This is a genomic window from Mesorhizobium sp. M0478, assembly GCF_040321305.1.
GTDB lineage: Bacteria > Pseudomonadota > Alphaproteobacteria > Rhizobiales > Rhizobiaceae > Mesorhizobium.
Genome location: NZ_JAMYRH010000008.1, coordinates 57,672 through 166,119, shown reverse-complemented (window position 1 = coordinate 166,119; position 108,448 = coordinate 57,672). Strand labels below are relative to the sequence as shown.

At 63.5% G+C, this 108,448-nt stretch carries 118 protein-coding genes, 1 tRNA gene and 1 pseudogene (2 of these 120 only partly in view); 64 read left to right on the top strand and 56 right to left on the bottom strand.

Features of this window, described 5'->3' with window-relative positions; translation table 11 throughout:
* Positions 1-693, bottom strand: partial view of a helix-turn-helix domain-containing protein gene (locus NKI64_RS20135; RefSeq protein ID WP_352669602.1) — the 5' portion only. 108 nt of this gene lie to the left of the window's left edge; 693 of the gene's 801 nt are visible here — the first part of the coding sequence; it begins with the start codon at positions 691-693; its stop codon lies beyond the left edge, outside the window.
* Between the two features lie 115 nt (positions 694-808).
* Between NKI64_RS20135 and NKI64_RS20130 the strand changes: the two genes are divergently transcribed.
* Positions 809-1,666: an NHL repeat-containing protein gene (locus NKI64_RS20130; RefSeq protein ID WP_023710373.1), complete on the top strand. Its 858-nt coding sequence runs from the start codon at positions 809-811 to the stop codon at positions 1,664-1,666.
* 18 nt (positions 1,667-1,684) lie between these two features.
* On the opposite strand, the gene NKI64_RS20125 is transcribed toward NKI64_RS20130, so the two are convergent.
* From NKI64_RS20125 to NKI64_RS20110, 4 genes are all read right to left on the bottom strand, one after another.
* On the bottom strand, positions 1,685-3,406 hold the full coding sequence (locus tag NKI64_RS20125; protein WP_023710372.1) for a SulP family inorganic anion transporter: 1,722 nt from the start codon (positions 3,404-3,406) through the stop codon (positions 1,685-1,687).
* A 79-nt stretch (positions 3,407-3,485) separates the two neighbouring features.
* Positions 3,486-3,755: a helix-turn-helix domain-containing protein gene (locus NKI64_RS20120; protein WP_023673276.1), complete on the bottom strand. Its 270-nt coding sequence runs from the start codon at positions 3,753-3,755 to the stop codon at positions 3,486-3,488.
* Between the two features lie 288 nt (positions 3,756-4,043).
* The gene (locus tag NKI64_RS20115; RefSeq protein WP_023710371.1) at positions 4,044-4,754 is read right to left on the bottom strand and encodes a phosphatase PAP2 family protein; all 711 of its coding nucleotides are present in this window, start codon (positions 4,752-4,754) and stop codon (positions 4,044-4,046) included.
* A gap of 4 nt (positions 4,755-4,758) precedes the next feature.
* A complete protein-coding gene (locus NKI64_RS20110) occupies positions 4,759-5,100 on the bottom strand; it encodes a hypothetical protein (RefSeq protein ID WP_023681268.1) in 342 nt (113 codons plus the stop codon).
* A 230-nt stretch (positions 5,101-5,330) separates the two neighbouring features.
* Here NKI64_RS20110 and NKI64_RS20105 point away from each other — a divergent pair, with 230 nt between their 5' ends.
* Positions 5,331-5,555 carry a hypothetical protein gene (locus NKI64_RS20105; protein WP_023673272.1) on the top strand — a complete coding sequence of 75 codons (225 nt, stop codon included), beginning with the start codon at positions 5,331-5,333 and terminating at the stop codon, positions 5,553-5,555.
* 118 nt (positions 5,556-5,673) lie between these two features.
* Here NKI64_RS20105 and NKI64_RS20100 read toward each other — a convergent pair whose 3' ends face one another.
* The 3 genes from NKI64_RS20100 to NKI64_RS20090 form a co-directional block, all read right to left on the bottom strand.
* Positions 5,674-6,354 carry a GNAT family N-acetyltransferase gene (locus NKI64_RS20100; protein ID WP_023726768.1) on the bottom strand — a complete coding sequence of 227 codons (681 nt, stop codon included), beginning with the start codon at positions 6,352-6,354 and terminating at the stop codon, positions 5,674-5,676.
* Positions 6,351-6,836: a MarR family winged helix-turn-helix transcriptional regulator gene (locus NKI64_RS20095; RefSeq protein ID WP_023726767.1), complete on the bottom strand. Its 486-nt coding sequence runs from the start codon at positions 6,834-6,836 to the stop codon at positions 6,351-6,353. The genes NKI64_RS20100 and NKI64_RS20095 overlap by 4 nt, the downstream gene beginning before the upstream one ends.
* A 395-nt stretch (positions 6,837-7,231) precedes the next feature.
* On the bottom strand, positions 7,232-8,380 hold the full coding sequence (locus tag NKI64_RS20090; protein WP_156933273.1) for a flavin-containing monooxygenase: 1,149 nt from the start codon (positions 8,378-8,380) through the stop codon (positions 7,232-7,234).
* A 187-nt stretch (positions 8,381-8,567) separates the two neighbouring features.
* Here NKI64_RS20090 and NKI64_RS20085 point away from each other — a divergent pair, with 187 nt between their 5' ends.
* Positions 8,568-9,599 (top strand): phosphatidylglycerol lysyltransferase domain-containing protein, encoded by a 1,032-nt coding sequence (locus tag NKI64_RS20085; RefSeq protein ID WP_352669595.1) that lies wholly within the window; start codon positions 8,568-8,570, stop codon positions 9,597-9,599.
* A gap of 33 nt (positions 9,600-9,632) precedes the next feature.
* Here NKI64_RS20085 and NKI64_RS20080 read toward each other — a convergent pair whose 3' ends face one another.
* Together NKI64_RS20080 and NKI64_RS20075 are read right to left on the bottom strand one after the other, a co-directional pair.
* Positions 9,633-10,394, bottom strand: a complete 762-nt coding sequence (locus NKI64_RS20080) for an ABC transporter permease (protein WP_023681263.1) — start codon at positions 10,392-10,394, stop codon at positions 9,633-9,635.
* Positions 10,391-11,317, bottom strand: a complete 927-nt coding sequence (locus tag NKI64_RS20075; RefSeq protein WP_023687524.1) for an ABC transporter ATP-binding protein — start codon at positions 11,315-11,317, stop codon at positions 10,391-10,393. The genes NKI64_RS20080 and NKI64_RS20075 overlap by 4 nt, the downstream gene beginning before the upstream one ends.
* A gap of 270 nt (positions 11,318-11,587) precedes the next feature.
* On the opposite strand from NKI64_RS20075, the gene NKI64_RS20070 reads away from it, so the two are divergent.
* Positions 11,588-12,949, top strand: a complete 1,362-nt coding sequence (locus NKI64_RS20070) for a cytochrome ubiquinol oxidase subunit I (RefSeq protein ID WP_023687525.1) — start codon at positions 11,588-11,590, stop codon at positions 12,947-12,949.
* Positions 12,950-13,057: 108 nt separating this feature from the next.
* Positions 13,058-14,062 carry a cytochrome d ubiquinol oxidase subunit II gene (locus NKI64_RS20065; RefSeq protein WP_352669592.1) on the top strand — a complete coding sequence of 335 codons (1,005 nt, stop codon included), beginning with the start codon at positions 13,058-13,060 and terminating at the stop codon, positions 14,060-14,062.
* A gap of 166 nt (positions 14,063-14,228) precedes the next feature.
* On the opposite strand, the gene msrA is transcribed toward NKI64_RS20065, so the two are convergent.
* The 3 genes from msrA to NKI64_RS20050 form a co-directional block, all read right to left on the bottom strand.
* Positions 14,229-14,954 (bottom strand): peptide-methionine (S)-S-oxide reductase MsrA, encoded by a 726-nt coding sequence (gene msrA, locus NKI64_RS20060; protein ID WP_023703867.1) that lies wholly within the window; start codon positions 14,952-14,954, stop codon positions 14,229-14,231.
* A 111-nt stretch (positions 14,955-15,065) separates the two neighbouring features.
* Entirely contained in the window at positions 15,066-15,350 is a 285-nt protein-coding gene (locus tag NKI64_RS20055) for a hypothetical protein (RefSeq protein ID WP_023703868.1), read from the bottom strand.
* A gap of 79 nt (positions 15,351-15,429) precedes the next feature.
* The gene (locus NKI64_RS20050) at positions 15,430-16,131 is read right to left on the bottom strand and encodes a DUF1223 domain-containing protein (protein ID WP_023726764.1); all 702 of its coding nucleotides are present in this window, start codon (positions 16,129-16,131) and stop codon (positions 15,430-15,432) included.
* A 194-nt stretch (positions 16,132-16,325) separates the two neighbouring features.
* Here NKI64_RS20050 and NKI64_RS20045 point away from each other — a divergent pair, with 194 nt between their 5' ends.
* Together NKI64_RS20045 and lepA are read left to right on the top strand one after the other, a co-directional pair.
* Positions 16,326-16,697: an endonuclease domain-containing protein gene (locus NKI64_RS20045; RefSeq protein ID WP_352669588.1), complete on the top strand. Its 372-nt coding sequence runs from the start codon at positions 16,326-16,328 to the stop codon at positions 16,695-16,697.
* A gap of 139 nt (positions 16,698-16,836) precedes the next feature.
* Complete coding sequence (lepA, locus tag NKI64_RS20040) at positions 16,837-18,642, top strand: translation elongation factor 4 (RefSeq protein WP_023687530.1); 1,806 nt, start codon at positions 16,837-16,839, stop codon at positions 18,640-18,642.
* On the opposite strand, the gene NKI64_RS20035 is transcribed toward lepA, so the two are convergent.
* Genes NKI64_RS20035 through NKI64_RS20025 form a run of 3 tightly spaced genes read right to left on the bottom strand, consistent with a single transcriptional unit; the run spans position 18,618 to position 20,931 of the window.
* Positions 18,618-19,385: an ImmA/IrrE family metallo-endopeptidase gene (locus NKI64_RS20035; RefSeq protein ID WP_352669583.1), complete on the bottom strand. Its 768-nt coding sequence runs from the start codon at positions 19,383-19,385 to the stop codon at positions 18,618-18,620. The two genes, lepA and NKI64_RS20035, sit on opposite strands and share 25 nt — an antisense overlap.
* Complete coding sequence (locus NKI64_RS20030) at positions 19,382-20,395, bottom strand: helix-turn-helix transcriptional regulator (protein WP_084558279.1); 1,014 nt, start codon at positions 20,393-20,395, stop codon at positions 19,382-19,384. The genes NKI64_RS20035 and NKI64_RS20030 overlap by 4 nt, the downstream gene beginning before the upstream one ends.
* Before the next feature lie 11 nt (positions 20,396-20,406).
* The gene (locus NKI64_RS20025) at positions 20,407-20,931 is read right to left on the bottom strand and encodes a hypothetical protein (protein ID WP_023744863.1); all 525 of its coding nucleotides are present in this window, start codon (positions 20,929-20,931) and stop codon (positions 20,407-20,409) included.
* Positions 20,932-21,601: 670 nt separating this feature from the next.
* Here NKI64_RS20025 and NKI64_RS20020 point away from each other — a divergent pair.
* The 3 genes from NKI64_RS20020 to NKI64_RS20010 all read left to right on the top strand — a co-directional run bounded on the left by NKI64_RS20020 (position 21,602) and on the right by NKI64_RS20010 (position 23,104).
* Positions 21,602-21,949 carry a hypothetical protein gene (locus NKI64_RS20020; RefSeq protein ID WP_023744862.1) on the top strand — a complete coding sequence of 116 codons (348 nt, stop codon included), beginning with the start codon at positions 21,602-21,604 and terminating at the stop codon, positions 21,947-21,949.
* A gap of 315 nt (positions 21,950-22,264) precedes the next feature.
* Entirely contained in the window at positions 22,265-22,636 is a 372-nt protein-coding gene (locus tag NKI64_RS20015) for a hypothetical protein (protein WP_023744861.1), read from the top strand.
* A 96-nt stretch (positions 22,637-22,732) separates the two neighbouring features.
* On the top strand, positions 22,733-23,104 hold the full coding sequence (locus tag NKI64_RS20010) for an endonuclease domain-containing protein (protein ID WP_352669578.1): 372 nt from the start codon (positions 22,733-22,735) through the stop codon (positions 23,102-23,104).
* Between the two features lie 109 nt (positions 23,105-23,213).
* On the opposite strand, the gene NKI64_RS20005 is transcribed toward NKI64_RS20010, so the two are convergent.
* Positions 23,214-23,534, bottom strand: a complete 321-nt coding sequence (locus NKI64_RS20005; protein ID WP_023681249.1) for a hypothetical protein — start codon at positions 23,532-23,534, stop codon at positions 23,214-23,216.
* 164 nt (positions 23,535-23,698) lie between these two features.
* Between NKI64_RS20005 and mbfA the strand changes: the two genes are divergently transcribed.
* Positions 23,699-24,682, top strand: coding sequence for an iron exporter MbfA (gene mbfA / locus NKI64_RS20000; protein WP_023744860.1), 984 nt, complete (start codon positions 23,699-23,701; stop codon positions 24,680-24,682).
* A gap of 160 nt (positions 24,683-24,842) precedes the next feature.
* On the opposite strand, the gene NKI64_RS19995 is transcribed toward mbfA, so the two are convergent.
* The 3 genes from NKI64_RS19995 to NKI64_RS19985 form a co-directional block, all read right to left on the bottom strand.
* Positions 24,843-25,187, bottom strand: coding sequence for an antibiotic biosynthesis monooxygenase family protein (locus NKI64_RS19995; protein WP_023692960.1), 345 nt, complete (start codon positions 25,185-25,187; stop codon positions 24,843-24,845).
* Positions 25,184-25,540 (bottom strand): NIPSNAP family protein, encoded by a 357-nt coding sequence (locus tag NKI64_RS19990; protein WP_023692959.1) that lies wholly within the window; start codon positions 25,538-25,540, stop codon positions 25,184-25,186. Before NKI64_RS19990 ends, NKI64_RS19995 begins: the two co-directional genes overlap by 4 nt.
* Positions 25,541-25,625: 85 nt before the next feature.
* Positions 25,626-25,829 (bottom strand): DUF1127 domain-containing protein, encoded by a 204-nt coding sequence (locus tag NKI64_RS19985; RefSeq protein WP_352669573.1) that lies wholly within the window; start codon positions 25,827-25,829, stop codon positions 25,626-25,628.
* Positions 25,830-25,898: 69 nt separating this feature from the next.
* Between NKI64_RS19985 and NKI64_RS19980 the strand changes: the two genes are divergently transcribed.
* Positions 25,899-26,603, top strand: a complete 705-nt coding sequence (locus tag NKI64_RS19980) for an ArsR/SmtB family transcription factor (protein ID WP_352658342.1) — start codon at positions 25,899-25,901, stop codon at positions 26,601-26,603.
* Between the two features lie 232 nt (positions 26,604-26,835).
* Here NKI64_RS19980 and ligD read toward each other — a convergent pair whose 3' ends face one another.
* Both ligD and ku read right to left on the bottom strand, forming a co-directional pair.
* Complete coding sequence (ligD, locus tag NKI64_RS19975) at positions 26,836-29,346, bottom strand: DNA ligase D (protein WP_352669570.1); 2,511 nt, start codon at positions 29,344-29,346, stop codon at positions 26,836-26,838.
* An 11-nt stretch (positions 29,347-29,357) separates the two neighbouring features.
* Positions 29,358-30,224, bottom strand: coding sequence for a non-homologous end joining protein Ku (ku, locus tag NKI64_RS19970; protein WP_352669566.1), 867 nt, complete (start codon positions 30,222-30,224; stop codon positions 29,358-29,360).
* Between the two features lie 345 nt (positions 30,225-30,569).
* Between ku and NKI64_RS19965 the strand changes: the two genes are divergently transcribed.
* The 3 genes from NKI64_RS19965 (at position 30,570) to NKI64_RS19955 (ending at position 31,642) form a co-directional block, all read left to right on the top strand.
* The gene (locus NKI64_RS19965; protein WP_196813601.1) at positions 30,570-30,719 is read left to right on the top strand and encodes a hypothetical protein; all 150 of its coding nucleotides are present in this window, start codon (positions 30,570-30,572) and stop codon (positions 30,717-30,719) included.
* Between the two features lie 179 nt (positions 30,720-30,898).
* Positions 30,899-31,324 carry a thiol-disulfide oxidoreductase DCC family protein gene (locus tag NKI64_RS19960; RefSeq protein WP_352669563.1) on the top strand — a complete coding sequence of 142 codons (426 nt, stop codon included), beginning with the start codon at positions 30,899-30,901 and terminating at the stop codon, positions 31,322-31,324.
* Between the two features lie 63 nt (positions 31,325-31,387).
* Positions 31,388-31,642 (top strand): hypothetical protein, encoded by a 255-nt coding sequence (locus NKI64_RS19955; RefSeq protein ID WP_352669560.1) that lies wholly within the window; start codon positions 31,388-31,390, stop codon positions 31,640-31,642.
* On the opposite strand, the gene NKI64_RS19950 is transcribed toward NKI64_RS19955, so the two are convergent.
* A complete protein-coding gene (locus tag NKI64_RS19950) occupies positions 31,605-32,066 on the bottom strand; it encodes a RidA family protein (RefSeq protein ID WP_023687546.1) in 462 nt (153 codons plus the stop codon). The genes NKI64_RS19955 and NKI64_RS19950 overlap by 38 nt on opposite strands.
* A 235-nt stretch (positions 32,067-32,301) precedes the next feature.
* Here NKI64_RS19950 and NKI64_RS19945 point away from each other — a divergent pair, with 235 nt between their 5' ends.
* Together NKI64_RS19945 and NKI64_RS19940 are read left to right on the top strand one after the other, a co-directional pair.
* Positions 32,302-32,670 (top strand): YciI family protein, encoded by a 369-nt coding sequence (locus tag NKI64_RS19945; protein WP_023681239.1) that lies wholly within the window; start codon positions 32,302-32,304, stop codon positions 32,668-32,670.
* Positions 32,671-32,677: 7 nt separating this feature from the next.
* The gene (locus tag NKI64_RS19940) at positions 32,678-33,922 is read left to right on the top strand and encodes an RNA polymerase sigma factor (protein ID WP_352669558.1); all 1,245 of its coding nucleotides are present in this window, start codon (positions 32,678-32,680) and stop codon (positions 33,920-33,922) included.
* Between the two features lie 9 nt (positions 33,923-33,931).
* Here NKI64_RS19940 and NKI64_RS19935 read toward each other — a convergent pair whose 3' ends face one another.
* From NKI64_RS19935 to NKI64_RS19925, 3 genes are all read right to left on the bottom strand, one after another.
* The gene (locus NKI64_RS19935; protein ID WP_023706962.1) at positions 33,932-34,558 is read right to left on the bottom strand and encodes a glutathione S-transferase family protein; all 627 of its coding nucleotides are present in this window, start codon (positions 34,556-34,558) and stop codon (positions 33,932-33,934) included.
* Positions 34,559-34,760: 202 nt separating this feature from the next.
* Entirely contained in the window at positions 34,761-35,735 is a 975-nt protein-coding gene (gene cysK / locus NKI64_RS19930) for a cysteine synthase A (RefSeq protein WP_023692952.1), read from the bottom strand.
* A gap of 179 nt (positions 35,736-35,914) precedes the next feature.
* Positions 35,915-36,532 carry a LysE family translocator gene (locus NKI64_RS19925; protein ID WP_023672046.1) on the bottom strand — a complete coding sequence of 206 codons (618 nt, stop codon included), beginning with the start codon at positions 36,530-36,532 and terminating at the stop codon, positions 35,915-35,917.
* Between the two features lie 179 nt (positions 36,533-36,711).
* Here NKI64_RS19925 and NKI64_RS19920 point away from each other — a divergent pair, with 179 nt between their 5' ends.
* The gene (locus NKI64_RS19920) at positions 36,712-37,617 is read left to right on the top strand and encodes a hypothetical protein (RefSeq protein WP_352669554.1); all 906 of its coding nucleotides are present in this window, start codon (positions 36,712-36,714) and stop codon (positions 37,615-37,617) included.
* A 24-nt stretch (positions 37,618-37,641) separates the two neighbouring features.
* Here the strand turns inward: NKI64_RS19920 and NKI64_RS19915 are convergent, their stop codons facing one another.
* The 3 genes from NKI64_RS19915 to hrcA all read right to left on the bottom strand — a co-directional run bounded on the left by NKI64_RS19915 (position 37,642) and on the right by hrcA (position 40,420).
* Entirely contained in the window at positions 37,642-38,991 is a 1,350-nt protein-coding gene (locus NKI64_RS19915) for a PQQ-dependent sugar dehydrogenase (RefSeq protein ID WP_023827547.1), read from the bottom strand.
* Between the two features lie 106 nt (positions 38,992-39,097).
* A complete protein-coding gene (locus tag NKI64_RS19910) occupies positions 39,098-39,298 on the bottom strand; it encodes a hypothetical protein (protein ID WP_352669551.1) in 201 nt (66 codons plus the stop codon).
* Between the two features lie 36 nt (positions 39,299-39,334).
* Entirely contained in the window at positions 39,335-40,420 is a 1,086-nt protein-coding gene (hrcA, locus tag NKI64_RS19905; RefSeq protein ID WP_023805846.1) for a heat-inducible transcriptional repressor HrcA, read from the bottom strand.
* 148 nt (positions 40,421-40,568) lie between these two features.
* On the opposite strand from hrcA, the gene rph reads away from it, so the two are divergent.
* The 4 genes from rph to hemW all read left to right on the top strand — a co-directional run bounded on the left by rph (position 40,569) and on the right by hemW (position 43,690).
* On the top strand, positions 40,569-41,285 hold the full coding sequence (rph, locus tag NKI64_RS19900; protein ID WP_023672052.1) for a ribonuclease PH: 717 nt from the start codon (positions 40,569-40,571) through the stop codon (positions 41,283-41,285).
* A 190-nt stretch (positions 41,286-41,475) separates the two neighbouring features.
* Positions 41,476-41,886, top strand: a complete 411-nt coding sequence (locus NKI64_RS19895) for a VOC family protein (RefSeq protein WP_023728747.1) — start codon at positions 41,476-41,478, stop codon at positions 41,884-41,886.
* Positions 41,886-42,533, top strand: coding sequence for an RdgB/HAM1 family non-canonical purine NTP pyrophosphatase (gene rdgB, locus NKI64_RS19890; RefSeq protein ID WP_023692946.1), 648 nt, complete (start codon positions 41,886-41,888; stop codon positions 42,531-42,533). Before NKI64_RS19895 ends, rdgB begins: the two co-directional genes overlap by 1 nt.
* Complete coding sequence (hemW, locus tag NKI64_RS19885; RefSeq protein WP_352669546.1) at positions 42,533-43,690, top strand: radical SAM family heme chaperone HemW; 1,158 nt, start codon at positions 42,533-42,535, stop codon at positions 43,688-43,690. The genes rdgB and hemW overlap by 1 nt, the downstream gene beginning before the upstream one ends.
* Positions 43,691-43,714: 24 nt before the next feature.
* Here hemW and NKI64_RS19880 read toward each other — a convergent pair whose 3' ends face one another.
* Both NKI64_RS19880 and NKI64_RS19875 read right to left on the bottom strand, forming a co-directional pair.
* Complete coding sequence (locus NKI64_RS19880; protein WP_023672058.1) at positions 43,715-43,903, bottom strand: hypothetical protein; 189 nt, start codon at positions 43,901-43,903, stop codon at positions 43,715-43,717.
* Between the two features lie 7 nt (positions 43,904-43,910).
* Positions 43,911-44,096 (bottom strand): hypothetical protein, encoded by a 186-nt coding sequence (locus tag NKI64_RS19875; protein ID WP_023681229.1) that lies wholly within the window; start codon positions 44,094-44,096, stop codon positions 43,911-43,913.
* 172 nt (positions 44,097-44,268) lie between these two features.
* On the opposite strand from NKI64_RS19875, the gene rsmI reads away from it, so the two are divergent.
* Positions 44,269-45,177, top strand: coding sequence for a 16S rRNA (cytidine(1402)-2'-O)-methyltransferase (rsmI, locus tag NKI64_RS19870; protein WP_352669544.1), 909 nt, complete (start codon positions 44,269-44,271; stop codon positions 45,175-45,177).
* Positions 45,170-45,547: a YraN family protein gene (locus NKI64_RS19865; RefSeq protein ID WP_352669541.1), complete on the top strand. Its 378-nt coding sequence runs from the start codon at positions 45,170-45,172 to the stop codon at positions 45,545-45,547. Before rsmI ends, NKI64_RS19865 begins: the two co-directional genes overlap by 8 nt.
* A gap of 176 nt (positions 45,548-45,723) precedes the next feature.
* On the opposite strand, the gene NKI64_RS19860 is transcribed toward NKI64_RS19865, so the two are convergent.
* On the bottom strand, positions 45,724-46,530 hold the full coding sequence (locus NKI64_RS19860) for an undecaprenyl-diphosphate phosphatase (RefSeq protein ID WP_023687560.1): 807 nt from the start codon (positions 46,528-46,530) through the stop codon (positions 45,724-45,726).
* Positions 46,531-46,699: 169 nt separating this feature from the next.
* Between NKI64_RS19860 and NKI64_RS19855 the strand changes: the two genes are divergently transcribed.
* From NKI64_RS19855 to NKI64_RS19815, 9 genes are all read left to right on the top strand, one after another.
* A complete protein-coding gene (locus NKI64_RS19855) occupies positions 46,700-47,392 on the top strand; it encodes a glutathione S-transferase family protein (RefSeq protein WP_023672063.1) in 693 nt (230 codons plus the stop codon).
* Positions 47,373-48,527, top strand: a complete 1,155-nt coding sequence (gene queG / locus NKI64_RS19850) for a tRNA epoxyqueuosine(34) reductase QueG (RefSeq protein WP_352669538.1) — start codon at positions 47,373-47,375, stop codon at positions 48,525-48,527. Before NKI64_RS19855 ends, queG begins: the two co-directional genes overlap by 20 nt.
* The gene (locus NKI64_RS19845) at positions 48,524-49,453 is read left to right on the top strand and encodes an SDR family oxidoreductase (protein ID WP_023710340.1); all 930 of its coding nucleotides are present in this window, start codon (positions 48,524-48,526) and stop codon (positions 49,451-49,453) included. The genes queG and NKI64_RS19845 overlap by 4 nt, the downstream gene beginning before the upstream one ends.
* Positions 49,454-49,499: 46 nt before the next feature.
* Positions 49,500-50,582: a penicillin-insensitive murein endopeptidase gene (mepA, locus tag NKI64_RS19840; protein WP_460221917.1), complete on the top strand. Its 1,083-nt coding sequence runs from the start codon at positions 49,500-49,502 to the stop codon at positions 50,580-50,582.
* Positions 50,583-50,734: 152 nt separating this feature from the next.
* Positions 50,735-51,754: a glucokinase gene (locus NKI64_RS19835; RefSeq protein ID WP_023710339.1), complete on the top strand. Its 1,020-nt coding sequence runs from the start codon at positions 50,735-50,737 to the stop codon at positions 51,752-51,754.
* A 279-nt stretch (positions 51,755-52,033) separates the two neighbouring features.
* The gene (locus NKI64_RS19830) at positions 52,034-53,893 is read left to right on the top strand and encodes an ABC transporter ATP-binding protein (protein WP_023681221.1); all 1,860 of its coding nucleotides are present in this window, start codon (positions 52,034-52,036) and stop codon (positions 53,891-53,893) included.
* Positions 53,890-54,711: a 4-hydroxy-tetrahydrodipicolinate reductase gene (gene dapB, locus NKI64_RS19825; RefSeq protein WP_023747442.1), complete on the top strand. Its 822-nt coding sequence runs from the start codon at positions 53,890-53,892 to the stop codon at positions 54,709-54,711. The genes NKI64_RS19830 and dapB overlap by 4 nt, the downstream gene beginning before the upstream one ends.
* A gap of 27 nt (positions 54,712-54,738) precedes the next feature.
* Entirely contained in the window at positions 54,739-55,359 is a 621-nt protein-coding gene (locus NKI64_RS19820) for a 2,3-bisphosphoglycerate-dependent phosphoglycerate mutase (RefSeq protein WP_352669535.1), read from the top strand.
* A gap of 299 nt (positions 55,360-55,658) precedes the next feature.
* Positions 55,659-55,743: transfer RNA gene (locus NKI64_RS19815), tRNA-Leu, on the top strand.
* 101 nt (positions 55,744-55,844) lie between these two features.
* On the opposite strand, the gene NKI64_RS19810 is transcribed toward NKI64_RS19815, so the two are convergent.
* The 3 genes from NKI64_RS19810 to NKI64_RS19800 all read right to left on the bottom strand — a co-directional run bounded on the left by NKI64_RS19810 (position 55,845) and on the right by NKI64_RS19800 (position 56,976).
* On the bottom strand, positions 55,845-56,189 hold the full coding sequence (locus NKI64_RS19810; RefSeq protein WP_023672069.1) for a low affinity iron permease family protein: 345 nt from the start codon (positions 56,187-56,189) through the stop codon (positions 55,845-55,847).
* A 200-nt stretch (positions 56,190-56,389) separates the two neighbouring features.
* The gene (locus NKI64_RS19805; protein ID WP_023672071.1) at positions 56,390-56,698 is read right to left on the bottom strand and encodes a DUF1236 domain-containing protein; all 309 of its coding nucleotides are present in this window, start codon (positions 56,696-56,698) and stop codon (positions 56,390-56,392) included.
* 47 nt (positions 56,699-56,745) lie between these two features.
* A complete protein-coding gene (locus tag NKI64_RS19800; RefSeq protein ID WP_033001362.1) occupies positions 56,746-56,976 on the bottom strand; it encodes a hypothetical protein in 231 nt (76 codons plus the stop codon).
* A 206-nt stretch (positions 56,977-57,182) separates the two neighbouring features.
* Here NKI64_RS19800 and NKI64_RS19795 point away from each other — a divergent pair, with 206 nt between their 5' ends.
* The gene (locus NKI64_RS19795) at positions 57,183-57,482 is read left to right on the top strand and encodes a DUF1236 domain-containing protein (protein ID WP_023687568.1); all 300 of its coding nucleotides are present in this window, start codon (positions 57,183-57,185) and stop codon (positions 57,480-57,482) included.
* Positions 57,483-57,930: 448 nt separating this feature from the next.
* Here NKI64_RS19795 and NKI64_RS19790 read toward each other — a convergent pair whose 3' ends face one another.
* Positions 57,931-58,191 (bottom strand): hypothetical protein, encoded by a 261-nt coding sequence (locus tag NKI64_RS19790; protein ID WP_352669533.1) that lies wholly within the window; start codon positions 58,189-58,191, stop codon positions 57,931-57,933.
* Between the two features lie 464 nt (positions 58,192-58,655).
* On the opposite strand from NKI64_RS19790, the gene NKI64_RS19785 reads away from it, so the two are divergent.
* From NKI64_RS19785 to NKI64_RS19775, 3 genes are all read left to right on the top strand, one after another.
* A complete protein-coding gene (locus NKI64_RS19785; protein ID WP_352669530.1) occupies positions 58,656-61,847 on the top strand; it encodes an amino acid permease in 3,192 nt (1,063 codons plus the stop codon).
* 232 nt (positions 61,848-62,079) lie between these two features.
* Positions 62,080-63,747, top strand: coding sequence for an FAD-dependent oxidoreductase (locus NKI64_RS19780; protein WP_023710335.1), 1,668 nt, complete (start codon positions 62,080-62,082; stop codon positions 63,745-63,747).
* Positions 63,747-64,052 (top strand): UBP-type zinc finger domain-containing protein, encoded by a 306-nt coding sequence (locus tag NKI64_RS19775; protein WP_023672079.1) that lies wholly within the window; start codon positions 63,747-63,749, stop codon positions 64,050-64,052. The genes NKI64_RS19780 and NKI64_RS19775 overlap by 1 nt, the downstream gene beginning before the upstream one ends.
* Before the next feature lie 29 nt (positions 64,053-64,081).
* Here NKI64_RS19775 and NKI64_RS19770 read toward each other — a convergent pair whose 3' ends face one another.
* The 6 genes from NKI64_RS19770 to NKI64_RS19745 form a co-directional block, all read right to left on the bottom strand.
* Entirely contained in the window at positions 64,082-64,258 is a 177-nt protein-coding gene (locus tag NKI64_RS19770) for a hypothetical protein (RefSeq protein WP_081725472.1), read from the bottom strand.
* Positions 64,259-64,404: 146 nt separating this feature from the next.
* Entirely contained in the window at positions 64,405-65,586 is a 1,182-nt protein-coding gene (locus NKI64_RS19765) for a trans-sulfuration enzyme family protein (RefSeq protein ID WP_023702430.1), read from the bottom strand.
* Entirely contained in the window at positions 65,583-67,016 is a 1,434-nt protein-coding gene (locus NKI64_RS19760) for a pyridoxal-phosphate dependent enzyme (RefSeq protein WP_023681209.1), read from the bottom strand. Before NKI64_RS19760 ends, NKI64_RS19765 begins: the two co-directional genes overlap by 4 nt.
* A 227-nt stretch (positions 67,017-67,243) precedes the next feature.
* Positions 67,244-68,611 carry an FAD/NAD(P)-binding protein gene (locus NKI64_RS19755; RefSeq protein WP_352500175.1) on the bottom strand — a complete coding sequence of 456 codons (1,368 nt, stop codon included), beginning with the start codon at positions 68,609-68,611 and terminating at the stop codon, positions 67,244-67,246.
* A 16-nt stretch (positions 68,612-68,627) separates the two neighbouring features.
* Entirely contained in the window at positions 68,628-69,104 is a 477-nt protein-coding gene (locus tag NKI64_RS19750; protein WP_023672084.1) for an RrF2 family transcriptional regulator, read from the bottom strand.
* A gap of 414 nt (positions 69,105-69,518) precedes the next feature.
* Complete coding sequence (locus NKI64_RS19745; protein WP_023706948.1) at positions 69,519-69,680, bottom strand: hypothetical protein; 162 nt, start codon at positions 69,678-69,680, stop codon at positions 69,519-69,521.
* 232 nt (positions 69,681-69,912) lie between these two features.
* Between NKI64_RS19745 and tauA the strand changes: the two genes are divergently transcribed.
* The 4 genes from tauA (at position 69,913) to NKI64_RS19725 (ending at position 73,000) form a co-directional block, all read left to right on the top strand.
* Positions 69,913-70,926, top strand: a complete 1,014-nt coding sequence (tauA, locus tag NKI64_RS19740) for a taurine ABC transporter substrate-binding protein (RefSeq protein ID WP_023710332.1) — start codon at positions 69,913-69,915, stop codon at positions 70,924-70,926.
* A 161-nt stretch (positions 70,927-71,087) separates the two neighbouring features.
* On the top strand, positions 71,088-71,879 hold the full coding sequence (locus NKI64_RS19735; RefSeq protein ID WP_023747437.1) for a taurine ABC transporter ATP-binding protein: 792 nt from the start codon (positions 71,088-71,090) through the stop codon (positions 71,877-71,879).
* Complete coding sequence (locus NKI64_RS19730; protein ID WP_023816133.1) at positions 71,876-72,736, top strand: ABC transporter permease subunit; 861 nt, start codon at positions 71,876-71,878, stop codon at positions 72,734-72,736. Before NKI64_RS19735 ends, NKI64_RS19730 begins: the two co-directional genes overlap by 4 nt.
* Before the next feature lie 81 nt (positions 72,737-72,817).
* Positions 72,818-73,000 carry a hypothetical protein gene (locus tag NKI64_RS19725; RefSeq protein ID WP_023816132.1) on the top strand — a complete coding sequence of 61 codons (183 nt, stop codon included), beginning with the start codon at positions 72,818-72,820 and terminating at the stop codon, positions 72,998-73,000.
* A 136-nt stretch (positions 73,001-73,136) separates the two neighbouring features.
* On the opposite strand, the gene NKI64_RS19720 is transcribed toward NKI64_RS19725, so the two are convergent.
* Positions 73,137-73,406: a GIY-YIG nuclease family protein gene (locus NKI64_RS19720; RefSeq protein ID WP_352514286.1), complete on the bottom strand. Its 270-nt coding sequence runs from the start codon at positions 73,404-73,406 to the stop codon at positions 73,137-73,139.
* Between the two features lie 13 nt (positions 73,407-73,419).
* On the opposite strand from NKI64_RS19720, the pseudogene NKI64_RS19715 reads away from it, so the two are divergent.
* Positions 73,420-73,722: pseudogene (locus tag NKI64_RS19715) on the top strand (ABC transporter permease subunit); the annotation flags it as partial.
* Positions 73,723-73,729: 7 nt separating this feature from the next.
* Positions 73,730-74,533, top strand: coding sequence for an ATP-binding cassette domain-containing protein (locus NKI64_RS19710; protein ID WP_023822340.1), 804 nt, complete (start codon positions 73,730-73,732; stop codon positions 74,531-74,533).
* Positions 74,534-74,765: 232 nt separating this feature from the next.
* Here NKI64_RS19710 and NKI64_RS19705 read toward each other — a convergent pair whose 3' ends face one another.
* Positions 74,766-74,951, bottom strand: a complete 186-nt coding sequence (locus tag NKI64_RS19705; protein ID WP_023822339.1) for a hypothetical protein — start codon at positions 74,949-74,951, stop codon at positions 74,766-74,768.
* A gap of 309 nt (positions 74,952-75,260) precedes the next feature.
* On the opposite strand from NKI64_RS19705, the gene NKI64_RS19700 reads away from it, so the two are divergent.
* The 4 genes from NKI64_RS19700 (at position 75,261) to NKI64_RS19685 (ending at position 78,502) form a co-directional block, all read left to right on the top strand.
* Positions 75,261-75,620, top strand: coding sequence for a septal ring lytic transglycosylase RlpA family protein (locus NKI64_RS19700; protein ID WP_023822338.1), 360 nt, complete (start codon positions 75,261-75,263; stop codon positions 75,618-75,620).
* Positions 75,621-75,872: 252 nt separating this feature from the next.
* Positions 75,873-77,150, top strand: a complete 1,278-nt coding sequence (locus tag NKI64_RS19695; protein WP_023672097.1) for a polyhydroxyalkanoate depolymerase — start codon at positions 75,873-75,875, stop codon at positions 77,148-77,150.
* Between the two features lie 192 nt (positions 77,151-77,342).
* Complete coding sequence (locus NKI64_RS19690) at positions 77,343-77,960, top strand: transglutaminase-like cysteine peptidase (protein WP_023706944.1); 618 nt, start codon at positions 77,343-77,345, stop codon at positions 77,958-77,960.
* 335 nt (positions 77,961-78,295) lie between these two features.
* A complete protein-coding gene (locus NKI64_RS19685; RefSeq protein ID WP_023672099.1) occupies positions 78,296-78,502 on the top strand; it encodes a hypothetical protein in 207 nt (68 codons plus the stop codon).
* Between the two features lie 95 nt (positions 78,503-78,597).
* Here NKI64_RS19685 and NKI64_RS19680 read toward each other — a convergent pair whose 3' ends face one another.
* From NKI64_RS19680 to NKI64_RS19665, 4 genes are all read right to left on the bottom strand, one after another.
* Entirely contained in the window at positions 78,598-78,966 is a 369-nt protein-coding gene (locus tag NKI64_RS19680; RefSeq protein ID WP_023672100.1) for a helix-turn-helix domain-containing protein, read from the bottom strand.
* Positions 78,966-79,484: a Smr/MutS family protein gene (locus tag NKI64_RS19675; RefSeq protein ID WP_023822337.1), complete on the bottom strand. Its 519-nt coding sequence runs from the start codon at positions 79,482-79,484 to the stop codon at positions 78,966-78,968. The genes NKI64_RS19680 and NKI64_RS19675 overlap by 1 nt, the downstream gene beginning before the upstream one ends.
* Positions 79,481-80,581 (bottom strand): murein transglycosylase A, encoded by a 1,101-nt coding sequence (gene mltA, locus NKI64_RS19670; RefSeq protein WP_352669717.1) that lies wholly within the window; start codon positions 80,579-80,581, stop codon positions 79,481-79,483. The genes NKI64_RS19675 and mltA overlap by 4 nt, the downstream gene beginning before the upstream one ends.
* 79 nt (positions 80,582-80,660) lie before the next feature.
* Positions 80,661-81,365 carry a Tim44/TimA family putative adaptor protein gene (locus NKI64_RS19665; protein ID WP_352669519.1) on the bottom strand — a complete coding sequence of 235 codons (705 nt, stop codon included), beginning with the start codon at positions 81,363-81,365 and terminating at the stop codon, positions 80,661-80,663.
* Between the two features lie 196 nt (positions 81,366-81,561).
* Here NKI64_RS19665 and NKI64_RS19660 point away from each other — a divergent pair, with 196 nt between their 5' ends.
* Positions 81,562-82,062, top strand: a complete 501-nt coding sequence (locus NKI64_RS19660; RefSeq protein WP_023747432.1) for an FxsA family protein — start codon at positions 81,562-81,564, stop codon at positions 82,060-82,062.
* Between the two features lie 164 nt (positions 82,063-82,226).
* Complete coding sequence (secB, locus tag NKI64_RS19655) at positions 82,227-82,727, top strand: protein-export chaperone SecB (RefSeq protein WP_023672105.1); 501 nt, start codon at positions 82,227-82,229, stop codon at positions 82,725-82,727.
* Positions 82,728-82,990: 263 nt separating this feature from the next.
* On the opposite strand, the gene dnaQ is transcribed toward secB, so the two are convergent.
* From dnaQ to NKI64_RS19630, 5 genes are all read right to left on the bottom strand, one after another.
* Positions 82,991-83,695 (bottom strand): DNA polymerase III subunit epsilon, encoded by a 705-nt coding sequence (gene dnaQ / locus NKI64_RS19650; RefSeq protein ID WP_352669516.1) that lies wholly within the window; start codon positions 83,693-83,695, stop codon positions 82,991-82,993.
* A 125-nt stretch (positions 83,696-83,820) separates the two neighbouring features.
* Positions 83,821-84,405, bottom strand: coding sequence for a dephospho-CoA kinase (gene coaE, locus NKI64_RS19645; RefSeq protein ID WP_352669714.1), 585 nt, complete (start codon positions 84,403-84,405; stop codon positions 83,821-83,823).
* Positions 84,406-84,432: 27 nt separating this feature from the next.
* Positions 84,433-85,260, bottom strand: coding sequence for a shikimate dehydrogenase (locus tag NKI64_RS19640; RefSeq protein WP_023698099.1), 828 nt, complete (start codon positions 85,258-85,260; stop codon positions 84,433-84,435).
* A complete protein-coding gene (locus NKI64_RS19635; RefSeq protein ID WP_352669513.1) occupies positions 85,253-85,852 on the bottom strand; it encodes a Maf-like protein in 600 nt (199 codons plus the stop codon). The genes NKI64_RS19640 and NKI64_RS19635 overlap by 8 nt, the downstream gene beginning before the upstream one ends.
* A 58-nt stretch (positions 85,853-85,910) precedes the next feature.
* Positions 85,911-86,849, bottom strand: coding sequence for a pyruvate, water dikinase regulatory protein (locus NKI64_RS19630; protein WP_460221915.1), 939 nt, complete (start codon positions 86,847-86,849; stop codon positions 85,911-85,913).
* Between the two features lie 283 nt (positions 86,850-87,132).
* On the opposite strand from NKI64_RS19630, the gene hemE reads away from it, so the two are divergent.
* From hemE to NKI64_RS19585, 9 genes are all read left to right on the top strand, one after another.
* Positions 87,133-88,164 (top strand): uroporphyrinogen decarboxylase, encoded by a 1,032-nt coding sequence (gene hemE / locus NKI64_RS19625; protein WP_352500183.1) that lies wholly within the window; start codon positions 87,133-87,135, stop codon positions 88,162-88,164.
* Positions 88,164-88,706 carry a protoporphyrinogen oxidase HemJ gene (gene hemJ / locus NKI64_RS19620; protein ID WP_352500184.1) on the top strand — a complete coding sequence of 181 codons (543 nt, stop codon included), beginning with the start codon at positions 88,164-88,166 and terminating at the stop codon, positions 88,704-88,706. Before hemE ends, hemJ begins: the two co-directional genes overlap by 1 nt.
* 163 nt (positions 88,707-88,869) lie before the next feature.
* Positions 88,870-90,135 (top strand): transcription termination factor Rho, encoded by a 1,266-nt coding sequence (rho, locus tag NKI64_RS19615; RefSeq protein ID WP_023672113.1) that lies wholly within the window; start codon positions 88,870-88,872, stop codon positions 90,133-90,135.
* Positions 90,136-90,305: 170 nt separating this feature from the next.
* The gene (gene yddG, locus NKI64_RS19610; RefSeq protein WP_352500185.1) at positions 90,306-91,232 is read left to right on the top strand and encodes an aromatic amino acid exporter YddG; all 927 of its coding nucleotides are present in this window, start codon (positions 90,306-90,308) and stop codon (positions 91,230-91,232) included.
* Between the two features lie 466 nt (positions 91,233-91,698).
* Positions 91,699-93,021 carry a tRNA uridine-5-carboxymethylaminomethyl(34) synthesis GTPase MnmE gene (gene mnmE / locus NKI64_RS19605; RefSeq protein ID WP_352500186.1) on the top strand — a complete coding sequence of 441 codons (1,323 nt, stop codon included), beginning with the start codon at positions 91,699-91,701 and terminating at the stop codon, positions 93,019-93,021.
* Positions 93,022-93,450: 429 nt separating this feature from the next.
* A complete protein-coding gene (gene mnmG / locus NKI64_RS19600) occupies positions 93,451-95,325 on the top strand; it encodes a tRNA uridine-5-carboxymethylaminomethyl(34) synthesis enzyme MnmG (RefSeq protein WP_352500187.1) in 1,875 nt (624 codons plus the stop codon).
* Positions 95,322-95,954, top strand: a complete 633-nt coding sequence (rsmG, locus tag NKI64_RS19595) for a 16S rRNA (guanine(527)-N(7))-methyltransferase RsmG (RefSeq protein WP_352669506.1) — start codon at positions 95,322-95,324, stop codon at positions 95,952-95,954. Before mnmG ends, rsmG begins: the two co-directional genes overlap by 4 nt.
* A 65-nt stretch (positions 95,955-96,019) precedes the next feature.
* Positions 96,020-96,817, top strand: a complete 798-nt coding sequence (locus NKI64_RS19590; RefSeq protein ID WP_023672118.1) for a ParA family protein — start codon at positions 96,020-96,022, stop codon at positions 96,815-96,817.
* A gap of 62 nt (positions 96,818-96,879) precedes the next feature.
* Positions 96,880-97,767: a ParB/RepB/Spo0J family partition protein gene (locus NKI64_RS19585; RefSeq protein ID WP_352669503.1), complete on the top strand. Its 888-nt coding sequence runs from the start codon at positions 96,880-96,882 to the stop codon at positions 97,765-97,767.
* Positions 97,768-98,039: 272 nt separating this feature from the next.
* Here the strand turns inward: NKI64_RS19585 and holA are convergent, their stop codons facing one another.
* Positions 98,040-99,083: a DNA polymerase III subunit delta gene (holA, locus tag NKI64_RS19580; RefSeq protein WP_023726718.1), complete on the bottom strand. Its 1,044-nt coding sequence runs from the start codon at positions 99,081-99,083 to the stop codon at positions 98,040-98,042.
* 413 nt (positions 99,084-99,496) lie between these two features.
* Here holA and NKI64_RS19575 point away from each other — a divergent pair, with 413 nt between their 5' ends.
* From NKI64_RS19575 to NKI64_RS19555, 5 genes are all read left to right on the top strand, one after another.
* Positions 99,497-100,729 (top strand): 3-methyl-2-oxobutanoate dehydrogenase (2-methylpropanoyl-transferring) subunit alpha, encoded by a 1,233-nt coding sequence (locus NKI64_RS19575; RefSeq protein ID WP_023687602.1) that lies wholly within the window; start codon positions 99,497-99,499, stop codon positions 100,727-100,729.
* A 2-nt stretch (positions 100,730-100,731) separates the two neighbouring features.
* Positions 100,732-101,745: an alpha-ketoacid dehydrogenase subunit beta gene (locus tag NKI64_RS19570; RefSeq protein ID WP_023672171.1), complete on the top strand. Its 1,014-nt coding sequence runs from the start codon at positions 100,732-100,734 to the stop codon at positions 101,743-101,745.
* Between the two features lie 2 nt (positions 101,746-101,747).
* Complete coding sequence (locus NKI64_RS19565; RefSeq protein ID WP_023687604.1) at positions 101,748-103,151, top strand: dihydrolipoamide acetyltransferase family protein; 1,404 nt, start codon at positions 101,748-101,750, stop codon at positions 103,149-103,151.
* Positions 103,152-103,401: 250 nt separating this feature from the next.
* Positions 103,402-104,790, top strand: coding sequence for a dihydrolipoyl dehydrogenase (gene lpdA, locus NKI64_RS19560; protein WP_352669498.1), 1,389 nt, complete (start codon positions 103,402-103,404; stop codon positions 104,788-104,790).
* Between the two features lie 206 nt (positions 104,791-104,996).
* A complete protein-coding gene (locus tag NKI64_RS19555) occupies positions 104,997-105,863 on the top strand; it encodes a glycosyltransferase (RefSeq protein ID WP_023707473.1) in 867 nt (288 codons plus the stop codon).
* Positions 105,864-106,024: 161 nt separating this feature from the next.
* Here NKI64_RS19555 and NKI64_RS19550 read toward each other — a convergent pair whose 3' ends face one another.
* Entirely contained in the window at positions 106,025-107,128 is a 1,104-nt protein-coding gene (locus NKI64_RS19550; protein ID WP_023710313.1) for a saccharopine dehydrogenase family protein, read from the bottom strand.
* 150 nt (positions 107,129-107,278) lie between these two features.
* Here NKI64_RS19550 and NKI64_RS19545 point away from each other — a divergent pair, with 150 nt between their 5' ends.
* On the top strand, positions 107,279-107,707 hold the full coding sequence (locus NKI64_RS19545; RefSeq protein WP_023672167.1) for an Lrp/AsnC family transcriptional regulator: 429 nt from the start codon (positions 107,279-107,281) through the stop codon (positions 107,705-107,707).
* A gap of 178 nt (positions 107,708-107,885) precedes the next feature.
* Here the strand turns inward: NKI64_RS19545 and NKI64_RS19540 are convergent, their stop codons facing one another.
* Positions 107,886-108,448 carry the 3' end of an aldo/keto reductase gene (locus tag NKI64_RS19540; protein WP_352669494.1) on the bottom strand. The gene runs 1,474 nt beyond the window's last position, so only the last 563 of its 2,037 coding nucleotides appear in the window; its start codon lies off the right edge, out of view; the stop codon is at positions 107,886-107,888.

The following is a 108,448-nucleotide window of genomic DNA, read 5'->3' as shown; positions in this document are numbered from 1 at the left end:
GCCAAAAGCAAACGTCCATTTGTAGCCGGTCAGCCCGTCTTCCGGCGTCGTGTGCTGGTCGTGATGGGCGAGCAGTTTGGCGCGCTCGGCCAGTTCCTCCGCCTCGCGCCTCACCATCTCCGCCGTCTCCGGCCGCATCCGCCTGGAGAAAGAGACGAAGGTCGCTTCCCGCTCCAGATGGGTGATCGCCCAGCCGATGAAATTCTTGTTTGTCATCTCGAACAGCGGCCTGAGCGGCCCTTCGAAATTCCACTGGATCGGTGTGTCGACCAGCAGCCGTGCCGACAGCCCGCCGCCCAATGCGATCAGGCCGAGCGCTTCGAGATCGCGCAGATAAAGGAACATCGAGGCTTCGCTCAAGCCTTGCGAGCGCATGACGCCTTCGGGCGTGAACTTCTCCGACAGCATGACGAAGATGAACAGCAGCGCCGGCCGTCCCGCGAGCTTGCGCTCGATCTCCGGCGCGATGCGATTGACCGGTCCCGGCCCCCGGTTCATCGACCCCAGCACGTTTTCCAGCTCGACGCCGGCGGCAGCGCAGATCCCGATGAGACGGTCGAGCTTGCAGTTGCGCTCGTGGAAGATGCGCTTCACCGTCGGCTCGGAAACGCCCATCCGCCCGGCAAGCTCACGATAGGTGACGCCCTTGGCCTTCAGCGTCCGCTTCAGCGCCTCGAAAATCAAGCCGTTCATGGAATGCACCTCTTTTGCGCCATTTCGTATCGGTTTCCGATACTAGCTCGAATCTTCCTTCCGGAAAAGTATCGAAACTCCTACCTCTCCGCCATCCATCACAGGAGACCTGGCCATGAAAACCCTCATCCCCTCTATTTGTCTCGCCGCCTTCGGTATCGCGCTCGTGCCTGCGGCCGAGGCCGCCGAACTCTGGCGCGCCTCGGGCTTCGAGCAACCCGAATCGGCGCTGTTCGATGCCGCCAACAATCGCATTATCGTCTCCAACATCGTCGGCAATCCCGGGGAGGCCGACGGCAACGGCTATCTCTCGGTGCTGTCGCTGGACGGCAAGGTCGTTAGCCGGCACTGGACCGCCGGCATGGATGCACCGAAGGGCTCGGCGATCTCTGGCGGCAAGCTCTACGTCGCCGACATCACCAAGGTGCGCATCGTCGATCTCGCCAGCGGCAAGCTCATCTCGACGATCGATGTGCCCGGCGCCGTTTTCCTCAATGACGTGACATCGGACAGTTCGGGCAAGGTTTATGTCACCGACATGCTGGCCGATGCGATCTACCGCATTGACGGCGACAAGCCGGAACTGTTCGTGAAGGATGCGAAGCTCGCCGCACCCAACGGCATCTTTGCCGATCGCGATCGGCTGATCGTGGCGTCCTGGGGCAAGGGCATCAAGCCGGACTTCAGCACTGCCGCGCCCGGGGGCCTGCTGTCGGTCGATCTCGCGACGAAAGCCGTGACGCCGCTGCCTGGCGCACAAAACTTTGCCGACCTCGACGGCGTCGTCGCCATCGGCGACAGCATCTACGCCACCGCCTTCATGACCGGCACGCTCTATCGGTACAAAGTCGGCGAGGCGCCGGAGGCTGTAGAGCAGTTCAAGCCGGGCAGCGCCGATATCGGCACAGACGGCACGCGGATTTTCGTGCCGCTGATGAACGAGGGCGAGATCGCGGTGCTGAGCCTGGACTGACGGCGCACATTTGCCGGCTCAGCCAACGGGCACGGCTTTGAGTTGCGCCCGCGCATCCTTGATCGAAGCGGCAAAGGTCACCAGCGGCCGCTTGACGCCGTGGTTGATCAGCATGCGCCGTGTCTGCGGCGAGGCGCCGGCGATGATGAAACGCACGCCGGCGCGTTTCGCCTTGTGCGCCGCGCCCTCGATGACATTGGCCGCGGTGGAATCGAAGAAGGGCACCGCCGAACAATCGAGGATGAAGTTCTTGCGCTGGTCGGCGATGCGGTCGAGCACCGTGCCGACAGTAGAGGCGGCGCCGAAGAAGAAGGCGCCGGAGATGCGATAGACGACGGTGTCGGCGTCGCTTGCCTCGCTTGCATCGTAGGCGCGGCCGCTGCTGTCGGCGACATCGTCCTGCACCAGCGGCAAATCCGCCTCCACGGCGATCGACTTGGCCATGCGGTCGATGAACAGGATCGAGCCTAGCGCGAAGCCGACGACGATGCCTTCGGTGAGGTCGCGGAAGACGACGATCAGGAAGGTTGCCATCAGCACCAGGGCATCGCCGCGCGAAGCGCGCAGCAACGTGGCGAAGGCCTGCTTCTCGAACATGTTCCAGCAGACAACCGCCAGCACCCCGGCAAGGGCGGCAAGCGGGATGTAGCTGGCCAGCGGTGCGGCCACCAGCATGAAGACCAGCAGAAAAAGCGAATGCAGCATGCCGGAAACCGGCCCATGCGCGCCGGCCCGCACATTGGTGGCGGTGCGGGCGATGGTGCCGGTGGTGCAGATGCCGCCGAACAGGGCAGACGCGATGTTGGCAAAGCCTTGCGCCACCAGTTCGCAATTGGAACGGTGACGCCGCCCGGTCATGCCATCGGCGACCACGGCCGAGAGCAGCGATTCGATGGCGCCGAGCAGCGCAAAAGCCACCGCATCCGGCAGCACCGCAATCGCCTTGTCGAGGTTGAGTCCCGGCAGTGCCGGCAACGGCAGGCTGCGCGGAATGCCGCCATAGCGGGTGCCGATCGTTTCCGCCGGCAGCGAAAGCAGCGCCACGACAAGGGAGGCCAGTCCGACGGCGATCAGCATGCCCGGCCAGCCGGGCCGCCAGCGCTTCACCCCGACGATGGTGGCGATGGTCAGCGCCGCCACCAGCGTTGCCGAGATATTGAGCGTGCCGGCCGCGTGGCCGATCGCCATCAGCTTCGGCAGCAGCGGCCCGGGCTCCGGCCCGGCAAGCCTCAGCCCGAACAGTTCCACGATCTGGCCGGAGAAGATGATGATCGAGATGCCGGCGGTGAAGCCGACCGTCACCGGGTAAGGGATGAATTTGATATAGGTTCCGAGCCGGAGATAGCCGATGGCGAGCAGGAAGATGCCGGCCATCATCGTCGCCAGCAGCAGTCCGTCGACGCCTTCGCGCTGCACCGTCGCCGCCACCAGCACGATGAAGGCGCCGGCCGGGCCGCCGATCTGGAAGCGGCTGCCGCCGAGCGCCGAGACGATGAAGCCGCCGACAATGGCGGTGAACAGGCCGCGCTCCGGCGTCACGCCCGAAGCAATCGCAATCGCCATCGACAGCGGCAACGCGACAATAGCGACGGTCAGCCCGGCCATGAAGTCGGCCTTGAACTGCGGCAGGCGGTAACCTTCGCGCCAGACCGTCACCAGCTTGGGCGTGAACAGCTCTGAAAATGTCGGCTTTGCCGACTTCTGGGCCGGTTGATGCACTGCCCGCCGGATCTGATCCATGGACTGCCTTCCGCTTGCGTGAAGGCGGCGGGATCGTCGGCAGGACTGTCGGCGGTCGCCGTCGCGACTATATGCCGGCTCAGCCTTGCGGGTTCGGCGGCGCGACCGGCTTGAGGCGCACGCCCCGGCCGCCGCGCTCGCTGGTCTGGTTCTCGCCGATGAGCTCCACCCCGGCCTCGTCGAGAGCCTGGATAACCTTCATCAGCGTATCGACCACACCCCTGACCACGCCGTCACTCGCTTCCATGCGCTGGATTGTCGGAAGCGAAACGCCGGCACGCTCGGCGAGTGTCTTCTGATCGATGCCGGCCAGCGCCCTCGCGGCGCGCATCTGGGCGGCAGTGATCATCGGTCGGAACCCCCGTCTGAGTCTGCGGAGACGACGTGTAATACAATCATAGTGATGTTTCAACCATCATAAAGCATACATGAAACATGATCTCCTCACAAAGCCGGATGCCGGGATACGGGATGAGCATGCTACGTTAACCGCCTTGGCTCTTATTGGCGGGGAAATATCAGTTGAAGATTTTCAGGACCTTGACGACGTCGGCAGCCTTGCTGTCGGCGGTTTTTCTGCTGGCAGGCTGCGGACACGGGCTGATCAACCGGCTGATTTGAATGTCGCTCCGGATCGTCAGTCTTCGGGCTCGTTGCCACCGGCCACCGCCTTGTTCCGCTGCAGCATTCGCGCCGCCAGCCAGCACAGCGTCGCCCAGGTGAAGCCGGCGCACCATCCCGCCAGCACGTCGGAAGGCCAGTGGACGCCGAGATAGACGCGGCTGACGCCGACCAGCAGCGTTACCAGCACCGCCAGGCTGAGGACATAGATTTTCGTCGTTCGTCCCGGCAGGAAGCGCGCTGCCAGCGAGCCCAGCGTGAGATAGGTCACCGCCGACAGCATGGCGTGGCCGCTGGGAAACGACAGCGACGTCTCGTTGGCCAGGTGCGAGACAAGATCGGGGCGCGGCCGGTCGATGCCGGCCTTGAGCAAGGTCGACAGCAGCTGCCCGCCAGCCACCGCGACAAAGATCAGCAGCGCCGTCCTCGGCCTACGGATCAGCAGGAGGTAGACGATCACCGCCGTTACGATCAGCACCAGCACGCTGGAGCTGCCGAGGCTGGTGATGTCGCGCATCGCGCCTTCCAGCCATGCCGGGCCGACGGGAACATCCGGCTGACCCACTTTTCGGAAAGCAAGCAGGATCTCAGTATCGAAAGCGTGCGGCGTGGTGGCCCGCGCCACCTCCATCAGTTCCTCGAAGCCCCACAGCCCGGCGGCTATCACCAGCCCGGCCAGCAGCACCGGAAATTCAAGCCAGTTGGTGAACGCACGCGGGGTCTTCATCGGATTACAGTCGCCCCTGCAGGTAAGGCCCGAGCGAGATCAGCACCACCGCCGCGATGGCCAGCACGATGCCGGTCGCCTGCAAGGCATTGACGCGTTCGCCGAAGAACACCAGCGCCACCACATTGACCGCCACCAGCTGGATCACCGCCGACAGGCTGAACGACACCGACATGCCGAACTCACGAACCAGCCGCAGCATCATCAGATTGCCCGCCGTATAGAGCGCCAGTGTCAGCACGATCTTGCCAAGGCTTGGCGCCAGCCCCCATTGCTTGGCCGCGATGGCCGCCAGCAGGAAGATCACCGTCGAAATGACGAGCTGCGCCAGTCCCCAGAAACTCACTTTTGTGCCTCGCTGTCCTTTGTGGCAGCTCTTGTTTCGCAAGCGTGGCGGCACGTCAAGCAGACTGCGGCGGAACAGGCCACGGCCGAGGTGCTGAATGAATGGCAGCGCGATCGCGGTCTGACTGCCACGCTCGGTCGGATTCGTGCAAACCCAGGCAGCTGCGCTCAAGCATTGGAAAAGAATGGACTTTTAAACATGGCGTCCTACGTCTTCTGGAGGAGAGTGCCATGCCAAAGTCCGTCTATGACCGTGGCCTGCTGAAACCCGACGACATCGCCAGGCTGCAACGCGTGTTCGACGAAGCCTGCCGCAGGCGCGACGTGCATCCCGATTCGGCGGAGGCGCGGGAGATCGCGCTGAACCTGCTTGCGCTGCACAATGCCGGCATGGTCGAGGAAGATATGCTTATGGAAACCGTGGGTTTCCGCCGGTTGGAGCCGAAATCAGCCTGAGGACCGCAAGGCGGCCTGGAGCAATTCCAGGAAAAGTGTGAAGCGGTTTTCCGTCCGGAATTGCGTAAAAATAAAGGCCTAGGAGCGGTTCGCCGTTTCCGTGAAACGGTGAAACGCTTTAGCCGGCGCGCTGCACGACGGCCACATTCATCTCTGCCCTCAGCCTGAAGCCGATGGACTCGTACAACCGGACCGCGCCGGCATTGCTGGCATAGGCATGCAGGTAGGGAACTTCGCCGCGCGCAAAAATTCGGTTGGCCACGAACACCGACAGCAGCCGGCCGAGGCCGCTGCCGCGAAATTCGGGATGCGAGCAGACGCCGCTGAGTTCGCTGTAGCCGGGCTGCTTCATGCGCTCGCCGGCCATCGCCGCCAGCCGGCCGTCGATCTTCACGCCCCAGAACTCGCCGAGGCTCAGCGCCTTGAGGGTGAACGGGCCGGGCTTGGTCAGTGACGCCAAAGCAAGCATCTCGGCCGCGTCGTCCTGCGTCAGCTGCTGCACACGCTCGTCCGACACGGAAGGCAATGGCGCCTCGGCAACCATCTGAACGCCGAAGGCGGTCACGGTCGCGGTCAGTTCCGGCGGCAGGGCAATGGGGTCCGCCTGGAGCATGAACACGCTCTCACCTGCAGGAATGAGGCTTGCGAGCGCCTGCAGGCTCTCAGCGTCGTCTGCCCCGGAAGCCGCGAAGGGGACGATCGAGGAGGGATAGCGCCTGGCGAGCCTGTCGCCATACGCAAAGATCCGATGCCGCGTGTCGAGCGCGCTCCAGACCGGACGATCGAGGACATGGCTCATGGCGCGACATCCTGTTTCACACGACGGTCGAGTGGGGCCGCCGCCAGGCCGTCCTCTATTGCCGAGAGTTGTTCGAGAAGCGGCCCTGCAAGGTCTTTGCACAAGTCGGCAACGGCGTTCTCGATGCGCGGCCAAACGTCCCGCTTCGCCACATCGACCAGGCGCTGGCCGTTCGCGGTCAGCGAGATCATCCTGCGGCGCTGGTCGTCGTTCGATGGCGCGGCCTCGACCAGCCCCAACTCGGCCAGCAGCGCCACGCTGCGCGTCACCCCCGGCTGGGTGATCCCCATTGACTGCGCCAGTTCGCCGACAGGCAGCGGCCCAAGCCGGTCGAGCGCGGCCAGCAGAGGATACTGGCTGGACTGCACCGGCACCTCCAGCCCATTGAGCATGCGCTGCGTATCGGCCTGCAACTGCTCGCCGATGCGCTTCAGCCTGCTGCCGAGGGTGAGATAGCCAAGGGATCGAATGATGTCTTCCATGGGTGGTCCGTCTCCTGGATAAGTATAACATGTTATATAATGATGCAATGAACGAGTTCAAGCGCCTGCTTTGGAGGTTGGCCGCAAGCATCTCAACTTCGTCGTCCTTGGGCGAAGCAGGAGCGAAGCTCCGTCGCGGAGACCCAGGGATCATGCCTTGGCCGTGGAAGCAGCGGAGCAGAACCTGCAACGCAGCGTAGTTCAGAAGTCACGGCATGGATCCTCGGGTCTGCGCCGTCGCTACGCTCCTTGCTTCGCCCGTGGATGACGACGGGATCGGCGTTTCAGCCAATCGCCAGGATATTCGATCCGTCTTGCAGATGCGTTGAACCACTAGTCCGCGCCAATAGCAGCAGCCCGAAGTGCGCGGTGTTTCTCCGTCCAGAAGCGCTCGTCTACAACCCCTTGGCGATCTGACGGGCAATCGCTTCGGCCTGCAGGCCGGCGCTGTGAAAATAGCTGGTCAGACTTGGCCGCATGCCGATGAACCACAGGCCGGGCTGGCCGCTCGGGGTGCCGCCATTGGCCTTCGGCACGCCCTTGGCGTCGAGCACGCCGAGATCGCCCAGCATGGCCTCCAGGCCGGTGCGATAGCCGGTTGCCGCGATCACTACATCCGGCTCGAGCACCGTGCCGTCGTTCAGCCGCACGCCGGCGCCTTCGAAAGCCGCCACCGGCGCCACCACCGAAATCCGTCCGGCCTTCAGCGCTGCGACGGCGCCGTCGTCAATGGCAATAGCGATCTGCTCGACGCCGAGCCGGCTGGCGCCGCCCTTCGGCGCCGGCGGCAGGCCGAAGCGGGTGAGGTCGCCGAACACCAGCCGCTGCGTCGCGGCAATCGCGGCATCGGCAATCCACGTCGGCAGCATCGCCATGAAACCGCCGAAGCGCGCCACGGCGACCTTGCCGATCCGTTTCGGCATCAGCGACGGACCCTGCCTGGCTGACAAGCAGATGGCCTTTGTGTCGGCACGGGCGAGGTGGTTGAGCACGTCGAAGCCGGAATTTCCGGCCCCGACCACCAGCACGCTTTTGCCCACATAGTCCTGCGCTGTGCCGAAATCGGCGGCGTGGACAAGTTTGCCGGTGAAAGTCGCCTTGCCTTGCCAGTCCGGCGTCCATGGCAAGCGGTCGCGGCCGGTGGCGACGATGACATTGCGGGCGCTCAGCGTTTCCCGGCCCGTATGGACGAGCCAGCCATTGCCTCTGCGTCCGATCCGCTCGGCGGCGGTGCCGAATTCGACCCTTACGCCGCGCGCGCGGGCAAAATCCTCGAGATAACCGACGATGGCATCCTTGTTCGGAAAGGCGGCGGTGCGTGGCGGATAGGCAAGGCCGGGCAGGGCCGACAGCGCGCGATGCGTGTTGAGGGTCAGCTTCTCGTGCCGCCCTCGCCACGGTTCGGCGATCCGCGGCTCCTTTTCAAGCACGACGACCCGCACGCCGCGCCGGCCAAGCGCGTCGGCGGCCGCCAGCCCCGCCGCTCCGGCGCCGATGACGATAACCGTATAGTCGAGTCCTTTCGGCCCCGGGACGATAGGCATCGTTTCGCTTGTCGTAGCCGCCATTCGGTCGAGATTTCCTTTCAGGTGCGCCATGGGGACCCGTCCAATATGGCACGTCCCATATGGCACAGGGGCGATATGATCGATAATGAGGTCGCGTCAATGCGACTGATTCGAGGCCTTGGGGGCAAGCCTCTGTTTATCATCGGCACGCGGAAGCTCGACCATGCCCTCCTTGCGCATCTTTCTCGACAGACTGCTGGAGGGCGCCGCAGCCAAGGTGCCGCGCCAGGATTTTTCGCATGTCGAGCGGCTGGCGCTTGTCCGCCAGCACGGCGACTTCTCGCTGGCCTATTCGACCGCCGTGCAGCAAAAACTGTCCTATTTCGGCGACGCCGACGGCTACATCGCCTTCGGCACCAAGATGAAGCACCATTTCGCGCTAGGTGACCCGGTGGCCCATCCGGCCGATCGGTCCGACTATATCAGGCGCTTTGTCGAAGCCGCCGACAGCCCGTGGTTCGTGCAGATCGGCGAACCGACGGCGCGCGTGCTGTCCGGGCTCGGCTACAAGGTCAACCGTCTCGGCGTCGACACGCGGCTGGAACTGCCGGCTCACGATTTTTCCGGCAAGCGCAACGAAACCGTGCGCTATTCCGAACGCTGGCTCTTGAAGAAGGGGTTTTCCTTTGGCGAAGGAGCGGTCTATCTCGACGAGGTCCAGCGCCTGTCGCAGAACTGGCGGGCAGACCGCATCGTCAAGCGCTGGGAGATGGCGTTCCTCAACAGGCCCTTTGCCGATCATCTCGGCATCGATATGCGCCGTTTCGTGCTCTACAGCCCGGAAGGCGAGCTCGTCGCCCTGCTCGATTTCGATCCGATGTTCAGTGGCGGCAAGGTGATCGGCTACACCACCTCGTTCAAGCGCAAGCACATCGATGCCTCGCCGCATGCCGAAATCGGGCTGACCAAATTCGCCGTCGACCGGTTTCGCAATGAGGGCATTTCTGTCGTCACGCTCGGCCTGTCGCCGATGCTCGACGTCGGAGCCAACGGCTTTGCCGAATCGAGCTTCTGGCGCAACGCCTTCGAGCGGGCCTATGAGTCGCCCTGGGTCAACCGCAGCAAGTTCAACCTCAAGGGCCAGGCGGCGTTCAAGCGCCGCTTCCACGGCGTCGAGGAACCCACCTACATCGCCTTCCGCCAAGGCAGGCTGATCGAGATGCTGGGGTTGCTGCGCCTCATCAAGGCGATCTAGCAAGAAAACGCGACGCGCTTTAGAGCGGCAGGGTCAGTTGCGCAGCCGGTAGCCGGTGCGGAAGATCCAGGCGACGATGGCGATGCAGATGGCGAGGAACACCATCGTCATGCCCAGGCTGACGGCGACCGAGACATCGGACTTGCCGTAAAAGCTCCAGCGGAAACCGCTGATCAGGTAGACGACCGGGTTGAACAGCGTCACCGTGCGCCAGGTCTCGGGCAGCATGTTGATCGAATAGAAGCTGCCGCCGAGGAAGGTCAGCGGCGTGATGATCAACAGCGGCACCAGCTGCAATTGCTCGAAGCTTTTCGCCCATATGCCGATGATGAAGCCGAACAGGCTGAAGGTCACCGCCGTCAAGACAAGGAAGGCCAGCATCCAGAACGGATGCTGGATGGTGAGCGGCACGAACAGCGAGGCCGTCGCCAGGATGATCAAGCCGAGGATGATCGACTTGGTCGCGGCGCCGCCGACATAGGCGATGACGATCTCCAGATACGACACCGGCGCCGACAAGAGCTCGTAGATGGAGCCGACGAATTTCGGGAAATAGATGGCAAAGGAAGCGTTGGAGATCGACTGCGTCAACAGCGACAGCATGATCAGGCCGGGCACGATGAAGGCGCCGTAGCTGATGCCGTCGATCTCGGTGATGCGCGAGCCGATGGCCGAGCCGAAGACGACGAAATAAAGCGATGTCGAGATCACCGGCGAGACGATGCTCTGCAGCACGGTGCGGAACGCACGCGCCATCTCGACCCGGTAGATCGCCCATACTGCTCGCCAATTCATGGCTCTTGCCTCAACAGATTGACGAAGATCTCCTCGAGCGAGCTGTTTTGCGTATCCATGTCGCGGAACTGGATGCCGGCCGTCTCGAGTTCGCGCAGCAGCGATGCGACGCCGGGGCGTTCGCTCTGATTGTCATAGGTGTAGGTCAGCTGTGTGCCATCGCCCGACAGCTCCAACGCGTAGTGCGAGAATGCATCGGGAATGGCGGGGAGCGGGTTGCGCAATTCCACGATCAGGCGCTTGCGGCCGAGCTTGCGCATCAGTTCGGCCTTGCCCTCGACCAGGATGATCTCGCCGCGGTTGATGACGCCGACACGGTCGGCCATCGCCTCGGCCTCTTCGATATAGTGCGTGGTGAGGATGATGGTGACGCCATCGTCGCGCAACCGTCGCACCATCGCCCACATGTCCTGGCGCAGTTCGACGTCGACGCCGGCCGTCGGTTCGTCGAGGAACAGGATGCGCGGCTCATGCGACAGCGCCTTTGCAATCATCAGCCGCCGCTTCATGCCGCCCGACAGCGTGATCGCCTTGGCGTCCTTCTTGTCCCACAACGACAGGTCGCGCAGCACCTTTTCGACGAAGCCCGGATTGGGCGCCTTGCCAAACAGGCCGCGGCTGTAGGTGACGGTTGCCCAGACGCTCTCGAACGCATCGATGGTCAGCTCCTGCGGCACCAGCCCGATCAGGCTGCGCGCCGCGCGGTAGTCTCGGTTGATATCATGGCCGTCGACGGTCACCGTTCCCGACGAACGGTTGACGATGCCGCAGACGATCGAGATGAGCGTCGTCTTGCCGGCGCCGTTCGGCCCCAGCAGCGCGAAAATCTCGCCGCGTTCGATGTCGAGGTTGATTTCCTTCAGCGCCTTGAAGCCGGTGGCGTAGGTCTTGGTGACCCCGGAAATCGAAATGATGGAAGGCAAATTAGTGGAAGACATGAGGCCGAAAACGACTGTTTGAAAGAGGCGGGGATTATTATTGCGCTGAATGTCGGTGCGCACGGCGGGAAGTCAATGCCGCTGCTGACAATTGTGGACAAACGTTCCCCTCTTGCCGTTTCGTCATGGGGGTATCGGGGCACTGACGGATTGATCCCATCTGCTGCGACAACGCGCCCCGCGTGACGCCAAGCCGCTTTGACCGGACCGCATCCGCCGCCTATTCTGCGCCAACAAACAGCAGCCGGAGCCCGCATGGACCCGCTCATCCTGTCGCGAATGCAGTTCGGGGCGAATATCTCGTTCCACATCCTGTTTCCGACCATCACGATTGCGCTTGGCTGGGTGCTGCTGTTCTTCAAGCTCCGCTACAACACCACCAATGATTCCGCCTGGATGCGCGCCTATTTCACCTGGGTGAAAGTGTTCGCACTGTCCTTCGCCATGGGCGTGGTCTCCGGCGTCACCATGAGCTTCCAGTTCGGCACCAACTGGCCGGGCTATATGGAAAAGGTCGGCAACATCGCCGGGCCGCTGCTTGCCTACGAGATCCTCACCGCCTTCTTCCTCGAAGCGGCCTTCCTGGGCATCATGCTGTTCGGGTTCCGCCGCGTCTCCAACCGCGTCCACACGCTGGCGACGGTATTGGTCGCCGGCGGCACCACGCTGTCGGCCTTCTGGATCATTGCGCTGAACTCCTGGATGCAGACGCCGGCCGGCTTCGAGATGATCGATGGCAAGGCGCATCCCGTCGACTGGTGGGCGATCGTCTTCAACCCGTCCATGCCCTACCGTCTGACGCATATGCTGCTTGCCTCCGGCCTGACGGTGTCGTTCCTGATCGCCGGCCTGTCGGCGCTGCGCTACCTCACCGGCGACCGGTCGGAATCGATGTGGAAGGCGCTGCGCACCGGCGTCTTCACCGCCGCCATCCTAATCCCGATCCAGATCTTCGCCGGCGACCAGCACGGGCTGAACACGCTGGAGCACCAGCCGCAGAAGATCGCCGCCATGGAGGCCAACTGGAACACCGGCCCCAACGTGCCGCTGGTGCTGTTTGCGCTGCCCGACGAGGCGGCGAAGGAAAACAAATTCGAGATCGCCATTCCCGACGGCGCCAGCCTGGTGCTGCGTCACTCCACCAGCGGCATCGTGCCGGGGCTCAACGACTATCCCGGCCTGCATCCGCCGGTCTTCCCGGTGTTCTGGGGCTTCCGCATCATGGTCGGCACCGGCATTTTGATGCTCATCGTCTCGTGGTCGGCGACCTTCTTCCTCAAGCGCCGCCACAGCCTGCCGAGGCCGCTGGCCATGCTGATGGTGCCGATGGCGCTGTCGGGCTGGCTGGCGACGCTGGCCGGCTGGTACACCACCGAAATCGGCCGCCAGCCCTGGCTGGTCACCGGCGTGCTGAAAACCGCCGACGCTATCGGCCCGGTCGCCGGCAGCCATGTCGCGCTGACGCTCGCCATCTATCTCATCCTCTATGTGCTTTTGCTGATCGCCTATCTTGGCGTGCTGGTGCACCTGGCGCTGAAGGCCGCCAAGGACGGCGATACCTCGCCGCTGCCGGGCGTCATGAAGACGGCGATGTCGCAACCGGCCGCAGCGGAGTGAGGAATGGTCCGCGTAGCGGACGAAAAGCCAACGATTTGGCTTTCCGAATGACGAACGCCCGGAGCCATAGCGAAGGGCAGAACCGTTGATGAGAGGGATGACAGACCGATGAGCTTCGACTGGCCAACCGCGCTGCCCCTGATCTTCGCCGGCCTGATGGGCCTCGCCATCCTGATCTACGTCATTCTCGACGGTTTCGATCTCGGCATCGGCATCCTGTTCTCGGTCGCCGAAGATGCCGAGCAGGACACCATGATCGCGGCAATAGGCCCGTTCTGGGATGCCAACGAGACCTGGATGGTGCTGGCCGTCGGCCTGCTCCTGGTCGCCTTCCCGCTGGCGCATGGCGTCATCCTCACCGCGCTCTACATTCCGGTCTTCGTGCTTTTGGTCGGCCTCATCCTGCGCGGCGTCGCCTTCGATTTCCGCGCCAAGGTGCCCGCCGGCAAGAAGCATCGCTGGAACCGCATTTTCTTCCTCGGTTCCGTCATCGCCTCGCTGGCGCAAGGCTATATGCTCGGCGTCTATGTGCTTGGCCTCGATGTCGGCTTTGGCGGCATCGCTTTCGGGGCGCTGGTGGCGCTCTGCCTGTCGGCGGCCTATGCAGCGATGGGCGCTGCCTGGGTCATCTACAAGACCGAGGGCGAATTGCAGAGGAAGGCGGTGGCCTGGCTGCGGACAGCCCTGGTGCTGACCGCGCTCGGCATGGCGGCGGTGTCGCTGGCGACCCCATTCGCCAGCCCGCGCATCTTCGCCAAATGGTTCGTCTGGCCCGAAATGCTCTTTCTGTCGCCGCTGCCGATCCTGTCGGCGCTGCTGTTCCTGTGGCTGTGGCGGCAGACCTTCCACCTGCCCAAGCCCGACGACCGCCATGCGCTGCGGCCGTTCCTGACGCTCGCCGCCATCTTCGCGCTCGGCTTTGCCGGGCTTGCCTGGTCGTTCTACCCCTTCGTGGTGCCCGAGAGGCTGACCATCTGGCAGGCGGCGTCGGCGACGGAAAGCCTGGCCATCATCCTCGCCGGCACGGTGGTCGTGCTGCCGGTGATCATCTTCTATTCGTTCTATGCGTATCGGGTGTTTGGGGGCAAGGCGACGGATCTGACGTATGATTGAAGGGGAGCTGATCTCCCCCCTTGAGGGGGAGATGGCCGGCAGGCCAGAGGGGGTCGCCGCGCGTGGAGCGCTAACCTTCTTCTGCCGCAGGAGGTCGCGTCCGGTCGGACCGACCCCCTCTGTCGCCTCCGGCGACATCTCCCCCTCGAGGGGGGAGATTAGGTGCTCAGCTCTTCCCCGCCAGCACGAGCACCGGCTTCTCGCTATACAACCCCGGGAACAGCGCCTTCAAATTCGCCACCTTGGGCAGGTCGTTGTAGACGATGTAGGGGTAGGTCGGGTTCAGCGTCAGAAAGTCCTGGTGATATTCCTCGGCCGGATAGAAGGTTTTGCCCGTCTCCAGCGTGGTGACGATGGGTTTTGAAAACACCTTGGCCTGGTCGAGCTGGGCGATGTAGCTCTGGGCGATCTTCTGCTGCTCGCCATTCTCGGCAAAGATGGTCGAGCGGTACTGGGTGCCCGAGTCCGGCCCTTGATAGTTCAGCTGCGTCGGGTTGTGGGCGACCGAGAAATAGACCTGCAGCAGCTGGCCGTAGGTCACCTTGGACGGATCGTAGGTGATCTCGACCGATTCGGCGTGGCCGGTGCGGCCGCTGCCGACCGTTTCGTAGACGGCGTCATCCTTGGCGCCGCCGGTGTAGCCGGAGACGGCCTTGGTCACGCCCTTGACGTGCTGGAACACGCCCTGCACGCCCCAGAAGCAGCCGCCGGCGAAGATAGCCTTCTCGCTGCCGCTGGCGGCCTTCTCGTCCACTGCCGGCGGCGGGATCACCACCGCGTCCTCGGCCGAACGCGCCGGGCTCTGCCAGAAGGCAGCCGCCGCGGCGGCGACGATGAGCGCGGCAAGCGCGCTCTTGAAGATCGGCGTTCTCGTCCTTGCAATCCCGGTCATGTCTGATCTCCTTGATGGTGGCGAAGACTATACGACAGAACGTCCCGCCTGGTTTCTCAAATTGCCGTGCGCCGGCCCGGCCATTGTGCGGCCGGGCCATGGGACCAAGCCTTATTGCGCGGGCGCCATGGCGTCCGCCGGCTTCATCGCATCCGTTGCGGGTTTCATGGCATCGGCCGGCTTCATGGCGTCGGTGGCGGGTTTCATCGCATTCGTCGCCATTGGGTCGGCGGGCTTCATGGCACCGGTCGCCGGCGCCATGGCATCGGTCGCGGGCTTCATCGCCTCGGTGGCCATCGCCGGCTTCATGGCGTTGGCCGCTTCGTCGGCACGGGCGCCGGCGGCGAAGGTGGTCATCGAAAGCGCAAAGGCGAGCGCGGTCAGGGTCTTGTTCATGATGGTATTTCCTCCTTGAAGAGGGCGCGCGGATGCGAGCCCGGTTATGCCGCGCTAGCGGCGTTGGGTAGAAAAAGAATCAGTCGGCTGCTGCAGCCAGGATCGGCCCACCGCCCTGCGCCTGCACCAACACCGCGGTGCTCAGCCCGCCGTTCGCCGCTGGCAGCGGCAGCGTGGTGGCGTCGCCGCTCCAGCTGCCGAGTTTCTCCAGCGAGTGCACGACATTGGCATGCGGCAGCGTGCGGCCGGTGTTCTCGCCGCGCGCCACCGGCACTTCGAGGACGCCCTTGTTGTAGCGGACCAGCCAGACATCGGCGCTGCCGGCCGGCGCGGAACCGGCGCCGATGCTGATCTTGCCGCCGTCGAGCGACAGCGTCGGCCCGTTCGTGCGGCCACTTGCGGAAATCAGCTGCTCGATCTCGCCTGATGCCGCGCCCACCGCATCGGCACCGCCATTGACCACCACCTGCGGCGTGAACGGGCCGGAGCGGCCGAGCGACGGCTCATAGCGCACCTGGCGCTGGGTGAATTCCTCGCGGCCGAAAATGTCCTTCCAGCCGAGATAGTCCCAGTAGGTGACGTTGAACGACAGCGCCAGAACGCCCGGCTGGTCCTTGACCTTGATCAGATTCGCGTTGGCCGGCGGGCAAGACGAACAGCCCTGGCTGGTGAACAATTCGACCACGGTGAGCGGCTGGGCAAAGGCGGTGCCGCCAAGCATCATCAGCGCCGCGCCTGCGGCAGCCAGCATCGCGCTGCGTTTTGGGTTAAGTCCAGTCATCGGGGGTCTCCGTTGCGGCGGGTTCATCCCACACTTCGCCGCTGCCCGAGGCTTCGTTACATGGTTCACCGCTTCGTGATTGGGGGCGGACGCGTCGTTGCCTTCTCCCCTTGTGGGAGAAGGTGGATCGGCGCGAAGCGCCGAGACGGATGAGGGGTGTTCCAGCGGAGTGAGACGTTGGTTAATCTAACGTCATGCCACATCAGCCCGTCGCTCCTGCCAAACGAAACTTTGCCCGTTCGCTCCGACGTGAAATGACGGAGGCGGAAGACAAACTGTGGCACGAACTACGTGACCGCAGGCTCGATCGGATCAAATTTCGGCGCCAAGTTCCTGTTGGAAAATACGTCGCCGATTTCGCTTGTCTTGAATCACTCCTCATCATCGAGATCGATGGGAGTCAGCATGCGGACTTAGAGTCAGACCAGGCCCGTAGAACGGAACTGGAGGCGAGAGGCTTTCGTGTGTTGCGCTTTTGGAACGACGATGTCCTGAAAGACATGGACAGCGTCTGCACCACGATAATCGCTTATGTAAGGGATGTCAGTTTGCAGCCATGGCGGTGAAAGAACGCCGGCGTCAAGCTGGAACACCCCTCATCCGTCTCGGCGCTGCGCGCCGATCCACCTTCTCCCACAAGGGGAGAAGGCAAGGGCACCGCCACCCCGCTTGCCCCTGCAACCCGCCCCTGCTAAAGCGCGCGCCATGAGCACGCCTCTCGACCACATCCGCAATTTCTCCATCGTCGCCCATATCGACCATGGCAAATCCACGCTTGCCGACCGGCTGATCCAGTCCACCGGCGGGCTGGAGCTGCGCGACATGAAGGAGCAGGTGCTGGACTCGATGGACATCGAGCGCGAGCGCGGCATCACCATCAAGGCGCAGACGGTGCGGCTGAAATACCGCGCCAACAATGGCGAGGACTATATCCTCAACCTCATCGACACGCCCGGCCATGTCGACTTCGCCTATGAAGTGTCGCGGTCGCTCGCCGCCTGCGAAGGTTCGCTGCTGGTCGTCGACGCCTCGCAAGGCGTCGAGGCGCAGACGCTGGCCAATGTCTACCAGGCCATCGACAACAATCACGAGATCGTCGTGGTGCTGAACAAGGTCGACCTGCCGGCCGCCGAGCCCGAGCGCATCCGCGAGCAGGTCGAGGAGGTCATCGGCATCGACGCCTCCAACGCCGTGCTGATCTCGGCCAAGACCGGCCTCGGCATTCCCGATGTGCTCGAAGCCATCGTCCACCAGTTGCCCCCCCCGCGCGAAGGCGATGCGTCAGCACCCCTGAAGGCCATGCTGGTCGACAGCTGGTACGACGCCTATCTCGGCGTCATCGTTCTGGTGCGCATCATCGACGGCGTGCTGAAAAAGGGCGCGACCATCCGCATGATGGGCACCGGCGCAAAGCATCTGGTCGAGCGCACCGGCGTGTTCACGCCGGCCCGCATCAATGTCGACGAGCTCGGCCCCGGCGAGTTCGGCTTCTTCACCGGCTCGATCAAGGAAGTGGCCGACACCCGCGTCGGCGACACCATCACCGAGGACAAGCGCCAGACCGCGCATGCTTTGCCCGGCTTCAAGCCGGCGCAGCCGGTGGTGTTTTGCGGCCTGTTCCCGGTCGACGCCGCCGATTTCGAGGATCTGCGCGCCGCCGTCGGCAAATTGCGCCTCAACGACGCCTCCTTCTCCTATGAAATGGAAACCAGTGCCGCGCTCGGCTTCGGCTATCGCTGCGGCTTCCTCGGGTTGCTGCATCTGGAAATCATCCAGGAGCGGCTGGAGCGCGAGTTCAACCTCGACCTGATCGCCACGGCTCCATCAGTCGTCTACCGGCTGCTGCTTACCGACGGCTCGATGAAGGAACTGCACAACCCGGCCGACATGCCCGACGTGGTGAAAATCTCGGCCATCGAGGAGCCGTGGATCCGCGCCACCATCCTGACGCCCGACGACTATCTCGGCGGCATCCTGAAGCTTTGCCAGGACCGGCGCGGCATCCAGGCCGACCTGTCCTATGTCGGCAAGCGCGCCATGCTGATCTACGATCTGCCGCTCAACGAAGTCGTCTTCGACTTCTACGACCGGCTGAAGTCGATCTCCAAGGGCTACGCCTCCTTCGACTATCACCTGACCGACTACAAGGAAGGCGATCTGGTGAAGATGTCGATCCTGGTCAATGAGGAGCCGGTCGACGCGCTGTCCATGCTGGTCCACCGCACCGCGGCGGAAAAGCGCGGCCGCCAGATGTGCGAGAAGCTGAAGGAGCTGATCCCGAACCACCTGTTCAAGATCCCGATCCAGGCCGCGATCGGCGGCAAGGTCATCGCCCGCGAAACCATCTCGGCGCTCCGCAAGGATGTCACCGCGAAGTGCTACGGCGGCGACGTGTCCCGCAAGCGCAAGCTGCTGGACAAGCAGAAGGAGGGCAAGAAGCGGATGCGGCAGTTCGGCAAGGTGGATATTCCCCAGGAGGCGTTTATTCAGGCGCTGAAGATGGGGGATTGAGAAGCTTGCGTCGCTTGGGAGCGCATGATTATAATAAGGAGCTCACTGTCCGGAGAGTTTTGTGGAAACGAAGTCCAGCCTGACACTATTACTACGTCACTAAGAAAAACGACATCCGAGCGATGAGTGTTTGATAATAGTTTTTGTAGCATTTCATTGTAGGCCGGCTTCCAGTGCGTCTCCTTTTTTTCTGACAGATACATGCTGTCTCGCCGAGAACGCCTGTCTGTCGGAAAAAATCCATAGATACTGGTTGGCGAAATCTCTGCAATCCTGCTACGGAATGCCGCGTTGGATACACCAAACAAAGTCGGTCCGCAGCCCACAGCGTCAAGCAAACCTTTTAGCTTGGCGGACCGAAGATAATCTAAGAGCGCGTCTCTAGGCATTATCAATGAGGCAGCGAACCTATTGCACCAGCGCTCGATCTCGACATTTCGAGATACTTTTTTAGGCTTCTGCGACCGTGCATAGACGGCTGCCTGCTCACGCACAAAGAAATGGCCAATTTCGTGCGCCAAAGTGAATTTCTTTCTAAGTGGATGGGCTCCTCGTCTCAACATAATTTGGGCCCCGCGGATGCCCAAATCAAAGAATAGCCCCTCCCCATCTAGGTCGTCCTCGACAACCTCTAATCCAGATATGCGCGACGCAACCAAATTAACATCTATGGGCAAGCCTCGAATGCCAGATGTTCTCAGGACATCATCCGCTGTATAATCGGGATCTGGTAGGTCAATCATTTAATATTATCTGCAATCCTATGGAGAAGCGCTCTAAGAAGTTTTTTATGGTCATCCTCCGACACGGTGGTTCGGGCAGCCTCCCGCCCCTCCGTCCATGCCTTTAGTTGAATGTAAACCTGCTGAACAAAGTTTGGCTCAACGATTTCCGAAACCGTCGTTTTCAATATCGTGGCGATTTCTCTGAGCTCAACCAAGCTCGGGTTGCTCTCTAGGTCACTTTTGGACTCGATTTCTGCAATCCGTCTCTCGGTCATTTTGTGAGAAGCCTTTGCTACCTCTGCTCTCGTGAGATTCTGCGTCTGCCGTATCTCCAAGATCTTTTGCCCAACCACGTTAACCTTATAATTTGTAAATGAAAGCTTTCTCTCCTCAAGCAGAGGGCGTATGTCGAATAATACGTTCTCCAATTTACTCTGAAGATCGTCGAATGATCTATAGTTAACCTCCATCAAAAGCGACGGGATGCCGAGAACCATCCTGCTTACCTTCACCTTGTCGGGCGCGACAAGTATTATGGGAAGTAATGCTGAGCGAGCAAATTCCAGCTCTTCGCCGGAGCCTGTGCTTGGATGATGACAGAGATGGATCAGCAGGTCTGATTCCAGTACATGTGATTTGTCGTTGGTGTAAACATCGCTTGAAAGAACATTGGAATGAAGAACGGGATCGGTAGACTTCCGTGGCTCAAAAAGCGCGATGTCCTGCTTCGAGCAGATCTCCGATATTAGTTCGGAGATTGAAAAGATGTTCTCTCGCTCCTGCTCGTTTAAACCGGTCAGTGCGCTAGCCAAATATGCGCTCAGAGGAAGCGGGGAGGGAGAGGACTGAAAAAGGCTTAGTTGGGTTTGATCGGTATCGGGCGCCCGTAGCTCTCTATCTGACATGGGGAATCCTGTCGTGTCAGCCTGAGAAGCCTTCAGATCTCTTGAAGAGATCGGCACTTTGGTGTCTTTGCTGGCGGCCAGAGCGTTTCGAGCACTTTTAAGGGTCAGTCGACGGTCTGCCATGTCTCACCTCATTAAGGAAATATGATACGGGCTTTTTTAATGGCCGCCAAATCACGAACGGCGATCTGAACGTGGCTCCTGTTGAAAAGTGCAGAGTTGGGGAATATCGCCGAACCTTCAGTAAATGCCCCGCGGATCCCAGCGATCTCAATCCCCGAGGCCTTCAGCACGTCGACAGCATAATTTAGCACAGCGCGGTCAAGCCTATGAGCCCCCCCTTTTTGAGTAGGTAGAGCAGTGCCCTCTGCTTTCAGTTTGGCCACATACTGATCGTGAACCTCTGCCAACCAATTCGTCCATTCGATATCCAGTAAGTCTAGAAAGTTGGTCAAATCGATGCTCGCTTCGACGACTGCGGCGTCATCGTTGTATCGTGAAATTGCCCATTCTCGAGCACGTTGAGGAGCATCTTGGAAGAAGTAGACACCGTCTCCGAGCCAATCTTCAGGCTTTGAACTTGGGTGGAAACCATCGCGTATTATGCTCCCGGCCGCCGCGAGGCTTGTCCCGTGTTGACCTATCGCTGTAACTGCCATCGATACGTTCGATTCTTATTCGGAACGAAAATATTCTATAACCATGGCCTCCGCTCGAAATAAAAGCAATTGCTTAAGCATCTCTATGAGAAAGCCGTCGCGTCTTCCAAGGGTGCTACGACTTTGCGATCGACAGCATTGCGCTTGTGGTCGCCACGGCGGGGCTAGAGGCCCCCCTATGTCGGCGGCATCTCGCTGTGGGCGGCAACGCTCGTCCTGATCGGCGCGGCGAACACGTTTGCGCTGTGGATGCGGCTCACCGGCGCGCCATCCTGTTTGTCGTGACGGTGGGCATGGTGGGGCGCGCCCTTGCTGCCCACCTCGGCGCCGCTGCCCGCCGCCGGCTATCCGTTCCTGGTGCTGACGTTTGCCGGCTGGATCTGGACGTTGCTGAAGTCGCCGAGGTGATTGACGCGATCCGGCGGCTGGCTCCGCATGTGAAGGTGGGGCGCTGACTTTTCCTTCCCCCCTTGTGGGGGAAGGTGGATCGGCGCGATAGCGCCGAGCCGGATGAGGGGTGTTCCAGCGGAGTGAGACGCTTGCGTTCCCTGGAACACCCCTCATCCGACCTCGCTTCGCGAGGCCACCTTCTCCCACAGGGGGAGAAGGGAAGATGGCGCTTCTTCCCCGACCATGCGAGCGTGCGTCTCCGATTCGGAAACCCGCCGCCATGCTCCGCCTCACCCTTGCCGCCCTTCTCATCGCCACCCCGGCGCATGCCGCCGATATGGCGTTCTTCGTCAAGAATTTGCGCAAGCAGGCGGTGGCGGTGGAGCTGTTCAGCCGTGACCGCAAGATGTCGTGGCCGGGCGGCGACCAGGTGTTTCTGATCGAGCCGAACTCGCAGAAATCGGTGCCGATCTCGTGCAATCCGGGCGAGAACATCTGCTACGGCGCCTGGGTGAATGGCAATGATGCGATTTCGGCCGGGGTGGGGCCGGATAATGACCAGCCTTGCGATACATGCTGTTTCATCTGCGTGGAGAAGACGACGGAGACGATCGATCTGGTTGAGTGAGGGGCGGGGCGCCGAAGCTGCTGATCTCCCCCCTCGTGGGGGAGATGTCCGGCAGGACAGAGGGGGGCGCGAAGGATCGCCAGCGTATGGATCAGCAAGCCTAAAATTGAAATGACGCGGCTGCAGGAATGAGAGGTCGGCGGGACAGCGCCCCCCTCTGCCTTGCCAGGCATCTCCCCCACGAGGGGGGAGATCAGCAGCTCCACCAACCTCTCCCAATCCCCAAAATCAGTCACGCCCCGCCCTTCAATCTCCGCCGCCATCATGCGATGCTGATTCCCTCGGCCGGGGGGCCGATTTGCCTCGGGGGTTTCAATGTCTTTCACCATCACGCGCCGCGTCGTCGTCGCGCTCTCGCTTGCCGCGCTGTTTGCGCCGGCCGCTCACGCCGCCGACATCACCTTCGCCGTCAAGAACAGCCATCCCAACGCCATGCGCCTCGAGCTCTACAGCCAGGACCGCGACTATGTCTGGCCGGGCAATGACAAGGATTTCTATCTCGACGATGGCGAGACCAAGCAGATCCCGGTGTCCTGCGACGAAGGCGAGTCCATCTGCTACGGCGCCTGGGTCGATGGCGACGAGGGAACCTATTGGGGCGTCGGCCCCAACAACAAGGAAAGATGCGAGGATTGCTGCTACACCTGCAATGGCGGCGAGACGGAAGAGATTGAACTGACGCCGTAGGAAGTACAGCCGATCTCCCCCCAAGTGGGGGAGATGTCCGGCAGGACAGAGGGGGGCGCCATAGAGCGCAAGCCTCCGCAGCCACCGAGCATCGTAATGCCGCACACGCCTCTACCGCCTCGACATTGCGCAAACGCCAGATCGATGCGCAAAGTCCTGACGCCAGCCGAACTCAAGCTCTGGAACGAACTTCGTGCCCACCGGCTGATGGGGCTTGGCTTCCGGCGACAATTTCCGATTGCCGCCTACATCGTCGATTTCGCTTGCCCGGAGAAGAAGCTGGTCATCGAAGTCGATGGCTCCCAGCATGCGGACGCCGGCGCGGCTGCCGGTGATGAAACGCGGACATCGCACCTCGAACAAGATGGCTGGACCGTCCTGCGGTTCTGGAATGACGACGTCATCCGCGACATCGACAATGTCTGCCAGCATATTGTGATTGCGGCTGGGCTTGGCGGCGCATCCTGAAGGTGCCGGTGCTGGGCTTTAGGCAGGGAAAGGTCGGCGGGACAGCCCTGGCCTGCCGGCCATCTCCCCCACGAGGGGGGAGATCGGGTTTCCCCGCGGCTTTCGCCAATTATCCCAGCAACGCCCTCTGCCGCTTCGGCCCGCCCGCCTTGCGCCAGGAATTGAACCGGTGCGTCGCGGCGGCAAACGAGATCTTCATCTGCTGGGCGACCGAGTAGCGCGACTTGCCTTCGTCGAACAGGCGGTAGCAGCACTCGACGCCCTCCTCGGTCAGCTTGCCGTCGGGCGCCTTGTTGTGCGGATTGGCGGGGTCGAATTTCTCGACCTGCTGTTCGACCAGGCCTTTCAGCCGCTGCAAATCGGCCTCGATGCTGGCGATAAGATCAAGGACGGGTTTCGGATCGAAGTGGTCGTGCGGCTTTGCCGTCATCTTGCTCATGCCTTTCGCTTGCGTATCGCGGCCGATACAGGCGAACATTTGCCGATAATGAAGGGCGCGTTGCAATCCGGCGCTTCAACATTTCTTGACTGGTGATTGACCGCGGAGACTGCAGCGCCTAGTTTAGAATTGTTCTAAACTGGGGTGAATTTCTCATGCTTTCCCGTGTCTTCGGTTTCGGCCGCCGTCCTTTCGAAACGCTGTCGGAACAGGAGATCCTGGCCCTGGCAATTTCGTCCGAAGAGGATGACGGGCGCATCTACCGCGCCTATGCAGACGGGCTGGCGGACAGTTTTCCGCAATCGGCGAAAGTGTTCGAGGCGATGGCGGCGGAGGAGGACGGCCATCGCGATTCCCTGATCGAGCTCTACCGCAAGCGTTTCGGCGAGCGCATTCCGCTGCTGCGCCGCGAGCACGTGAAAGGCTATTACGAGCGCAAGCCCGACTGGCTGGTGCGGCCGCTCGGCATCGAGCATGTGCGGCGTCAAGCCGAAGCGATGGAGCAGCAGGCCTATCGCTTCTATGTCGAGGCGGCCAAGCGCACCAGCGATGCCTCGACGCGGAAACTGCTCGGCGACCTGGCCGCGGCCGAGCAAAGCCATGAGAATTCGGCGCACCGGCTGGAGCAGAAACTTGTGCCGGGCGAGGTCAAGGACGAGGAAGCCAGCGCCGAGCAGCGCCAGTTCATCCTGACCTATGTGCAGCCGGGACTGGCCGGGCTGATGGATGGCTCGGTGTCGACACTGGCGCCGATCTTTGCCGCCGCGTTTGCCACGCACGACACCTGGCAGACGCTGCTGGTCGGCCTCGCCGCCTCGATCGGCGCCGGCATCTCGATGGGCTTTACCGAAGTCGCTTCCGACGATGGCAAATTGTCAGGGCGTGGCTCGCCGATCAAGCGCGGCCTGACTGTCGGCATCATGACGACGCTGGGTGGGCTGGGCCACGCGCTGCCTTACATCATCCCGCATTTCTGGACGGCGACGGCGGTGGCGGCCGTCGTGGTGTTCTTCGAATTGTGGGCGATCGCCTTCGTGCAGAACCGCTACATGCAGACCCCGTTCCTGCGCGCGGCGTTTCAGGTGGTGCTGGGTGGGGCGCTGGTGTTTGCGGCCGGGGTGCTGATCGGGAATGCGTGAGCGCCAAGCGCCCCCTCACCCAGCCTCCGCTTCGCTCGGCTGACCTCTCCCCGAGGGGAGAGGAGATTTTCGAAGCCTGCGCCAGTCTCTTCTCCCCAGCGGGGAGAAGGTGGCCGCGAAGCGGCCGGATGAGGGGGCCTGGCGCGACGCCGATACCTAGTCACCCATTCACCGCCCTGCTATCCTCTGGCGCCTCGTCCCTCTCCGTCAGCCCGTAATCCCGCACCACATGCGCAATGCGCAGCCGGTAGCCGGCAAATATTCCGCCGCGGCCCGCATGCTGCGCCTGCCGGTGCTCTTCCGTGTTGCGCCAGGCTTTCACCGCTTCCTCGTCGCGCCAGAAGGACAGTGACAGGACCCGGTTGGGATCGCCCAGGCTCTGGAAGCGCTCGATCGAGATGAAACCGTCTATGCCGTCGAGCAGCGGCCGCAGTTCGGCAGCGATGCCGAGATAGGCATCGCGCTTTCCCTCAGCCGGTTGCACCTCGAAGATGACAGCGATCATATCTCCTCCTTGACCGCGGTCTGGAACAGCTGCCGCGGTCCATGCGGCCCCGACACCAGCTTCAGGAAGATGCGGTCCTCTTTCAAGATGAACTTTTCGCGGCGGGCGAATTCGTAATTGGCCTTGCCCGCCGGATCCGCGGCGAGACGGGCGCGATATGCTTCGTAGGCGGCGAGGCTGTCGATGCTGTAGGCGGCGTAGGCGGTGGTGGCCGAGCCCTCATGCGGGGCGTAGTAGCCGATCAGATCGGCGCCGCAGCGCGGGATCGCCTGGCCCCAGGCCTTGGCATATTGCTCGAAGGCCGGCTTGCCGAACGGGTCGATCTCATAGCGGATGAAGCAGGTGATGGTCATCGTGATCTCCTTGGGTTTCGCATCGATAGTTCGAGCGGCGTTGAAACGTTGTGCCGCAGGGTCTGCTAAGCAAAAGCGCTGGCGGTCAGGCCTGCCAGAAGGATTTTGCGCATTCGCGGCGCACATCCTCACGGGTCAGGCCGAGATCGCGCAGCAGATGGTCGTCGATCTCCGCGAGGCCGGGCCGCTGCAGGTGGCGGTCGTACCAGCGGGCGAGTAGCCGCCGTTGCAGCCAGGTGACGAATGGAAAAGGCCGGCGGCTGGCGAGTGGGGCGGAAGCGGTTGGCATCGGCGTTCTCCTTGATCCCGCCCGACAATAATGCTTACCTGACGAGAATGCTTCGATGGAGACCTAACCATGCGTGAAGGACCCGACATTGCCCGCATCGCCAGCCTGGTCGGCGATCCGGCGCGGGCAAACATGCTGAATGCGCTGATGGGCGGCACGGCTTTGACGGCCAGCGAACTGGCGCTGGAGGCCGGCGTCTCGCTGCCGACGGCGTCCTCGCATCTGTCGAAACTGATGGAGGGCGGGCTTTTAACTTTGGCCAGCCAGGGACGGCATCGCTATTACGGCCTCGCCGGGCCGCAGGTTGCCGGCATGATCGAGGCCATCACCGGGGTGGCCGAAGCGGTCGGCCCCAAGCGCGTGCGGCCCGGCCCGCGCGACGGCGCCATGCGCGTCGCCCGCGTCTGCTACGACCACCTCGCCGGCGAACATGCGGTGGCGATGCTCGACCGCCTCGTCGCGCGCGGCATCCTGTTGCGCGACGACAATGAGATCAGGCTCGGGGAGACCAGGCCGGGGGAGATCCGGCTGGGGCCGTCGGCCGCATCGCATTTTTCCGCCATCGGCGTCGATGTCGGCGCCAAGGCGCGCCGGCCGGTCTGCCGCGCCTGCCTCGACTGGAGCGTGCGCCGCTCGCATCTTGCGGGAACGCTGGGCGCGGCTATTCTGGACAAGATCCTGGCGGAGAAATGGGCAAGACGGGAGAAGGACAGCCGCGCGGTGATGTTTTCACCGCCGGGGAAGCAGGCGTTCGAGCGGGTGTTTTTAGCGTAGAGGTTCGGCGGCGCTAGTTGGGCGACGCTGGTGGGACAGCACCCCCCTCTGGCCTGCCGGCCATCTCCCCCTCAAGGGGGGAGATTAGGCGCTCAACAGCTTTCGCCAATCTCCAACGTTGCAACAATGAACGAAACCTCGAAGCTGCCCAATCTCCCCCCTTGCGGGGGAGATGTCCGGCAGGACTGAGGGGGGTGGGAAGGATCGCTACGTTTGCGAATGTGCCGATGGCTCACCCCCGCTTCAGCACCTTCCCCTGCTTGAAAAAGTCCACCCACGGATCGGCCTCCGCTAGTTCCTTCAGCGTCGTCTTGCCCCCGATCGGGAAGGAATTCGGCGCCAACCCTTTTTCAACCTCCGCCCACGTTACCGGCACCGACACCGTCGCGCCCTTCTTGGCCCGCGAGGAGTAGGGCGCGACGGTGGTCGAGCCCCTGCCGTTGCGCAGATAGTCGACGAAGATTTTCCCGGTGCGCGCCTTTTTCGACAGCGTCGCCGTGTAGCGGTCGGGCGCGGCCTGCTCCAGCGCCTTGGCGAAATCATGCGAGAAGGTTTTGACCGCCTCCCAGTCCGCCGACGGCTTCAGCGGCACCAGCACGTGATAGCCCTTGCCGCCTGACGGCTTGACGAAATTCGGCAGCGACAGATCGTCAAGCTTGCCTCTGATGTCGAGTGCGGCCTCGCGCACCGCCTTGACGTCGACGCCTTCATCGGGATCGAGATCGAAGATGATCTGATCCGGCTTTTCCAGCGCGTCGATCTTGCAGCCCCAGATGTGGACCTCGACCACGCCATACTGGACCAGAGCGGCAAGGCCGTCGAAATCGCGGATGAACAGGATTTCCTCGCCATCGGTCGGGTCCTTCATCCGGGCGATCTTGTCGCTCATGCCGGCCGAGGCATGTTTCTGGAAGAAGCGCGGGCCGCCGATGCCATCCGGCGCCCTGACCAGGCTGAGCGGCCGGTTGACGATGAACTGCTCCATGCGCGGCCAGACCAGCGCGTAGTGTTCGAGCAAAGCCTGTTTGGATATTTTTTCCTCGGGCCACAGCAGCTTGTCGGGATGGGATAGTTTTACGCTGGTCGTGATCGTCGGGGGCGCCTTAGCCCCGGCGGCCTTGCCGGCGCTGCTTGCCGCCGGCTTTGCCTTGTTCGCCGCCTTCGATGGCTTTTCCTGCACGACTTCCTCCGCCGGCTTGTCCTCGCGCAGTCCCTGGAACGACGCGTGGCGTATTATACGGTCCGACGTCCAGCTGCGGAACTCCACTTCGCCGACAAGTTCGGGCCTGACCCAGACCAGGCCCTTGCCCTTCGGAACCGCGGCGGCAAAGGGCGAGGCGTCTGCCTTCAGAGCATCGAGTTTTTTCTTCAAATCGGTGGCGCTCCTGGCTGTGAAGCCCGTGCCGACGCGGCCGGCATAGTGGAGCTTGCCGCCCTCGTGGTAGCCGACCAGCAGCGAACGCAGGCCGCGGCCGGTCTTGTCCGAGGGCAGATACCCGCCGATGACGAATTCCTGGCGGGCCGTGCATTTCGACTTCACCCAGCTTGGGCCACGGCCGCTCCGGTAGGGAGCATCGGCGCGCTTGGAGACGATGCCTTCGAGGCCCATGCGGCAGGCGTGCTGCAGCATGATCTTGCCCGGTTCCGCGAAATGGTCGCTGAAGCGAACAGCGGCATTTTCGGCTGTCTCGCCGAGCAGCTCCTGCAGCGCCTGCTTGCGCTCGACCAGCGGCTCGCGGCGCAAATCCTTGCCGTCAAGCCGCATCAGGTCGAACACATAGTAGGTGAAGCGGTCGGTTCGATTGGCGGAGAGATCCTGCTGCAGCAGCGAGAAGGACGAAACGCCGCTGTCGGCGAGCACGACGATCTCGCCATCGATGATGGCGTCGCTGCATTTCAGCTGGGCGAGTTCCGCGACGATCTCGGGGCCGAATTTCCCCGTCCAGTCGAGGCCGGTGCGGGTCAGCAGCCGCACCTCCGTGCCGGCGATCTGCGCCTGCATGCGGTACCCGTCGAACTTCACCTCATGCAGCCAGTCCTCGCCGGGCGGCGCCTCGCGCTCCAGCGTCGCCAGCTGCGGCTCGACGAAGTCGAGGCGCTTGCCGGCTTTCGCCTTGCTGGATGCCGCGGGCTTGTTGGAGTGCCAGACCTTCGGCTTCTTGCCGTCGGCGGTCTTGCCTTCCGCGACCTCTTCGATGGTCAGGCCGGACTTCACCGATTTCGGTGCGTCCTTCAGGATATCCTCGCCGGGGCGGGCGGCGGCATCGTCGGATTTGATCAGCAGCCAGTTGTCGCGCTTTTCGCCCGGGCGGGGTCTTAATCTGACCAGATGCCACCGCCCATTCAGCTTCTGGCCGTTGAGTTCGAAGTCGATATGGCCCTTCTTCATCGCCTTGGCCGGGTCGATCTCGGGCGTCCATGTGCCTTCGTCCCAGACGATGACGGTGCCGCCGCCATACTCGCCCTTGGGAATGGTGCCCTCGAAGCCGGCATAGTCGATCGGGTGGTCCTCGACATGCACGGCCAGCCGCTTTTCGTGTGGGTCGAGGCTCGGGCCCCGCGTCACCGCCCAGCTCCACAACACGCCCTCATGCTCGAGGCGGAAATCATAGTGCAGCCTGGTCGCGTCGTGCTTCTGGACGACGAAGATGCCGCCGGGCTGCTTGCCGCGCGCGACCTTGCCCGCCGGCTCGGCCGTCTTCTTGAAATCGCGCTTGGACTGATATTGTTCGAGGCTGGCCACGGCGCCGACCCTCAAGCCGACTTGCGCTTGGGCGCAGAAGCTTTCGCCTTGCCGCTTTTTGCCGCCGGCTTGGCCTTCTTCGCCGAGACTTCCGCCTGGCCGCCATCGGACAGGCTCTTCTTCAGCGCGTCGAACAGATTGACGACATTGGACGGCTTGGGCGCGGCCTGCGCTTTCGGCGCCTTCTTGCCGGCCTTCTTGGCGCGGATCAGTTCGAGCAGCGCTTCCTCATACTTGTCCTCGAATGTCGACGGATCGAACTTCCCCTTCTTCTTGTCGATGATGCGTTCGGCCATATCGGTCATCTCCTGGTCGGTCTTCACCGCCTTGATGTCGCCGAAGATGCTCTCCGGCTCCCGCACCGTGTTGCCGTACCGCAAGGTGGTCAGCACCATGCCTTTGCCGCGCGGCTCGATCACCACGGGCCGCTCGCGGCTATAGAGCACGACGCGCGCCAGCCCGGCCATCTTCTTGTCCGCCATGGCATCGCGGATGACGGCAAAGGCCTCCTCCGACACCTTGTCGGCGGGCGTGACATAATAGGGCGTGTCGAGATAGATCTGCTCTATCGAGGCTTTGTCGACGAAGCCATCCAGCGCCATCGTGTGCGAGGACTCGATCTGCACCGCTTCGATCTCTTCGTCCTCGATATGGACGAACTCACCGGGGCTCACCTCATAGCCCCTGATCTCGTCGCCATCGCCCAGCGGCTTGCCGGTTTCAGAATCGACATAGATGCGCTTGACCGTGTTGCCGGTCTTGCGGTTGAGCACCCGGAACGAAACTTTTTCGGCGTGGGTGACGACGTTGGTCAGTTCGACAGCGCAGGTGACCAGCGACAGTTTCAGATAGCCCTTCCAGGCGGGGCGAGGTGCCATGGCGAACTCCTGCGCGATGCGGTTCAAGCGAGAACGGGCAAGGCCCGTTCCGGTTCCGGGCGCGCAACCAGCGGCATTTCGGCAGCGGGCAGGGAAATTTCGAGAGGCTCGCCAAATCTGAAACAGAACCGCGCTCAAGCGACATCCAGACGAAACATATGTGATGCAAAAGTCACAATGCCGGAAATGGCGACGAACCACACCGAAAGACCCCCAAACAGCCGCATTCCGGCCACGAAGCATGGGGTTTTCGACCAAAGATTAACATCGTGTTCACCGACTATTCACGCCTCGACACTATGATCCCCGCAATCGGACGGGACATCCGAAAATCGGGACAGGGACTTGAGTAAAATGAAATTCTGGGGCCACATCGCCGGCTATGCCGCCGCCATCCGCGAGTTCATCGCGCCGACCTATCGACCGGAGCGCTACTACATGCGCGGCCCGGGTCCGGCCTGCGCCCGTCGCGGCAGCTCGCTCGGCGCGCATTGATCATGACATTCGAAACGCGTCACGACAGCCGGATCTGCAGACCAGAGGCCGATCCCCGCGCAACCACCTATCGCGCCGAGCGCCCCGCGCTGGCCGCGAGAAGCCGTGCGACAACGCCGCGGCTTTGATCCCGCTGCCGGCGGGCTTAGTGTCTGAAGACACAAGTTGCCGGATGTCCCGTGACTTCTTCTCCTGAACCCTTCGATGCCAGCCAGCCATTGATCGTTTTCGACGGCGTCTGCGTGCTGTGCTCGGGCTTCGTACGCACGGTGGTCGGGCTCGACCGCAAAAACCGCTTCCGCTTCGCCACGGCGCAGTCGCCCTTCGGCGAGGCGCTGTTCCAGAGATACGGGCTGCGCACCGACAGCTACGAGACCAATCTGGTCCTTGTCGGCGGCGCTCCCTTCATGCGGCTGGACAGTTTCATCGCGGTGATGGCCGAACTCGGCTGGCCGTGGCGGGCGGCGAAAGCGCTGCTGTTCATCCCGCGCCCCTTGCGAGACTGGCTCTACGAACGCATCGCCAAAAACCGCTACGCCATGTTCGGCCGCAAGGACAGTTGCGAGATCCTGTCCGCCGCGATACGTGCGCGCGTGATCGGCTAATCGCCTGTCACCCAAAAGTGACCTCGGTTCCGGGAAAACGACATACGCAAAAAGAGCGGCGCCATGAGGCTTCTGGTCGTTGGCGGCTATGGCATTTTCGGCGGCCGCATCGTGCAATTGCTGGAGAGCGAGCCACGCCTGATCCTGCTCGTCGCCGGGCGCTCACTGGCCAAAGCCGAGGCCTGGTGCAAAACCCGCACCGGCGCGGCGGCGCCGCTCGTGCCGACGCGCTTCGATCGCAACGGCGACGTCGCGCAAGGCCGGCCTGTTCGTTCGCGCCTCAGTCCGGCAGCGCCGCGACGGCGACGATCTCGATGACGATGTCTGCCTGGGCAAGCGCTGCGACGCCGATTACCTCCGAAGGCGGCGGATTGTTGTCGCTGCAATGCTTCGGACAATGCTCGGCGAAAAACGCGTCCAGCACGTCGAGACGAAAATTAGGCGAGCTGAGGACGCCGCCGTCGGGAAATGGCCCTTTGACGAAAAAGGTCAGCCTGATGAGATGGTCGAGCCCGCTGCCAAGTTCTTCCAGATCCGATTTGATGTTGCCGAGAACTTCCCGCCACTGCGCCGCGGCATCGCCGGCGAAGCCGCCACCCTTCTTGCCGGCCGGATCGTAGTCAGCCGATGTCGCGGTGTTGCCGCAGAGATAGACGGTGCCTTTCGCACCGCTGACGACCGTGCCTTTGCCCCATGGCATCAACCGGCCGTTCTTGAATTTCTTGTGGGTCACGAGTTCCATTCTCTTCTCCCATGCCTCGTGTGACGTGCCCGCCAACGACAGAGGATAGTGCTGGGCGGAGCCACGGCCAGTCCGCTGCCGGTCATCCGCCAGCAGACGGAGGAACATCTGGTCCTTGCGAAATCTCCTGGCGGAGGCGAAGTTTTTTTCTGAAGCCTGTCGAAATCGGCCGCCGCCGCGCGACATACGTCTGGCCCCGCTAGGACGCGGCCTTCGAAACCACGGGAGAAGACCCATGCGATACATGCTTTTGATCAACAGCGACGAAGCCGCGCAGGCGAACACGCCAATCGAGAAGGCTCAGCAGATGAGCGCAGCATATGCCGCCTATACCGAAGCGTTGAAGAAATCCGGCGCATGGCTCGCCGGCGAACGGTTGCGCCCGACCCAGGCGACCACCTCGGTGCGGATCACAGACGGCAAGACCAACGTGATCGACGGCCCCTATGCCGACACCAAGGAGCAGCTTGCCGGCTTCTACATGATCGAGGCGGCCGATATCGATACCGCCATCGACTGGGCGGCGCGCTGTCCGGCGGCGAGCGCCGGCACGGTCGAGTTGCGGCCGATCTGGGAAATGGCCGACTACATGCCCAAGAAATGACACCGTGATGGACAATCGCCCGGAGATCGCGCGGGCGGCGGCCGAAGCGGCCGCCCGGCAGAGTTACGGCAAGCTGGTCGCCTACCTTGCTGCGCGCACCCGCGACGTAGCCGGCACCGAGGACGCGCTGGCCGAGGCCTTTGCCGCGGCCCTTGAGCGCTGGCCACAGACCGGCGTGCCCGAGAAGCCGGAAGCATGGTTGCTGGCCGTGGCGCGCCGGCGGCGCGTCGACGCGGTGCGCCGTCGGCTGACCAGCGAGGCGAGCCGCGACCATCTCAAGCTGATGGCCGAGGAGATGGAGGCGAGCATGGAAGACGAAGACCTGCCCGACGAACGTCTCAGGCTGATGTTTGCCTGTGCGCATCCGGCGATCGAAGCCAGCGTGCGGGCGCCGCTGATCCTGCAGACGGTTCTGGGTTTCGACGCGGCGACGATCGCCTCGGCCTTCCTGGTTTCGCCGGCGACGATGGGCCAGCGTCTGGTGCGTGCCAAGAGCCGCATCCGCGAGATCGGCATTCCGTTCCGCGTGCCGGATCGGGCCGAACTCGGCGAGCGGCTGGAAACGGTGCTGGAAGCGATCTACGCGGCTTTCGCCGAAGGCTGGACCGACCCGGCAGGGACCGAGACGAGAGCGCGCAATCTGGCGACCGAAGGCATCTGGCTCGGGCGTCTGGTGGCGTCACTGATGCCGGACGAACCGGAAGCGCTCGGCCTGCTGGCGCTGATGCTGTTTGCCGAGGCGCGGCGCCCGGCGCGGCGCGATGCGGCTGGAGATTATGTGCCGCTCGCCGACCAGGATTGCCGTCTTTGGGATCACGCGCTGATCGACGAAGCCGAGGCGCTGCTGGGCCGCGCCGCCACCATGGGCGTCATCGGCCGCTATCAGCTCGAAGCGGCGGTACAATCGGTGCATGCGACGCGGCGACGGACCGGCCAAACCGATTGGGCGGCGATCCGTAACTTCTACGATGCGCTGTCGGCGATATCAGGCTCGCCGGTGATTTCGATCAACCGCGCAGTTGCGATTGCCGAGGCCGAAGGGGCGGCGGCAGGACTGGCGGCGCTCTACGTGCTGGGCGACGACAAGCGGCTCAACGACTATCAGCCCTATTGGGCCGCCCGCGCCGGCCTGCTGGCCAGGCTCGGCAATGCGGCGCAAGCGGTCGAAGCCTATGACCGGGCGATCGGCCTTGAACGCGACCCCGCCGTGCGCCGCTTCCTGCAGGCGAAACGGGCGATCCTGCGAAATTGAAGCGTCCGTTCAGGCCGGCCACATCTCATGCGTGGTGTTGAGCCGTTTCATCAGCGGATGCGCGCGCAGCGCCGACCATAAGCGTTCGATGTTCGGCCAGTCGGCTCGCGCCTTGTCCATATCGGGGTGCCAGGCCACCAGCATGACGAGGTAGATGTCGGCCAGCGACATCGCGTCGCCGACCAGCCAGCCGCGCCCCTCGAGGGCTGCATCGACAATGGCGAAGCCGCGGTCCATCTCGGCAATGGCTGCCTGCTTGACGGCTTTCTTGCCGTCGGCATCGGTGGTGTAGCGATGGGCATAATAGAGGCGCAGGATGGCGGGGTAGAGCACCGATGACATGAACGCCATCCAGCGCAGGAAACCGGCGCGATCCGGCGATCCGGCGGCCGGCGCCAGACCCGCCTCCGGATGGCGCTCGGCAAGCAGGATGCAGATCGCCGCCGATTCGGTTATCGATTGACCGTTGGGCAAGGTCAGCACCGGAACCTGGTTCAACGGGCTGATGTCGAGGAAAGCCGGGTCCGGCGGATCCTTCTTCGGCACATCGATCTGGTCGAATTGCGCGTTTGCCAGCGCCAATGCGGCCTCGACGACGAAACCGCCGCTGCCTGGGCGCGTGTAAAGCTTGTACATGTGATTCTCCCCCTGCCCGCGCGAAGCAGGCCGGGGCGATTTGACCCTGAAGCCGCCTCCCGCTCAAGCCGGTGGCGGACGCCACGGCCGGGTTTTCTGCGGTCCAGCCAATCGAGACTTCCGATGTCGGAGGGACAGCACCCCCCGATGCCCGGCAGGGCAGAGGGGGGTGCGAAGGATCGCCGCCTATCCCGTTGAGACGTTAAGCGCCCAGCCCGTCGAACAGGATCGTCGACAGATAGCGCTCGGCGAAGGACGGGATGATCACCACCAGGTTCTTGCCCTTGTTCTCCGGCCGCGACCCGACGACGATGGCGGCCTGCAAGGCGGCGCCCGACGAGATGCCGACCGGCACGCCTTCAAGGCGGGCGACGAGGCGGGCGTTGGCGACCGAATCCTCGTTGGAGACCTTGACGATCTCGTCATAGATCGAGGTGTCGAGGATCTTGGGCGCAAAGCCGGCGCCGATGCCTTGGATCTTGTGCGGGCCGGGCTGGCCGCCCGACAGCACCGGCGAGGCCTCCGGCTCGACGGCGACGACATGCACCGAGGGCTTGCGTTGCTTCAGCACCTGGCCGACGCCGGTGATCGTGCCGCCGGTACCGATGCCGGCGACGAAGATGTCGACCCCGCCATCGGTGTCGTTCCAGATCTCCTCGGCGGTGGTGCGGCGGTGGATCTCCGGGTTGGCCGGGTTTTCGAACTGCTGCGGGATGACGGCGTCAGGCAGGGTGGCGGCCAATTCGTCGGCCTTGGCGATGGCGCCCTTCATGCCTTTCGGCCCTTCCGTCAGCACCAGTTCGGCGCCCAGCAGCGCCAGCATCTTGCGGCGCTCCACCGACATGGTTTCGGGCATGGTCAGGATCAGCTTGTAGCCCTTGGCGGCGGCGGCGAAGGCGAGCGCGATGCCGGTATTCCCCGAGGTCGGCTCGATCAGCGTCGTCTTGCCGGGTTTGATCCGGCCCGACGCTTCCAGCGCCTCGATCATGGAAACGCCGATGCGGTCCTTGACCGAGGCGATCGGATTGAAGAATTCGAGCTTGGCAAGAAGGTTGGCAACGACGCCCTTCTCCTTGGCGAACTTGTCGAGCCGCACCAGCGGCGTGTCGCCGATCGTCTCGGTGATCGAGTTGTAGACACGGCCGCGGCCGGGCACGCGCGCGGAAGGCTTGTTCATTGGTTTCGCTCCCAAATCAGATCAGGCAATTGGCGTCGGCGGACAGAATAGGGCTTTCGCCCGCGCAAGATAGGCTGCCGGCCGAAAATATCGAGTGGGCCGCTTGCTGAAAACGCTTGTCTCCTCAAGCCGCATTTTCCGGATGGACCGATCGGCGGAATGGATGGGCCTGAACCGATCTACTGACGTGCGGCAATGGCAGCGGCCGCGCCCACCATGAAGCCGGCGGCGGTGCGGTTCAGCGCCTTCAGCGCGCGTGGCGATTTCAGGAACCAGCGCGCCTTGGCGGCCAGCGCAAGATAGGGCACCAGCACCACAAAGAGCACGATAACGGTGAGCGCGACCAGGATGCCGTAGTCGGCGAGCGTGATGGTCTTCAGGTCGACGATGGTCGGCGTGATGGCGAGGTAGAAGATCATCGTTTTCGGGTTGCCCAGCGTGACGGTGAGGCCGGCAAGGAAGCTCGATACCAGGCCGCCCTTGCCTTTCCTGGCCTCGACAGTCTCGGGCGTGATCCCGGCCGTCCAGAAACGCCAGCCGAGGAAGGCGAGATAGGAGACGCCCAGCCATTTGATGGCGAGAAAGACCATGCCGAAGCTTTGCGCGACAAAGGCAAGGCCGAGCACCACTGCGGTGAGATAAATGAGGTCGCCGAGCATCAGGCCGAACGACATCGCCAGCGATGAGCGGAAGCCGGATCCGAGCGCCCGCGCCACAAGCGCGGTGACGCCGGGGCCGGGAATGGCGGCGGCGATGCCCAGCGCAGCACTATAGGCAAGGAAGCCGGTGAGGGTCATGACGGTCGCACCTCGTGAAACGACTCTGATGCCATGAAAAGCCTGCAACGGCAAAACGGATTCGATTGCGCCAAGCAGGACATGAAAGCCGGTCATCATCGCCTGAAAGCGAGAGATGGTTCACTTACGCCTCGAAGGCGGTCGGCTATCTCGCATGGCTCCGAACGGCAGGAGCACCCATGTTAGCCAAAAGACTTCACATCCAGCTCATGAAGTGGATGCCCAACAACTATTCCGAAGCACGCGGTCATGTCCACGAGCTGGAATGGTATCTGTGGTTCGAGGGGCGTCAGGCTTTCAGCCTGTTCGACAAGGGCGATAGCGATGTCGTTCCGCAGACTGGATATTTTACCGACAGCCGGGACCCTGGCGCTCACCCCATTCGTCCGATGATCTATCCGCTGGTAGTCAACAACCGGTTCAAGGTGCGACTGGTGGCGATGGAGCGTGACGGACCGCAAAAGATAGACCCCGACGACACCGCCAAAGGCGAATTCTACATCGACCTCGACACCAAATATCCGCCGGTCTCCGACTGGCGCATCATCGCTGCCGATCCGCGCAGTACCGACCTCAACGTGGAAGCGTCGTTCCAGCTGCAATGGCTGGACTATGTCGATACCGCCGAGATCGCCGAGGATGGCCCGCCACGCATCATCGACAAGTCCAACTATCCCTATCCGTGGGGCGCCAATGTGATGGTGTTCGAGCACTGGCTCGGGCTTGGCCGCAAGGCGCCGCTCAAACTCATCGACCCGAACCGCGCATCGCGCCGCGAATACTGGATGATCAATGGCAATGCGGCCCGGCGCATGGTGCAGGACCTCTATCGCTTCAACGTCAACCAGCTTGGCGTCGCCAACGACACCATCAGCAGTGTTTACGTGCCGAAGCTCAATGCCGGCCACGTCACGGTGACGCTTTACGAACACGATTTCAGCGACGGCCGCTTCGCGCAAGGGGCGAAGAAGTCCTTCGGCTCGGTCGGCCTCTTCAATCTCAGGGATACCGGTTTCGATGACCGCGTCTCATCGGCCGAGGTGATCCATACCTATCCCAAGGTGATCCATCGGGACGTGCATTAGGGCCGGATTGCGCTGTTCGCCGGCTCAGGATGGGCCATCGACATGGGTGATGCGCCAGATGGTGCCATTGCCATCCTCGGTTACGATAAGCGCGCCGTCCTTGGCCACCGCGACGCCGACCGGCCGGCCCCAGACGGCGTCGTCGGAGAGGACGAAGCCGGTGATGAAATCCTGGTACTCGCCGGTCGGCTTGCCGTCGCTGAATCTCAGCCGCACCACCTTGTAGCCGGTCCTCATACCACGGTTCCAGGAGCCGTGCAGGGCGACGAAAGCATCGCCCTTGTACTCGGCCGGAAAATTGTCGCCGTCATAGAAGGCGATGTTGAGCGGCGCCGAATGCGCCTGCATCAGCACGTCGGGCACGGCGACCGAGCCGGCGAGGTCTGGGCGCGCGCCCTCGTGACGCGGGTCCTCGTTGGCGCCGATATAATACCAGGGCCAGCCATAGAAGGCGCCGTCCTTGACTGAGGTGGCATATTCGAACGGCACATCGTCGCCGAGACCGTCGCGCTCGTTGACGACACACCACAGCGCGCCGGTGGCCGGCTGCACGGTCATGCCCGAGCAATTGCGCAGGCCGGTAGCGAGGATGCGGCCATTCTTGCCGTCGGGGCCGAAGGCCAGCACGTCGGCACGGCCATCCTCGGAACCCCAGGTGGCGCCGAGTGGCTGTGATTTTGCCCAGGCGTCAAGGCCGCCCTTCGGTGCCTTCTGCATGCCCTCCGCGACGTTCGATCCGGAGCCGACCGAGAGATACAGCGTCTTCCCGTCCGGCGAGAAGGCGATATCGCGGGTCCAGTGGCCGCCGGTAGGGATGTCGGAGACAATCGTCTCCGGTTCGCCGGAGGCTTTAAGGTCGCCGTCGCGATAGGCGTAGCGGACCACGCTGTCGTTGTTGGCGACGTAGACCCATTGCGGCTTGTCGCCAGGCGGGTAGAAGGCGATGCCATAGGGCTGGTTTAGATTGTCGGCAAAAATGCCCTCTTCGGCCGGCTTCGCGCTACCCTTGGCCAGCCGATAGACGCGGATCTGGTTGGCGTCACTGTCGGCGACGAACAGGTCGCCGTTCGGCGCCACGCGCACGACCCGCGGATTGGAAATGCCGGAAGCAACCAGTTCGGCCGAAAACCCAGGCGGCAGGACGGGCTTCGCGCCCTCGGGCCGATCGCCGAGGCCGGCGCTGTTGGAGGCGGATCCGGTGATGTTGGGTCTTTTCAGATCATCCGGCCTAATCAGCCGGCGCACACCTGGCTTGTCGGCCTTCCAGTCGCCGAAAGCGTCCTTGCCGGTCAGCAGCAGTTGATCAGCCTGCTGGGCGAAGGCGCTGGTGGCCAGAAGCAGGGCAAGGCCTGCGAAGCCGGCAATCCGGATCATGCTGTTCTCCTCGAACTCGCGCCGGTCGGCGCGTCACGACAAGGGAGATATTGTGCGGCCGCCGCAAAAGAGAAGCGTGCGCGCGCAGATTCGACGAGAGAACCGCTCAACTTTCCTCTTCGACGTCCAGATCGTCGTCGAGACGCTTTTCCAATGCGACGAGATCTTCCGGCAGCGGCAAGCCCATGGCGCGCATTTCGCGCAGTTTTTTGCGCAGCTGCTCCTGGATTTCGTGCTCGTCCTCCGGCTGGTTGACCATTTCTTCGAGCAGCATGCTGATCTGGGCCTTGAACGATTCAAGCGCCATTCTGCGCCCTCCTTTACGGTGATCCCGGCTTCGGAATTATCTTAACATCCGGGTAATCAATTGGGCCGTGTAGTCGACCATCGGCACGATGCGGGCATAATTCAGCCTGGTCGGGCCGATGACGCCGAGCGCGCCGACGACGCGGGCGTCCTTGTCGCGGTAAGGTGCCACGACCAGCGACGAGCCGGAGAGCGAGAACAGCTTGTTTTCCGAGCCGATGAAGATCCGCACGCCGGGGCCGTCCTCGGCGAGGTCGAGCAGCTGGATCAGCCCGTCCTGCGTCTCCAGATCCTCGAACAGGTGGCGCAGCAATTCGATATCGGCCTGGGCGGTGACGTTTTCGAGCAAATTGGCGCGGCCGCGCACGATAAGGCGCGCCGGCAGGCCGCTGTCGGCGCCGGCCCACACCGCCAGGCCTTTCTCGACCAGGTCCTGCGACAACGTGTCCAGCGCTGCCCGGGTCTCGTCCTTGATACGGGCGATCTCGATGCGCGCCTCGGCGAGCGTGCGGCCCCTGATATTGGCGTTGAGGAAGTTGGAGGCCTCGTGCAGCTGCGACACGGTGATGCCGGCCGGCAGGTCGACGACGCGGTTCTCGACATCGCCATTCTGCGACACCATCACCGCCAGCGCCTTGGTCGGCTCGAGCTGGATGAACTCGATGTGCTTCAGCGCCACCTCGTTCTTGGTGGCGAGCACCAGGCCGGCGCCGCGCGACATGCCCGACAGCATCTGGCTGGCCTCGGTCAGCATGTGTTCCAGCGTCGCGCCCGAGCCGGAGGCGCGCACCTGCGCCTCGATGACCCGGCGTTCCTCGTCGGAGAGATCGCCAAGCTCCATGAAGGCATCGACGAAGAATCGCAGGCCGGTCTGAGTCGGCAGGCGCCCGGCCGAGATGTGCGGGGCATAGATCAGGCCGAGATGCTCGAGGTCGCTCATCACGTTGCGGATGGTGGCCGGCGACAGCGACGACGGCAGGATGCGCGACAGGCTGCGCGATCCCACAGGCTCACCGTCCTTCAGATAGGACTCGACAATGCGCCGAAAGATGTCGCGCGAACGCATGTCGAGCGACTGCAGCGCGGGCGCCAGCAAACTGGGTTCGGTGACTGCCTTGGTCATTCGAGCCAAAAACCTCCGGCTCAAGGATATAGACTTCCATCGCCCCCGCGCAACCCGGCGTCTATCTGGGGGCCTTTTCCTTTGCGCCATGGGCTGCATGCGTCTACAAGCCGCCGACGCAACCATAAAAGAACAGAAAGAGGCCTCGATGCGCCCTTCCAAACGCCAAGCCGACGAAATGCGCGCCATCTCCTTCGAGCGCGGCGTCTCCAAACACGCCGAAGGCTCGTGCCTGGTGAAATTCGGCGACACGCATGTGTTGTGCACGGCGAGCCTGGAGGAAAAGGTGCCGGGCTGGATGCGCAATTCCGGCAAGGGCTGGGTGACGGCGGAATACGGCATGCTGCCGCGTTCGACCGGCGAGCGCATGCGCCGTGAAGCCTCGGCCGGCAAGCAAGGCGGCCGCACGCTGGAAATCCAGCGGCTGATCGGCCGCTCCTTGCGCGCCGTCGTCGACCTGCAGGCGCTGGGCGAACAGCAGATCACCGTCGACTGCGACGTCATCCAGGCCGATGGCGGCACCCGCACGGCTTCGATCACCGGCGGCTGGGTGGCGCTCTACGATTGCCTGCGCTGGATGGAAGCGCGGCAGATGGCCAGTGTTGCCAAGGTGCTGAAGGACCATGTCGCGGCAATTTCCTGCGGCATCCATGACGGCCAGCCGGTCATCGACCTCGACTACATCGAGGATTCATCTGCCGGCACCGACGCCAATTTCGTCATGACCGGCAAGGGCGGCATCGTCGAGATCCAGGGCACCGCCGAGGGCGAGCCGTTCTCGGAAGGGCAGTTCGCGGAGCTGATGGGCCTGGCAAAGAAGGGCATTCAGCGGCTGGTGAGCTTGCAGCAGATGGCTGTGGCCTGATTGAATTTAACGTGATGACGTCGGCGATCCTTCACACCCCCCTCTGGCCTGCCGGCCATCTCCCCCGCAAGGGGGGAGATCAGAGGTCGCAACCGTTTTCGCCAACCATCAACGTTGAGACGCCGCCAGCGGAACTGCCAATCTCCCCCCTTGCGGGGGAGATGCCCGGCAGGGCAGAGGGGGGTGCCTCGTGACTCCCTCCGCGATTCTGGAATCGGCACTTTACGTCACTGATTTGCCGGCTGCCGAGACCTTCTACTCCGATGTCCTCGGCCTCCCTCTCCTCGGCAAGGTCGACGGCCGCCATCTCTTCTTCCGCTGCGGCCCGGGCGTGCTGCTGGTCTTCAATGCCGAAGCCACCAAAATCCCGCCGGCGCCCGATGCGCGGCTGAAAGTGCCGCCACATGGCACGGTCGGCGAGGGCCATCTCTGCTTTGCCGCAAGTGCGGATGAACTCGCACAGTGGAAGGCGCAACTTGAGGCGAAAAACATCGCCATCGAAAGCGAATTCGAATGGCCGCAGGGCGGGCGCTCGATCTACATACGCGACCCCTCGGGCAATTCGATCGAATTCGCCGAGCCAGGGATCTGGGGCCTTTGATGCATTCTCTCGATGGAAAGAAGATCGTCGTTGCCAGCCACAATGAAGGCAAGCTGCGCGAATTCGCCGACTTGATGGGTCCGTTCGGCTTCGAGGCGAAGTCGGCCAAGGACTACGGCCTGCCGGAACCGGAGGAGACCGGCACCACCTTCGAGGAAAACGCCTACATCAAGGCCTTCGCCGCGGCTAAGGCGACCGGCCTGCCGGCGCTGTCGGACGATTCGGGCCTGTGCGTCGACGCGCTCGACGGCGCCCCCGGCGTCTACACCGCCAATTGGGCCGAAGCTCCCGATGGCAGCCGCGACTTCGGCATGGCCATGCAGCGCACCGAAGTGGCCTTGCAGGAGGTCGGCGCCGCCAAGCCAGCGCAGCGCAAGGGGCGGTTCGTCGCCGTCATCTGCCTGGCCTTCCCCAATGGCGAGGCTGAATATTATCGCGGCGAGGCTGAGGGAACGCTGGTGTGGCCGCCGCGCGGCGAACTCGGCTTCGGCTACGACCCGGTGTTTTTGCCCGACGGTTTCGACAAGACGTTCGGCGAGATGAGCGCTGAGGAAAAACACGGCTGGAAGCCCGGTCAGCCGACGGCGCTGTCGCACCGCGCCCGCGCCTTCCAGAAATTCGCCCGCGCCAGGTTAGGCTCAGCTTAATGTCGCTGGACCGCAGCCCGGGCTTCGGCGTCTACATCCATTGGCCGTTCTGCGCGGCCAAATGCCCGTATTGCGACTTCAACAGCCATGTCCGTCACCAGCCGGTCGACCAGGAGCGCTTTGCCCGCGCCTTCGAGACCGAGCTGAAGACGATGCGCGAGCGGACCGGGGCGCGCGAGGTGACCAGTATCTTTCTCGGCGGCGGCACACCGTCGCTGATGCAGCCGCAGACGGTGGCGGCGGTGCTGGACGCCGTGGCGAAGAACTGGACGGTGCCCGACGGCATCGAGGTGACGCTGGAGGCCAATCCATCCTCGGTCGAGGCCGAGCGCTTTCGCGGCTACCGCGCCGCCGGCGTCAACCGCGTGTCGCTCGGCGTGCAGGCGCTGAACGACAAGGATCTGCGCTTCCTCGGCCGGCTGCACAATGTCCACGAGGCGCTGCATGCAATTGGCCTGGCACGGGACATATTCCCAAGACTTTCCTTCGACCTGATCTACGCCCGCCCCGGCCAGACGCTGGACGACTGGCAGGTGGAGCTCGAACAGGCGATCGGCCATGCCGCCGACCATCTGTCGCTCTACCAGCTGACCATCGAGGAAGGCACGCCGTTCCATGCGCTGCATGCGGCGCACAAGTTTACCGTTCCCGACAATGACCGGGCCGCCGATCTCTATGCGCTGACTCAGGAGGTCACCGCGGCGCATGGCCTGCCGGCCTATGAGATTTCCAACCACGCCAGGCCGGGCGCCGAGAGCCGGCACAATCTGACCTATTGGCGGTATGGCGAATATGTCGGCGTCGGACCGGGCGCGCATGGCCGCTTTATCGAAAACGGCCAGCGCATCGTGACGATCGCCGAGCGGATGCCGGAGACCTGGGCCGGTCTTGTCGAGGCCAAAGGCCATGGCGTCACCGGCGGCGAGGTCTTGACACGCTCGGAGGAGGCCGACGAGTTCCTGCTGATGGGGCTGAGGTTGGCCGAAGGCATCGACCTTTCCCGCTACGAGGCGTTTTCCGGGCGTGGCCTGTCGAGCGCCCGGCTGACCGTACTGCAGGATGAGGGGCTGGTGGCGCCGATCGGCAATGCCAGGCTACGCGCCACGCCAGCCGGCATGATCGTGCTCGATGCCGTGGTGGCGGATTTGGCGCGATAACGCCTTTGAAAAACGTGCTCTTCGTCAAGCGTCGTGCTTGAAGCGGCGCTTGCCGCGGTGTTTCTCGGCATGCGCCTCTCCGGTCCGGGCCGGCTTGGCGTCGCTCTTGTCCCGGCGGACGCTGTTCTGGTCGTTCATCGGATGCGGCGGCGCGCCTTCGCGGGCGCTCTTCGTTTCAAGACGGGTGATGAAGATATCGAAACGATTGGGCATCGTACGGTCAGTGCTCCGTCGTGCTGTCCGGTTTGTTGTCCGAAAGCCTGACATTCGTCGGCAAGGCGGTGGCCGCCCGACTGGTCAGGCCGGTGTCGCTCTCGGCGAGCGCACGCTTGCCCTTTGGCGCGGGCACGCGGTTGCGCCCGGCATAGTAGGGCTCGAAAACGTCCTGCAATTCCAGGCTGTCCATCCTGTCCTCCTCCTCAAGAGACTCAGGTATTCAATCCGCCAGCCACGCTTTCGTTCCCCACTGTGGCAAAGACATGGCCGCCGGGTTACATCGGCGTCAGGTTTGGCCCGACGTTCGGGAGTTTTGCAACCCGGCGCGCGCCATGCCAAACAGGGCGAAATGGAGAGACCCGGTGACCGGCGAGAAACGCAGCTATGTGATCGGGCAGACCGAGCTCGCAGTCCGGCCGCTGGCGCCGGCGCTGTATCTGGTGGCGACGCCGATCGGCAATCTCTCCGACATCACGCTGCGCGCGCTGGAAACGCTGGCGGCCGCCGACGTCGTCGCCTGCGAGGACACCCGCGTCTCGCGCGTGCTGCTCGACCGCTACGGCATCCGCCGCCGCACCACGGCCTATCATGAACACAATGCCGGCGAGGCCGGACCGAAGCTGATCGCGGCACTCGAGGCCGGGCAGAGCGTGGCGCTGATTTCGGATGCCGGCACGCCGCTGATCTCCGACCCAGGCTACCGGCTGGTCGGCGAAGCGCTGGAGCGCGGCCTGCGCGTGGTGCCGATCCCCGGCCCATCGGCGCCGCTGGCGGCGCTGACGGCGTCGGGCCTGCCGTCCGACGCCTTCCTGTTTGCGGGGTTTTTGCCGGTGAAATCTGGGCAGCGGCTGACCAGGCTGGAGACCTTCAAGACGGTGCCGGCAACGCTGATCTTCTTCGAGTCGCCACGCCGGCTGGCCGATACGCTGCTTGCGATGGTCGAGGCGCTGGGTGGTGGGCGCAAGGCCGCCATCGGCCGCGAGCTGACCAAGACTTTTGAAGAGATGCGGACGGGAACGCTGCAGGCGCTGGCCGACCACTATGCGGCGGCTGACACGCCGAAGGGCGAGATCGTCATCTGCGTCGGACCCGCCGAGATCAAGGCCGACCAACCCGCCGACATCGACCGGCTGCTGCTGTCGCTGGCCGCCGAAATGCCGGCGTCCAAGGCGGCGGCGGAAGCGGCGAAGATGACAGGCGGGCAGAAGCAGTCGCTCTACCGCCGGCTGCTGGAACTCAGGAATGCGGTTGGAGAAGGCGAAGGTGGCTGAGCGCCCGGCCGCCAGCCGCCAAAAAGCCTATCGGCGCGGCCATCGCGGCGAGTGGCTGGCGGCAGCGGCGCTGATGCTGAAAGGTTATCGCATCCTCGCCCGCCGGCATCGCACCCGCTTCGGCGAGATCGACCTGATCGCCAGGCGCGGCGACCTGGTGCTGTTCGTCGAGGTCAAGGCGCGGCGCACGCTGATGGAAGCGATGGAGGCGATCGGCCACGAATCGGAGCACCGCATCGAGGGCGCCGCCGACATCTGGCTGTCGCGGCATCCGGACTACGGCAGATTGTCGATGCGCTTCGACATGATCGCGGTGCTGCCCTGGCGCTGGCCGGTGCATGTCGAGAACGCGTTTTTTGGGAGGAGTTAGCGGCCTTTACCCTCCCCCTTGTGGGGAGGGTCGGTGAGCAAGCGACTCGACGCGTCGTTGGCGAAACGGGGCGGGGGTGTGGCGCCCCCACCCCGATCCGCTTTGCGGATCGACTGACCGGGGCGAGCCGCCTGTCTCGCCCGTCCTTCGGACCCCCACAAGGGGGAGGGTAAAGCTCACCCCCAAATGAAAAGCGCCACCAACCCAACCGCTCCCACCACCAGGCGCCACCAGCCGAACAGCGAATAGCCGTTGCGCGAGACGTAATCGAGCAGGAAGCGGACGACGATCAGCGCGGTAAGGAAGGCGGCGATGAAGCCGATAGCGATGATCGGCAGGTCGGCGCTGCTCAGCACGTTGCGGTTCTTGAACAGATCGAAGGCGAAGGCGCCGACCATGGTCGGGATGGCGAGGAAGAAGGAGAATTCCGCCGCCGCGCGCTTGTCGACGCCCAGCAGCAGCGCGCCGACGATGGTCGAGCCGGAGCGCGACGTGCCGGGGATCAGCGACAGGCACTGGAACAGGCCGATCTGCAGGTAAAGCCTTGTCGGGAAGCGCTCGACATCGCGATAGACCGGCTGCAGCTTCATGCGGTCCACGACCAACAGCACGACGCCGCCGATGATCAGCATGATGCAGATCAGCCTTGGCGATTCGAACAGCACCGTTTTGATGAAATCATGCGCCAGCGCGCCGATGATGGCGGCCGGCAGGAAGGCAATCAGGATGCCGATGACGAAATGCCGCGTCAGCCGGTCATGCGGCAGGTCGAGCAGCATCTGCCACAGGCGGCGGAAATAGACGCTGAGGATCGCCAGGATGGCGCCGAGCTGGATCAGGATCTCGAACGCCTTGCCGGTGGAATGGAAGCCGAGGAAATGGCCGGCGAGCAGGATATGGCCGGTCGAGGAGACCGGGATGAACTCGGTCAGCCCCTCCAGCAGGCCGAGCAGCAGGGCTTCGACGATGGTGTGGCTATCCATGGCAACCTCGGCATTCAAGGGACGGAAGGAAACGGCTGGCAAAAGGGCTTGCTTGTCACGGCGCGGAAGTCCCCCTATAGGTCGCAGCACCGTGACGGCCGCATGACGGGCCGCCAAGACTTACCGGTGCGGACGGCGATTCGCCAGTGCGCCTTAATATCGCGGAATCATGCTGACGCTTTTCCATCACCCGATGTTCGCCACCTGCCGCTTCGTGCGCCTCGCCTTCGGCGAATATGGCGAGGAGCTGGCGCTGATCGAGGAAAAACCGTGGACGCGGCGCAAGGAGTTTTTGGCGCTGAACCCGGCCGGCACCTTGCCTATCCTGCTGGCCGAAGGCGACGTGCCGATCGTCGGCGCCATGGTGATCGCTGAATATCTCGACGAAACACGTGGTGTCCTGAAGCGCGACAAGCGCCTGTTTGCGGAAGACCCGATGCAGCGCGCCGAAATCCGCCGCCTGACCGACTGGTATCTCAACAAGGCCGAGAGCGAAGTGACCCGGCATCTGGTGCGCGAGCGCGTGCTGAAGCCGGTGATGCCGGAAACGGCGGGCGGCGGTTCCCCCGATTCGGCGGCGATCCGCGCGGCGCGCGCCAACATTCGCCAGCACATGAAGTACACCAACTGGCTGGCCGGCACCCGTCATTGGCTGGCCGGCAGCAAGGTCACCTATGCCGACCTGGCGGCAGCGGCGACGCTGTCGGTGCTGGATTATCTCGGCGAGATCGATTGGCGCGAGCATGCCGCGGCGCGCGAATGGTACACGCGGGTGAAATCGCGGCCGTCGTTCCGGCCGCTGCTCTCCGACCGGGTTCGCGGCCTGTCGCCGGTTTCGCATTATGCGGACCTCGACTTCTAGAAGCCAAACCCTGCGCGCGCTGATCGACGCCGAGGCGCGGCGCGCCGGCTTCGATGCGGTTGCCGTCATCACGCCTGACGCGATCCCGCTGGCGCCGGCCAGATTGGCAGAATTCGTCGCCGATGGTTTTCACGGTTCGATGGCGTGGATTGCGGAGACGCTCCAACGCCGCAGCGAGCCTTCGACGCTGTGGCCCGAGGTGCGCTCGATCATCGTGCTGGCAATGAATTACGGCCCCGACCACGATCCGCGTGCGCTGCAGGCAAGGCGCGATCGCGGCGCGATCTCGGTCTATGCGCAAAACCGCGACTATCACGAAGTGATGAAGGGCCGGCTGAAGGAGATCGCCGGCAAGATCGTGGCGCGGGCCGGCGGCGACGTGAAGGTTTTCGTCGATACGGCCCCGGTTATGGAAAAGCCGCTGGCTGAGGCCGCCGGGCTCGGCTGGCAAGGCAAGCACACCAATCTGGTCAGCCGCGAGCACGGCTCCTGGCTGTTTCTCGGCACCATCTTCACCACGGCGGAGCTCACGCCAGATGCGACCGAGGTAGACCATTGCGGTTCCTGCCGCGCCTGCCTCGACGCCTGCCCGACCGATGCCTTTCCGGCGCCCTACCGGCTCGATGCCAGGCGCTGCATCTCCTACCTGACCATCGAGAACAAGGGGCCGATCCCGCAAGAATTCCGCGAAAAGATCGGCAACCGCATCTATGGCTGCGACGATTGCCTTGCCGCCTGCCCGTGGAACAAGTTTGCCCGCGCCGCTTCGGAAGCCAAGCTTGCTGCCCGCGACGAACTGCGCGAGCCGCCGCTGGGCGAGCTGTTGCAGCTAGACGACACGGCGTTCCGGACCTTTTTCTCCGGCTCGCCGATCAAGCGCATCGGCCGCGACCGCTTTGTCCGCAATGTGCTGGTTGCCGCCGGCAATTCCGGCGATGTTTCGCTGGCCGGCCCGGTGCGCGATCTGCTTGGCGATGCCTCGCCGCTGGTGCGCGGCGCGGCGATCTGGGCGCTGTCGCGGCTGGTGCCGGCCGCCGAATTCAACAGGCAGGCGGCGATCTACTCGAACACTGAAACCGACACGACAGTGCGGGGCGAATGGCTGTCCGTATTGCCAATTGAGGCGCACGCATGAGCGAAAAACAGGTTTTTATCTTCGGCGCCGGCTATTCGGGCAAAGCCTTTGCACGGGCCAATGCGGAGGCGATTACGATCTTCGGCACCACGCGCTCGGCCGAGAAATTCGAGGCATTGCGTCAGGCCGGCATCGCGCCGCTGCTGTTTCACGGCGCCCTGACACCTGAAATCGGCGAAACGCTGGAGACCACCACCCATCTTGTCATCTCCGTAGCCCCGGAGGAGGCCGGCGACCCTGTGCTTCTCGCCGCGCGCAAGGCGATCGAGGCGATGCCGGCGCTTCGCTGGATCGGCTATCTCTCGACCGTCGGCGTCTATGGCAATTATGACGGTGCCTGGGTCGATGAAACGGCCGAATGCCGGCCGGTGTCGAAACGCTCGTCGATGCGAGTGGCGGCCGAGCGGGGCTGGCTGCAGCTTGGACTCGAGACCGGCAAGCCGGTGGCCATCCTGCGGCTTTCCGGCATTTACGGGCCGGGTCGCAACGCGCTGGTCAATCTGGAAAACGGCACGGCCAGGCGGCTGGTCAAGCCCGACCAGGTGTTCAACCGCATCCATTGCGACGACATCGCCGGCGCGCTCTGGCACCTCATCGGTGGCAATAGAGGCGGCATTTTCAACATCACCGATGACGAGCCGGCGCCGCCGCAGGATGTCGTCACCTATGCCGCTTCGCTGATGGGCGTCGAGCCGCCGCCGGAGATTCCTTTCGAGACCGCCCAACTTTCGCCCATGGCGCGGTCCTTCTATGGCGAGAACAAGCGCGTCGCCAACGCCGCGATCAAGGCGGCGGGCTACCGGTTCCGCTATCCGGACTACCGCCAGGCGTTCGATCGGATGTGGGCCGACGGCAGCTGGCGCGACGGCGAGCCGCGCAGCCCGATGAAGGTAGATAATCGAAACGCGAGCCCGAGGGTGATATGATTCGATTGTGTTGCGGACTTTTGCAGTGGGGTTCATGACGATTTCGATGCGATCCTTGACCGGCAGACGGCCGTTCCTGACGGCGGCGCTGGCGATCGTGGCGCTGGCCGGGCTGGTGGCGGGCGCAATCACGGCCGAGCCACGGGCAAAAGACCTGTTCGGCGCCAAGAAGCTGCCGGCGGTGGCTGCGGCGCAATCCTTCGGCTTCTATTCAAAGGGCTGCTTCACTGGCGGCGTCGCCATTCCGATGGACGGCCAGAACTGGGAGGTGATGCGTCCCTCGCGCAACCGGCGCTGGGGTCATCCAACGATGATTGCGCTGATCGAGAAACTGTCGCGCGATGCCGCCGCCGACGGCTGGCCGGGGCTTCTGATCGGCGACATTTCGCAGCCGCGCGGCGGGCCGATGCTGACCGGGCACGCCTCGCACCAGATCGGCCTCGACGCCGACATCTGGCTGACGCCAATGCCCGACCGCAAGCTCACCACCCAGGAGCGCGAAAACATCAGCGCCACGCTGATGGTCGACGACAAGACGCATCTGGTGAAGGACAGGCTGTGGAAGCCGATGCATACCAAGCTGTTGAAGCGCGCGGCTAGCTATCCGGAAGTCGAGCGCATCCTGGTCAATCCTGGGATCAAGAAGAAGCTGTGCGACACCGTCACCGGCGACCGTACCTGGCTGAGAAAAATCCGGCCGTTCTGGGGTCATGACTATCATTTCCACATCCGCATCGGCTGCCAGCCGGGTTCGCCCAACTGCAAGGGACAGGAAGCGACGCCCGACGATGACGGCTGCGGCAAGCCGCTGGCCTGGTGGTTTACCGAGGAGCCGTGGCGCCCCAACAAGAACCCGGATGCGCCCAAGGCGCGCGACCTGATGACGATGGCGAACCTGCCGAAACAATGCCAGTTCGTGCTTGACCAGCCCGACGCGGACTCGGCCGAAGCCGTCACCTATCGCGGCGGCGGCGTGCCGATCGCCGCCAGGGCGCCGGAACCCGACGCGCCTCCGCCTATTGCGGGCAATGCGGGCGGCTTGCCAAACGCAGCCAACGCCTTCACCGCCACGCCGGAGATCGGCATTCCCCTGCCAAGGCGACGGCCGCCGGCAAACGTCGGACAGTGATGGCGAACTGACGCTTTCCCTTTCCGGGGCCATGCGCTAGTCAATCGATTGAACACCGGGCGATTGAACACCGGGCGATTGAAAAACCGGGCGATTGAAAACCGGGCGATTGAAACGGTCGCAACGGCGCCGCAAAGGGGACGAGCAAGAGCATGTCAGGCGACGACGACACCGCGTTGCGGTTTCCAGTGCTGATCGGCGACATCGGCGGCACCAATGCGCGCTTTTCGATCGTGCTCGACGCAAATTCGGAAGCCGGTGAGCCGCATATCGTGCAAACCGCCAATTTCGCCACCATAGACGAGGCGATCCAGGCGGCGGTGCTCGACCGGTCGTCCATCCGGCCGAATTCGGCAGTGCTGGCCATCGCCGGACCAGTCGATGGCGACGAGATCCCGCTTACCAATTGTCCCTGGGTGGTGAAGCCGAAGCAGATGTTTGCCAATCTGGGCCTGGGCGACATCGTCGTGCTCAACGATTTCGAGGCGCAGGCGCTGGCCGTCGTGGCGCTCGGCGAAGAGCACATGGAAAAGATCGGCGGCGGCACGCCGGAGGAGAATGCCGGGCGTGTCGTGCTCGGTCCCGGCACCGGCCTCGGCGTCGCCGGGTTGGTTCATGCCCTCCACCACTGGATACCGGTGCCTGGCGAAGGCGGCCACATGGATATCGGTCCGCGGACGCCGCGCGATTTCGAGGTGTTCCCGCATATCGAAAAGCTGGACGGCCGCATTTCGGGCGAGCAGATCCTGTGCGGGCGCGGTCTGGTCAATGTCTACCGGGCGGTCGCCAAGGCCGACGGCAAGCCGGCGCCGTTCACCACGCCGGCCGAAATCACCGGGGCGGCGCTGGCCAAGACCGATGCGGTCGCCGAGGAAGCGCTGGCGCTGTTCGTCACCTGCCTCGGCCGCACCGCCGGCGACCTCGCGCTGGTGTTCATGAGCCGCGGCGGCGTGTTCTTGACCGGCGGCATCGCGCAAAAGATCGTGCCCGCGCTGAAGGAAGGCAATTTCCGCGCCGCCTTCGAGGACAAGGCGCCGCACAGCGCGCTGATGGCCTCGATGCCGGTCTATGTCATCACCCACCCGCTGGCGGCACTTCTGGGCCTTGCCGCCTATGCCCGCAACCCTTCGCTGTTCGGCGTCCAGACCGCGGGGCGGCGCTGGCGGGCATGATCCATTTCGTCCCGAAAACGGGTATTTTCTTGGAAATGGCTGCCGCTTTCGTGACCCCAACCTCGGGCCGCGACGAAGTTTCGCCATAGGCAAGCCGTAGCCGGGGCGCTAAGAGGGGCCGAATTCCAGCCTGGCATCCCTAGGGCCTGATGATTTCGGATCGAATCGACCTGAAATCTGAATCCGGCTCTAAATCAAAGAGATAGAGCATGATGTCGTCCGAAAACCGCTTCACACTTTTCGGCATCATGCTCTAGCAAACCACGAAGCGCCCGCGATTTGACCGCTCAAAGTCCACTCAAACTGAAAGTCCAGCCAGCTGAGGTCACTGCGGTGCTGCGCCGCATCCTGGCCGAAAACGGCAGTGAATATCGCTGGACCTATGTCGTTGCCGTCGGCTGCCTGCTGATTGTTTCCGCCACCACCGCCTTCACGGCGTGGATCATGGCCCCGATGATCAACGAGATCTTCTACGAACGACGCGGCGACATGATCGTCTGGATCTGCGCCGGGTTCATGGCCGCCTCCGTGCTGCGCGGCTTCGCCGGTTACGGCCAGGCGGTCGCGTTGGCCAAGATCGGCAACAATCTGGTCGCCCGCTACCAGAAGCGCAGCTTCGACCACCTGATGAAGCTCGGCGTCGACTTCTTCAACGATACGCGTTCCGGTCGGCTGGCGGCACAGGTCAACGAGAATGTCGGCGGCGTTCGCGATCTGCTGTCGCTGACGCTGACCTCCATCAGCCGCGACGCGGTCTCGCTGATCGCCCTCGTCGGCGTCATGATCTACCAGGATCCGGTGTTGTCGCTCAGCTCGCTGCTGATCGGGCCGCCGCTGATCTGGGCCGTCGTCTACATCACCCGCCGATTGCGGCGCATCAACCGGGAATCGGTGCTGATCAACTCGCGGCTGAACGGGTCCGTACAGGAGGCCACGCAAGGCATCGCCATCGTCAAGGCCTTCACCCTGGAAGCCGAGCTGGCGCGCCGGATCGGCATCATGGCCGATACGGCCGAGCAGCGTAACAACAAGATCGCCCGGGTCGCGGAGCGGCTGTCGCCGATTTCCGAGATTTTGGGCGGTCTCGCCATTACCTCCGTCCTTGCCTATTCCGGCTACCGGGCGCTGGTGCTCGGACAACCACCAGGCGCTGTGTTTTCCTTCATCACCGCGCTGATCATGGCCTACGATCCGGCACGGCGCCTGGCTCGTACGCAGGTCGGTATGGAACGTGCCCTGGTCAACGCCCGGATGATTTACGAGCTGCTCGACCTGGAGCCTAAACAGGGCGATGCGCCCGACGCGGTCGAAGCCAGGATCACCACCGGCGAGGTTCGCTTCGACAATGTGACGTTCGGCTACAGCGCCGACATGCCGGTGATCAGGAACCTGAGTTTCACCGCCGCGGCCGGCAAGGTTACGGCGGTGGTCGGGGCCTCGGGTGCCGGCAAGACGACGCTCGTGGCGCTGCTGCAGCGCTTCTACGATGTCGACAAGGGTTCGATCGAGATCGATGGCCAGGACATTTCCAAAGTCACCAAGCACTCGCTGCGCGGCTCGATCGCCTATGTCTCGCAGGCGCCCTATCTGTTCGAAGGCAGCATACGCGACAACATCCGTTTTGGCCGACTTTCGGCGACCGACGCCGAGATCGAGCGGGCGGCGGTGCTGGCGGCGGCCGACGAGTTCATCCGTCAGCAGCCGCAGGGCTACGACACGCCCGTCGGCGAGGGCGGCTCGACCCTTTCCGGCGGCCAGCGCCAGCGCGTCTCGATTGCGCGGGCGATCGTGCGCAACGCGCCGATCCTTTTGCTCGACGAAGCGACCTCGGCGCTCGACAACGAGGCCGAGGCGCGCGTCCAGGAGGCCCTGACCCACGTGATGGAAGGGCGCACCACCATCGTGATAGCGCATCGCCTGTCGACGGTCGTCAACGCCGACCACATTATCGTGCTTGAAGAGGGGCGCCTGGTCGAGGAAGGCACCCATGCCGCACTGATGGCCGATCCAAACAGTGTCTACGCCCGCTTCCACCGCATTCAAGGCAAGAACGGACTGGGGCTTGTCGACGACTCGAAGCCCGTCCAAACTCCGGTCCGGCGCAGCCGCGCCAAGAAGGCGGTGGGGAGAACAGCATGAGCGAATCCAGCGAAATGGGCCTGGTGGTGGTGGGGGCGGCCGGCCGCATGGGCCAGACGCTGATCCGCGCCATCCATTCGATCCCCGGCGCCCGCGTCGTCGGCGCGGTCGAACGAACCGGATCGCCCTATCTCGGCAGGGATGCGGGCGAGCTTGCCGGCATCGGCATCATCAATGTGACGATCGGCGACGATCCGCTGCCGGTGTTCGCCAAGGCCGACGGCGTGCTCGATTTCACCATGCCGGCAGCCACCGTCGAATTCGCAGGCTATGCCGCGCAGGCACGCATTGCCCATGTCATCGGCACCACCGGCTGCTCGGCGGAAGACGACGCCAGGATCGAGGCCGCGGCGCGCCACGCGACGATCGTCAAATCCGGCAATATGAGCCTCGGCGTCAATCTTCTGGCGGTGCTGGTCGGGCAGGCCGCGCGCGCGCTCGGTCCAGAGGATTTCGACATCGAGATCCTCGAAATGCATCACAAGCACAAGGTCGACGCGCCCTCGGGCACCGCCTTGCTGCTCGGCGAAGCGGCGGCGGCGGGACGCGGCATTTCCCTTGCCGGCAACGATGTGCGGTCACGCGACGGCCATACCGGCGTGCGCAAGCCAGGAACGATCGGCTTTGCCAGCTTGCGCGGTGGCTCGGTGGTCGGCGACCACAGCGTCATCCTGGCCGGGACCGGCGAGCGCATCACGCTGTCGCACCATGCCGAGGACCGCGCCATCTTTGCCCGCGGCGCGGTCAAGGCCGCGCTCTGGGCGCGCGGTAAAAAGCCCGGACTTTATTCCATGCGGGACGTGCTCGGCTTGAGCTAAACCATCCATAATTTTGAAGGAGCAAACATGTCGGGAACTCTCGTGCTCGTGCGCCACGGCCAGAGCGAATGGAACCTGAAGAACCTGTTCACCGGCTGGCGCGATGTCGACCTTACCGAGCAGGGCCACAAGGAGGCCAAGGAAGCCGGCCAGAAGCTCAAGGCACGCGGCTTGAAATTCGACATTGCCTTCACCTCGGCGCTGATCCGGGCGCAGAAGACCTGCCAGCACATTCTCGACGCGGTCGGCCAGAGCGATTTGAAGACGATCCGCGACCAGGCGCTGAACGAGCGCGACTATGGCGATCTCTCCGGCCTCAACAAGGACGACGCGCGCCAGAAGTGGGGCGAGGAGCAGGTGCACATCTGGCGCCGCTCCTACGACGTGCCGCCGCCCGGCGGCGAAAGCCTGAAGGACACCGGCGCCCGCGTCTGGCCCTATTACCTGCACGACATGCAGTCGCATGTTCTGAAAGGCGGCACCGTGCTGGTCGCCGCGCATGGCAATTCGCTGCGCGCACTGATCATGGCGCTGGACGGCAAGAGCGGCGAGCAGATCGTCAAGCTCGAGCTCGGCACCGGCGTGCCGGTGATCTACGAGCTCAACGCCGATTCCACTGTGGCGTCGAAGGACGTGCTGGAGGGGTGAGGTTTTCGGCCAACGCATTCGCCGAGTCGGCGCTGCCCCTCATTGCCCTGCCGGGCAGTTCTCCCGGTGTAGTGACGGGGAGAAAGGGCTGGCCGCAGCCTCGGCGCTCTTCTTGTGACGCAGGTGACCGGCGAAAATCATCGATGAGAGCGCCCCTCTCCCCGTCACTGTGCGGGGAGAGGATGCCGGCAGGCAGGTGAGGGGCGGCGCTGACCCCCGGGAAACTAAGCCGGCAGGCAGCGGCCCTCGAAAAAGCGCGTTGACACATATCGTTTGCCCGCTTACATGAGCCCGCACCAGCCCAGATGGCGGAATTGGTAGACGCGCACGGTTCAGGTCCGTGTTCCGCAAGGAGTGGAGGTTCGAGTCCTCTTCTGGGCACCAAATTCCCGTTTCGGATAAGTCCGAAATGATTTAGACGCGAAGCAAAAAAGCCCGGTTCCCGGGCTTTTTTGCTGATGGATGACAGATTGTCCAGCGGAGGGTCAATGCGGCGGGCGAACCGCTTTCATTGCTTCTTCTTCGAGTGTCTGGAGCTTCTCCCGAATCTCCTCCGGCTCGGCATGCTCCAAGCCGACGACATCGTTTCTGGTCTCATTCAGCGAAACGATAATCTCATCAAGCTTGGCGTGAATGGCGGCCGTGTCGCGGTAACCCTGGATCAGCACAACGCCGGTGATCACGATGGCCGCTACCGACAATGCGTAGGTGACCACATTCGTCAGGCCGAATGGCACCAACGCAGTACAGAGCAGCATGGCTACAAGAAGGACATAGAAGCCCGGTGGCCGGGATAGAAAGTCGCCCATCACAAAGAGAAAGCGGTTCATATCCAGGCCGCGGTCAAAAATGCCACGAGTGCGGTGACGGCTACGCAAATTGGAATTGCCGCGAGTAAGGCAGCTTCCAGGACCCAAGTTTCCTTGTCGCTAAACATCAGACATCCTCCCGTTCAGAAAACGGCCGCCCATAGAGCCTTCACAGCGCAGCCAAAGCCCGCCGCTCCTGATCGGAGCGGCGGGCTCGCGCGTTACTCGATGATCTGCACGACCTTGCGCGTGTCGGGATCGACGAGAACCGCGTGATCTCCGACAACCGTATACTTGTAGCGGACATCCGGAACGTCGATTGCGTGGAGCTCGACAGTGTCGGGAAGTGCCGTGCCGACGTTGAGTTCGACGCCGAGCAAACTGACTGAGGCCAGCTTCTGCTTATGGATATATTCGCGAACGACCGTCTGTTGTTCGGGCTTGAGAACAATAACATCCTCGGCAAACGAGGTGCCGATGCCCGCCATAAGGACGAGGGCGCCGGCGGCGCTGACGAAATATCTGGTCATGGGAATTTCCTTTCATAGGTCAGTTCGGAAGCGTGGATACGAGCAGATCAGCCGCCACTCGCAGGGGCTGGGGCAGGTGCCGCAGGCTTTGCGGGTGCAGCCGGAGCTTCCACCTTTGGCGCTTCAACCTTGACGTTGATATCCTTGCCGCCGTCGCCGCGGATATTGATGACGCCGGTAAAAATAAGCAACACTACGACCGCAATAAGTGCAAGAACAACAGCAATCGCAGTGCCGCCGCCACCCCCAGAATTAACAACAGTTGGGCCGTCGGCCATGTGTTCCTCTCCTGTTTTATTTAGTTGCATTTGGGAAACGCCTGCCCCGCTTGAACGTTCCGCCTCGGGACTTGGGTCTTAGCTGATATCCGACTTTGGTCTGGTTCGCCGCGGACTGAAGTCACAGGAACAATCTGGCTGATCTCAAGTTCGGTCCCTCGGCGAACAGGCGTGGTGCCGTCGCCGGATTACGCGAGGAGAAAACCATGAAAATCCACTTTGCAAGTGCCGCTGCAGGCTTGTTGCTTTTGGCTGGCGTCGGCAGCGCCGCAGCTCAGGATGTCGTCATCACACCGGAGCAGGATACGGTCGTCCGCGAATATGTGAAAAAGCAGCCGCTGGCTTCGGTGAAGATCCCGGGCGTGGAGCTGAACGTCGGCAGTGCCTTGCCTGATACGGTCGAGCTGCACGAAGTTCCCAACGTCAAATACCGCTATGTCGTGGTCGACAACCGCACCGTCCTGGTCGACCCCGGCACCCGGAAAATTGTGAAGGTCTACGACTGATCGAATAGCTGCCGCCCGCCGCCGACCATGGCGGCGGGCTGTGGATCACATTGCGCTCCAGGATGATCGAAAATGATCGATGACGTCGAGACATCGCCAGCCCTCGATACCCGCCTGGGTTCTCTCAGGGCGAGAATGCGCGATGCCGCATAACAGAGGCCGACATGAAGACCTTTCAGAAAGTCGCATCCATCATGGTTGGCGGCAGCGGCCGCATCAGCGGCGATGACCTGATTGCAGCGTCGTTCGTCCTCGAGGACCAGCCGGAAGGCTTGTGAGGCGGAGTACTCACGTGTGCAGGCGCCCGCAACTCTGATCCCAAGTGTTCTGGTGCTGAACACATTCCTGCTGCGGGCCGGCGTCGAAGGCGTGCCCGCTGGCGAGGTCGCGTCGCGCTCAAGCATCGTCCAGAACACCATGTCGCCGCATGTGACGATACTCGGCCATGCTAGCCGAAGCCGGCGCCGTAGAAAATCAGCGCGGCCGTCAGAACCGGCAGGCCGGTCCAGAGCGTCGCCACGCCTATGGTCACAGATGTCATCGAGGCCAGTTTGGTCCAGATCGGATGATGGTAGCGGGCGATCGCCATCTCGACCGTACGGGCGCCGGCCTGGGAAGGACCCACCAGCGCGCCAAGGCCGACCGCCGCGCCCAGCGTGGTCGGCGCGCTGTTTACCCTGCAACGCGGGGCTATGCGGCGTGCTCGCACAAGTTAGCTCCAGCTTGAGGCACGGCGTGAAGTCTCGGTCCTTGCCCCCCACGATGGCGAGTTACGAAGTCAAAAGCGGTCAATGTGCTTAGCGATCTACAGTCGACTTCAGCCGCCGTTTCGAATGATGGCGCTCCGCAATCACGAGATTTGTCGATAATAAGCGATATTAGGCTGTATTCGCGACTATTCGATCGCTCTTCCATAGTGGGCGATTAGATAAAATTGGAAATGATATCCCGGATCGGAGGAGATCGAGCCATTCGGACCGGCATCAGCATGATTGAACCGCAGCCACCGGAAGTTGACAGTGATCATCAGCGGGATCGGATTTGGTACGAAGTCTTAATACGTCTCACCTAAGTTCCAACTTTGACTTCGGGAGCGCGACGTTCGACAGACATATCTCCGCAGGTTACATTCGCCAGTCAGACAGCGCTCCGCACTCGAATGGATGTCTCTGAATGCCGGGCCTCACGCCTTCACGACCGCACCCGAGAACCTTGGGATGGATGGGCACGACAGCGCTCGCCATGGGTGGCAGCAATCAAAGCCTGTTTCTGATTGCCGCCCTTTTTGTCGGTCAGGGGAATATTCCCGGTCAAGGAAGCGCTGCGGTTCCTTTGCTCGTTGTTGGTCTGCTTCTAAGCTGGGCCGCCGCGCCTGCGTGGACCGAATTGGTTCTCATGTGGCCAAACCGCGTCGGCGGTATCTCTGCAGCGTGCGCCGAAGCCTTCCGACCTTACAGTCCCGTTCTCTCGGCTCTGACGGGCACCTGCTATTGGTGGGGTTGGGTGCCGACCTGCGGACTGACAGCGGTTCTTTCAGCGTCTGCAATCCAGCAATGGTACCTGCCGGGCCTCCCCGTGGAGGCGGTCGCCTGCGGGCTTATCGCATTCTTTACGGCGGTCAACCTGTGTGGAATCAAGTGGGTGGTCCAACTGGCGATCCCGATCGCCACTGCCTCCGCGACGCTTGCGTTTCTCTCATCCCTTGTCCCGGTCATCAGTGGCTCGGTCGACTGGCGGCAAGCGACGGATTTTGCCCTGACCAGCCCGTTTGCCGGCCTGTTCGGCGATATCACGTCGGTGATGGCGGGACTGTACCTGATCGGGTTTGCCGCACCGGCATTTGAGGCTGCAGCCTGCCATGTTGGCGAAACCATCGATCCCAACCGCAACATTCCTCTGGCGATGTGGGCCAGCGCCGCAATGGCGGGCGTCTATTTCCTGGTCCTGCCGGTTGTCTGGCTGGGTGTGCTCGGGCCGGAGCCGCTCGGCACCGACCTCGCCATAGCTCTTGGGCCTACCTTTGCGCCCTTGTTGGGGAGTTTCGGCAAGGCGGCCGCCATCTGGCTCATCATGCTGAACATGTTCCATGGAACGTTGCAGCCATTGGCAGGCGCCGCGCGGACCCTTGCGCAACTGAGCGAAGACGGCCTGCTGCCGAGCTTCCTGGCCAGGCGCACCTCAACAGATTGTCCCTGGGCGGCAACGCTGCTCACAGCTGCCGCGGCAATCGGCTTCATGCTGTGCGGGTATCCGCTCTGGATGATCGCCGCGGCCAATTTTACGTACCTGATCAGCATCTGCATGCCAAACATCGCAGTCTGGCTCTTGCGCCGTGACAGTCCCGAAGCCGAGCGACCCTTCCGGGCTCCCAGGGGAACGATCATCCTTGGCGTAGGCGCGGCTGCAATATGGCTGTTGACCGCCATACTGGGATTTCAGCAATTTGGCCTTCCTACCGTCCTGTTCGGTCTGGCTTTGGCATATTCGGGTGCTGCGCTCTACGCCTGGCGCGCTATGGAGGATCGATACGCACTCGGTCTACCCTTGCTGCCACATACGCTTCACCTGAAGCTTACCGGAGCCATGCTTTTTGTGCTCGTGCTTGACGGTGCCGGCTATTTCCTGGCGATCGGCAGCGTTCCCCAAGGCGACACTTCATTGGTCGCCGCGCTGGAGGACATTTTTGTCGTTGTCGCGCTGCTGACCATCAGCGTTGGCCTGATCTTGCCGGGAATGATCACCCATTCGGCGACCGAGGTGAGCAACGCGGCAAAGCGTCTGACATCCGGAACGCTGAAGGATTTCTCTCTTGCCATGGTCGCCCTGGGGCGGGGAGACCTCGCTGCGGCGCATGCCTCCGTGAATATCATGCCGGTTACGGTAAACTCTCGTGACGAACTTGGAGAAATGGCCGAAAGCTTCAACCTGCTCCAGGACAAGGTGAGGGAAGCCGCCCACGGCCTGGACGACGCGCGCGAGAACATGAACGTAGCGCGCACCGAACTGATGGCACGGCACGAGGAAATCGCGCATCTCGCGCACCACGATCCGCTTACCGGCCTGGCGAACCGGGCCGCGCTTGCAGCACACCTGGCCACGACGCTCGAGCGTGCAAAAGCAACGCACGCCAGCTTTGCCGTCTTCAGCATCGACCTTGACCATTTCAAAGAGGCGAACGACGTTTTCGGGCACGCCGCCGGCGACGATCTGCTTTGCACCATCTCCCGGCGTCTCCAAACCGCGGCGCCTGAGGCCTTTATCGCGCGCATGGGCGGCGACGAATTCACGGTTGTCCTGGCCATGGATGACCGGTCCGCGAGTGCCAAGGACGTTGCGGACCGTCTGTTCGAATCGGCGGCAGGCAAATTCGAAATCCGGGGCCAGCACATTTCGATCGGGGTGAGCATCGGCGCGGCGATCTATCCGAAAGACGGAGAGAATGCCGCGGCGCTGATGGCAAATGCCGACGCAGCGCTCTACCGGGCCAAGGCGGACGGTCGCCGAATGGTGCAATTCTTCGACCCTGAGATGGATAAGCGACTAAGAGAGCGCTACGCCTTGCAGCGAGATTTGCGCTCTGCGGTCGGCCATGGCGAACTTGTGCTTCATTACCAGCCGCAAGCCAGGATAGACGGCGAAATCTTCGGTTTCGAGGCACTCGCCCGATGGCACCATCCAAAGCATGGGCTCATCTCCCCAAACGCGTTTGTCTCGCTTGCCGAACAGGATGGCACGATCGTTGAGATAGGTGAATGGACGCTCAGGCAGGCGTGCAGAGACGCGGCCTCCTGGCCCTCACCGCTGCAGATCGCCGTCAACCTCTCTCCCGTGCAGTTCCGTTTCGGGGACCTGGTAGGCCTCGTTCATTCTATCCTCTACGAGACCGGCCTTGCTCCGGGGCGGCTGGAACTGGAAATCACGGAAGGGGTTCTCATCCGCGACCGGGCAACCGCCTTGTCGGTTTTGCGGAGGTTGAAGGCGTTGGGCGTCAGGGTCTCGATGGATGATTTTGGCACCGGGTATGCCTCGCTGTCCTCGCTGCAGGCGTTTCCATTCGACAAGATCAAGATCGATCGCAGTTTTGTTTCGGGTGTCGGTTCGAATGTCCAATCGGCCGCCATCGTGCGCACGATACTCAGCCTGGGGAATGCGCTGGCCTTGCCTGTCATCGCGGAGGGTGTCGAAACAGAGGACGAGCGTGCCTTCCTGATGAAGGAAGGATGCCCCGAAATCCAAGGATATCTGGTAGGGCGCCCGCATCCGATAGCGCTCTACAAAAATGTGACGAATGGGATTTCGCCAGGATCTGCCTTCGCGGAGCCCAAGGATACCACCGCACCCCAGGCGCTTGGCGTAACGCGATAGCCCGGCGCCGACCGTCGGCGCGCTGCTCTTGCAGCATACTGGTGAGCGAGGACTGCTGGCGGTACTGCTCGGGCTCGCCCTTATAAAGGTCGCACTGGTCGGCGCGCTGTTTGCCTTGCAGCGGGGCCATGCGAAGCATCCGAACCAGCTGGCGCGGGAGCCACCTCCCCTTCCGGCCAGTCCCCCAACAAACCACTTCAAACCCGGCGGCCGTGGCGCTACGCTCGCACCTATGGCCCCACCCACCCAGCCGATCACCGTCACCCGCCGCGACCAGATGTTTCCCATCCTGGGCGACGCCGATATCGAGCGCATGCGCCGGTTCGGCGAGGCGAGTTCCTATGCCGCCGGCGAGCATATCGTCACCGCCGGCACCGTGGCGCCGGGGCTGATCGTCGTCCTGTCGGGCACGGTCGATATCACCCAGGATGTCAGGCCCGGCCGGCGCGAGACCATCGTCACTCATGGTCCCGGCAATTTCATCGGCGAGCTGGCGCAGCTTTCCAGCCGGCCGTCGCTGGTCAATGCGGAGGCGGCCGAGCCGGTCGAGGCCTTCGTCATCCCCTCGCAGCGGCTGCGCGACCTGATGGTGCAGGAGGCAAGCCTTGGCGAGCGGATCATGCGGGCGCTGATCCTGCGCCGCGTCGGGCTTCTGGAAAGCGGCTCGAGCGGGCCGGTCGTCATCGGCCCGGCCGGCAATGGCGACATGCTGCGGCTGCAGGGGTTTCTGCGCCGCAGCGGCCAGCCGCACCGCGCGCTCGATTCCGACAGCGACCCGTGCGCCAAGACGCTGATTGAGCATTTTCATGTCGACCCGCACCATCTGCCGATCGTGCTCTGCCCCAACGGCAAGCTGATGCACAATCCCGGCGAAACCGAACTTGCCCGCTGCATCGGCCTGCTGCGGCCGATCGATCCCGACATGGTCTATGACGTCGCCATTGTCGGCGCCGGGCCGGCGGGGCTGGCGGCCGCGGTCTATGCGGCATCCGAAGGGCTGTCGACCATCGTGCTCGATTGCCGCGCCTTCGGCGGCCAGGCCGGCGCCTCCGCGCGCATCGAGAACTATCTGGGTTTCCCCACCGGCATTTCCGGCATGGCGCTGATGGCGCGCGCCTACAACCAGGCGCAGAAATTCGGCGTCGAAATAGTCATCCCCGACGAGGCCAAGCTGCTCGGTGCAGCAGGCGAGGGCTACACGCTTACCGTCGGCGACGGTGAAAGCCTGCGCGCACGCACGGTGGTGATCGCCAGCGGCGCCCGCTACCGCCGCCTCGACATCGCCAAGCTGGCCGAGTTCGAGGGCACGTCGGTGCATTACTGGGCCTCGCCGATCGAGGCGCGGCTATGCACAGGGCAAGAAGTGGCGCTGGTCGGCGCCGGCAATTCGGCGGGGCAGGCGGCCGTCTATCTCGCCAGCCAGGTCCGCAAGGTGACGATGCTGGCGCGCCGCGGCCGCCTCAGGGAAACCATGTCGCGCTATCTGGTCGAGCGTATCGAGGCGCAACCCAACATCGAGGTGCTTGGCGAGACCGAGATCGAGGCGCTGGAAGGCGAAGGCGGCAATCTCACCCAGTTGCGCTGGCGCAACCCCGGCGGCGTCGAGACGCGGCCCATCCAACATCTCTTCCTGTTCATCGGCGCCGACCCCAACACCGATTGGCTGGCTGGGTGCGATATCGCGCTCGACGCCAGGGGTTTCGTGCGCACCGGCGCCGACATAGGGGCGGGCCAGATGGAGACCAGCCGCAGCGGCGTGTTCGCCATCGGCGACGTGCGCGCAGGCTCGGTCAAGCGGGTCGCCGCCGCCGTCGGCGAAGGCGCCCAGGTGGTGGCTGCCTTGCACGCCTATCTCGCGCGACCCAACGCAGCAGCGCCCGAACTGGACAGGAGAGCATAATGGATGAATGCAAACACACGCGCGACATTAAGACGGTGACGCCGAGCGCGCTCGGTTGCGAGGAGTGCCTGAAGAGCGGCTCCATGTGGGTGCATCTCAGGCTGTGCCGCACCTGCGGCCATGTCGGCTGCTGCGACGACTCGCCCAACCGCCACGCCACCAAGCATTTCCACGCCACAAAGCACCCGATCATCGAAGGCTACGACCCGCCGGAAGGCTGGGCATGGTGCTTTGTCGACGAGGCGTTCATCGACCTGGAAGGCGACGTGACGCCTCAGAACGGCCCGATCCCGAAGTTTTTCTGAGGCGGCCGACTGTCGGCCGACCGCTGCGCCTATTTCACCGAGCCAGTAACCGTGCGGTCTATGGCATTGGGATTGTGGTCGTTGCCGGCAAGTGCGGCAATGATCAGAAGACTGGCGACGACCGGGACGAACAGGATGGCCACGCGGGCCTGCACATAAAAAATGGCGCGCCATTCGCTGCGCTTTTCCGGGTTGTTGTCCATCATACTCACTCTCGCCATCCCTCCCCAGGCGGGACATAGCGGCGAAGGGTTAAGCAAAGGCTGCTGAATGTGTTAACGCGCGGCGGATTGGGATTTAATCTCGACGGTCAGCGCCGCCCCTCATTGTCATCGGTACGCATCTGGTACGCCTACCCCCGCAGCGCCTGGTCCAGGTCGGCGATCAGATCATCGCCATCCTCTATCCCCGACGACAACCGCACCAGCGAATCCGAAATGCCGATTTCCGCGCGCTTTTCCGCCGGGATCGAGCCGTGCGTCATCAGCGCCGGGTGTTCGATCAGGCTTTCGACGCCGCCGAGGCTTTCAGCCAGCGTGAACAGTTGCGTCCGTTCGAGGAAGCGTTTGGTGCCGGCGAGGTCGCGGTCGAGGTCGACCGAGATCATGCCGCCGAAGGCATGCATCTGTTGGACGGCGATGGCGTGCTGCGGATGGCTGGCCAGGCCGGGATAGACGACGCGGCGCACATCTTTTCGCGCCTCCAGCCACTGCGCAATCTTCAGGCCGTTCGTGGAATGCCGCTCCATCCTGAGCGCCAGTGTCTTGATGCCGCGCAGCGCGAGAAAACTGTCGAAGGGACCGGAGATGGCGCCGATGGCGTTCTGCAGGAATTTCAGCTGGGCCGCCAAATCCTTGTTGTCGCCGACGATGGCGACGCCGCCGACCATGTCGGAATGGCCGTTGAGATATTTCGTCGTCGAGTGGACGACGATGTCGATGCCGAGTTCAAGCGGCCGCTGGATGTAGGGGCTGCAGAACGTGTTGTCGGCGACCGTCAAAACCCCTTTGCGCCTGGCGAGTGCCGCAACGCCTTCGAGGTCGACGATGCGCAGGAGCGGATTGGTCGGGGTTTCAACCCAGAGCAGTTTTGTCTCCGGACGGATCGCTGCTTCCACCGCCGCCAGATCAGTGAAGTCCACAAAACTCACCTGCAGATTGGCCGAGCGCTTGCGCACCCGCTCCATCAGCCGGAACGAGCCGCCATAGATGTCGTCGGTTGCAACGATATGGGCGCCGCTGTCGAGCAGCTCGAGCACGGTCGAGATCGCCGCCAGGCCGGAAGCGAATGCAAAGGCGGCCGAGCCGCTTTCGAGATCGGCCACCGCGCGCTCGAAGGCGAAGCGGGTCGGGTTCTGGCTGCGGGCGTACTCAAACCCCTTGTGCACGCCGGGCGACTGCTGGCCATAGGTCGAGGTCGCGTAGATCGGCACCATCACCGCGCCGGTCAGCGGGTCATGGCTCTGGCCGCCATGGATGGTGCGCGTGGAAAAAGCCAGGCGGTTCTTGCCCGATGGGGGTGTTTCAGCAGTCATCGTGCGCGCCTCAAATGGTTGATCAGGTCGATACGGGTTATCAGGCCGACGAACTCGTCGCCATCGAAGATGATGGCGACCTCGTTGCGGTCGAACACCGGCAGCAGCGCATCCAGCGTCTGGCCGGCCTGCAGCGTGTGCAGATTGGAGGTCATGGCGGTGCGCACCGGAGCGTTGAAGCGGTCCCAGCGGCCGTCATAGGGGCCGTCGACCTTGGCCAATATATCGCCCTCATCGATAATGCCGACCAGCTTGCCATTGTCCAGCACCGGCAGCTGCGAGACATCGGAGCGGCGCATGCGGCCATAGGCGTTGAGCAGGCTTTCGTCGGGGCCGACATAAACGGTGTCGCCGGTGCGGTGCGAGCGCATGACGAGGTCGCGCAGATCGCCATGCTGTTCCTGTTCGGCCAGCCCCTGCTCGGCCAGCCAGAAATCGTCGAACACCTTGGACAGATATTTGTTGCCGCTGTCGCAGACGAAGGTGACGACGCGTTTTGCTGTCGTCTGCTCGCGGCAATAGCGAAGCGCGGCCGACAGCAGCGTGCCGGAAGACGAGCCGGCGAGAATGCCTTCCTTCGAAAGCAGGTCCCGCACGGCCAGCATGCTCTGCTTGTCTGGGATGGAATAGGCTTTCCTGACCAGCGACAGATCGGCATTGGGCGGCACAAAATCCTCGCCGATGCCTTCGACGGTCCAGCTGCCGGCCTCTTCCATCTTGCCGGTCTTGATCAGCGGCGCCAGCACCGATCCGACGGGATCGGCCAGCACCATTTCGGTCTTCGGCGATGTTCTGGCGAAGTAGCGGCCAAGCCCGGTCAGCGTACCGCCGGAGCCGACGCCGACGACCACGGCGTCGAGGTCGCCATCGAGCTGGGCAAGGATTTCCGGTCCGGTGGTGGTCTCATGCGCCTCGGGGTTGGCCGGGTTGGCGAACTGGTTGGCGTAGAAGGCGCCGGGCGTTTCCGATGCGATCTTCTCGGCCATGTCCTGGTAATATTCGGCATGGCCCTTGCCGACATCGGAGCGGGTCATGCGCACTTCGGCGCCGAGCGCGCGCAGATGCTGGATCTTTTCGCGCGACATCTTGTCGGGCACGACGAGGATGATGCGGTAGCCCTTGGGGATGCCGACCTGGGCGAGGCCGAGACCGGTATTCCCAGCGGTCGCCTCGACGATGGTGCCGCCGCGCTTCAGCTTGCCTTCCTTCTCGGCCGCCGCAATCATCGACAGCGCAATGCGGTCCTTGATCGAACCGCCGGGATTCTGGCTTTCGAGCTTGATGAACAGCCGGCACTTGCCGGTGTCGAATTTGGTCAGTTCGACCACCGGCGTCTGGCCGATGAGGTCGAGCACCGAGGCGTATGGCGGACGCAGGCGGGATAACGCGCCGTCCGAACTGCCTGGCGCAGCTTTTCCGTGCTCGCTCATATCGATGTGCTCCCTTGAACAAGCGACCGCCTCGGGGGCAGAGCGGCAGCGTAGCTTCTTTTCCGGCCGTTTGCAGTCGGAAAGAAGGTAGATCGTGCCAATCAACCGGCGAGAGGGGGAATGGAATTCCAGTTTTAGGCCGGCTTTGGACTCAAGCCCAACACCCTCCGTAGCGATCCTTCCCACCCCCCTCTGAGGGGCGTGCTATCCCGCCGACGTCAACAGCTTTACCCTAGCAGCTGCTTGCTCAGCCTAGCGCATTGCACGCGGATGTCGGGGATGGCGTCGATCTCGAAGAAGGTGCCGCGGGTCAGCGGCCCGACGGCGAGGATCTTGGCCGATGCGGTGCCGTCGCCGGCGATGATTTCGCACTTGGCCGTTACATCGAGGCCAAGCCGCAGCGGGTCGGGCCGCGCCAGGCCGCGGTCGACCAGCGAGCGCACGACGCTGTTCGACGTCGTCGAGATGTCGCGGGCGATGCCGGTGCAATCATAGATGCGGGCGACCTGCAGCGTTTCCAGCGCCTTTGTGTGGCGAGACTGGATGCCGACGGTGAATCCATCGCCAGCCTCGATGCCGACGACACGGCCGGCGACCGGGCGGATGCGGCCGGTGCGCACCGCTTCGGTGACGCGGGCATGCACCTCGGGCGCCAGCCGATGGCGATGGATGTCCCACCAGGCCTTGGTGTGCTCAACGAAGCGGCGCTTGGCCGAGGACGGCCAGTTCTGCCAGATCTTCTGATTGAAGGGTCGCAGCCCATCGACGACGTCGCGCCAGTCGATGCCGGCCTTCTGGTTTTCGCGGATCAGGTCGCGGAACCAGCCGACGAAATAGGAGAGCTGCGTGCCGAGCGGAATGTCGGCGACGTCGAGCTTGATCGGGTTGCCCTTGCGGTGCGGCGACGGCAGCAGCCCGCGCCGCGATACGGCGACGATCTCGCCGCGATGGCCGCGCTGCTCGAGCGACAGGAAGGCGTCGACCATGCTGAGCCCGGTGCCCAGCACCAGCACGCGGGCTTCAGGATCGAGCGCGGTGTCGGCCTCGGTGCCCATGCGGATTGCGTGCCCTTGGCCGGCGCCGGGCTGCTCGTCATGGCCGGTGGCAAGCACCGCCAGATGCGCGACGACGCTGGTGCCGTTGGCCAGCACAACTTCGACGCCGGACGATGTCGGCGAGATCGACAGGCTTTCCTCGCGAATCAGCCTGAGACGGCCGGTTTCCTTTTCGCGCGTTTCGAGCTCGTCGAGCACTTCCTTGAGGTAGCGGGCATAGACGCTGCGCGGTGCATAGAAGGGTGTCTGCGGCGTCTGTTCCTGGCTTATCAGGCCGCGCCCCTGCAACCAGCGCCAGAAATTCAGGGGATCGTCGGCATAGGCGCTCATCCCCGCGGCGCTGACATTCAGCACGTGCGCCGATAAGAGCGTCGAATAGGCGATGCCCTGGCCGAAATGCGGACGCTTTTCGATCAGCGTGACGCGAAGGTCCGGGTTGGGCGACTTCAGCAGATGCGCGGCAAGCACGACGCCGCTGGCGCCGCCGCCGACGATGATGATCGAGCTGCGGATGATCGAAATGGCGCGCGCGACGCTCATGCGAGCACGCTCAGGATCAGGCGGGGACCTTTTGCGCCGGCGCAAGCTCGTCGATGTCCCTCGCGACCGGAAGGTCGTCGAGGACGATGTCGCGCATCTCGGCAAGCGTGCGCTGGTCGAGCACCTCGGCGATCGCCTGCCGGACCTCGAGCATCAGATGTCGGACTTGGCATGTCGCCTCATTGCAGTCTTCACAGCGCTGATACTGGGTGCGGCTGGCGCAGGGGATGGGCGCCAGCGGTCCGTCGAGGACGCGCACGACATGGCCGACCTTGATCTCGTCGGCCGGGCGCGCCAGGCGATACCCGCCATCCTTGCCCTTGCGGCTCTGGACGAAACCGGCATTGCGCAATTCGCCCAGAATGGCGTCGAGGAATTTCTTCGGGATGTTGTTGCCGCTGGCGATGTCGCCGACGAAGGCGAGCTGTCCCACCGGCAGATGCGCCAGATGGACCAGCGCCTTGAGGCCGTACTTGCCTTTTTTGGTGAGCATAGACCGAATGTTTCTCTGTCAGGCGATGGCCCAAACCATCGGTTGCGAAACGCCTGACGTGCCTCCCCGCCGCGTGCAAGCTGCTTCGACACATAAATTCTACTGACATGATATACAAGCCGAGAAACCTTGATTTTGCTTCGTTTTCACGCCGCAGGGGCCACTTTAGCAAGGCTTTGTGCCGTTACGGTCACAGCCAGCCGCGAGCGATTGCAGCGATGAACGGCGGCTCCTGCTCCCAATGTCGATAAGATTACTATACTTACCCTCGAACACGCGGAACGTGTTTTCAAATCAACCGTCTTTTACAGCATGGATTTGCGCCATTTGGGGCTTTGCCGGGAATTTTGGGTCGCAGCCCGCGGATCGGCGAACATGACTCCCGACAACTCGGGCGCCGCCCTGCGCCCGATATCAGGACGCCGCCTTGCCGCTCTGAGACCGGGCGGCCTTGGCGGCCACCGGCACGCCGCTTGACCGCAGCATCCAGCGGTGGCCGTCGCTGCGGAAGTCGGTGAGGCTCAACGGCTCGACATCGATCCTGCGGCAGGCCGCAAGCGGCGCGCCGAGCACCAAATCAGGCCTCTTCCGTAGCGAGGGTTGGCAGGACCACCAACTCTTCAGCACCTTTGGGGCGCCGTTTGCGTTTGTGCACGGTCCGACACGGGCCGGTCACCGCGCCCGCATCAGCCGTTGGTTTTTTTCTAACAAGTGCTTTTTGCTTGGAACGATTTAACTCTACAAGAATGATAGAATTAGCTGACTATGAACAGGCATCCGGTTTTTCTCATTTTTCATGGAGCCTTTCATGTCCAGCATTTCGCGACGCATTGTCCTCCTGTCGTCGGCAGCTTTGGCGGGTGCGGCCTTCCTCGGCCCGGCCCAGGCGCAGGACCTCAACATCACCATTGGCTACCAAACGGTGGTCGAACCTTCGAAAGTAGCACAGGCCGACGGCGCCTATGAAAAGGCGACCAAGGCAACGATCGACTGGCGTAAGTTCGATTCCGGTGCCGATGTCATCGCCGCCGTCGCATCCGGTTCGGTCGATATCGGCTATGTCGGCTCGAGTCCGCTGGCCGCGGCCGCCAGCCGCGAACTGCCGATCCAGACCATCTTTGTCGTCGGCCTGATCGGCCAGTCCGAAGCGCTGGTCGCCCGCAATGGATCCGGCATCGAGAAGATCGCCGACCTCGCCGGCAAGAAGGTGGCGGTGCCGTTCGTGTCGACCACGCATTACAGCCTGCTTGCCGCGCTGAAGCACGAAAACGTCGACCCGAAGTCGGTCGAAATCCTTAATCTCAGGCCACCGGAAATAGCCGCCGCCTTCGCTCGCGGCGACATAGACGCGGCCTATGTCTGGGATCCGGCGCTCGGCCAGATCAAGACGACAGGCAAGGTGGTGCTGGATTCCTCGCAGGTTGCCGCCTGGGGCGCGCCGACCTTCGACGCCTGGATCGTGCGCACCGACTTCGCCGAAAAGAACCCGGACGCCGTGCGCGATTTCGTCAAGGTGACCGGCGAATCCTATGCCCAGTTCCTGGCCAAGCCCGAGGCATGGTCGGTTTCGTCGCCGGAAGCGGCCAAGATCGCCAAGATCACCGGTGCCAAACTGGAAGAGGTGCCGCAGCTCCTCAAGGGTTACGTCTTCCCGACATTGGAAGAGCAGGCTTCCGACAAATTCCTCGGCGGCGGCACGGTCAAGGCGATCGAGGCAGCTTCGGCCTTCCTCAAGGAGCAGGGCAAGATCGACGCCGTGCTGCCCGACTATTCGAAATACGTGTCGTCGAAATACGTGACCGAGGCTCTGGCCTCGAACTGATCTTCAGTTTTACGCAATTCCGGACGGAAAACCGCTTTACACTTTTCCTGGAATTGCCCTGAACACGCGCGGTTTCTTCTTCCCTGACGCCGCGTGCTGCCTGTCCCGGATCCGCTTAACGAGGGCCGGGGCAGGCTGATTTTCTTCCGGAGCCCCTTTTCATGCCGCATCTCGTACTCGACCCGCATCTCGTACTCGACAAGGTCTCGGTTCACTATGACGGCCAGGCAGCGCCGGCGGTCGACCGGGTTTCCATCGATGTCGCCAAGGGCGATTTCGTCGTGCTGGTCGGCCGCTCCGGCTGCGGCAAGACTTCGCTGCTCAATGTCGCCGCCGGCCTGGTCGAGCCCGCGCGCGGGGTCGCCACGATCGGCGGCCGGCCGATCACCGGCCCAGGCTCCGACCGGGCGGTCGTGTTCCAGAACGATGCGCTGTTTCCCTGGCTGACGGCCCGTGAAAACGTCGCCTTTGCGCTCAGGCTGCGCGGCGTGCCGCAAGCCGAGCGGGCGCGCCGCGCCGACCAGTTGCTGGCGCTGGTCAAGCTTAACGGCGTCGGCGACAAACGCATCTGGGAATTGTCCGGCGGCATGCGCCAGCGCGTCGGCCTCGCCCGAGCGCTCGCGGCCGAGCCTGAATTCCTGCTGCTCGACGAACCGCTCGGCGCACTCGATGCGCTGACGCGCGAGCGCATGCAGACGACGCTGCTCGACCTGTGGACCGCAAGCCGGGTCGGCGTGCTGATGGTCACGCACGGCATCGAGGAGGCGCTGGTGCTGGCCACAAGCATCGTCGTTTTGGCGCCCGGACCGGGCCGCGTGGTGCGGACATTCGAGACCAGTTTCAGCCGGCGCTATGCCGCAGGCGAGCCGATCCGCGCCATCAAGACCGATCCGGCCTTTGCCGCGGCGCGCGGCGAGCTGACCGATGCGATCTTCGAAGGAGAGGCGGCATGAGCGTCACCTCCTACAGCGAGCGGCCGGCCGCCGGGACCGGCGAGGCCGATGCCATTTCGGTGCCGTGGTCGCGGCCGGTGCGGAAGCGGCGCGGGGTTTCCTCGCGGGCGATCAGCGCCGTCACCATCGTGGCCGCGCTGGCGGCATGGGCGCTGTCTGCGCGCCTGCAACTGGTGTCGCCGGTGTTCCTGCCGTCGCCCGCCGCCGTGTGGACCAAGTTCATCGTGGTGATCAAGGACGGCTTCGTCGACGCGACTTTGCTCCAGCATATCGTCGCCAGCCTCGGCCGCGTGTTCGCGGCGCTGCTCGCGGCCATCGTCATCGGCGTTCCGGTTGGGCTGGCTATCGGCATTTCGACGGTCGGGCGCGGCATCTTCGATCCCTTGCTCGAATTTTTGCGGCCGATCCCGCCGCTCGCCTATCTGCCGCTGGTCATCATCTGGTTCGGTATCGGCGAACCGTCAAAGATCCTGGTGATTGCCATTGCCATGCTGGCGCCGGTGGCGCTGTCGACGGCCTCGGGCGTGCGCGGTGTCTCAAAGGAGCGCATCGATGCGGCCCGTTCGCTTGGTGCGACGCAGCGCCAAGTGGTGCGCCATGTCATCCTGCCCAGCGCGCTGCCGTCGATCCTCACCGGCCTGCGCATCGCGCTCGGCGCCGGCTGGTCGACGCTGGTTGCAGCCGAGCTGGTGGCGGCAACGCGCGGCCTCGGCTTCATGATCCAGTCGGCCGCCCAGTTCCTGGTCACCGATGTCGTGGTGATGGGAATAGTGGTGATCGCGACAATAGCCTTCGTGCTGGAATTCATCATCCGCCGGATCGAGCGTCAGCTGGTTCCGTGGGCGGGAAAGGAATGACAACAAGTTTCTGCCGGTTTGACCGGCTGCTTCCCTTCGCAGCACGGCGACCGCCGACCCCGGAACAGAAGGAGTGATGTCATGACCCAGTCCACCGCGGTGCTGTTCGCCCATCTCGGCAGCTGGCTGCTCGCCTGGCGGGAGAACTCGTCGTCACAGCCGCAACCGAAATCGCCGGCCCCGGTGCAACTCGACGCCGAACGCGACCGCCTGCCGCCACGCGACGAGGGATTTTACTGGGCCTGGCAGTATTGGTCGCAGTGAGGTGATGGTGATTAGCGCCAGCCTTCGCGATTTCGTCATCCTAGGGCGAAGCAAGGAGCGAAGCGACGCGGCGCAGACCCTAGGATCCATGCCGAGACGCTGATGCTACGCTCCAGGGGAGCAACAAACCGGGCGCCTACCACCCGGTTCCGCGAAACAGCTCAAACCACTCCGGATTGGCCTTCTCTATCAGTTCGATCTTCCACTGTCTCGGCCATCGCTTCAGCGACTTCTCGCGTTGAATGGCATCGGTGATGTCGAAGAATTCCTCATACCAGACCAGCCGTTGAACACCGTAGCGGCTGGTGAAGCCTGCGCCCTGGCCGGATTTGTGTTCAGGCATGCGGCGGGCGAGATCGTTGGTGACGCCGATGTAGATCGTGCCGCGTTTTTGGCTTGCAGTCATGTAGACGTAGCCGGTCTACGGCATGGACCGCCGCGCGTTGTTTTTTCAGGTGATCCTGCCCGGCGCGCTGCCGGCGATCTTCGTCGGCCTGCGCTATGCGCTGGGCATCATGTGGCTGACGCTGATCGTTGCCGAAACCATCTCGGCCAGTTCCGGCCTCGGCTACATGGCCATGCAGGCACGCGAATTCCTGCTGATCGATGTGGTCGTGCTGTCGATCCTGATCTATGCGCTGCTCGGCAAGCTTGCCGACAGCTTCGCCTGCCTGCTCGAGCGGCTGTCGCTCGGCTGGCATCCCGCCTTCCAGAACGCCTGAGGGTTCGATGCCAACCGCCAGCCTGACCGCCATCCGTTCCTTCGTCGCCGCACCGGAACCGTCACGGCCGGAGGAGGCCGTCGAAAGGCAGCGCGCCTTTGCCTTCAAGGGCATGGAAAAGCGCTTTGGCGACAAGGTCGTGCTCGACTGCATCGATCTCGACGTGCCGGTCGGGCAGTTCGTTGCCGTCATCGGCAAGAGCGGCTGCGGCAAGAGCACGCTTTTGCGGCTGCTGGCCGGGCTCGACCGGCCGACGGCAGGATCGCTGACATTCGGGCCGGAGGCCAAGGCCGGCGCTGGCGAAGAGAGCCGCTTCATGTTCCAGGAGCCGCGGCTGTTGCCCTGGGCCAGCGTGGTGAAAAACGTCGAGGTCGGGCTGACCGGGCTTGCCACCGGTGCGGAAGCCAGGCGGCGCGCGCTCGCCATCCTGGGTGAAGTCGGCCTCGCCGACCGCGCCGACGAATGGCCCTCGGTGCTCTCGGGCGGCCAGAAGCAGCGCGTGGCGCTGGCGCGTGCACTGATCGGACAGCCAAAGATTCTGGCGCTCGACGAGCCGCTCGGCGCGCTCGATGCGCTGACCCGCATCGAAATGCAGCAGCTTCTGGAACGCATCTGGCTGGAGCAAAAATTCACCGCGGTGCTGGTCACGCATGACGTCGCCGAGGCGGTTGCGCTCGCCGACCGGGTGGTGGTGATCGAGGACGGCCGCATCGCGCTCGATCTCGACGTGTCGGTGGCGCGGCCGCGCCGGCGCGGTTCGGTCGAGCTTGCCAGGCTGGAGGGCAGGATTCTGGATCAGCTGTTCGGGTAGTGCTGTCGCGGGCAGGGCATTCTATCCGAACCGGATAGATAGGTAACAGAATGGACCGGCAATATGGGGTGGCTGTTTTCTTGCTCGCCGGGTTGGCCCTGTTTGCGACTGCGGGTTTGACCAGCGCCTTCCCCCACTCCGCCTTTCCTCTCCCCCGTCGATCGGGGAGAGGTGTCGAGCGAAGCTCGACGGAGTGGGGGTCGATCTGTGTGGGTCGATTTTTCGTCGCAACTCACCCCCGCGAACGGCTCGCCCATACCAGCCCGGCGAAACCGACCAGCATGGTCACGATGCCGATATAGAGCCATTGCGACTCGCCGGTCATGAAGCTACCGCCGACCACGCCAATGCCCTGCAGCGACCACAGCGCGCCAATGGCGAGCACGATCAGCGCCAGCAGATATCTGAACAGTCTCATCGCCAAGATTCCTTTCCGAAGTCGATCGTCAACTGCGCCATGACCGTGATGACAGAGCGAAAGGACGGCGCCAATCGCGCTCTCTTCTACTTGTACTATAACGTCCTGCCTTGCTCACGGAATCTGTGAAACAGCTCGCAATATCGCCGGCGATACGGCCGCGCCACACGAAAGATGCCTGACAAACTGTTTCCCAGCGACTCCAAACGTGTGCCAGTGCCACGGAACCGCCCGATGCTTGCCGCATTTCCTGCCTTATTCGACACTTAACGGCTGGGGTCTGTCGAAAACGGAGCCAACCCCCCCAACATGAAGAAAACAAACCAGACCGCGCTTGTCGCGGTAACGGTCGCCGCTGGCCTGATGGTCGGTGCGTCCGCCTCCTCCGCCGCCGGCCAGTGCGGCCGCGCCTCCTGGTACGCACTGCATTCCAGGACCGCCAATGGCGAACGCATGAACCCGTCGGCGCTGACCGCCGCGCACCGCAGCCTGCCTTTCGGCACCAAGTTGAAAGTGACCAACCAGAATAATGGCCGCAGCGTCGTCGTGCGCATCAACGACCGTGGACCGTTCATCAAAGGGCGCGTGCTCGACCTGTCCAAGGGCGCCGCCGGCCAGCTCGGCTTCATCGGCTCGGGCCATACCTCGGTGTGCATGGCGCGCGTCTAGATCTGTCCAAGTCCGGCCCGATCGGGCCGGACGCATCCTGCCCCGTTGTCCAACAGCCTTGCATTTTGCAGTGCACATTCAGCCGGCTCCAGCCGCCCAACGCGGTTTCTCAAGGCCTTGGACGAAAGATTGGCATATGTCACGCCACGTGACGTATTGCATCGCAGCAATATCTTGTTAACCTCCGCGCGAGACATTCAAGGCTCGGCGCTGTCCGTCGTCCCTTCGGTCACGGCAGCTGCGGAGTACCTGATGTTCTACCAGCTCTACGAAATGAACCATGCCGCCCTGCAGCCCGCGCGGCTTTATGCCGATGCAGTGCGGCTGTTCTACACCAACCCGCTCAATCCGTTTTCGCATACGCCGTGGGGCCGCTCGGTCGCTGCCACCGCCGAACTGTTCGAGCGCACGACGCGCCGCTACAGCAAGCCGCATTTCGGCCTGAGCAAGACCGTGGTCGACTGGAAAAGCGTCGAGGTCAGCGAAAAGACCGTGTGGTCGCGGCCGTTCTGCAATCTCACCCGCTTCGAGCGGTCGGTGCCCGCCGGTCGCAAGGCCGACCCCAAGCTTCTCATTGTGGCGCCGATGTCGGGCCATTATGCGACGCTGCTGCGCGGCACGGTCGAGGCGATGCTGCCCTATGCCGACGTGCACATCACCGACTGGGTCGATGCCCGCATGGTGCCGGTGACCGACGGCCATTTCGACCTCGACGATTATATCGACTACATCATTGACATGCTGCATGCGCTGGGGCCGGACACCCATGTGATGGCGGTGTGCCAGCCTTCGGTGCCGGTGCTGGCGGCGGTGGCGCTGATGGAAAAGCGCGGCGATCCCTTCGTGCCCTCGACCATGACCTTGATGGGCGGGCCGATCGACACCCGCCGCAATCCGACCGCGGTCAATCTTCTGGCCAAGGAAAAGGGCATCGACTGGTTCCGCGACAACGTCATCATGCACGCGCCCTGGCCGGTGCCGGGCTTCGGCCGCGAAGTCTATCCGGGCTTCCTGCAGCTGTCGGGCTTCATGAGCATGAACCTCGACCGCCACATCACCGCCCACAAGGACTTCTTCATGCATCTGGTCAAGCATGACGGCGACAATGCCGAGAAGCACCGCGATTTCTACGACGAATATCTGGCGGTGATGGACCTGACGGCGGAATTCTATCTGCAGACCGTCGACACGGTGTTCGTGCGCCATGCGCTGCCCAAGGGCGAGATGACGCATCGCGGCGAGGTGGTCGACACCAAGGCGATCCGCAATGTCGCGCTGTTCACGGTCGAAGGCGAGAACGACGACATTTCCGGTCTCGGCCAGACCCAGGCCGCCCACGATCTCTGCCCCAACATCCCGGCTGACCGGCATGCGCATTACATGCAGCCGGCCGTCGGCCATTACGGCGTCTTCAACGGGTCGCGATTCCGCTCGGAAATCGTGCCGCGCATCGTCGATTTCATCACCAGCTACGGCCGCCAGAACCGGGTTGCGGTGAAACCAAGGCTGGTCCGCTCCGCCAAAAGCTGAGGCTCGATCCGGCTGCAGCGTGCATTGCCCACAAAAGCGGGGCGATTTTGCGCGCCACAGGCGTTCTGTTGCACAATAGACGCTGTTGGGCGGGCGCGGGTAACCATGCCGAAGAATCTGGCTCCCCCGATAATTGACACGGAGTGTAAATCCCCTTTAACCTTTCGTTAAGAACAAGGGCGAACGGGGACAATGACTTCCTCACCGATGGCACGGACGCTGCGCTTGTGGGCGGCAGCAGGGCTGGCGATCTCTGTGTGCTGGGCAGTGCCGGCACTTGCAGGCGGCGCCATGGCGACGGGCGGCATGACCTCGCAGCCGATCGGCCACTATGATTTCTGTAAAACCCAGCCCGGCGAATGCTCGATCCGGCCGAGCAACCTCAACCCCGCCGCGATGACCGACGCCTTCATGCGCAAGCTGATCAACGTGACGTCAAGGGTCAACGCCGCCGTCAAGCCGATGAGCGACTACGACATCTATGGCAAGGACGAGGTCTGGGCCTATCCCGACAAGGGCGTCGGCGATTGCGAAGACTATGTGCTGGAAAAGCGCCGCCAGCTCTCGCGCTCTGGCGTGTCGCTGGCCGATCTCTTGATCACCGTCGTGCGCAAGCCGGACGGCGAAGGCCATGCCGTGCTGACGGTGCGCACCGACAAGGGCGACTACGTCCTCGACAATCTGACCGACAAGGTGAAGATCTGGGACGCCACCGGCTATCGCTTCCTCAAGCGGCAGGCCATCGACAACACCGGCCGCTGGGTCTCGATCCGCGGCGGCCAGCAGGTGCTGGTCGGCGCGGTTCAGTAAATAAGGACGATGCATGTGAGCGCGTCGCTGCGAACAGCTTCGTCGGAAGCCCGCGGCTAATTACTTTCACGAGATAACCGCAAGTCGGCGCTGCCCCTCATTGCCCTGCCGGGCATTTCTCCCCGTATAGTGACGGGAGAAAGATGCTGCCATCGGTGATTTCGCCAATCGTCAACGTTGCAAAATAGTCGCCGGCAGGCGGATGAGGGCAGCGCTGCCCTCGAAATCTTATCTCTCGAAACGCCTCCTCAAAAAATTTCGCTACCTGCGTGAACCAAACCGTCTCCAGCGGCGACACACAGCCGTAAACAGAAACCCAACCATGGAGACTTCAAATGACTGCTTTCCTGCGTAATGCTTTCCTCGCCGCCATCGCGGTATCGTCCCTGGCCGGATCCGCTATGGCCGACCAGACCGGCTGCGCCAAGAACAACCAGTGGGGCAATCGCTGTTGCGATCTCACCTCGGACTGCCTGGGTGGCGGTCGCGGCGGCGATCATGACAGCACTGGCGGCCGTGGCGGCCAGGCCGGCGCGAAGTAATCTCGCTATATGCCCGCTGGCTAACGGCCGGCGGGCATCGCCTTCAGGATGAAATGCCGGCGCTATTGATGAGCATTCGTGGCCTTGGCGCCGCCCTACTTACGCCGCTCCAGTGCCGCCCGGATCGAGCCGGTGATGCGGGCAAGCTCGGCTTCGTCCAGCTTCTCGATGTTTTCGGCCAACAGATTGGCCAACTCGGTGGCAGCAGGACTGAGGCCGGACGTATCGAGTCTCACCCGCGGATGTGAGGCCTCGGCCAGACGCGCCAGCTCTTCGGCATCGTCCCAGATGACGTTGAAATAGCCGATGATCTTCTGGATCAGCGTCCAGGTCGGCGCGCCGCGGCGGCCATGTTCCAGCGCCGACAAATAGGCGGCGCTGACTCCGATCGCCTGCGCCATGTCCTTCTGGCGCAAGCCGCGCTCGGCTCGAAGCGCCCGCAGTTTTTCGCCGAACGGCGTCATCAGCGGGTTCGCCTGAGCCGAACGTAGAGCGCGCCCGAACCGCCGTGATTGCGGGCGGCGTCATCGTGGCTGGAGACCAGCGGCCGGAAGGCAGGCGTCGACAGCCAGGCAGGCACGGCGCGCCGCAAGACGCCGTCGCCGCCCGACGACGACCCTTTTCCCGTAATGACGAGGACATAGCGGATGCCGCCGGCATGGGCCCGGTGCAGGAACGAAAACAGCAGCGAATAGGCCTCGGCCTGGGTCATGCCATGCAGATCGACGCGGCCTTCGATCGGCAACCGGCCCTTCTTCAGCTTGTCCAATGTCGGCTCGTCCAGCGCGTGCGATACATGCTGCGCCTTCGGCTTGGCGGCGAGGACCGGACCGACAGCGACCGGCGTCTGTGCCGGCTTAGGGTCTACGACGATGTCGGGAATCTCGACCGCGGTCCGGCCCTTCAGCGGTCGGGCGGTGCGCGCCACCAGGTTCCACAGCACCCGATCGTCTTCGTTGAGTTTATCGGGGCGCTTGCTCATCGATTCGATTCCGAAACGAGAGCGCCTGGAACCAAGGCATAGAAATCGGCCGCATTGCGAACGACGCCGGCGATCTCGCCGGCCGCATCGCCGGAGCCGGCGAACAGATCGCCCCGCGCCGGCCCGGTGATGGCCGAACCGGTGTCCTGCGCAATCATCAGCCGCCGGAACGGTTTTCCATCGAAGGCGGTCAGCGACGGAGCGTCGATGTAGAAGGGGGTACCGAATGTGTGCAGCAGCCGGTCGACCGCGAGCGAGCGGCCGGGCGTCAACGGCACCTTGGCGGCGGCGATAGGACCGAGTGCGGCATCGTCGACATCGGCTTCGCGAAAGAAGATGTAGGAGCGGTTCTGCCAGAGGATCTCGTCGACGCGATCCGGATGCGCCCTGAACCAGGCGCGGATCGACTGCATCGTCACTTTTTCCAGTCGGATTTCGCCGAGTTCGGCGAGAATCTTCCCCGGACCGCTGAAACGTTGGCCGGATTTGGCGGCGTAGGTGACGCGGCAAAGCCGGCCGTCGGTCATCTTCAGCCTGGCCGCACCTTGCACATGGATGAAGAAGACGTCGACCTTGTCGGCAAGCCAGGCGATTTCCAGGCCTTGGCCGGCCAGCGCGCCTCTCTCGATCTCACTGCGGTCGAAATACTCCACCAGGCCCTGCGGCGTATCGCGGGCGAAGGCGAGATAGTCGTCCATCCCTCGAGGACGGTTGGCATCATCGATGTCGACGAGATCGGAAGGCCGCGCCAGCAGCGGCACCGTGAATTCATCCGTGCGCACTGGTGAGGCCTCGGCCTCGGGCTCGTAGAAGCCGGTGACCAGGCCGAGGTTTTCGGATCGAATCTGGACCGGGGCGAAATGGCGCTCGAAAAAAGCCTTGGCCGCCGACCGATTCGCCGGCGAAACGGTGCGCGCCTCGTCATAGGCGCCGGCAAACGCGTTGAACCGGACGCCCAACGAACCGGTGCGGTAGGGCTTGTTCAGGACATGAAAGGCCGAACGGCGGAAGGCTTCGAAAGCGGGCAGATGGTCATCGGAATTCCAACCGGGAAGATCATCGAAGGACTTTTCCACGAAAAGCGGCGAGAGCGACACCTCAGCCTCGCCACTGCCGATGTTTGCCTGCATGTCGCTATCCCAAAAAAGCTGCCCGCACCGGGCGACATGCATAGGCTCAGTCTTCTTCCTCGGTGGCGACCAGCTTCCAGTTCGGATCGCGCGAGCGTGTGTCGCGGGCGAAGGTCCAGACATCCTTGACCTCGGCCACCGTCTCGGGATCGCCATCGATGACGGCACCCGCCTTGTCGCGGGTCGCCGAAATCAGTTCGCTCACGATGCGCAGCGTGATGTGGGCCTCGCCGCCCCTCATCTCGGCCGAGACGATGTCGGCCTTATCGATGCCGACGAAGGAGGACTGGATCTTTTCGGCTTTCGCCTCGCGGTCGCCAATCGCGGCAACGAAGCCGTCAAAAACCTCGCGCGACAACAGGTTCTTCAGCGTTTTTCGGTCGCCATCGGCATAGGCCATGACGATCATCTCATAAGCCATCTTGGCGCCGTCGACGAAGACTTTGGGGTCGAAGGAGGGATCATTGTCCTTGATCGCGCGCAGGCCCTTGTTGAGGTCGGTGTCGGGCTTGGCGAAGGCATCGATGGCCGCATAGGTCTCGGCAGCCGTCTCGCCCGGCATGCGCTTGCGTGGCAGCGAAACCACATTTTCGGGCTTCTGGGTCGCGTCCTTCTCGGTACGGCTGGCCGTGTACGGATCGAAGGGCGGGCGCTCGCTGCCCGTGCGGCGGCCAAGCACGTTGCGCAACTGGAAAAAGATCACCACCGCCGCAATCAGAAAGAAAATGGTGCCGAAGTCGAAGAATCCCATAACTTTCGCCAATCAATCCCTGACCTGGCCGGGACCGCCAGCCAATCGGGCGGCGGTCGCATGGCGTTAAACATGCAAAGCATATAGAACGCATGGCGCAATCATTCAAATCAAAGGCAGGCATACCTATCTAACGGCCTCAGTGCCAGCGGCGATTATGCGCCGCCCGGCAAACATGGAAACGATCGGTCAAGACTTGCGCATTTCCTTCCTTCCTCTGTTCCTGCTTGCGCTGCCGCTGCTGGAAATCGCCGGTTTCGTCATTGTCGGCCGCGAGGTCGGGGCGCTCGCCACGGTCGGCCTGGTGCTGGCTTCAAGCATTGCCGGCGTGCTTCTGCTCCGGCACCAGGGTTTTGGTGTCATGGCGCGGGTCCGCGCCGAGATGGCCGGCGGCGGCGACCCCAGCCGCCAGCTCGCGCATGGCGCCATGATCGTGGTCGCCGCCATCCTGTTGATCATCCCCGGCTTCATTACCGATATTATCGGCCTGCTGCTGTTCCTGCCGCCGGTACGCGACCTTGCCTGGCGCAGGCTCAAGGGCCGCATCGTCGTCGCGACCGATTTCACCGCCGGCGGTTTTCGCCGCAGGTCGCGCGACAAGGTCATCGACCTCGACGACGGCGACTATTCGCGCGAGGACGATTTCAAGCGCGGTCCCGACCATAACTCGCCGTGGCGCCGCCTGAAGGACGACTGAACGTCACCTTGAGGACGACTGAACGTCGCCTTGAGGACGACTGAGGCTACATCGACCCCTTCGGCCTGAAGGCGGCAAACCTTGTCTTGTCATGCCGACCATGCTAGCCAACGCCCGATTTCAATTCGGTCAGCGCTGCTGTCCAGGCAAAAGGAACAAGGCTCATGGCCAGCAAAGATGACGCGCCGGTCGGCGCCGCCAACGGCAACGGCGAAACGGCGCAGCCGTCGCTCAACGTGCTTGCCCAGTATGTGAAGGACCTGTCCTTCGAAAGCCCCGGCGCGCCGAACTCGCTGCGCGGCCGCGACAAGGCCCCAGGCATTGCGATCAACGTCAATGTCAATGCCAACCCGCTCTCCGACAAGCAGTTCGACGTCAATCTGACCTTGAACGCCAAGGCGTCCTTCGACCAGGAAGTGCTGTTCAATGTCGAACTGGTCTATGGCGGCGTATTCGCCATCGCCGGCTTCCCGCAGGAACACATGCTGCCGATCCTGTTCATCGAATGCCCGCGGCTTTTGTTCCCGTTCGCCCGCCAGATCATCGCCGAAGCCACCCGCAATGGCGGCTTCCCGCCCCTGATGCTCGACCCGATCGATTTCGCCCAGATGTTCCAGCAGAAGCTGGCCGAGGACCAGGCGGCATCGAAGGTCAAGGTGAGCTGAAGGCAAGCGTCACGCGCATGAGTTGAAAGCCCGGCTTCGTGCCGGGCTTTTTGTATACTGAGATGCTGGCGGGACAGCACCCCCCTCTGCCTTGCCAGGCATCTCCCCCTCAAGGGGGGAGATTGGCCGTCATCGCGACCTTCGCCAACTTTAGACGTTGCAGGAATGGGCTGGAGCGGCGAAGCTGCTGATCTCCCACCTTGAGGGGGAGATGGCCGGCAGGCCAGAGAGGGGTGTGACGGAACGCTACCTCCGCGATCCGTTCACCCCGCCGCCACCTTCAGCCACAGCGCCTTTTCGCCCAGCGTCGCCACCAGCCCCGCATGCGCCGCTCGCTCGCCCACGGTCAGGCGCGGCGGCAGGGCGATTGGCCTGGCGGCGATCGAGATGTCGATGTCGGCAACGTCGCCATTGCTGTTGAGCTGCACCACGACCGCGTCGAGGACAAGTGCGGCCTGCTTGCCGCCGATGAGTTCGATGTAGACTTCGGCCAGGAGCTCGGAATCGAGCAGCGCGCCGTGCTTGGTGCGGTGGCCGTTGTCGATGCCGTAGCGGCGGCAGAGCGCGTCGAGCGAATTGGGGCCCATCGGATGCTTGCGCCGCGCCAGCGCCAGCGTGTCGACGACGCGCCCGGTGTCTATGGCCGGCTGGCCGAGCCGCCCGAATTCCGTGTTGAGGAAGCCGATGTCGAAATTGGCGTTGTGGGCGACGAGCTTGGCGCCGTCGGTGAAGGCGAGCCATTCCTCGGCGATTTCGGCAAAGGTCGGCTTGCCGACGAGGTCGGCGGCGCTGATGCCGTGCACGGCTTGCGCCTCGACATGGACGGCGCGCCCCTGCGGATTGATGAATTTGTGGAAGGTGCGGCCGGTCGGGAAGCGGTTGACCAGCTCGACGCCGCCAAGCTCGATGATGCGGTCGTCGCGCATGTCGAGTCCGGTGGTTTCGGTATCGAAAATGATCTCACGCATAGAATCAACCCACTCCTGGAGGAGTAGAATCATGGAGCGGAACAAAATGGCAATGGGCAATGCCGACAGCCTGCCGTCAGGAGCCTGATGGGCGCGACTTATCCCCCAGGAGTTAGCAGGCGAGTTCAGCGCCCTGAGAGCTCGGCAATGATCGCGCCGACCGCGGTGCGGGCGGCGTCCATGCCTTCGCCGGTGTCGATGACGAAATCGGCCTGCCGGCGCTTTTCGGCGTCGGGCACCTGCTTGGCCAGGATTGCCGCCAGCTTTTCCTCACTCATGTCAGGACGCGCCAGCACGCGGGCGCGCTGGATATCGGCCGGCGCGGTGACGACGACGACCTTGTCGACACGGTTGCGGCCGCCGGTTTCGAACAGCAGCGGAATGTCGAGCACGACGAGCGGCGCGCCGGCGGCGCGGTGCCTTGCCAGAAAGGCATCGGCATCGGCCCGCACCAGCGGATGGACGATCGCCTCCAATGTCTTCAGCGCAGCAGCGTTGCCGAGCACGCGGCGCGCCAACTCGGTGCGGTCGACCGAACCGGCAATCACGGTGCCGGGAAAGGCCGCGTCGACGAGAGGTGCTGCCTTGCCGGCATAGAGGCGATGCACGGTCTCGTCGGAGTCATGCACCGGCACGCCGGCGTCGACGAACATTTTCGCCGTCGTCGACTTGCCCATGCCGATCGATCCGGTGAGGCCGAGCACGGTCATCATTTGGCGCCCATCATTTGCGACCCATCATTTGGCGAGGATGTCGGCGACGATCATCTGTCGCAACTCAGGCGTGACCTGCGGCATCTTGCCGAACCAGCGTTCGAAACCGGGCACAGCCTGGTGCAACAGCATGCCGAGCCCGTCGACCGTCTTCAAATTTCTCGCGCGGGCAGCGGCAAGCAGCGGTGTTTCCAGCGGCACATAGACGATGTCTGCGACAATGGCGTGAGCTGGCAGGCCGGCCGGATCGGCGGCCAGCGTCGCATCGCCATGCATGCCAAGTGCCGTCGTGTTGATCAGCAAGCCGGCATCGCCAAGCAAGTCGCCGACCGCGCCATGCGCCGAGACGCCGGCGCCGAAGCGGTCGGCGAGTTCCTGCGCCCGCGCCAGTGTGCGGTTGACGATGCGGATATCGTTGATGCCGCGCACTTTAAGCGCGTGGATGACCGCGCGCGACGCGCCGCCGGCGCCGAGCACCACGGCCGGAGCGTTTCTCTCCCAGCCCGGGGCATGCTCGTCGAGATTGCCGGCAAAGCCGATCCAGTCCGAATTGCCGCCCCATAGCACGCCGTCGTCCAGCCACAGCATGTTGACCGCGCCGATCATCTCCGCCGCTTCGTCGCGGCGCTCGACCCGGGCGAAGGCGACTTCCTTGTGTGGAATGGTGACGTTGCCGCCCTGATAGCCATTGGCCTCGAGCGACGAGAGGAACTCGGGAAAATCGGCCGGCGCGACATCGATCGCATAATAGCTGCCGTCGATGCCGTATGTGTTCAGCCAATAGCCGTGGATCTTCGGCGATCGCGAATGCGCGATCGGATGGCCGGTGACGAAAGCTTTTTTCTCAACCATCGATGGCTCCGAGCGCACGCAATTCCGCCAGCACCGGGAACAGCGGCAGGCCGACAATGGTGAAATAATCGCCTTCGATCTTTTCGAACAGCTGGATGCCTTCGCCCTCGATCTGGTAGGCGCCGACGCTCGACAACGCCTTGGCGCCGACGCGGGCCAGGTGCCGGCCGACGAAGGCCGGATCGAGCTTGCGCATGGTAAGGCTGGCGATGCCGACATGGCGCCACAGCACCTTGCCGTTGCGGCAGAGCACGGCGGCGCTGTTCAGCTGATGCGTCTTGCCTGACAGCGCCAACAGATGGCGGCGGGCGCCTTCCATGTCGGCCGGCTTGTGGAACACTTCATCTCCCAGTGACAAAGTCTGGTCGCAGCCGAGCACCAAGGCGCCCGATCTGCGTTCGCTGACCTCGGTCGCCTTGGCTTCGGCGAGTATCAGGGCGACATCTTCCGGCGACACACCGCTGTCCTGCAACGGCGCCTCGAGCGCACGCTCGTCGACATCGGCAGGCACCGCTTCGATGCCGAGCCCGGCATTGATGAGCATTGCTTTGCGGAACGGGCTGCCGGAGGCGAGGATGATTTTTTCGGTCATGGGTTCTGGGCCTGGTCGATAGTGGTTGATTGGGGCAGGAGGTCGCGTTGCCATCCCATCATCTATTCTTCCCCCGCAGGGCAACAATGGCTGCCGCGGTCTCTTCGATCGAGCGGCGGCTGACGTCTATCATCGGCCAATTGTGGCGGGTGCAGATCTGGCGGGCATAGGCGAGCTCTTCGGCGATCGAGGCACGGTCGACATAATCGGTCGCTTCGTAGGTGCTGCTGTTGCCGAGCACGCGGTTCTGCCGGACATGCGAGATGCGTTCGGCGGTGGCGATCAGCCCGACGATCAGCGGCTTGGTGGCAGCGACCAGGCTTTCGGGCACCGGCACGCCGAGCACGATCGGGATGTTGGCGGTCTTGATGCCGCGGTTGGCGAGATAGATGCTGGTCGGCGTCTTCGATGTCCTGGAAATGCCGATCAGCACGACATCGGCGTCGTCCATGTTGAGCGGCAGCTGGCCGTCATCATGCTCCATCGTAAAATTGAGTGCGTCGATACGGTGGAAATAATCGGCATCGAGCACATGCTGGGCGCCGACGCGGCGGCCGGCCGGCGTGCCGAGATAGGACTGGAACACGGTGAGGACCGGCTCCAGCACCGAAACGCAGGGCAGCCCCATGGCGGCGCAGCGCTCGTCAATACCGCGCGCCAGCTTCTGGTCGACGACGGTGTAGAGGATGATGCCCGGTTCCTCTTCTATGTCCTCGAAGACTTTCGCCACCTGCTTTTCGGTGCGGATGAGCGGATAGATATGCTCGATGGCGCGCGCATCCTTGTATTGCGCCGAGGCGGCTCGGCCGGCCGCCAGCAGCGTCTCGCCGGTGGCGTCGGAAATCAGGTGCAGGTGAAAGAAGCTCTGGGGTTTGTTCACAGGGGGCGCCTCAGGCTGTGGGCTTGTGTGGATAAACCGGGGCCGCAAAGGCGACCGGCTGGAGGCGACTGTATCAGAAGGCCAGTTGTCCACAATTCGATGCGCTGTCAGCTTCACCGTGCGGCTGGGGACAAATCTGGGGACGGGCGTTTCTGCCAGCGCTTCATCCACAGAGGCGGTTTTTCAGCGGCTACGCCAAACCATTGACTCCAGTGATGGAATCCTGGTCATCCACACTCATTGCCAATCCCGCGGAAGAAACACGCGACAAAATGCTGGCTGGCCTTTTCCAAGGCAAAGCGGGACAGGTGACAACCACCGATACCAACAGACTCTTAGAATCAGAAGATTCTAGAAATAGACTATTCAATTATAGAGAAGGCAGGGAAGAGAGCGCTCAATGCCCGAGAACCGCATCGTGCTGGACGTGCTGAGAGGCGAGGCAGTGTTTCCGCCGCCGCTCTGGATGATGCGCCAGGCCGGGCGCTATTTGCCGGAGTACCGCGAGACCAGAAAGCGCGCCGGGTCCTTTCTCGATCTTTGCTACAATCCTGATCTGGCCGTCGAAGTGACGCTGCAGCCGATCGAGCGCTTCGGCTTCGATGCCTCGATCCTGTTCTCTGACATTCTGGTCGTGCCGCATGCGCTGGGACGCGATGTCCGCTTCGAGGAGGGCCGCGGGCCGCTGCTGACGCCAATCACTGCAGCTGAGATTTCGGCTCTCAACAGTGAAACGTTTCACGTGAATCTCGAACCGGTCTACGAAACGGTTCGCCGGCTGCGGGCAAGATTGCCTGACGAGACCACGCTGATCGGCTTCTGCGGCGCGCCGTGGACGGTGGCGACCTACATGATCGCTGGCCACGGCACACCCGACCAAGCGCCGGCGCGGCTGTTTGCCTATCGCGAACCGACGGCCTTCAAGCATCTCCTGAAAGTGCTCGCCGATCACTCCGCGGCCTATTTGATCCGCCAGATCGAAGCCGGTGCCGACGTGGTGCAGATTTTCGATTCCTGGTCCGGCGTGCTTGATGATGCGTCTTTCGAGCAGTTCTGCGTGCAACCGGTGGCGGAGATCGTCAGGCAAGTTCGTGCGGTTCATCGCGATGTTCCGATCATAGGCTTTCCCAAGGGCGCCGGCGCCCGCTACGAGACCTATCGTGAGAAGACCGGGGTGACGGGGCTGGGGATCGACTGGACCGTGCCCCTGTCGGTTGCGAACGAACTGCAGCATTCAGGGGCGGTCCAGGGCAATCTCGATCCCTTGCGGCTCGTGGCTGGCGGCAAAGCCCTGTCGGACGGCGTCGATGCGATCCTCAAGGCGCTGGGCGACGGACCGCTGATCTTCAATCTCGGCCATGGCATCACGCCGGAGACGCCGGTGGCGCATGTCGAGGCGATGGTGAAGCAGGTGCGGAGCGCGACACGCTGATGGCTCAATCGGATAATACGGGCGGCAACAGCACTCGTGGGGCGATGATGCGCATGACCATCGGCATCGGAGTGCTGGTTGTTCTCACCGCACTTTTGTTTTTCTTTGCGCCTGAGGGTTTCTATCCCTGGGCGAAGGCAATCCATATCCTGGCCGTCATCTCCTGGATGGCCGGCATGCTCTATCTGCCGCGATTGCTGGTCTACCACGCCGACGCAGAGAAGGGGTCCGTCCAATCGGAGACCTTCAAGGTGATGGAGCGGCGTCTGCTGCGCGGCATCATCAATCCGGCGATGATCGTCACCTGGGTGTTCGGGCTTTGGCTTGCCTGGAAAGTGTTTGGCTTTCACGGCGGCTGGCTGCACGCCAAGATGGGCTTGGTGCTGTTGCTGTCGGGCGTGCATGGCTATCTGGCCGGTGCTGTCAGGAAATTCGCCGAGGACCGCAATGAAAAACCGGCGCGGCACTGGCGAATCGTCAACGAGATCCCCACATTGCTGATGATCGCCATCGTCATCCTGGTTATCGTCAAGCCGTTCTAGGCCCATTTCGGTCGACAAAACGCAGCTTGCTCTTTCCCCCGACCGACGATAAAAGACGGGTCTTCCTTCCCGTCATGCGCCGCCCTTGATTGCTTTCGGCCGCGCCCGGCATTTATCGCATCCAGCCGATATATTTTCCCCAAAGCAGATTCAGAGTCCGTCTATGCAAGAAATGAAACTCGCAGAGTTCAAGAACAAGAAGCCGCCAGAGCTGATCGCCTATGCCGAATCGCTCGAAGTGGAAAACGCCAGCGTCATGCGCAAGCAGGAACTGATGTTTGCCATCCTGAAGAAACTGGCCGCCCAGGACGTCGAGATCATCGGCGACGGTGTGGTCGAGTTGCTGCAGGACGGTTTCGGCTTCCTGCGCTCAGCCAACGCCAATTATCTGCCGGGTCCCGACGATATCTACATCTCGCCCTCGCAGATCCGCCGCTTCTCCTTGAAGACCGGCGATACCGTCGAAGGGCCGATCCGCAGCCCAAAAGAGGGCGAGCGCTATTTCGCCCTTCTCAAGGTCAACACGATCAATTTCGACGATCCCGAAAAGATCCGTCACAAGATCCATTTCGACAATCTGACGCCGCTCTATCCGACCAAGCGGCTGAAGATGGAGATCGACAATCCGACCGGCAAGGACATCTCGTCGCGGGTGATCGACCTGGTGGCGCCGATCGGCAAGGGACAGCGCGCGCTCATCAACGCGCAGCCGCGTACCGGTAAAACGGTGCTGATGCAGAATATCGCCCACTCGATCACGGCCAATCATCCGGAATGCTATCTGATCGTACTTCTGATCGACGAACGGCCAGAAGAAGTGACCGACATGCAGCGTTCGGTGAAGGGCGAGGTCGTGTCCTCGACCTTTGACGAACCGGCGGTGCGCCACGTCCAGGTCGCCGAAATGGTCATCGAAAAGGCCAAGCGCCTGGTCGAGCATGGCCGCGACGTCGTTATTCTGCTCGATTCGATCACCCGCCTCGGCCGTGCCTACAACACCGTTGTGCCGTCCTCCGGCAAGGTGCTGACCGGCGGTGTCGACGCCAACGCGCTGCAGCGGCCGAAGCGCTTCTTCGGCGCGGCCCGCAACATCGAGGAAGGCGGCTCGCTGACGATCATCGCCACCGCGCTGATCGACACCGGCAGCCGCATGGACGAAGTCATCTTCGAAGAGTTCAAGGGCACCGGCAACTGCGAAATCCAGCTCGACCGCAAGGTCGCCGACAAGCGCATCTACCCGGCCATGGACATTTTGAAGTCAGGCACCCGCAAGGAGGACCTGCTGGTCTCCAAGCAGGATCTGCAGAAGATCTTCGTCCTGCGCCGCATCCTGGCGCCGATGGGAACCACCGACGCGATCGAGTTCCTGATAGACAAGCTGAAGCAGACCAAGACCAACGCCGATTTCTTCGATTCAATGAACACGTAAGCAGTTTCACCGGATCATCGGTCATGCATGAAACCCCGTTCCGGGAAACCGGGACGGGGTTTTTCATTGCGGGGGCAAACAGGTCGCATTTCCGACAGGGCGTGGCCTTGGGCGGCAATTTCCATCGCCGTCGTCATGCGAGTAATCCCGTCTCGAAGATCGGAGGCCGCATGAAGAAAACAATCCCGACCCTGATCGGCTTCTCGGCCATTCTGACATGGTCGTTCCTGGCGCTGCTTTCGACTGCGGCTGGACCGATTCCGCCCTTTCAGCTGGCGGCGATGACGTTTCTGCTTGGCGGGTTGGCCGGCGCGTCGAGCTGGCTTGTCCGTCCGGCGGCGACCAAGTCGCTGCGCCAGCCGTGGCAGGTCTGGGCGCTCGGCACAGCGGGGCTGTGCATCTATCACTGCGCCTATTTCTTCGCCATCCAGTCGGCGCCGCCGGTCGAGGTCAGCCTGATCGCCTATCTCTGGCCGTTGCTGATCGTCGTCTTTGCCGCCTTCCTGCCTGGAGAAAAGCTTAGGGCCCATCACATCGCCGGCGTCGTGCTCGGCCTTGCCGGCGCCATTGTGGTGATCACCAAGGGCGGCACGATCGGACTGGCCAATGGTGTGATGAAGGGGCATGTCATCGCGCTGTTCTGCGCTTTCATCTGGGCCGGCTATTCGGTTCTATCGCGCCGCTTTGGCAAGGTGCCGACCGATGTCGTCGCCGGTTACTGCTTCATCACCGCTGCGGTCGCCTTGGTGCTGCACCTGACGCTTGAGGCTACCGTCTGGCCACAGACGGCGACGCAGTGGAGCGCCATCGTCATCTTGGGCGTAATACCGCTAGGCGCGGGCTTTTACGCCTGGGACTATGGCTGCAAGCACGGCGACATCATGATCCTCGGCGCCCTCTCCTATGCCGCGCCCCTCTTCTCGGTCCTCGTGCTTCTGCTGGCAGGCTTTGGTGTGTTTCACTGGTCGGTGGCTGTTGCTTGCATCCTGATCACGGTCGGAGCGGTGGTCGCAGCCAAGGATTTGCTGTTCCGGCCGCGGCCGCCATCCATTGATGTGAAGCCGCTTCCTTCGGCGTTGGACGGAAACACGGGTTGAGCTACCGGCGTCGCAGCAGCGGCTCGGTTCCTACGGAATCCGTCGCCACCGGCATGATAGCGGTGCATAGCCCCGGTCTGCCGTCGGCGGCCGGATGCCACTGGCCAATGTTAAGTCGATTCGCATCCGTCCCAATCGGGCGACGATCGGCGTGACGCGGGTCGGGATTTCCGATTCGCAACCGGAACGAGGCTTTCCCCATGGGGAGATGGGCTCCAGCTTCACGGTTCCGGGCCAGGAACAGGTGTTAACGATGCCGGCCAGCCGTAGGGCTTGCTGGCCCGCCCAGAACTGCTTGGCGTCGGGATTAGGACCCGCCTGCTCGCACATGGATGACAAGGCGGCTATACAGATTTGGTAATCCGGTCGCTCTCGCGATCGACCTTGATATTGACGGACAGCCGGTTCATGACGGCCGCGACACTGTGGGATTGTTGACACCTAGGCGACCGGTGAGAACGGGCAAATGATTTCGGGCGATTCGATCGTTGCGCTTTCCAGCGGGCGCCTGCCCGCCGGCATCGCTGTCATCCGCATTTCCGGACCGAGGACTCGATTCGTTGTCGAAACGGTGGCTGGTGGCACGGTCAAGGACCGGTGTGCGACCCTGCGCAAGCTCCGAACGGTGGACGGGTCGCTTATCGACAACGGCCTGGTGCTGTTTTTTCCTGGGCCGAACAGTTTTACCGGCGAGGATGTCGCCGAGTTCCACGTCCATGGCGGCCGCGCCGTCGCCGGCAAGATGCTGGAGATCGTCGCCGGCTTTGACGGCCTGCGTCATGCGGAGCCTGGGGAATTTACGCGCCGGGCTCTTCTCAACGGCAAGCTGGATCTGGTCGAGACGGAGGCGTTGGCCGATCTGGTCAACGCCGAAACCGAAGCGCAGCGGCGCTTTGCCGTGCAGAATGCCGAAGGAGTGCAAAGCGAACTCTATCTTGGCTGGCGCCATCGCCTGATCCATGCACGGGCCATGATCGAGGCGGAAATCGACTTCGCCGACGAAGACGACGTGCCCGGTTCCGTTTCGGACACGGTTTGGTCCGATGTGCGCGCAATGGTGGGGGAGATCGGCCGGCATGTCGATGGCTTCCATGCCGCCGAGATCATCCGTGACGGGCTTGAGGTTGTCATCCTCGGTGCACCGAACGCCGGCAAATCCAGCCTGTTCAACGCGCTGGCCAGGCGTGAGGCGGCGATTGTTACCGACGAGCCCGGCACGACGCGGGACTTGCTCGAAGTGGTGCTGGATGTCCACGGAGTGCGGGTCAGGGTAACCGACACCGCGGGCCTGCGCGAGGCGCCCGGCAAGATCGAAGCGATCGGTATCGAAAAGGCGCGGGCCAAGGCGCACACGGCTGACCTGGTGCTGTTGCTGGAAGATCTGGCGGACCCGAGTGCGATCGGCAACATGCCTGTCGAGGCCCCGGCCTTGAGAATCGGCACCAAGGTCGATCTCTTGAAAGGTTCGCCGCGATTGGAGGCGTATGATGCGTTGATCTCGACGGTGGACGGCACTGGGTTGGCTGAACTCCTGGCCGAGATCGGCAGGCGCGCCGCGGCTGCTATCGGCGATGCCGGTGACATCCTGCCGTCTCGGTTGCGGCATGTGGAGCTGCTCAATGAGACCAGACGCTTTCTGATCTCGGCTTTGTCGGGGCAAGAGCGCGGCCAGGAGCTGCGGGCGGAGGAGCTGCGTCTTGCGGCGGACCGGCTCGGCCGGATTGTCGGCGCGGTGGATGTCGAGGACCTGCTGGACGTAATCTTTTCGCAGTTTTGCATTGGAAAGTGACTCACGTGAAACAGGGGGGCGCGCTGTGTGAGTGACTCACGTGAAACACAGGGGGCCGCCCTAGTGCGTGTTTCACGTGAAATGAGGAGTTTGGCAAAAACGGCAAGTGCCGAAGGCCGGCCCCGCCCCTCATTGTCCTCCCGGGCATTTCTCACGTGCAGTGACGGGGAGAAAGATACTATTATCCAGGATTTCGCCAACCACCGAAACGCGCCAGCGCTTGAGCTCCTCCGTGTTCATCGGGAGAAGATGCCGGCAGGCAGATGAGGGGCAGCGCCAGCCGAGTAATTGTCGCCGCTTCCCTGACTCACGTGAAACACCTCTGCGGCTTTCAGCAATCCGTTCCCCGTGAACGAATCAACCTGCAATCCTTGACAGCGTCCTCTCGTGGGGACATGTGTCGGGAAATCTCTGAATCTGGAAGGGACAATGATCGATCACTATGATGTGGTTGTGGTGGGCGGTGGCCATGCCGGGTGCGAGGCTGCGAGCGCTGCCGCGCGCGCCGGTGCCAGGACCGCGCTGATCACGCTGCGCTTCGACACGATCGGTGTCATGTCCTGCAATCCGGCGATCGGCGGCCTCGGGAAGGGCCATCTGGTGCGTGAGATCGACGCCATGGACGGGCTGATGGGCCGCATCGCCGATGCTGCCGGCATCCAATTCCGCCTGCTTAATCGCCGCAAAGGCCCTGCCGTGCGCGGGCCGCGCACGCAGGCCGACCGCAAGCTTTACCGGCTGGCCATGCAGGAAGCGATTCGGCAGCAGAACGGTCTCGACGTCGTCGAAGGCGAAGTCTTGGATTTCGAGATCGAAGAAGGACGGATCGCCGCTGTGCTCCTGGCCGACGGGCGCCGGTTGGCGTGCGGTGCAGTCGTCCTGACCACCGGCACTTTTCTTCGCGGCCTCATCCACATTGGCGACAGGAAGATTGTCGCCGGGCGGATGAACGAGCAAGCGAGCCTTGGCCTGTCGGCGACGATGAGCCGCGCCGGTTTCGCGCTTGGACGGCTGAAGACCGGCACGCCGCCGCGGCTCGATGGCCGCACCATCGACTGGGCGTCGCTGGAAAGCCAGGCGGCCGACGAACATCCAGTGCCGTTCTCGCTGCTCACCGACACAATCAAGAATCCGCAAATCCATTGCGGCATCACGCGTACGACACCGGCGACGCACGAGCTGATCCGCGCCAATCTCGGCCGCTCCGCCATGTATTCCGGCTCGATAGAGGGAGTCGGACCACGCTATTGCCCGTCGATCGAAGACAAGATCGTCAAGTTCGGCGATCGCGAAGGCCACCAGATTTTCCTCGAGCCGGAAGGGCTGGACGACGACACGGTCTACCCCAATGGCATTTCGACCTCCCTGCCCGAAGACGTCCAGCTCGACATTCTGAGGACGGTCCCGGGCCTGGAGCGGGCGACCATGCTGCAGCCCGGCTACGCCATCGAATACGACCATGTCGATCCGCGCGAGTTGGAGCCGACGCTTGAGGCCAAACGTATTGCGGGGCTTTTCCTAGCCGGTCAGATCAACGGCACCACCGGTTATGAAGAAGCCGGAGCGCAGGGCCTGCTCGCCGGGCTCAACGCCGCGCGCAAGGCGGCGGCCGACGACCAAATCGTGCTCAGCCGCACCGAAGCCTATATCGGTGTGATGGTCGACGACCTCACCAGCCGCGGCATTGCCGAGCCCTACCGCATGTTCACTTCGCGGGCGGAGTTTCGCCTATCGCTGCGCGCCGACAATGCCGATGAAAGGCTTACGCCTCTGGCAAATCGGCTTGGTATCGTGTCGCCGGAGCGGACGCAGCGGTTCAATCAAGTCACACAGGATCTTGATAGGGCGCGCGAACTCGCAGTTGCGACGACGATGACGCCCAACGAAGCGGCGCGGCATGGGCTGGAGATCAACAGGGACGGCGTGCGCCGCTCCGCTTATGAATTGCTTGCTTATCCCGGCGTCGATATCGCTTGGCTGGCCCGTGTTGTGCCGGCCTTTGGCGCAATCGACCCCAAAACCGCCGAGCGGCTCGAAACGGAAGCGAAATATTCGGTTTACCTCGATCGCCAGCAGGCGGATGTCGGACAGATCCGCCGCGAGGAAAGCCGGCTGATCCCGGCGTCGGTGGATTTCGCCGATGTTCCTGGCCTGTCCAATGAGCTGAAGCAGAAGATGCTAACGCGTCAGCCCCGGTCGATCGCTGACGCGCAGCGTATGGAAGGCATGACGCCGGCGGCGCTGGCCATCATCGTCGCGCACGTCCGCAACGCCGAATCGGCCGCCCAAAGGGCCGTTGCGTGAGCGCTGCCTCATGGGCGAGCCTGCAAGAGGCCGCGGGACCGGTTTCACGTGAAACATTCGATCGGTTGGTGACGTTCGAACAGTTGTTCCTGAAATGGAACCGCAGCATCAATCTGGCCGCGCCGTCGACGCTGGACGATGTCTGGGGCCGCCATATTCTGGATAGCGCGCAGCTGGCGCGAATCGCACCGCGGGCCAAATGCTGGGCCGATCTCGGTTCGGGCGGCGGTTTTCCGGGCCTGGTATTGGCCTTCCTGCTGGTCGAACGCGATGGCGCGTCGATCGATCTGGTCGAGAGCAACCGCAAGAAAGCATCGTTTTTACAGGCGGTCATTGGCCAGTTCGGTTTGCCGGCACGGGTCGTCGCCCGGCGCATCGACGACAGCTATGCGCTTGTTTCCGCACCGGAAATCATCACGGCGCGGGCGCTTGCCGCGCTGCCGGCGCTGCTCGATCTGTCGGCGCCGTGGCTGACCAAGGGATCGCGGGCGCTGTTCCACAAAGGCCGGGATTACCGCTCCGAGGTGGAAGAAAGCACTCACCGCTGGGCTTTCGATCTGGTAGAACATCCGAGCATGACCGACGCCCATGGCGTCATCCTCGAAGTGACCGATCTGCGGACGGCGTAAGCTCTCCTTCGCAACCTTGGCGACGCAATGAATACCTGGCCCACATGAATACCTGGCACAGACCCATGAAAACCGGACCTCGCATCATCACCGTCGCCAACCAGAAGGGCGGAGTCGGCAAGACCACCACCGCCATCAATCTGGCCACGGCGCTGGCCGCGATCGGCGAAAAGGTGCTGATCGTCGATCTCGACCCGCAAGGCAATGCCTCGACGGGTCTCGGTATCGACCGCAAGGACCGCACCGTCTCGTCCTACGATGTGCTGACCGGCGAACTGGGCCTGGAAGAGGCCGCCATTCCGACTGCGGTGCCCGGCCTGTCGATCGTGCCGTCGACGCTCGATCTGCTCGGCATCGAGATGGAAATCGCCTCGGCGCCGGATCGCGTGCTTAAGCTGCGCAACGCGCTCCGCGCCGCCACCGAGCGCGGTGCGCCGTTCGGCTATGTGCTGATCGACTGCCCGCCCTCGCTCAACCTTTTGACTTTAAATTCAATGGCGGCAGCCGATTCTGTTCTTGTGCCGCTGCAGTGCGAGTTCTTCGCGCTGGAAGGGCTAAGCCAACTCCTGGAAACGGTGGAGCAGGTGCGTCGTTCGATCAATCCAGACCTGATCATCCAGGGCATCGTGCTGACCATGTATGACGGCCGCAACAACCTCGCCAACCAGGTGGTGCAGGACGTGCGGGCACATATGGGCGACAAGGTCTACGAGACCATCATTCCTAGGAATGTGCGAGTGTCCGAGGCGCCCTCCTATGGCAAGCCGGCAATCCTCTATGACCTGAAATGCTCGGGCAGCCAGGCCTATCTGCAGCTGGCGTCCGAAGTGATCCGCCGCGAGCGCAAATTGCGCGCTGCTTGATTAGGCAGGGTCGATAAACAAAGCCGATCCGTTACCGAAACGATCAAGAATCTGGAATTGAGATGAGCGAAGACCTTTCGAGAAAGAGACTGGGCCGCGGATTGGCGGCGCTGATCGGCGAAATAGATCGCCCGGCAGCGGCCGAAAAGCCAGGCCTGAATGCCGACGGCAAGGTGCCGATAGAGTTCCTGAGCCCGAACCCGAAAAACCCGCGCCGGTACTTTGGCGACGCCGACCTCACCGATCTCGCGCAGTCGATCCGCGAGCATGGCGTGGTGCAGCCGGTGGTGGCGCGGCCTTCGCCCACGCAGGCCGGGCGCTACGAGATCATCGCCGGCGAGCGCCGCTGGCGGGCGGCGCAGCGAGCCGGGCTGACCGAGATCCCGATCATCGTGCGCGACGTCAACGACCGCACAGCGCTGGAACTGGCGATCATAGAAAACGTGCAGCGCACGGACCTCAACCCGGTCGAAGAGGCGCTGGGTTACCAGCAGTTGATCGACGACCACGGCTACACACAGGCCGACCTCGGCAATGTCATCGGCAAGAGCCGCAGCCACGTCGCCAACACGCTGCGGCTGCTGAAGCTGCCCGACGTGATCCGCGACATGCTGGTCGACGGCGCGCTGTCGGCCGGCCATGCCCGGACGCTGGTGACGGCGCAGGATCCCGCCGGGCTAGCCAAGCAGATCGTCGAAGAAGGGCTTTCGGTGCGCCAGGCTGAGGCGCTGGCGCAAATGCCGGCGGGCGGCACGCCGCCCAGGGCAAAACCAGCACACGCCGCATCGGGCAAGGATGCCGACACGCTGGCGCTGGAAAGGCTGATGACCAACACGATCGGCATGATCGTGACCATCGAGCACAAGGGCAAAGGCGGCGCGATCCGCGTGGACTACCGCAGTCTGGAGCAGCTCGACGAGCTATGCCGGCGGTTGAAGGATGAGCGGTAGAGGGTTGGGGTTGCGCCATATTTAGCCGGCGAATGAAGTTCTGGCTTAGGATGAAGAAAGGGCTTGGCGGTTGCCGGCCCTTCTTTTTATTGGCGATTGCCGAAGGGATCGAACTGCTGATCTCCCCCCTTGAGGGGGAGATGGCCGGCAGGCCAGAAGGGTCGTCTCCCATCAAGCGCCGACCTCGTTCGTCGTTGCGAAAGGCGCCAGCGCTCCACGCGCCGCGACCCCCTCTGTCGCCTTTGGCGACATCTCCCCCTCAAGGGGGGAGATCACCGCTGCGCCAGCCTCGCGCTCTCCACCGCAATGCCGAGCAGCGCCTGCCGCGCCAGCGCTTCCGACAAATCCGGCCTGCGCCTGGTCTGCAGCACGGCCGATTGCAGCCGGTTCAGCGCGCGGCTGAGCGCCTCGACGTTCCAGCGCTCCAGCGCCTTCTCCACCAGCTTGCGCCGCGAGAAAAACACCGGCGGACGGGCGCCGGCCACTGCCGAGGCGGCGTTGCGGCCGGCGGTGTCCATCTGGCCGCGCATGATTTGAAGCTGCTGCAGCTGCCGCATCGCCGAGGACAGTACCAGGAAAGGATGGCCGCCGGACAGGCAGTGGCGGGTGAAGGCGGTGTCGAAGTCACCGATCTTGCCTTCCAGCACAGCATCGACCGCGTCGTCGAAGGAGGCGCCGGAAACGTCGCCGGACATCGCCCTGACGTCATCGAGGCCAATGTCCTTCTGGCCGTGGGCGTAAAGCACCAGCTTTTCGATTTCACCGCGCGAGGCCAGCCGGTCGCCGCCGAGATTGCGGCGCAGCGCCTGGCGCGCATCGAGCGCCATCGACATGCCGGCCTTGCGCAACTCGTCGTCGATGACGCTGTCGATGTCGCGCGCTTCATCGGCATAACAAGGCAGCGCCATGGCGTTGTCGGCCGCCTCGACCACGGCGCGCAGCCCGACGCCTTTTTTCAGGTCGCCGGCCTCGATGAGAATGATCGCGTCGCGCGCGGGCTCCGCGGTCAGCGCCTTGACGTCCTCAGCCAGCGGCTTCTGGCCGCTGGCGTTGCGCACCCACAGAAGCCGCCGGTCGGAGAACATCGGCACGGTCCGGGCTTCGTCGAGCAGCCGGCCCTGGTCGCGATCGACCTCCGCGCCGTCGAGCCGTACGACGGAAAACGGATCGTCGAGCGGCAGGCCAGTTTTCGCGGCAAAGGTTTTGGCCCGCTCGGCGACCAAGCCGCGGTCGGGTCCGTAAAGCAGGACGATCGATATGCGCGCTTCCGGCTTCGCCAGCCACGAATCGACTTCGTATCCTTTTTTCTGCGCCATTAGCGTTGGTTAGCATGGGGAGAGGGCGGAGTGAACGGAGAAGCGGTCTTCCCTTCTCCCCTTGTGGGAGAAGGTGTCGCCGAAGGCGACGGATGAGGGGTGTTCCAGAAGGCACCAACGTCTCACTCCGCTGGAACACCCCTCATCCGTCTTGCCGCTTCGCGGCAATCCACCTTCTCCCACAAGGGGAGAAGGTCAGTCGCGCTCGTATCTGGCGGCAATCGCCCGCAATCTTGCGCCAAATTGCGCCCCGCCTCAAAACATCGACAAGAAATTTCGCGGCCATATCTGCATCTTGCGGTCGCTTGACGGCCGAGATGCCGGGTTGGGTTCGAGGCCCGATGAATTGGCGCTGTGCCGGCCGCGCGGATGTGCAAATATCCACCACCGGGCAACATGGGAGGACGATGGTCATGACCGATGCTGGGATGTTGCGGTTTCATGTGCCGGAGCCGGAAGTGCGGCCGGGCGGAACGCCCGACTTCTCCAACGTGCCTATCCCCAAGGCGGGCTCGGTGCCGCGACCGGACATCGATGTCGATCCGCGCACAATCCGCGACATGGCGTTTTCGATCATCCGCGTGCTCAACCGCACCGGTGAGGCGGTCGGGCCATGGGCCGGGCTGCTCACCGACGAGGAGCTGCTCGAGGGGTTGCGCCACATGATGACGCTGCGCAGCTTCGATGCGCGCATGCAGATGGCGCAGCGCCAGGGCAAGACCTCGTTCTACATGCAGCATCTGGGCGAGGAGGCGGTGAGCTGCGCTTTCCGCAAGGCGCTGGCGCCAGGCGACATGAATTTCCCGACCTATCGGCAAGCCGGCCTGCTCATCGCCGACGGCTATCCGATGGTCACGATGATGAACCAGATCTATTCCAACGAGGCCGATCCGCTCAAAGGGCGGCAGCTGCCGATCATGTATTCGTCGAAGGAGCATGGCTTCTTCTCGATCTCCGGCAATCTGGCGACGCAATACATCCAGGCGGTCGGCTGGGCGATGGCTTCCGCTATCAGCAACGATTCGAAAATCGCGGCGGCGTGGATCGGCGACGGCTCGACGGCCGAATCCGATTTCCATTCCGCACTGGTGTTCGCCTCGACGTACAAGGCGCCGGTCATCCTCAACGTCGTCAACAACCAGTGGGCGATCTCGACGTTTCAAGGCATTGCGCGTGGCGGCTCCGGCACCTTTGCCGCGCGCGGCCTCGGCTTCGGCATTCCGGCGCTGCGCGTCGACGGCAATGATTATCTCGCCGTGCATGCCGTGGCCAAATGGGCGGCGGAGCGGGCGCGGCAGAATCTCGGGCCGACGCTGATCGAATATGTCACCTACCGTGCCGGCGCGCATTCGAGCTCGGACGATCCGTCGGCCTATCGGCCGAAGACGGAATCCGACGCCTGGCCGCTCGGCGATCCGGTGATGCGGCTGAAGAACCATCTGATCCAACGCGGCGTCTGGTCGGACGAGCGTCACGCCCAGGCCGAAGCGGAAATCCTCGAGACGGTGATCGCGGCGCAGAAGGAAGCTGAAGGCCACGGCACGCTGCATGCCGGCGGCAAGCCGTCGACGCGCGAGATGTTCGAGGGCGTGTTTGCCGAGATGCCGCCGCATCTCAGGCGCCAGCGCCAGCAGGCGGGAGTCTGACCATGCCGAGACGGACCATGATCGAGGCGATCCGCGACGCCATGGACGTGTCGATGGCGCGCGACGAACGCGTCATCGTCTATGGCGAGGATGTCGGCTTCTTCGGGGGTGTCTTCCGCTGCACGGCAGGCCTGCAAGCGAAGTACGGCAAGACCCGCTGCTTCGATGCGCCGATCAACGAATCCGGCATTGTCGGCTCCGCCATCGGCATGGCCGCCTATGGGCTGAAGCCATGCGTGGAAATTCAGTTTGCCGACTACATGTACCCGGCTTACGACCAGCTGACGCAGGAAGCAGCACGCCTGCGCTACCGCTCGAACGGCGATTTCACCTGCCCGATCGTGGTCCGCATGCCGACCGGCGGCGGCATCTTTGGCGGCCAGACGCACAGCCAGAGCCCGGAAGCGCTGTTCACCCATGTGTCGGGGCTGAAGACGGTGGTGCCGTCCAATCCTCATGATGCCAAGGGGCTGCTGATCGCGGCGATCGAGGATCCCGATCCGGTGATTTTTCTGGAGCCGAAGCGGCTCTATAACGGACCGTTCGATGGCCATCACGACCGACCGGTGACGCCATGGTCGAAGCATGAACTGGGCGAGGTCGCCGACGGCCATTACACGGTGCCGCTCGGCAAGGCGGCGATCCGCCGGGCGGGCTCGGCCGTCACCGTGCTCGCCTACGGCACCATGGTCTATGTCGCGCAGGCGGCCGTGGAAGAAACCGGCATCGATGCCGAGATCATCGATTTGCGGACCCTGCTGCCGCTCGATCTCGACGCGATAGTCGCTTCGGTGAAGAAGACCGGACGCTGCGTCGTCGTGCACGAGGCGACACTGACCTCCGGCTTCGGCGCCGAGCTGTCGGCGCTGGTGCAGGAAAATTGTTTCTACCATCTGGAAGCGCCGGTGGCGCGCGTTACCGGTTGGGACACGCCCTACCCGCATGCGCAGGAATGGGATTATTTCCCGGGGCCGGCCCGTGTCGGCCGCGCGCTTCTCGAAACCATGGGAGCCTAGGGATGGGCGAACACATCATCAAGCTGCCGGATGTCGGTGAAGGCGTCGCCGAGGCCGAACTTGTGGAATGGCACGTCAAGGTCGGCGACCTCGTGCGCGAGGACGCTTTGCTCGCCGCCGTGATGACCGACAAGGCGACGGTGGAAATACCTTCGCCGGTCGATGGCGAGATCCTGTGGCTGGGCGCCGAGATCGGCGACACGGTGGCGATCGGCTCGCCCATCGTGCGGCTGAAAGTGGCGGGGGAGGGCAATGTCGCCGAAGGCTCGAAATCGTCAGAGGTCACGGCGGCACCGACCCCCACCCCTGCCGGGGCGAGCCACGGGTCTCGCCCGTCCTCCGGACCCCCACAAGAGGGAGGCGTTTCGGCCACGAAATCCGACGCCAAGTCGCCACCACCTGCACCAGCAGCCAAAAGCGCACGGGCAGCTGAGACTGAATCCCCCTCCCCCTTGTGGGGAGGGGCTAAGGGTGGGGGTGCTGCGCCGACATCTAAAGGTGCGGCACCCTCCGGCGCGCCGCGCCCGGAGGGCGAAAAGCCCCTGGCGTCGCCCGCCATCCGGCTCAGGGCGAAGGAGGCGGGGATCGATCTGCGCCAGGTGTCGGGTACCGGCCCTGCCGGCCGCATCAGCCACGAAGATATCGAGGCCTTTCTCGCGCGCGGGCCGCAGGTGGCGAAGGCGTCGGGTCTGGCGCGCAATGACAGCGTCGAGGATATCAAGGTCATCGGTCTCAGGCGCAAGATCGCCGAAAAAATGTCGCTGGCGAAGTCACGCATCCCGCACATCACCTATGTCGAGGAGATCGACGTCACAGCACTTGAGGAGTTGCGCGCGGCGCTCAACAAGGAAAAGCGCAAGGGTGTGGAGAGGCCGAAGCTGACGCTGCTGCCGTTCCTGATGCGGGCGATGGTCAAGGCGATTGCCGACCAGCCCAACATCAACGCGCTGTTCGACGACGAGGCCGGCATCATCCATCAGCATGGCGGCGTCCATATCGGCATTGCCGCGCAGACGCCGTCGGGCCTGGTGGTGCCGGTGGTCAAGCACGCCGAGGCGCGCGACCTCTGGGATTGCGCGGCCGAGCTCAACCGCCTGGCCGAAGCGGCGAAGTCCGGCACGGCCAGCCGCGACGAGCTGTCGGGATCGACCATCACCATCACCTCGCTCGGCGCCATGGGCGGCGTGGCGACGACGCCGGTCATCAATCATCCTGAGGTGGCGATCGTCGGCGTCAACAAGATGATGGTGCGGCCGGTCTGGGACGGCACCCAGTTCATCCCGCGCAAGATGATGAACCTGTCATCGAGCTTCGATCACCGGGTGGTCGACGGCTGGGATGCGGCGGTGTTTGTGCAGCGGATCAAGGCGCTGATTGAGACGCCAGCGCTGATATTTGTGGATTGAGGGGCGGAACGACCGAGATGACGGCGGGACAGCGCCCCCCTCTGCCTTACCAGGCATCTCCCCCACAAGGGGGGAGATTGGCTGTTTCGGCGCTTCACCTGCTCATCCAACCCGGAAGATTGGCGAAACCCGAAGTGGCGTCCAATCTCCCCACTAGAGGGGGAGATGTCCGGCAGGACAGAGGGGGGCGCGAAGGATCGCAACAGAGCGTTCTCCCCGATCCGGCGCGACAAACAGTTAGGATGCCAACATGAAAGAAATCTCCTGCAAGCTGCTGGTCATCGGCGCCGGGCCCGGCGGCTACGTCTGCGCTATCCGTGCCGGCCAGCTCGGCATCGATACGGTGATCGTTGAAGCCGGCAGGCCGGGCGGCACCTGTCTCAATGTCGGCTGCATCCCGTCCAAGGCGATGATCCATGCGGCGGAAGAGTTCGAGAAGGTCGCGCATATGGCCGGCGGCAGCAGTCCGCTCGGCATCTCGGTAGCAGCGCCCGTGCTCGATCTCGGCAAGACGGTTGCGTGGAAGGACGGCATTGTTAGCCGGCTGACCGGGGGCGTTGCCGGGCTACTCAAGAAGGCCAAGGTCAAGACCGTCTATGGCTGGGCGACGTTCCGCGACGGCAAGACCGTCGCGGTCGAGACCGAGACCGGCACCCAGATCATCCGCGCCGAAACGGTTGTGATCGCCACCGGCTCGGCGACGGTGGAACTGCCGTTCCTGCCGTTCGGCGGCCCGGTGATTTCATCCACAGAAGCGCTGGCTCTCGGCGAGGTGCCGAAAAAGCTCGCCGTGGTCGGCGGCGGCTATATCGGGCTGGAACTCGGCATGGCGTTCGCCAAAATGGGCGCCGCGGTGACCGTGGTCGAGGCCCTGCCGCGCGTGCTGGCGCAGTATGATGCGGAACTGACCCGGCCGGTGGTGAAACGGCTGGCCCAGCTCGGCGTCGAGGTGATGCTTGGCGCCAAGGCCAAGGGGGTCAAGGGCGACGCGCTGCTGGTCGAGACCGCGGACGGCAAGAGCACCAAAATCGCGGCAGACAAGATCCTGGTCACGGTCGGCCGCAAGCCGGTGACGGAGGGCTGGGGCCTCGATCAGATCGATCTCGACATGGCCGGCAAGTTCATCAAGATCGACGACCAGTGCCGCACCTCGATGCGCGGCATCTATGCCATTGGCGACGTCACCGGCGAGCCGATGCTGGCGCACCGGGCGATGGCGCAAGGCGAAATGGTGGCCGAGATCGTCGCCGGCCACAAGCGCAGCTGGGACAAGCGCTCGATCCCGGCCGTCTGCTTCACCGATCCGGAGCTGGTGACGGCAGGGCTAACGCCGGAGGAGGCGAAGGCTTCAGGCGAAATCAAGATCGGCCAGTTTCCGTTTGCCGCCAACGGTCGCGCGATGACCAAGCTCGGCGAGGACGGGTTCGTCCGGGTGGTCGCCCGCGCGGACAACCATCTGGTGCTGGGCATCCAGGCGGTCGGGCAAGGCGTGTCGGAGCTGGCGGCGGCATTCGGCCTGGCGCTGGAAATGGGCGCGCGGCTGGAGGATATCGCCGGCACCATCCATGCGCATCCGACGCAAGGCGAAGGCTTCCAGGAAGCGGCGCTGAAGGCGCTGGGCCACGCGCTGCATGTTTGAGGTGCGCTTACCCTCCCCCTTGTGGGGAGGGTCGATCCGCGTAGCGGAGCGGGGTGGGGCTCCTCGCCAACCGTCGGCGCTCACCCCCACCCCGTCTCGCCATCTCCGCTTCGCTCCGATTGCGCGCCGACCCTCCCCACAAGGGGGAGGGTGGCCGTTCAGCCGTTGGTTGTCGCAGATCAGCGGAATGTACTAAGTGTCGGTCCATGGACACCGGCCTGAAGAAATACATCGCCATACGCTACAACATCGCCGCTGGCTTCAAGCCAAGCCAGTGGGACGGAAAGGGCCGCGCCAATCTCGACCCGGTCTGGCTGGTCGAGCGCCTGGCGTTGTTCGACACCTATTGCGCGTCGTCGCTCGAAGGCCAGTCGCTGAAGGATTTTACCGTCCTTCTGGCGTTCGATGCCGATACGCACGAGAACTATATTCGCACCGTGTGCAGCTGCGTGGCCGGTGTCGACGTCAGGCCGATCCTTGTCGAGGCGGGCGAGGATTACAACGATCGCTTCAATGCCTTCGTCCAGGCCGATACCGATGCCGACTATGTTTCGCTCACGCGGCTCGACAGCGACGACGCGCTGGCGCCGACCTTCATGGAGCGCGTCGAGCACTACGCGCGCCGGGAGATCGAAAAGCGTGTGGTGGACCTGCAGCCGCTCTACATTGCCTTTCCGGACGGCCAGAATTTCGACACGGCAAGCGGACGCTACACGCACCACGACTATGTCACGTCGGCGTTCGGCACGCTGGTCGAAAGGAGATCGCCGGCGATGAGCGGCGTCTACAGCGAGCACCACGCAAAAATGGCGACGCGCTTCAACACCGTCGTGGCGGCATCGAAGGGCGCGCAATGGTGCATCGTCATCCATGACAACAACGCCGCCAACGTGTTGAGGGGGAAGCCGGTCTCGGGGCCCTCCTTCACGGTGGGCCGACCGGGTGTCGAACCCAAGGTGCCAGCGCGAAGGCAAAGCGCGCCACGACAGGCGACGCAGCCCCGCATGGCGCCGCGGACCGCAGGCAACTTCATCCGGTTTCTGCTCGGACGACCGATGGCTCTGCGGAAGTAGCGGGCGCTTTACCCTCCCCCTTGTGGGGAGGGTCGATCGCGGAGCGGAGCAGGGTGGGGGTCCTCGCCAACCGTCGGCGCTCACCCCCCACCCCGTCTCGCCATCTCCGCTTCGCTCCGATTGCGCGCCGACCCTCCCCACAAGGGGGAGGGTGAAGTAGCTCAGCTCGCCAGCCGGCTCACCATCTCGTGCTGCGCATAAGCGCGCCCAAAACGATTGGCGAGAAACGCATCCAGCGCGATGTCTTCCTGCTTGACGAAACCGGTCGCCGGCAAGGTGCCGTCGGCCAGCATGTCGAGCACGGCGCAGATGCCTGAGGCAGTGGTGATCTGGATTGCGCTGCGCACCTGGCTGCCAATGCGCTGCGAATAGATCTTGTTGGCGTAGGTTTCCTGCAGCAGGCGGCCATTGCGGCGGCCCGAGACGGTGACGAAGACGATGACCACGTCCTGCAGCGTTGCCGGCAGGGCGCTCTCGAAAATGTCCTTCAGCACGTCGCGGCGGTGGCGCAGGCCGAGATCGTTGAGCAGCGCCTTCATGATCGCCGCGTGGCCGGAATAGCGGATGGTGCGGTAGTTCAGCGTGCGCACCTTGCCCTTCAGCGTCTCGGCCAGCGTGCCGAGACCGCCGGAGGTGTTGAAGGCCTCATAGGTGACGCCGTCGAGCGAGAACTCTTCGCGCTCCTCCAGCGGCGGCACCTCGATCAGCTCGCCCTCGACGATCGCCTCGCAGGGTTCGCAATATTCGTTGATGACGCCGTCGGTGCTCCAGGTCAGATTGTAGTTCAGCGCATTGGACGGGTATTGCGGCAGCGCGCCGACGCGCATGCGAACGCTTTCCAGCGTGTCGAAGCGGCTGGCGAGATCATTGGCGACGATCGAGATGAAGCCCGGCGCCAGGCCGCATTGCGGAATGAAGGCGCTGTTGCCCGACTTGGCCAGCTCCTTGACGCGGCGGGTCGAGACGACATCCTCGGTCAAATCGAGATAGTGCACGCCGGTGGCGGCGGCCGCTTCGGCGATGCGCGTGGTCAAATGGAAGGGGGCGGCGCTCAGCACGGCGAAGGCGCCGGCAAGGGCGGCCTCGAGTGCGCCCGGCGCTGCGATATCGAGCTCCAGCCCCTCGACGCCGGCGGGAAGTTCGGCCGCGGCAAACTGCGCCGCCGCGCGGTCGACAACGGTGACGTGGTAGTCGCCGCTGTCGGCGAGCATGCCTGCAATGGTGGAGCCGATCTTGCCGGCGCCGACGACGATGATTTTCTTCATGACCTTGCCCCTCGTGAAAACTCTTTGGCCCAGACCGCCGCGCGGTGGACGCGATGCCTTCAAGAATCGCAGCTTGCCTGTCGAAAGGAAGCGTGGGATCATTTGAAATGAACCCTGCACTTGAACGATACGCCGACGAGGTTCGTCGAAATGCTCAGTGACGCCGAACAAAAACTGCTTTCCCTGCTGCGCGCCAATGCCCGCGCGTCGACCACTGAGCTGGCGCGCCAGCTCGGCGTTTCGCGCACGACAGTGCAGAGCCGGATCGAGCGGCTGGAACAGCGCGGCATCATCACCGGCTATGGCGTGCGGATGGCGCCGGACTACGAGCAGGGGCTTGTGCGGGCGCATGTGCTGCTCACCGTCACGCCCAAGCTCGCCGACAAGGTGGTGCGGGCGCTGCAGGCGCTGCCGCCGGTACGGACGCTGCACTCGGTGAGCGGCAATTTCGACATGATCGTCATCGTCGACGCGCCGTCGATCAGGGATCTGGATGCGTTGCTGGACGAGATCGGGGCGATGGACGGGGTCGAGCGGACGTCGTCGTCGATTATTTTGTCGACACGGATCGATCGGTAGGTGGAACGCATGAGCTGCTAATCTCCCCCCTTGCGGGGGAGATGGCCGGCAGGCCAGAGGGGGTCGTTCGACTGGGCTCGGCCTACCTGCCGCTGCAGAAGGAGGTTAGCGCTCCACGCGAGGCGACCCCCTCTGTCGCCTTCGGCGACATCTCCCCCTCAAGGGGGGAGATTAGCTGCTAAGCCCGCCGCCTTTCCGGCCCGCTATCCAGCCACGCCACATCCTCCGCCGACAGCTTGATATCCAGCGCCTTCAAACTGTCCTCCAACTCGTCCAGCGTGCGCGGGCCGATCAACGGCACCGACGGAAAGGGCTGCGCCAGCACATAGGCGAGCGCGATGTGGATCGGACTTTTGCCCAGGCGCTGCGCCAGCTCGATGGCGCGGTCGCGGCGGCCAAAGTTCTTCTCGGAATACCAGACCCGCACCAGCTCCTCATTGTCCTGCTTGTCGCGGCCGGCGCGGTCGGTGAAGAAGCCGCGGCCCTGGCTCGACCAGGCGAAGTTGGGCATCTGCCTTTTCGTCAGCCAGGATTTCCAGTCGTCGGTCGACGAGGTGATGCAGCCGGCCCAGATCGGCTCCAGCATCTCGGCCAGCGAGAAATTGTTGGAGAGCACGCCGGGCTTCTGCTTGCCGGTGCGCTCGGCATAGGCAATCGCCTCGTCCATGCGCGCCATCGTCCAGTTCGAGCCGCCGAACGGGCCACGGATGCGGCCGGCCTTGGCCTCGGCGTCCATGGCGT

What these genes read in the sequence shown, in the direction of transcription:
- NKI64_RS20130 (WP_023710373.1), top strand. Translation starts at nt 809, where the DNA reads ATGAAAACCCTCATCCCCTCTATTTGTCTCGCCGCCTTCGGTATCGCG.
- NKI64_RS20125 (WP_023710372.1), bottom strand. Translation starts at nt 3,406, where the DNA reads ATGGATCAGATCCGGCGGGCAGTGCATCAACCGGCCCAGAAGTCGGCA.
- NKI64_RS20120 (WP_023673276.1), bottom strand. Translation starts at nt 3,755, where the DNA reads ATGATCACTGCCGCCCAGATGCGCGCCGCGAGGGCGCTGGCCGGCATC.
- NKI64_RS20115 (WP_023710371.1), bottom strand. Translation starts at nt 4,754, where the DNA reads ATGAAGACCCCGCGTGCGTTCACCAACTGGCTTGAATTTCCGGTGCTG.
- NKI64_RS20105 (WP_023673272.1), top strand. Translation starts at nt 5,331, where the DNA reads ATGCCAAAGTCCGTCTATGACCGTGGCCTGCTGAAACCCGACGACATC.
- NKI64_RS20100 (WP_023726768.1), bottom strand. Translation starts at nt 6,354, where the DNA reads ATGAGCCATGTCCTCGATCGTCCGGTCTGGAGCGCGCTCGACACGCGG.
- NKI64_RS20095 (WP_023726767.1), bottom strand. Translation starts at nt 6,836, where the DNA reads ATGGAAGACATCATTCGATCCCTTGGCTATCTCACCCTCGGCAGCAGG.
- NKI64_RS20090 (WP_156933273.1), bottom strand. Translation starts at nt 8,380, where the DNA reads ATGCCTATCGTCCCGGGGCCGAAAGGACTCGACTATACGGTTATCGTC.
- NKI64_RS20085 (WP_352669595.1), top strand. Translation starts at nt 8,568, where the DNA reads ATGCCCTCCTTGCGCATCTTTCTCGACAGACTGCTGGAGGGCGCCGCA.
- NKI64_RS20080 (WP_023681263.1), bottom strand. Translation starts at nt 10,394, where the DNA reads ATGAATTGGCGAGCAGTATGGGCGATCTACCGGGTCGAGATGGCGCGT.
- NKI64_RS20070 (WP_023687525.1), top strand. Translation starts at nt 11,588, where the DNA reads ATGGACCCGCTCATCCTGTCGCGAATGCAGTTCGGGGCGAATATCTCG.
- NKI64_RS20065 (WP_352669592.1), top strand. Translation starts at nt 13,058, where the DNA reads ATGAGCTTCGACTGGCCAACCGCGCTGCCCCTGATCTTCGCCGGCCTG.
- msrA (WP_023703867.1), bottom strand. Translation starts at nt 14,954, where the DNA reads ATGACCGGGATTGCAAGGACGAGAACGCCGATCTTCAAGAGCGCGCTT.
- NKI64_RS20055 (WP_023703868.1), bottom strand. Translation starts at nt 15,350, where the DNA reads ATGAACAAGACCCTGACCGCGCTCGCCTTTGCGCTTTCGATGACCACC.
- NKI64_RS20050 (WP_023726764.1), bottom strand. Translation starts at nt 16,131, where the DNA reads ATGACTGGACTTAACCCAAAACGCAGCGCGATGCTGGCTGCCGCAGGC.
- NKI64_RS20045 (WP_352669588.1), top strand. Translation starts at nt 16,326, where the DNA reads ATGCCACATCAGCCCGTCGCTCCTGCCAAACGAAACTTTGCCCGTTCG.
- lepA (WP_023687530.1), top strand. Translation starts at nt 16,837, where the DNA reads ATGAGCACGCCTCTCGACCACATCCGCAATTTCTCCATCGTCGCCCAT.
- NKI64_RS20035 (WP_352669583.1), bottom strand. Translation starts at nt 19,385, where the DNA reads ATGATTGACCTACCAGATCCCGATTATACAGCGGATGATGTCCTGAGA.
- NKI64_RS20030 (WP_084558279.1), bottom strand. Translation starts at nt 20,395, where the DNA reads ATGGCAGACCGTCGACTGACCCTTAAAAGTGCTCGAAACGCTCTGGCC.
- NKI64_RS20025 (WP_023744863.1), bottom strand. Translation starts at nt 20,931, where the DNA reads ATGGCAGTTACAGCGATAGGTCAACACGGGACAAGCCTCGCGGCGGCC.
- NKI64_RS20020 (WP_023744862.1), top strand. Translation starts at nt 21,602, where the DNA reads ATGCTCCGCCTCACCCTTGCCGCCCTTCTCATCGCCACCCCGGCGCAT.
- NKI64_RS20015 (WP_023744861.1), top strand. Translation starts at nt 22,265, where the DNA reads ATGTCTTTCACCATCACGCGCCGCGTCGTCGTCGCGCTCTCGCTTGCC.
- NKI64_RS20010 (WP_352669578.1), top strand. Translation starts at nt 22,733, where the DNA reads ATGCCGCACACGCCTCTACCGCCTCGACATTGCGCAAACGCCAGATCG.
- NKI64_RS20005 (WP_023681249.1), bottom strand. Translation starts at nt 23,534, where the DNA reads ATGACGGCAAAGCCGCACGACCACTTCGATCCGAAACCCGTCCTTGAT.
- mbfA (WP_023744860.1), top strand. Translation starts at nt 23,699, where the DNA reads ATGCTTTCCCGTGTCTTCGGTTTCGGCCGCCGTCCTTTCGAAACGCTG.
- NKI64_RS19995 (WP_023692960.1), bottom strand. Translation starts at nt 25,187, where the DNA reads ATGATCGCTGTCATCTTCGAGGTGCAACCGGCTGAGGGAAAGCGCGAT.
- NKI64_RS19990 (WP_023692959.1), bottom strand. Translation starts at nt 25,540, where the DNA reads ATGACCATCACCTGCTTCATCCGCTATGAGATCGACCCGTTCGGCAAG.
- NKI64_RS19985 (WP_352669573.1), bottom strand. Translation starts at nt 25,829, where the DNA reads ATGCCAACCGCTTCCGCCCCACTCGCCAGCCGCCGGCCTTTTCCATTC.
- NKI64_RS19980 (WP_352658342.1), top strand. Translation starts at nt 25,899, where the DNA reads ATGCGTGAAGGACCCGACATTGCCCGCATCGCCAGCCTGGTCGGCGAT.
- ku (WP_352669566.1), bottom strand. Translation starts at nt 30,224, where the DNA reads ATGGCACCTCGCCCCGCCTGGAAGGGCTATCTGAAACTGTCGCTGGTC.
- NKI64_RS19955 (WP_352669560.1), top strand. Translation starts at nt 31,388, where the DNA reads ATGAGGCTTCTGGTCGTTGGCGGCTATGGCATTTTCGGCGGCCGCATC.
- NKI64_RS19950 (WP_023687546.1), bottom strand. Translation starts at nt 32,066, where the DNA reads ATGGAACTCGTGACCCACAAGAAATTCAAGAACGGCCGGTTGATGCCA.
- NKI64_RS19945 (WP_023681239.1), top strand. Translation starts at nt 32,302, where the DNA reads ATGCGATACATGCTTTTGATCAACAGCGACGAAGCCGCGCAGGCGAAC.
- NKI64_RS19940 (WP_352669558.1), top strand. Translation starts at nt 32,678, where the DNA reads ATGGACAATCGCCCGGAGATCGCGCGGGCGGCGGCCGAAGCGGCCGCC.
- NKI64_RS19935 (WP_023706962.1), bottom strand. Translation starts at nt 34,558, where the DNA reads ATGTACAAGCTTTACACGCGCCCAGGCAGCGGCGGTTTCGTCGTCGAG.
- cysK (WP_023692952.1), bottom strand. Translation starts at nt 35,735, where the DNA reads ATGAACAAGCCTTCCGCGCGCGTGCCCGGCCGCGGCCGTGTCTACAAC.
- NKI64_RS19925 (WP_023672046.1), bottom strand. Translation starts at nt 36,532, where the DNA reads ATGACCCTCACCGGCTTCCTTGCCTATAGTGCTGCGCTGGGCATCGCC.
- NKI64_RS19920 (WP_352669554.1), top strand. Translation starts at nt 36,712, where the DNA reads ATGTTAGCCAAAAGACTTCACATCCAGCTCATGAAGTGGATGCCCAAC.
- NKI64_RS19915 (WP_023827547.1), bottom strand. Translation starts at nt 38,991, where the DNA reads ATGATCCGGATTGCCGGCTTCGCAGGCCTTGCCCTGCTTCTGGCCACC.
- NKI64_RS19910 (WP_352669551.1), bottom strand. Translation starts at nt 39,298, where the DNA reads ATGGCGCTTGAATCGTTCAAGGCCCAGATCAGCATGCTGCTCGAAGAA.
- hrcA (WP_023805846.1), bottom strand. Translation starts at nt 40,420, where the DNA reads ATGACCAAGGCAGTCACCGAACCCAGTTTGCTGGCGCCCGCGCTGCAG.
- rph (WP_023672052.1), top strand. Translation starts at nt 40,569, where the DNA reads ATGCGCCCTTCCAAACGCCAAGCCGACGAAATGCGCGCCATCTCCTTC.
- rdgB (WP_023692946.1), top strand. Translation starts at nt 41,886, where the DNA reads ATGCATTCTCTCGATGGAAAGAAGATCGTCGTTGCCAGCCACAATGAA.
- hemW (WP_352669546.1), top strand. Translation starts at nt 42,533, where the DNA reads ATGTCGCTGGACCGCAGCCCGGGCTTCGGCGTCTACATCCATTGGCCG.
- NKI64_RS19880 (WP_023672058.1), bottom strand. Translation starts at nt 43,903, where the DNA reads ATGCCCAATCGTTTCGATATCTTCATCACCCGTCTTGAAACGAAGAGC.
- NKI64_RS19875 (WP_023681229.1), bottom strand. Translation starts at nt 44,096, where the DNA reads ATGGACAGCCTGGAATTGCAGGACGTTTTCGAGCCCTACTATGCCGGG.
- NKI64_RS19860 (WP_023687560.1), bottom strand. Translation starts at nt 46,530, where the DNA reads ATGGATAGCCACACCATCGTCGAAGCCCTGCTGCTCGGCCTGCTGGAG.
- NKI64_RS19855 (WP_023672063.1), top strand. Translation starts at nt 46,700, where the DNA reads ATGCTGACGCTTTTCCATCACCCGATGTTCGCCACCTGCCGCTTCGTG.
- queG (WP_352669538.1), top strand. Translation starts at nt 47,373, where the DNA reads ATGCGGACCTCGACTTCTAGAAGCCAAACCCTGCGCGCGCTGATCGAC.
- NKI64_RS19845 (WP_023710340.1), top strand. Translation starts at nt 48,524, where the DNA reads ATGAGCGAAAAACAGGTTTTTATCTTCGGCGCCGGCTATTCGGGCAAA.
- mepA (WP_460221917.1), top strand. Translation starts at nt 49,500, where the DNA reads ATGCGATCCTTGACCGGCAGACGGCCGTTCCTGACGGCGGCGCTGGCG.
- NKI64_RS19835 (WP_023710339.1), top strand. Translation starts at nt 50,735, where the DNA reads ATGTCAGGCGACGACGACACCGCGTTGCGGTTTCCAGTGCTGATCGGC.
- dapB (WP_023747442.1), top strand. Translation starts at nt 53,890, where the DNA reads ATGAGCGAATCCAGCGAAATGGGCCTGGTGGTGGTGGGGGCGGCCGGC.
- NKI64_RS19820 (WP_352669535.1), top strand. Translation starts at nt 54,739, where the DNA reads ATGTCGGGAACTCTCGTGCTCGTGCGCCACGGCCAGAGCGAATGGAAC.
- NKI64_RS19810 (WP_023672069.1), bottom strand. Translation starts at nt 56,189, where the DNA reads ATGAACCGCTTTCTCTTTGTGATGGGCGACTTTCTATCCCGGCCACCG.
- NKI64_RS19805 (WP_023672071.1), bottom strand. Translation starts at nt 56,698, where the DNA reads ATGACCAGATATTTCGTCAGCGCCGCCGGCGCCCTCGTCCTTATGGCG.
- NKI64_RS19800 (WP_033001362.1), bottom strand. Translation starts at nt 56,976, where the DNA reads ATGGCCGACGGCCCAACTGTTGTTAATTCTGGGGGTGGCGGCGGCACT.
- NKI64_RS19795 (WP_023687568.1), top strand. Translation starts at nt 57,183, where the DNA reads ATGAAAATCCACTTTGCAAGTGCCGCTGCAGGCTTGTTGCTTTTGGCT.
- NKI64_RS19785 (WP_352669530.1), top strand. Translation starts at nt 58,656, where the DNA reads ATGCCGGGCCTCACGCCTTCACGACCGCACCCGAGAACCTTGGGATGG.
- NKI64_RS19780 (WP_023710335.1), top strand. Translation starts at nt 62,080, where the DNA reads ATGGCCCCACCCACCCAGCCGATCACCGTCACCCGCCGCGACCAGATG.
- NKI64_RS19775 (WP_023672079.1), top strand. Translation starts at nt 63,747, where the DNA reads ATGGATGAATGCAAACACACGCGCGACATTAAGACGGTGACGCCGAGC.
- NKI64_RS19770 (WP_081725472.1), bottom strand. Translation starts at nt 64,258, where the DNA reads ATGATGGACAACAACCCGGAAAAGCGCAGCGAATGGCGCGCCATTTTT.
- NKI64_RS19765 (WP_023702430.1), bottom strand. Translation starts at nt 65,586, where the DNA reads ATGACTGCTGAAACACCCCCATCGGGCAAGAACCGCCTGGCTTTTTCC.
- NKI64_RS19760 (WP_023681209.1), bottom strand. Translation starts at nt 67,016, where the DNA reads ATGAGCGAGCACGGAAAAGCTGCGCCAGGCAGTTCGGACGGCGCGTTA.
- NKI64_RS19755 (WP_352500175.1), bottom strand. Translation starts at nt 68,611, where the DNA reads ATGAGCGTCGCGCGCGCCATTTCGATCATCCGCAGCTCGATCATCATC.
- NKI64_RS19750 (WP_023672084.1), bottom strand. Translation starts at nt 69,104, where the DNA reads ATGCTCACCAAAAAAGGCAAGTACGGCCTCAAGGCGCTGGTCCATCTG.
- tauA (WP_023710332.1), top strand. Translation starts at nt 69,913, where the DNA reads ATGTCCAGCATTTCGCGACGCATTGTCCTCCTGTCGTCGGCAGCTTTG.
- NKI64_RS19735 (WP_023747437.1), top strand. Translation starts at nt 71,088, where the DNA reads ATGCCGCATCTCGTACTCGACCCGCATCTCGTACTCGACAAGGTCTCG.
- NKI64_RS19730 (WP_023816133.1), top strand. Translation starts at nt 71,876, where the DNA reads ATGAGCGTCACCTCCTACAGCGAGCGGCCGGCCGCCGGGACCGGCGAG.
- NKI64_RS19725 (WP_023816132.1), top strand. Translation starts at nt 72,818, where the DNA reads ATGACCCAGTCCACCGCGGTGCTGTTCGCCCATCTCGGCAGCTGGCTG.
- NKI64_RS19720 (WP_352514286.1), bottom strand. Translation starts at nt 73,406, where the DNA reads ATGACTGCAAGCCAAAAACGCGGCACGATCTACATCGGCGTCACCAAC.
- NKI64_RS19710 (WP_023822340.1), top strand. Translation starts at nt 73,730, where the DNA reads ATGCCAACCGCCAGCCTGACCGCCATCCGTTCCTTCGTCGCCGCACCG.
- NKI64_RS19705 (WP_023822339.1), bottom strand. Translation starts at nt 74,951, where the DNA reads ATGAGACTGTTCAGATATCTGCTGGCGCTGATCGTGCTCGCCATTGGC.
- NKI64_RS19700 (WP_023822338.1), top strand. Translation starts at nt 75,261, where the DNA reads ATGAAGAAAACAAACCAGACCGCGCTTGTCGCGGTAACGGTCGCCGCT.
- NKI64_RS19695 (WP_023672097.1), top strand. Translation starts at nt 75,873, where the DNA reads ATGTTCTACCAGCTCTACGAAATGAACCATGCCGCCCTGCAGCCCGCG.
- NKI64_RS19690 (WP_023706944.1), top strand. Translation starts at nt 77,343, where the DNA reads ATGACTTCCTCACCGATGGCACGGACGCTGCGCTTGTGGGCGGCAGCA.
- NKI64_RS19685 (WP_023672099.1), top strand. Translation starts at nt 78,296, where the DNA reads ATGACTGCTTTCCTGCGTAATGCTTTCCTCGCCGCCATCGCGGTATCG.
- NKI64_RS19680 (WP_023672100.1), bottom strand. Translation starts at nt 78,966, where the DNA reads ATGACGCCGTTCGGCGAAAAACTGCGGGCGCTTCGAGCCGAGCGCGGC.
- NKI64_RS19675 (WP_023822337.1), bottom strand. Translation starts at nt 79,484, where the DNA reads ATGAGCAAGCGCCCCGATAAACTCAACGAAGACGATCGGGTGCTGTGG.
- NKI64_RS19665 (WP_352669519.1), bottom strand. Translation starts at nt 81,365, where the DNA reads ATGGGATTCTTCGACTTCGGCACCATTTTCTTTCTGATTGCGGCGGTG.
- secB (WP_023672105.1), top strand. Translation starts at nt 82,227, where the DNA reads ATGGCCAGCAAAGATGACGCGCCGGTCGGCGCCGCCAACGGCAACGGC.
- dnaQ (WP_352669516.1), bottom strand. Translation starts at nt 83,695, where the DNA reads ATGCGTGAGATCATTTTCGATACCGAAACCACCGGACTCGACATGCGC.
- coaE (WP_352669714.1), bottom strand. Translation starts at nt 84,405, where the DNA reads ATGACCGTGCTCGGCCTCACCGGATCGATCGGCATGGGCAAGTCGACG.
- NKI64_RS19640 (WP_023698099.1), bottom strand. Translation starts at nt 85,260, where the DNA reads ATGGTTGAGAAAAAAGCTTTCGTCACCGGCCATCCGATCGCGCATTCG.
- NKI64_RS19635 (WP_352669513.1), bottom strand. Translation starts at nt 85,852, where the DNA reads ATGACCGAAAAAATCATCCTCGCCTCCGGCAGCCCGTTCCGCAAAGCA.
- hemE (WP_352500183.1), top strand. Translation starts at nt 87,133, where the DNA reads ATGCCCGAGAACCGCATCGTGCTGGACGTGCTGAGAGGCGAGGCAGTG.
- hemJ (WP_352500184.1), top strand. Translation starts at nt 88,164, where the DNA reads ATGGCTCAATCGGATAATACGGGCGGCAACAGCACTCGTGGGGCGATG.
- rho (WP_023672113.1), top strand. Translation starts at nt 88,870, where the DNA reads ATGCAAGAAATGAAACTCGCAGAGTTCAAGAACAAGAAGCCGCCAGAG.
- yddG (WP_352500185.1), top strand. Translation starts at nt 90,306, where the DNA reads ATGAAGAAAACAATCCCGACCCTGATCGGCTTCTCGGCCATTCTGACA.
- mnmE (WP_352500186.1), top strand. Translation starts at nt 91,699, where the DNA reads ATGATTTCGGGCGATTCGATCGTTGCGCTTTCCAGCGGGCGCCTGCCC.
- mnmG (WP_352500187.1), top strand. Translation starts at nt 93,451, where the DNA reads ATGATCGATCACTATGATGTGGTTGTGGTGGGCGGTGGCCATGCCGGG.
- NKI64_RS19590 (WP_023672118.1), top strand. Translation starts at nt 96,020, where the DNA reads ATGAAAACCGGACCTCGCATCATCACCGTCGCCAACCAGAAGGGCGGA.
- NKI64_RS19585 (WP_352669503.1), top strand. Translation starts at nt 96,880, where the DNA reads ATGAGCGAAGACCTTTCGAGAAAGAGACTGGGCCGCGGATTGGCGGCG.
- holA (WP_023726718.1), bottom strand. Translation starts at nt 99,083, where the DNA reads ATGGCGCAGAAAAAAGGATACGAAGTCGATTCGTGGCTGGCGAAGCCG.
- NKI64_RS19575 (WP_023687602.1), top strand. Translation starts at nt 99,497, where the DNA reads ATGACCGATGCTGGGATGTTGCGGTTTCATGTGCCGGAGCCGGAAGTG.
- NKI64_RS19570 (WP_023672171.1), top strand. Translation starts at nt 100,732, where the DNA reads ATGCCGAGACGGACCATGATCGAGGCGATCCGCGACGCCATGGACGTG.
- NKI64_RS19565 (WP_023687604.1), top strand. Translation starts at nt 101,748, where the DNA reads ATGGGCGAACACATCATCAAGCTGCCGGATGTCGGTGAAGGCGTCGCC.
- lpdA (WP_352669498.1), top strand. Translation starts at nt 103,402, where the DNA reads ATGAAAGAAATCTCCTGCAAGCTGCTGGTCATCGGCGCCGGGCCCGGC.
- NKI64_RS19555 (WP_023707473.1), top strand. Translation starts at nt 104,997, where the DNA reads ATGGACACCGGCCTGAAGAAATACATCGCCATACGCTACAACATCGCC.
- NKI64_RS19550 (WP_023710313.1), bottom strand. Translation starts at nt 107,128, where the DNA reads ATGAAGAAAATCATCGTCGTCGGCGCCGGCAAGATCGGCTCCACCATT.
- NKI64_RS19545 (WP_023672167.1), top strand. Translation starts at nt 107,279, where the DNA reads ATGCTCAGTGACGCCGAACAAAAACTGCTTTCCCTGCTGCGCGCCAAT.